82 protein-coding genes, 2 pseudogenes and 1 riboswitch (1 of these 85 running past the window's edge) are annotated in these 94665 nt (G+C 74.8%); of the genes and pseudogenes, 57 read left to right on the top strand and 27 right to left on the bottom strand.

Annotated features, from left to right (window positions below; translation table 11 throughout):
- Together ACGF5C_RS09650 and ACGF5C_RS09655 are read left to right on the top strand one after the other, a co-directional pair.
- Positions 1 to 863 carry the 3' portion of a S1 family peptidase gene (locus ACGF5C_RS09650; protein WP_393298910.1) on the top strand. 160 nt of this gene lie to the left of the window's left edge, so 863 of the gene's 1023 nt are visible here — the last part of the coding sequence; its start codon lies off the left edge, out of view; the stop codon is at positions 861 to 863.
- Between the two features lie 67 nt (positions 864 to 930).
- The gene (locus tag ACGF5C_RS09655) at positions 931 to 1401 is read left to right on the top strand and encodes a dethiobiotin synthetase (protein ID WP_393298913.1); all 471 of its coding nucleotides are present in this window, start codon (positions 931 to 933) and stop codon (positions 1399 to 1401) included.
- A 59-nt stretch (positions 1402 to 1460) separates the two neighbouring features.
- Here the strand turns inward: ACGF5C_RS09655 and ACGF5C_RS09660 are convergent, their stop codons facing one another.
- From ACGF5C_RS09660 to ACGF5C_RS09670, 3 genes are read right to left on the bottom strand one after another with little or no spacing between them, the layout of a single operon-like run.
- The gene (locus tag ACGF5C_RS09660; RefSeq protein WP_393298916.1) at positions 1461 to 1847 is read right to left on the bottom strand and encodes an MmcQ/YjbR family DNA-binding protein; all 387 of its coding nucleotides are present in this window, start codon (positions 1845 to 1847) and stop codon (positions 1461 to 1463) included.
- Positions 1848 to 1856: 9 nt separating this feature from the next.
- Complete coding sequence (locus ACGF5C_RS09665; protein ID WP_393298919.1) at positions 1857 to 3092, bottom strand: MFS transporter; 1236 nt, start codon at positions 3090 to 3092, stop codon at positions 1857 to 1859.
- Positions 3089 to 4684: a class I adenylate-forming enzyme family protein gene (locus ACGF5C_RS09670; protein ID WP_393298922.1), complete on the bottom strand. Its 1596-nt coding sequence runs from the start codon at positions 4682 to 4684 to the stop codon at positions 3089 to 3091. The genes ACGF5C_RS09665 and ACGF5C_RS09670 overlap by 4 nt, the downstream gene beginning before the upstream one ends.
- 314 nt (positions 4685 to 4998) lie before the next feature.
- Here ACGF5C_RS09670 and ACGF5C_RS09675 point away from each other — a divergent pair, with 314 nt between their 5' ends.
- The 7 genes and pseudogenes from ACGF5C_RS09675 (at position 4999) to araB (ending at position 13346) form a co-directional block, all read left to right on the top strand.
- Positions 4999 to 6276 (top strand): SGNH/GDSL hydrolase family protein, encoded by a 1278-nt coding sequence (locus ACGF5C_RS09675; RefSeq protein WP_393299164.1) that lies wholly within the window; start codon positions 4999 to 5001, stop codon positions 6274 to 6276.
- A 67-nt stretch (positions 6277 to 6343) separates the two neighbouring features.
- Positions 6344 to 7564, top strand: coding sequence for a cytochrome P450 (locus ACGF5C_RS09680; RefSeq protein ID WP_393298925.1), 1221 nt, complete (start codon positions 6344 to 6346; stop codon positions 7562 to 7564).
- Positions 7561 to 8505: pseudogene (locus ACGF5C_RS09685) on the top strand (alpha/beta hydrolase); the annotation flags it as partial. The gene ACGF5C_RS09680 and the pseudogene ACGF5C_RS09685, both read left to right, overlap by 4 nt.
- A gap of 73 nt (positions 8506 to 8578) precedes the next feature.
- Positions 8579 to 9706, top strand: coding sequence for an alpha-hydroxy acid oxidase (locus ACGF5C_RS09690; RefSeq protein ID WP_393298928.1), 1128 nt, complete (start codon positions 8579 to 8581; stop codon positions 9704 to 9706).
- A 3-nt stretch (positions 9707 to 9709) separates the two neighbouring features.
- Positions 9710 to 11053 (top strand): PLP-dependent aminotransferase family protein, encoded by a 1344-nt coding sequence (locus ACGF5C_RS09695; protein WP_393298932.1) that lies wholly within the window; start codon positions 9710 to 9712, stop codon positions 11051 to 11053.
- A 177-nt stretch (positions 11054 to 11230) separates the two neighbouring features.
- Positions 11231 to 11491, top strand: a complete 261-nt coding sequence (locus tag ACGF5C_RS09700; RefSeq protein ID WP_357699352.1) for a hypothetical protein — start codon at positions 11231 to 11233, stop codon at positions 11489 to 11491.
- A 184-nt stretch (positions 11492 to 11675) separates the two neighbouring features.
- Positions 11676 to 13346, top strand: a complete 1671-nt coding sequence (araB, locus tag ACGF5C_RS09705; protein WP_393298938.1) for a ribulokinase — start codon at positions 11676 to 11678, stop codon at positions 13344 to 13346.
- Positions 13347 to 13441: 95 nt separating this feature from the next.
- Here araB and ACGF5C_RS09710 read toward each other — a convergent pair whose 3' ends face one another.
- Positions 13442 to 14881, bottom strand: a complete 1440-nt coding sequence (locus tag ACGF5C_RS09710; RefSeq protein ID WP_393298941.1) for a glycine hydroxymethyltransferase — start codon at positions 14879 to 14881, stop codon at positions 13442 to 13444.
- A 17-nt stretch (positions 14882 to 14898) separates the two neighbouring features.
- Positions 14899 to 14988, bottom strand: a riboswitch (ZMP/ZTP riboswitch).
- Positions 14989 to 15117: 129 nt separating this feature from the next.
- Here ACGF5C_RS09710 and ACGF5C_RS09715 point away from each other — a divergent pair.
- Positions 15118 to 15969: a metallophosphoesterase family protein gene (locus ACGF5C_RS09715; RefSeq protein ID WP_393298944.1), complete on the top strand. Its 852-nt coding sequence runs from the start codon at positions 15118 to 15120 to the stop codon at positions 15967 to 15969.
- 43 nt (positions 15970 to 16012) lie between these two features.
- Here the strand turns inward: ACGF5C_RS09715 and ACGF5C_RS09720 are convergent, their stop codons facing one another.
- The 7 genes from ACGF5C_RS09720 to ACGF5C_RS09750 form a co-directional block, all read right to left on the bottom strand.
- Positions 16013 to 16333: a hypothetical protein gene (locus tag ACGF5C_RS09720; protein WP_393299176.1), complete on the bottom strand. Its 321-nt coding sequence runs from the start codon at positions 16331 to 16333 to the stop codon at positions 16013 to 16015.
- Positions 16272 to 17489: an RNA-guided endonuclease InsQ/TnpB family protein gene (locus tag ACGF5C_RS09725; protein WP_393298947.1), complete on the bottom strand. Its 1218-nt coding sequence runs from the start codon at positions 17487 to 17489 to the stop codon at positions 16272 to 16274. Before ACGF5C_RS09725 ends, ACGF5C_RS09720 begins: the two co-directional genes overlap by 62 nt.
- Positions 17490 to 17888, bottom strand: a complete 399-nt coding sequence (gene tnpA / locus ACGF5C_RS09730; RefSeq protein WP_393298950.1) for an IS200/IS605 family transposase — start codon at positions 17886 to 17888, stop codon at positions 17490 to 17492.
- A gap of 84 nt (positions 17889 to 17972) precedes the next feature.
- The gene (locus ACGF5C_RS09735; RefSeq protein ID WP_393298953.1) at positions 17973 to 18149 is read right to left on the bottom strand and encodes a hypothetical protein; all 177 of its coding nucleotides are present in this window, start codon (positions 18147 to 18149) and stop codon (positions 17973 to 17975) included.
- A gap of 114 nt (positions 18150 to 18263) precedes the next feature.
- Positions 18264 to 19730 carry a S8 family serine peptidase gene (locus tag ACGF5C_RS09740; RefSeq protein WP_393298956.1) on the bottom strand — a complete coding sequence of 489 codons (1467 nt, stop codon included), beginning with the start codon at positions 19728 to 19730 and terminating at the stop codon, positions 18264 to 18266.
- A 250-nt stretch (positions 19731 to 19980) separates the two neighbouring features.
- Positions 19981 to 20712: a histidine phosphatase family protein gene (locus ACGF5C_RS09745; RefSeq protein ID WP_393298959.1), complete on the bottom strand. Its 732-nt coding sequence runs from the start codon at positions 20710 to 20712 to the stop codon at positions 19981 to 19983.
- A gap of 65 nt (positions 20713 to 20777) precedes the next feature.
- The gene (locus tag ACGF5C_RS09750) at positions 20778 to 21251 is read right to left on the bottom strand and encodes a hypothetical protein (protein ID WP_393298961.1); all 474 of its coding nucleotides are present in this window, start codon (positions 21249 to 21251) and stop codon (positions 20778 to 20780) included.
- 115 nt (positions 21252 to 21366) lie between these two features.
- On the opposite strand from ACGF5C_RS09750, the gene ACGF5C_RS09755 reads away from it, so the two are divergent.
- The 8 genes from ACGF5C_RS09755 (at position 21367) to ACGF5C_RS09790 (ending at position 33762) form a co-directional block, all read left to right on the top strand.
- A complete protein-coding gene (locus ACGF5C_RS09755) occupies positions 21367 to 21597 on the top strand; it encodes a hypothetical protein (RefSeq protein WP_393299167.1) in 231 nt (76 codons plus the stop codon).
- Between the two features lie 120 nt (positions 21598 to 21717).
- Entirely contained in the window at positions 21718 to 22056 is a 339-nt protein-coding gene (locus ACGF5C_RS09760; protein WP_393298964.1) for a hypothetical protein, read from the top strand.
- Positions 22057 to 22137: 81 nt separating this feature from the next.
- Complete coding sequence (locus ACGF5C_RS09765; protein ID WP_393298967.1) at positions 22138 to 25845, top strand: DUF4132 domain-containing protein; 3708 nt, start codon at positions 22138 to 22140, stop codon at positions 25843 to 25845.
- Positions 25842 to 26945 carry an AAA family ATPase gene (locus ACGF5C_RS09770; RefSeq protein ID WP_393298970.1) on the top strand — a complete coding sequence of 368 codons (1104 nt, stop codon included), beginning with the start codon at positions 25842 to 25844 and terminating at the stop codon, positions 26943 to 26945. Before ACGF5C_RS09765 ends, ACGF5C_RS09770 begins: the two co-directional genes overlap by 4 nt.
- Positions 26945 to 29245: a DUF5682 family protein gene (locus ACGF5C_RS09775; RefSeq protein ID WP_393298973.1), complete on the top strand. Its 2301-nt coding sequence runs from the start codon at positions 26945 to 26947 to the stop codon at positions 29243 to 29245. The genes ACGF5C_RS09770 and ACGF5C_RS09775 overlap by 1 nt, the downstream gene beginning before the upstream one ends.
- Complete coding sequence (locus ACGF5C_RS09780) at positions 29242 to 30369, top strand: VWA domain-containing protein (protein WP_393298976.1); 1128 nt, start codon at positions 29242 to 29244, stop codon at positions 30367 to 30369. Before ACGF5C_RS09775 ends, ACGF5C_RS09780 begins: the two co-directional genes overlap by 4 nt.
- 142 nt (positions 30370 to 30511) lie before the next feature.
- On the top strand, positions 30512 to 32638 hold the full coding sequence (locus ACGF5C_RS09785; RefSeq protein ID WP_393298979.1) for a hypothetical protein: 2127 nt from the start codon (positions 30512 to 30514) through the stop codon (positions 32636 to 32638).
- 152 nt (positions 32639 to 32790) lie between these two features.
- Positions 32791 to 33762 (top strand): DNA polymerase domain-containing protein, encoded by a 972-nt coding sequence (locus tag ACGF5C_RS09790; protein WP_393298981.1) that lies wholly within the window; start codon positions 32791 to 32793, stop codon positions 33760 to 33762.
- A 109-nt stretch (positions 33763 to 33871) separates the two neighbouring features.
- Here ACGF5C_RS09790 and ACGF5C_RS09795 read toward each other — a convergent pair whose 3' ends face one another.
- Positions 33872 to 34378 (bottom strand): Lrp/AsnC family transcriptional regulator, encoded by a 507-nt coding sequence (locus ACGF5C_RS09795; protein WP_393298984.1) that lies wholly within the window; start codon positions 34376 to 34378, stop codon positions 33872 to 33874.
- A 105-nt stretch (positions 34379 to 34483) separates the two neighbouring features.
- Here ACGF5C_RS09795 and pdhA point away from each other — a divergent pair, with 105 nt between their 5' ends.
- The 6 genes from pdhA to ACGF5C_RS09825 all read left to right on the top strand — a co-directional run bounded on the left by pdhA (position 34484) and on the right by ACGF5C_RS09825 (position 42028).
- Entirely contained in the window at positions 34484 to 35650 is a 1167-nt protein-coding gene (gene pdhA / locus ACGF5C_RS09800) for a pyruvate dehydrogenase (acetyl-transferring) E1 component subunit alpha (RefSeq protein WP_393298987.1), read from the top strand.
- Complete coding sequence (locus ACGF5C_RS09805; RefSeq protein WP_393298990.1) at positions 35650 to 36666, top strand: alpha-ketoacid dehydrogenase subunit beta; 1017 nt, start codon at positions 35650 to 35652, stop codon at positions 36664 to 36666. The genes pdhA and ACGF5C_RS09805 overlap by 1 nt, the downstream gene beginning before the upstream one ends.
- The gene (locus tag ACGF5C_RS09810; RefSeq protein WP_393298993.1) at positions 36663 to 38030 is read left to right on the top strand and encodes a dihydrolipoamide acetyltransferase family protein; all 1368 of its coding nucleotides are present in this window, start codon (positions 36663 to 36665) and stop codon (positions 38028 to 38030) included. The genes ACGF5C_RS09805 and ACGF5C_RS09810 overlap by 4 nt, the downstream gene beginning before the upstream one ends.
- A gap of 137 nt (positions 38031 to 38167) precedes the next feature.
- Positions 38168 to 39832: a right-handed parallel beta-helix repeat-containing protein gene (locus ACGF5C_RS09815; protein WP_393299170.1), complete on the top strand. Its 1665-nt coding sequence runs from the start codon at positions 38168 to 38170 to the stop codon at positions 39830 to 39832.
- Between the two features lie 321 nt (positions 39833 to 40153).
- Positions 40154 to 41419 (top strand): Ig-like domain-containing protein, encoded by a 1266-nt coding sequence (locus ACGF5C_RS09820; protein ID WP_393298996.1) that lies wholly within the window; start codon positions 40154 to 40156, stop codon positions 41417 to 41419.
- Between the two features lie 258 nt (positions 41420 to 41677).
- Positions 41678 to 42028, top strand: coding sequence for an STAS domain-containing protein (locus ACGF5C_RS09825; protein WP_393266173.1), 351 nt, complete (start codon positions 41678 to 41680; stop codon positions 42026 to 42028).
- A 111-nt stretch (positions 42029 to 42139) separates the two neighbouring features.
- Here ACGF5C_RS09825 and ACGF5C_RS09830 read toward each other — a convergent pair whose 3' ends face one another.
- Together ACGF5C_RS09830 and ACGF5C_RS09835 are read right to left on the bottom strand one after the other, a co-directional pair.
- Positions 42140 to 42532 carry an FKBP-type peptidyl-prolyl cis-trans isomerase gene (locus ACGF5C_RS09830; RefSeq protein ID WP_357699385.1) on the bottom strand — a complete coding sequence of 131 codons (393 nt, stop codon included), beginning with the start codon at positions 42530 to 42532 and terminating at the stop codon, positions 42140 to 42142.
- A 239-nt stretch (positions 42533 to 42771) separates the two neighbouring features.
- Positions 42772 to 43344, bottom strand: a complete 573-nt coding sequence (locus ACGF5C_RS09835) for a hypothetical protein (protein WP_393298999.1) — start codon at positions 43342 to 43344, stop codon at positions 42772 to 42774.
- Between the two features lie 214 nt (positions 43345 to 43558).
- Here ACGF5C_RS09835 and ACGF5C_RS09840 point away from each other — a divergent pair, with 214 nt between their 5' ends.
- Together ACGF5C_RS09840 and ACGF5C_RS09845 are read left to right on the top strand one after the other, a co-directional pair.
- Positions 43559 to 44257, top strand: a complete 699-nt coding sequence (locus ACGF5C_RS09840) for a CBS domain-containing protein (RefSeq protein WP_393299002.1) — start codon at positions 43559 to 43561, stop codon at positions 44255 to 44257.
- Positions 44258 to 44612: 355 nt separating this feature from the next.
- Positions 44613 to 45566, top strand: coding sequence for a TerC family protein (locus ACGF5C_RS09845; RefSeq protein ID WP_393299005.1), 954 nt, complete (start codon positions 44613 to 44615; stop codon positions 45564 to 45566).
- Between the two features lie 42 nt (positions 45567 to 45608).
- Here the strand turns inward: ACGF5C_RS09845 and ACGF5C_RS09850 are convergent, their stop codons facing one another.
- A complete protein-coding gene (locus tag ACGF5C_RS09850; protein ID WP_393299008.1) occupies positions 45609 to 46337 on the bottom strand; it encodes a helical backbone metal receptor in 729 nt (242 codons plus the stop codon).
- Between the two features lie 125 nt (positions 46338 to 46462).
- Positions 46463 to 47083 carry a GNAT family N-acetyltransferase gene (locus ACGF5C_RS09855; RefSeq protein WP_393299011.1) on the bottom strand — a complete coding sequence of 207 codons (621 nt, stop codon included), beginning with the start codon at positions 47081 to 47083 and terminating at the stop codon, positions 46463 to 46465.
- Between the two features lie 154 nt (positions 47084 to 47237).
- Between ACGF5C_RS09855 and ACGF5C_RS09860 the strand changes: the two genes are divergently transcribed.
- Positions 47238 to 48122, top strand: coding sequence for a hypothetical protein (locus ACGF5C_RS09860; protein ID WP_393299014.1), 885 nt, complete (start codon positions 47238 to 47240; stop codon positions 48120 to 48122).
- 74 nt (positions 48123 to 48196) lie between these two features.
- Here the strand turns inward: ACGF5C_RS09860 and ACGF5C_RS09865 are convergent, their stop codons facing one another.
- Together ACGF5C_RS09865 and ACGF5C_RS09870 are read right to left on the bottom strand one after the other, a co-directional pair.
- Positions 48197 to 49453 (bottom strand): MFS transporter, encoded by a 1257-nt coding sequence (locus tag ACGF5C_RS09865; RefSeq protein WP_357699399.1) that lies wholly within the window; start codon positions 49451 to 49453, stop codon positions 48197 to 48199.
- 396 nt (positions 49454 to 49849) lie between these two features.
- Positions 49850 to 50197, bottom strand: a complete 348-nt coding sequence (locus ACGF5C_RS09870) for an Lsr2 family protein (RefSeq protein WP_393299017.1) — start codon at positions 50195 to 50197, stop codon at positions 49850 to 49852.
- A gap of 323 nt (positions 50198 to 50520) precedes the next feature.
- Between ACGF5C_RS09870 and lon the strand changes: the two genes are divergently transcribed.
- Positions 50521 to 52857 carry an endopeptidase La gene (lon, locus tag ACGF5C_RS09875; RefSeq protein ID WP_393299020.1) on the top strand — a complete coding sequence of 779 codons (2337 nt, stop codon included), beginning with the start codon at positions 50521 to 50523 and terminating at the stop codon, positions 52855 to 52857.
- 71 nt (positions 52858 to 52928) lie between these two features.
- Here lon and ACGF5C_RS09880 read toward each other — a convergent pair whose 3' ends face one another.
- Positions 52929 to 53411 carry an SgcJ/EcaC family oxidoreductase gene (locus ACGF5C_RS09880; RefSeq protein WP_393299023.1) on the bottom strand — a complete coding sequence of 161 codons (483 nt, stop codon included), beginning with the start codon at positions 53409 to 53411 and terminating at the stop codon, positions 52929 to 52931.
- Between the two features lie 55 nt (positions 53412 to 53466).
- Between ACGF5C_RS09880 and ACGF5C_RS09885 the strand changes: the two genes are divergently transcribed.
- Positions 53467 to 53931, top strand: coding sequence for a MarR family winged helix-turn-helix transcriptional regulator (locus ACGF5C_RS09885; RefSeq protein WP_393299026.1), 465 nt, complete (start codon positions 53467 to 53469; stop codon positions 53929 to 53931).
- A 94-nt stretch (positions 53932 to 54025) separates the two neighbouring features.
- Here the strand turns inward: ACGF5C_RS09885 and ACGF5C_RS09890 are convergent, their stop codons facing one another.
- On the bottom strand, positions 54026 to 55822 hold the full coding sequence (locus tag ACGF5C_RS09890; protein WP_393299029.1) for a DEAD/DEAH box helicase: 1797 nt from the start codon (positions 55820 to 55822) through the stop codon (positions 54026 to 54028).
- Positions 55823 to 55924: 102 nt separating this feature from the next.
- Positions 55925 to 56791, bottom strand: coding sequence for a hypothetical protein (locus ACGF5C_RS09895; RefSeq protein WP_393299031.1), 867 nt, complete (start codon positions 56789 to 56791; stop codon positions 55925 to 55927).
- A 133-nt stretch (positions 56792 to 56924) separates the two neighbouring features.
- On the opposite strand from ACGF5C_RS09895, the gene ACGF5C_RS09900 reads away from it, so the two are divergent.
- Together ACGF5C_RS09900 and ACGF5C_RS09905 are read left to right on the top strand one after the other, a co-directional pair.
- The gene (locus ACGF5C_RS09900; protein WP_393299034.1) at positions 56925 to 58082 is read left to right on the top strand and encodes a sensor histidine kinase; all 1158 of its coding nucleotides are present in this window, start codon (positions 56925 to 56927) and stop codon (positions 58080 to 58082) included.
- The gene (locus ACGF5C_RS09905; RefSeq protein ID WP_350681505.1) at positions 58079 to 58684 is read left to right on the top strand and encodes a response regulator transcription factor; all 606 of its coding nucleotides are present in this window, start codon (positions 58079 to 58081) and stop codon (positions 58682 to 58684) included. The genes ACGF5C_RS09900 and ACGF5C_RS09905 overlap by 4 nt, the downstream gene beginning before the upstream one ends.
- 222 nt (positions 58685 to 58906) lie before the next feature.
- Here ACGF5C_RS09905 and ACGF5C_RS09910 read toward each other — a convergent pair whose 3' ends face one another.
- Positions 58907 to 61126 (bottom strand): family 43 glycosylhydrolase, encoded by a 2220-nt coding sequence (locus ACGF5C_RS09910; RefSeq protein WP_393299037.1) that lies wholly within the window; start codon positions 61124 to 61126, stop codon positions 58907 to 58909.
- 131 nt (positions 61127 to 61257) lie between these two features.
- On the opposite strand from ACGF5C_RS09910, the gene ACGF5C_RS09915 reads away from it, so the two are divergent.
- The 7 genes and pseudogenes from ACGF5C_RS09915 (at position 61258) to ACGF5C_RS09945 (ending at position 67831) form a co-directional block, all read left to right on the top strand.
- The gene (locus ACGF5C_RS09915; protein ID WP_393299040.1) at positions 61258 to 62004 is read left to right on the top strand and encodes an ArsR/SmtB family transcription factor; all 747 of its coding nucleotides are present in this window, start codon (positions 61258 to 61260) and stop codon (positions 62002 to 62004) included.
- A 159-nt stretch (positions 62005 to 62163) separates the two neighbouring features.
- Entirely contained in the window at positions 62164 to 62958 is a 795-nt protein-coding gene (locus ACGF5C_RS09920) for an isocitrate lyase/phosphoenolpyruvate mutase family protein (protein WP_393299043.1), read from the top strand.
- A gap of 140 nt (positions 62959 to 63098) precedes the next feature.
- On the top strand, positions 63099 to 64058 hold the full coding sequence (locus ACGF5C_RS09925; RefSeq protein ID WP_393299046.1) for a DUF5715 family protein: 960 nt from the start codon (positions 63099 to 63101) through the stop codon (positions 64056 to 64058).
- Positions 64059 to 64062: 4 nt separating this feature from the next.
- Positions 64063 to 65673, top strand: a complete 1611-nt coding sequence (locus ACGF5C_RS09930) for an asparagine synthetase B family protein (protein ID WP_393299049.1) — start codon at positions 64063 to 64065, stop codon at positions 65671 to 65673.
- Between the two features lie 137 nt (positions 65674 to 65810).
- Positions 65811 to 66080, top strand: a pseudogene (locus tag ACGF5C_RS09935) (PfkB family carbohydrate kinase); the annotation flags it as partial.
- A 208-nt stretch (positions 66081 to 66288) separates the two neighbouring features.
- Entirely contained in the window at positions 66289 to 66741 is a 453-nt protein-coding gene (locus ACGF5C_RS09940; protein ID WP_393299173.1) for a PfkB family carbohydrate kinase, read from the top strand.
- Between the two features lie 82 nt (positions 66742 to 66823).
- Positions 66824 to 67831 (top strand): linear amide C-N hydrolase, encoded by a 1008-nt coding sequence (locus tag ACGF5C_RS09945; RefSeq protein WP_393299052.1) that lies wholly within the window; start codon positions 66824 to 66826, stop codon positions 67829 to 67831.
- Between the two features lie 97 nt (positions 67832 to 67928).
- Here the strand turns inward: ACGF5C_RS09945 and ACGF5C_RS09950 are convergent, their stop codons facing one another.
- Positions 67929 to 69380, bottom strand: coding sequence for an LVIVD repeat-containing protein (locus ACGF5C_RS09950; RefSeq protein ID WP_393299055.1), 1452 nt, complete (start codon positions 69378 to 69380; stop codon positions 67929 to 67931).
- A 137-nt stretch (positions 69381 to 69517) separates the two neighbouring features.
- Here ACGF5C_RS09950 and ACGF5C_RS09955 point away from each other — a divergent pair, with 137 nt between their 5' ends.
- The 5 genes from ACGF5C_RS09955 to ACGF5C_RS09975 all read left to right on the top strand — a co-directional run bounded on the left by ACGF5C_RS09955 (position 69518) and on the right by ACGF5C_RS09975 (position 75607).
- Positions 69518 to 70216 (top strand): DUF305 domain-containing protein, encoded by a 699-nt coding sequence (locus ACGF5C_RS09955; RefSeq protein WP_393299058.1) that lies wholly within the window; start codon positions 69518 to 69520, stop codon positions 70214 to 70216.
- Positions 70217 to 70278: 62 nt separating this feature from the next.
- Entirely contained in the window at positions 70279 to 71523 is a 1245-nt protein-coding gene (locus tag ACGF5C_RS09960; RefSeq protein ID WP_393299061.1) for a sensor histidine kinase, read from the top strand.
- Positions 71520 to 72185, top strand: coding sequence for a response regulator (locus tag ACGF5C_RS09965; protein WP_393299065.1), 666 nt, complete (start codon positions 71520 to 71522; stop codon positions 72183 to 72185). The genes ACGF5C_RS09960 and ACGF5C_RS09965 overlap by 4 nt, the downstream gene beginning before the upstream one ends.
- A gap of 147 nt (positions 72186 to 72332) precedes the next feature.
- Positions 72333 to 73127: an ABC transporter ATP-binding protein gene (locus ACGF5C_RS09970; protein ID WP_393299068.1), complete on the top strand. Its 795-nt coding sequence runs from the start codon at positions 72333 to 72335 to the stop codon at positions 73125 to 73127.
- The gene (locus ACGF5C_RS09975) at positions 73124 to 75607 is read left to right on the top strand and encodes an ABC transporter permease (protein ID WP_393299071.1); all 2484 of its coding nucleotides are present in this window, start codon (positions 73124 to 73126) and stop codon (positions 75605 to 75607) included. Before ACGF5C_RS09970 ends, ACGF5C_RS09975 begins: the two co-directional genes overlap by 4 nt.
- A 59-nt stretch (positions 75608 to 75666) precedes the next feature.
- Here ACGF5C_RS09975 and ACGF5C_RS09980 read toward each other — a convergent pair whose 3' ends face one another.
- A complete protein-coding gene (locus ACGF5C_RS09980; protein ID WP_393299074.1) occupies positions 75667 to 76929 on the bottom strand; it encodes a nucleotide sugar dehydrogenase in 1263 nt (420 codons plus the stop codon).
- Positions 76930 to 77106: 177 nt separating this feature from the next.
- Positions 77107 to 78495, bottom strand: coding sequence for a serine/threonine-protein kinase (locus ACGF5C_RS09985; protein ID WP_393299077.1), 1389 nt, complete (start codon positions 78493 to 78495; stop codon positions 77107 to 77109).
- A gap of 543 nt (positions 78496 to 79038) precedes the next feature.
- Between ACGF5C_RS09985 and ACGF5C_RS09990 the strand changes: the two genes are divergently transcribed.
- From ACGF5C_RS09990 to ACGF5C_RS10035, 10 genes are all read left to right on the top strand, one after another.
- On the top strand, positions 79039 to 79668 hold the full coding sequence (locus ACGF5C_RS09990; protein WP_393299080.1) for an RNA polymerase sigma factor: 630 nt from the start codon (positions 79039 to 79041) through the stop codon (positions 79666 to 79668).
- A gap of 15 nt (positions 79669 to 79683) precedes the next feature.
- Positions 79684 to 80436 (top strand): hypothetical protein, encoded by a 753-nt coding sequence (locus tag ACGF5C_RS09995; RefSeq protein WP_393299083.1) that lies wholly within the window; start codon positions 79684 to 79686, stop codon positions 80434 to 80436.
- A 141-nt stretch (positions 80437 to 80577) separates the two neighbouring features.
- A complete protein-coding gene (gene egtA / locus ACGF5C_RS10000) occupies positions 80578 to 81813 on the top strand; it encodes an ergothioneine biosynthesis glutamate--cysteine ligase EgtA (protein WP_393299086.1) in 1236 nt (411 codons plus the stop codon).
- Positions 81810 to 83147 (top strand): ergothioneine biosynthesis protein EgtB, encoded by a 1338-nt coding sequence (egtB, locus tag ACGF5C_RS10005; RefSeq protein ID WP_393299089.1) that lies wholly within the window; start codon positions 81810 to 81812, stop codon positions 83145 to 83147. Before egtA ends, egtB begins: the two co-directional genes overlap by 4 nt.
- 13 nt (positions 83148 to 83160) lie before the next feature.
- Positions 83161 to 83907 carry an ergothioneine biosynthesis protein EgtC gene (gene egtC, locus ACGF5C_RS10010; protein ID WP_393299092.1) on the top strand — a complete coding sequence of 249 codons (747 nt, stop codon included), beginning with the start codon at positions 83161 to 83163 and terminating at the stop codon, positions 83905 to 83907.
- A 41-nt stretch (positions 83908 to 83948) separates the two neighbouring features.
- Positions 83949 to 84914: an L-histidine N(alpha)-methyltransferase gene (egtD, locus tag ACGF5C_RS10015; RefSeq protein WP_393299095.1), complete on the top strand. Its 966-nt coding sequence runs from the start codon at positions 83949 to 83951 to the stop codon at positions 84912 to 84914.
- A gap of 244 nt (positions 84915 to 85158) precedes the next feature.
- The gene (locus tag ACGF5C_RS10020; RefSeq protein ID WP_393299098.1) at positions 85159 to 85746 is read left to right on the top strand and encodes a TMEM165/GDT1 family protein; all 588 of its coding nucleotides are present in this window, start codon (positions 85159 to 85161) and stop codon (positions 85744 to 85746) included.
- A 38-nt stretch (positions 85747 to 85784) separates the two neighbouring features.
- Entirely contained in the window at positions 85785 to 86147 is a 363-nt protein-coding gene (locus tag ACGF5C_RS10025) for a DUF1622 domain-containing protein (protein ID WP_393299101.1), read from the top strand.
- Complete coding sequence (locus tag ACGF5C_RS10030) at positions 86144 to 86431, top strand: hypothetical protein (RefSeq protein WP_393299104.1); 288 nt, start codon at positions 86144 to 86146, stop codon at positions 86429 to 86431. The genes ACGF5C_RS10025 and ACGF5C_RS10030 overlap by 4 nt, the downstream gene beginning before the upstream one ends.
- Positions 86432 to 86465: 34 nt before the next feature.
- Complete coding sequence (locus tag ACGF5C_RS10035) at positions 86466 to 86663, top strand: hypothetical protein (RefSeq protein ID WP_393266084.1); 198 nt, start codon at positions 86466 to 86468, stop codon at positions 86661 to 86663.
- 114 nt (positions 86664 to 86777) lie between these two features.
- Here the strand turns inward: ACGF5C_RS10035 and nhaA are convergent, their stop codons facing one another.
- On the bottom strand, positions 86778 to 88097 hold the full coding sequence (gene nhaA, locus ACGF5C_RS10040) for a Na+/H+ antiporter NhaA (protein ID WP_393299107.1): 1320 nt from the start codon (positions 88095 to 88097) through the stop codon (positions 86778 to 86780).
- A gap of 329 nt (positions 88098 to 88426) precedes the next feature.
- On the opposite strand from nhaA, the gene ACGF5C_RS10045 reads away from it, so the two are divergent.
- Complete coding sequence (locus ACGF5C_RS10045; RefSeq protein WP_393299110.1) at positions 88427 to 89884, top strand: polysaccharide biosynthesis tyrosine autokinase; 1458 nt, start codon at positions 88427 to 88429, stop codon at positions 89882 to 89884.
- Here the strand turns inward: ACGF5C_RS10045 and ACGF5C_RS10050 are convergent.
- Entirely contained in the window at positions 89865 to 90440 is a 576-nt protein-coding gene (locus ACGF5C_RS10050; protein ID WP_393299112.1) for a low molecular weight phosphatase family protein, read from the bottom strand. The two genes, ACGF5C_RS10045 and ACGF5C_RS10050, sit on opposite strands and share 20 nt — an antisense overlap.
- 159 nt (positions 90441 to 90599) lie before the next feature.
- Here ACGF5C_RS10050 and ACGF5C_RS10055 point away from each other — a divergent pair, with 159 nt between their 5' ends.
- The 3 genes from ACGF5C_RS10055 (at position 90600) to ACGF5C_RS10065 (ending at position 94436) form a co-directional block, all read left to right on the top strand.
- Complete coding sequence (locus ACGF5C_RS10055; protein WP_393299115.1) at positions 90600 to 91823, top strand: glycosyltransferase family 4 protein; 1224 nt, start codon at positions 90600 to 90602, stop codon at positions 91821 to 91823.
- Positions 91824 to 92095: 272 nt separating this feature from the next.
- Entirely contained in the window at positions 92096 to 93787 is a 1692-nt protein-coding gene (locus tag ACGF5C_RS10060) for a DUF4012 domain-containing protein (RefSeq protein ID WP_393299118.1), read from the top strand.
- A gap of 13 nt (positions 93788 to 93800) precedes the next feature.
- A complete protein-coding gene (locus ACGF5C_RS10065; protein WP_393299121.1) occupies positions 93801 to 94436 on the top strand; it encodes a hypothetical protein in 636 nt (211 codons plus the stop codon).
- Positions 94437 to 94665: the final 229 nt, after the last annotated feature.

Genomic DNA, 94665 nt, shown 5'->3' on the forward strand with positions numbered 1-94665 from the left:
ACGTGGACGCCGCCTCGGGGCGTACGGTCGTCGCCGTCACCGACGAGGCCGCCGCCGCCACGGTCCGCGCCGCTGGCGGCGTCGCCCGCCTGGTCACCCACAGCACCCGCGCCCTGGAGGCCGCGCAGACCCGGGTGGACCTGGGCGTCACCGGCACCGCCCTCTGGGTCGACCCGGTCAGCAACCAGGTGGTCGTCGGCGTGGACAACACGGTCGGTGCCGCCCAGCTGGCCCGCATCCGCGCCGCGGTGGCCGCCGCCGGCGGCACGGCGCGGGTCACCCCGCTCGCCGGCACGCTCAGCATGCGGATCTCCGGCGGCGACGCCATCTACGGCGGCGGCTACCGCTGCTCGCTCGGCTTCAACGTGCGCAGCGGCAGCACCTACTACTTCCTCACCGCCGGGCACTGCACCGACGTGGTCTCCGCCTGGTACGCCAACTCGGCCCAGAGCACCAAGCTCGGCGACCGCACCGGCACCAGCTTCCCGGGCAACGACTACGGCATCGTCCGCTACACCAACACCTCGGTCGCCATCGACGGCTCGGTGGGCTCGCAGGACATCACCGCCGCCGGGAACGCGTCCGTCGGCCAGCAGGTGACCCGGCGGGGCAGCACCACCGGCACCCACAGCGGCACGGTCACCGGCCTCAACGCCACCGTCCGGTACGCCGAGGGCACCGTGCGGGGCATGATCGCCACCAACGTCTGCGCCGAGCCCGGCGACAGCGGCGGCCCGCTCTACTCGGGCAGCACCGCGCTCGGCCTGACCTCGGGCGGCAGCGGCAACTGCCGCACCGGCGGCACCACCTTCTTCCAGCCCGTCACCGAGGCGCTCAGCAAGTACGGCGTCTCCGTGTTCTGACCCGACCGACCGTGGCGCCCCGGCGGATCCCCCCGGGGCGCCACGTCGCGTCGGGCATCATGGCGGCATGGTGCAGGTGGCGGTGTGCGGGCCGGCGACCGCGTCGGGCGCCGAACTGGCGTACGCCCGCCGGGTGGGTGAGCTGCTCGCCGAGCGCGGCGCCACCGTGCTCTGCGGGGGTGGCGGCGGGGTGATGTCCGCCGTCGCCGCCGGCGCCCGTTCCCGCGCCGGCCTGGTCATCGGCGTACGCCCCGACGACGGCACCGCGCCCGGCCCCGTGGCGGACGTGTCGGCCACGGTCGTCACCAACATGGGCCAGGCGCGCAACGCGGTCCTGGTGTGGAGCGCCGACGCGGTGATCGCGGTCGGCGGCTCGTGGGGGACGCTGTCCGAGATGGCGCTGGGCATGCGGCGCGGCGGCATCCCGGTCGTGGTGCTCGGCGGCTGGCGGATCCTGGACGCCGACGGCACGCCCGTCACCGGACTGCGGCACGTGTCCACCCCGGAGGAGGCGGTCTCGGCGGCGCTGCCGGGTTGACGTCGTCGCCTCGTCGGAACCGTGCCGTGGCGGGCCGACGCCGGGGCGGGTCAGCGGTGCTACCCGGCCCGGTACGCCGCCGCGAGGCGCTTCGGCGCCCGGTCCTGCCACGCCTCGACGACCAGCTCGGTCAGCTCGTCGGGGTCGATCCGGTCGAGCCGGACCAGGACGGCCGGGTAGCCGTCGAAGTGCGGGACGGTGAAGTAGACGCCGGGGTCATCGGCGAGCAGCGCCTCCTTCGCCCCCAGGTCCGGCACCCGCACGCCGAGGACCGGGCCGTCGGGCGCCGCCGCCCCGAGGGCGTCGAGGTCGGCGCGGCGCAGCGGGCGCTCCCAGACGAACGCCCGGTCCCGGACCTTCCACGCCGGCGCCCCCTGGTAGGAGGGATGCTCGCTCGTCTCCGGCAGCCCCAACGCGATGCGGCGTACGTCCTCCCACGTGGCCATGCCCCGACCCTACGCCTGACCCACGACGCGCGGTTCCCGCTCGGCCGGCGCCGGGGCCGGCCGGGGGCGGAGACCGGGCAGCAGCGGCAGCAGGGTGACCACCAGGCAGAACACGGTCATCACCAGCAGGGCGGGGCGGAGGCCGAGCGCGGTCACCGACCAGCCGCCCAGCAGCGCGCCCAGCGGCAGGCCCGCGAACGCCAGCGACCCCGCCAGCCCGATCACCCGGGTCTGCAACTCGGGCGGCACCCGCTCGTAGATCGCCACGCCGAGCAGCGGGTTCACCGCCGCGATGCCGATGCCGGACGCGAACGTCACCGCCAGCACCACCGCCAGCTCCTCGCTCAGCACCAGGACCAGCAGCCGAGGGGCGCCGCTGACCGCCGCCCCGACCACGAAGGCCAGGTACCGGGGCAGCCGGGGGCCGTACGCGGTGAACAGCAGGTTCCCCAGCAGGGCGCCCGCCGAGAACGCGCCCAGCACCAGGCCCAGCCCGACCGGGCTGCGCAGCACCTCGGCCACCCAGAGCGGGATGTAGACGGCGACGCTCGCGTTGACCACCATGTTCAGCGCCGAGATCACCAGCAGCATGGTCAGCAGCATCCGGTCGCGGCCGAGGTAGCGGAACCCGCCCGCCAGCGCGCGCAGGTAGCCCTCCGGCCGTACGGGTGCCGCCGGGGGCGCCGGCGGCCGGACGAGCAGCCCGACCAGGAGTGCGCAGACGGCGAAGCTGGCGGCGTCGATGATGATCGCCTGGGTCACGCCGAACCACCAGATGAGCAGCCCGCCCAGCCCCGCGCCGAGCAGGGTGACCACCCGACCGAGCCCGTCGTAGACGGAGGTCAGCCGGATCAGTTGCACCCCGGCGGCCTCGGCGGCCGGGCGGAACATGACGTGCTTGACCCGGTCGCCGACGCCCCGCAGTGCGCCCACGAGGGCGACCAGCGCGACCAGCGCGCCGAAGCCCAGCCACGGGGTGAGGGCCACCGCGACCATCAGCCCCGCGCTGCCCACGTCGGCCAGGATCGAGGTGCGGCGCAGCCCGATCCGGTCCGCCCAGGGGGTGCCCAGCGCGCCGGAGAGCAGGTAGGGCAGCGTCTCGGCGGCGGCCACCGCGCCCATCTTCGCGGGGCTGCCGGTGGTCTCCAGCACCAGCCACGGGATCGCCACCACGGAGACCCGGCTGCCCAGGTTGGAGATCAGGTCGGCGGCGACCAGGGTGGTCAGTTCCCGCCGGGGCGTCACGCCACGCTGCCGATCGACGCCTCCGGGTGCTCCACCGCGCTCGGGTGGGCCTCGACGTACCGGGCCCGCAGCGCGCGCTTGTCCACCTTGTTCGAGCGGTTGAGCGGCAGTCGGTCGACGAACTCGACCCCGCCCGGCGCCCAGGTGTCGCTGAGCGCGGCGGTGACCAGGTCGACCAGCTCCCGCGCGGTCACCGTCGCGTCGGGCGCCGGCACCACGTAGGCGTACGGCAGCTCGCCGGCGACCTCGTCCGGCACGCCGATCACCGCGGCGGCGCGGACCTGCGGGTGCCCGGCCAGGACGTCCTCGATGGGGCGGGAGTAGATCGGCCAGCTGCGCCGCCGGGTGAGGATCCGGTCCTGTGACCGGTCGACGAGGTAGAGGTAGCCGTCGGCGTCGACGTGCCCGATGTCGCGGGTGCGGACCCAGCCGTCGACCAGCGTCTCGGCGGTCAGCTCGGGCCGGCCGTGGTAGCCGGCGAAGCGCAGGCCGGTGTGCACCCACACCTCGCCGTTCTCGCCGGGCGGCAGCACGGTGCCGTCCTCGGCGCGGATCTCGACGCGCACGTCCCCGTACGGCCGACCACAGGAGCGCAGCCGCTCCGGGTGCTCCGGGTCGTCGGTCAGCCCCGGCAGGGCGGTGATCACCACCGCCTCGCTGAGTCCGTACACGATGCGCAGCACCGGGCCGAAGCGGGCGACGGCCTGGCGCAGCCGGGCGGGAGCGGCGGGCCCGGCGCCCACGTTGAACATGAACATGGCGGAGAAGTCCGCGCCGTCCAGCGCCGGGTGGTCGAGCACCTCGTAGAGCATCGGCGGGGTGACGAAGGTGGAGTTGATGCGCTCCCGCCCGACGGTCTCGATGAACCGCGCCGGGTCCCAGCCGTCGCGGGGGAACAGCACCCCGCCGGTGAACAGGTTGAACAGCGTGGTGATCTGGCCGCTGGCCAGCCACATCGGCGAGTGCGACAGGTGCCGCAGCAGCGGGTACCCGGCGGCGCGGAAGTCGGCGGCCAGGGCGAGGATCTGCGCGTAGAAGCTCTCCCGGTGGTGCACCAGCTTGGGCGTGCCGGTGGTGCCGCTGGTCTGGAGGAAGGACTCCGGCGCCGGCACCCGCGCCGGCAGGTCGTCCCCCGGCGCGGGATGCGCACCGTCGGTGAGGTCCGGGCCCGCGCCGCCCGGGCCGAGGCAGAGGACCGGCACGCCGGGCAGCCCGGCGGCCAGCTCCGGGCCCAGGCTCGCGGGGTCGCGGGCGTCGTAGACGAAGGCGTCGGGGCGGGCCAGCCGGACGAACTCGGCCACCTCGCGGCGGGAGGTGACCGGCGCGATCCACATCGTCCGGCAGCCCAGCAGGTGCAGGGCGAGCTGCACCAGCGGCCCCTCCACCGGGTTGCCGAGCGCGACCAGCACCCCGTCGCCCGGCCGTACGCCGTGCCCGCGCAGCGTCGCGGCCAGCCGGCGCACCTCGGCGGCGACGTCGGCGTAGCTGAGCCGGTGCCCGCCGCCGACCAGCGCCTCCCGGTCACCGAAGTCGGCGAACAGCTCCAGTGCCCGGTGTACGTAGCCGTTCCGTCGCTCCGGTCCGTCAGTCATCCCGCAGCCCCCATCGGCGAAGTGGAGTGGCCGTCCGCCGGCCAGCCCGGGGACGGCGCGGCGGGGTGGGCGCGCGCCTCGGCGACCGCACCGCCGCCGCCCGTGAGCGTAGGCACCACCGCCTGTCACGGGACAGAGACCGAACGGCGTTCCGACCGAACCGGAGGACATTTGATCGCGTCGATCAGGTTGATTGACGCCCGTAAAACGGGGCGGCTAGGTTTCTGGACCATCGTCCAGGCGGCGCCGTCAGCGGACGGCCCTGGGCTGCCAACGATGGAGGTTCAATGTCGACCCCGAAGAGATGGCCTGTCATCGCGTCCGCGGCCACGCTGTTGATCGCGGGCACCCCGGCGGTGGTGGCCAGCGCCGGCCCGCCGGACGCCGAGGCGGCCCGCCACGAGCGGACGGTCTGGGCGGGCAGCTGGGCGGCCGCGGTCACCCGGGGCAACGCGACCGGCCTGACCAACAACGGCCTCAACAACCAGAGCGTCCGGATGGTCGTGCACACCAGTGTGGGCGGACCGCAGTTCCGGGTGCGACTGAGCAACATGTACGGCGAGCAGGCCGTCAGGGTCGGCCGCGCCACCGTGGCGAAGCCGAACACCACGACCCCCGACGACCTGTCCGACATCGACACCTCAACGCTGCGCGAGCTGACCTTCGGCGGGTCCACCTCCGCCACCATGAACCGCGGCGCCGACCTGCTCAGCGACCCGGTCGCCCTGCCCGTCGGCGACCAGCAGGACCTGGTGCTGACCGTGCACTTCCCGATCCCGACCGGGCCGGTGACCTTCCACGGCCAGTCCCGGCAGACCAACTTCATCGGCGCCACGGACCTCACCTCCGCCGCCGACGGCGCCGGGTTCACCATCCGGCCGAACTGCTGCTGGTTCTTCCTGTCCGGCATCGACGTGCAGCGCACGCACAGCCCCGGCTCGGTGGTGGTCTTCGGCGACTCGATCGCCGACGGCAACGGCAGCACCGTCAACGCCAACAAGCGCTGGCCGGACCTGCTCGCCGACCGCCTCGTCGACGCCCGCCCCGACGTACGCACCCCGGGTGTGCTCAACCTGAGCCTGGCCGGCAACCGGCTCAACCACGAGGGCACCGAGCCCGGCGCGGGCGGCTTCCCCGGCTATTACGAGCTGGGCCCCAACGCCCTGGCCCGGCTCGACGAGGACGTCTTCGCGCAGACCGACGCCCGGACCGTCATCACCCACCTGGGCATCAACGACATCTGGATGTCGGGCGACTCCGCCGAGAACATCATCGCCTCGCTGCGGCAGGTCAACCAGCAGGTGAAGGCGCGCGGCCTGCGCAGCCTGGTGTCGACGCTCACCCCGTACGAGGGGCACGGCAACCCGGGGGTGTGGACGCCCGAGAAGGAGGCCACCCGGCAGGCGGTGAACGCGTGGCTGCGCGGCAGTGACGAGTTCGACGGGCTGCTCGACTTCGACCGGGTGCTGCGCGATCCCGCCCAGCCCAGCCGGCTGCTGCCCGCGTACGACTCGGGTGACCACATCCACCCGAACGACGCCGGCAACCAGGCGATGGCCGACGAGGTGCCGCTGCGACTGCTCGGCCTTTGACATCCGGCGCGGGCGGCGGGACCACCCCGCCGCCCGCGCCACCGTTCCTGGGGGAGACCGATCGACCGTGGACGTCACGCAACTGCTGACCCGTCTCTACAGCGACGAGGGCCGGCAGGACCCGTATCCCTGCTACGCGGGGCTGCACGAGCTGGGGCCGGTCAGCCCGGTGCCGGCGCGCGCCGAACACCGGTCGGTCGCCGCCGTCGCCGTCGGCTACGACCTGGTCAGCCAGGTGCTGCGCGACCCGGAGTGGTACAAGCAGCCGCCGCCGGGCTGGCAGGAGCAGGAGGTGCTCCGCACCCTCCAGACCTCGATGATGTTCGTCAACCCGCCCGACCACACCCGGATGCGGGCGGTCTTCGCGAAGACCTTCACGCCGCGCCGGCTGGGCGCGCTGGAACCGGCCGTGCACCGGGTCGTGGACGGACTGCTGGACCGGATGGCCGACGCCGGGGAGACCGGGTTCGACTTCGTGGCGGAGTTCGCGTACCCGATGCCGGCCCTGGTGATGGCCGAGTTCATCGGCATCCCCGCCGGTGAGCTGGACTTCTACCGGCAGCGGGTGGAGCGGATCGACGAGTTCCTGGACGTGGCGGGCAAGACCCCGGAGCGGCTCGCCGCCGCCAACACCGCCGCCGCCGAGCTGCGCGACTTCTACGCCGACCTGATCGCCCACCGGCGCCGCCAGCCGGGCGAGGACCTGATCAGCGGGCTGGTGGAGGCGGTCGACTCCGGCGACGTGGGGCTCACCGCCGACGAGCTGGTCAGCAACCTGATCGTGCTGTTCAACGCCGCCTTCGTCACCACCGTCTACATGTTCAGCAACGGCCTGCCGTTGCTGCTGGCGCACCCCGACGTGGCCGCCGCGCTGCCCGGCGACGACGCGCTGGCCCGGGGCGCCGTCGACGAGATCCTGCGGCTGGAGGCCCCGGTGCACTTCCTGGCCCGGGCCGCGCCCCGGGACACCGAGCTGGGCGGGGTGCCGGTCGCGCGGGACGAGAACGTCCTGCTGATCATCGCCGCCGCCAACCGCGACCCGGCCCGGTTTCCCGAGCCGGACCGCTTCGACCCGCGCCGGCCCGGCCCGCCGTCGCTCGCCTTCGGCGTCGGCCTGCACTTCTGCCTCGGCGCGGCGGTGTCCCGGCTGGAGGGCCGGCTCGCGCTGCCGAAGCTGCTGGCCCGCTTCCCCCGGCTCGCGGTCGCCGAGCCGCCCGCGTACAGCGGCAGCCTGTTCCTGCGCGGCATCGACAAGCTGCTGGTCCACACCGGAGGGGAGGCCGCGTGAGCGTCCACCCGCAGGTCGCGGCGTACCGGGCCGCCCGCGAGGCGGCCGGCACACCGCCGCTGTACACCCAGACCCTCGCCGAGGCCCGCGCCGCCGACCTCGCCGCGATCCGCGCCGGCGGCGGCGCGGTCGAGCCGGTGCACGAGGTACGCGACACGCACGTACCCGGCCCGGCCGGCGACCTGCCGGTGCGTATTTACCGGCCGGCGGGGGAGGGGCCCCTGCCCACCCTGGTCTACTTTTTCGGCGGCGGCTGGACGCTGGGCAGCGTCGACACCGCCGACGGCATCTGCCGGCGGCTGGCCAACGCGGTGCCCTGCCAGGTGGTCACCGTCGGCTACCGGCTGGCCCCGGAGCACCCGTTCCCGGCCGCCGTGCACGACTGCCACGCGGCGGCCCGATGGATCGCCACGCATCCCGAGGAGTTCGGCGTCGACCCGCAGCGGCTGGCGGTCGGCGGGGACAGCGCCGGAGGCAACCTCGCGGCGGCCGTCACCCTGCTGGCCCGCGACGGCGGCGGCCCCACGCTCGCCGCCCAGTTGCTGGTGTACCCGAACACCGACCAGACCGGGGAGCCCGGGGGCGACGGCGAGGACCCGCTGCTGTTCAACCGCCGCTCGGTCGCCTGGTACCGCGGCCACTACTTCGCCGACCCCGCCGACGCGCGGCACCCGCTGGCCTCGCCGCTGCTCGCCGAGGACCTGAGTGGCCTGCCGCCGGCGCTGGTGATCACCGCCGAGCACGACCCGCTGCGCGAGGAGGGGGAGCGGTACGCCCACCGGCTGCGCGACGCGGGCGTGCCCACCACCCTCGCCCGGTACGCCGGCATGATCCACGGCTTCTTCGCCATGCCCGGGGCGTTCGACGACGGCCGCCACGCCCAGGATCGGGCCGCCGAATTCCTGCGGGCGCGGTTCGGCCTCCCGGCCGGCGACGCCGGCCCGGGAACGGTGGCGGCGGCTGCGGGTTCCCGCCCGCCGTCGACCCGGCCTGCGGCGGGGACGGGGGCGAGCGATGGCTGAGACGGTGCTGCCCCGGCAGGACGTGCCGCACGGCGAGCCGCCCGCGCCCGCCGGCCTGGCCGACTTCGCCGAGCGGGCCCGGGCGGTGCTTCCGCCGGAGGTGTGGGACTTCGTCGACGGCGGCAGCGGCACGGAGACCACGCTCGCCGCCAACCGGCGCGCCCTCGACCGGGTGGCCGTGCTGCCCCGCGTGCTGCGTGGCGTGGCCGCCCCGCGTACCGACGCGCGGCTGCTCGGCGCCCCCTGTGCACTGCCGGTGGCGGTGGCGCCGATGGCGTACCAGCGGCTGGTGCACCCCGACGGGGAGACGGCGCTCGCGGCGGCGGCCGGCGCGGCCGGCGTGCCGTACGCGGCCAGCACGCTGAGCAGCGTGCCGATCGAGGAGATCGCGGCGACCGGCGCGGCCGTCTGGTTCCAGCTCTACTGGCTGCGGGACCGGGCCCTCGTCGCGGATCTGCTGGACCGGGCGCACGCGGCCGGGTGCACCGCGCTGATGGTCACCGTGGACGTGCCGATCCTGGGCCGGCGGCTGCGCGACGTCCGCAACTCCTTCGCCATCCCGCCGCACGTCGTCGCCGCCAACCTGCCGGCCGGGCGGGACGCGCTCGCGCACGCCGCCACCCCAGGCGTCTCGGCCGTCGCGGCGCACACCGGCGAGGTCTTCGCGCCCGCGCTGAGCTGGGCCGACCTGGACTGGCTGCGGGGCCGTACCGCCCTGCCGCTGGTGGTGAAGGGTGTCCTGGACCCGCGCGACGCGGAGCTGGCGGCGGCCGCCGGGGCGGACGCGGTGGTGGTCTCCAACCACGGCGGCCGTCAGCTCGACGGCGCACCGGCCACCGCCACCGTGCTGCCCGAGGTGGTGACGGCGGTGGCCGACCGGTGCGAGGTGCTGCTGGACAGCGGCGTGCGCGGCGGCGTGGACGTGCTGCGCGCGCTCGCCCTCGGCGCGCGGGGGGTGCTGGTCGGCCGGCCGTTGCTGTGGGCGCTCGCCGCCGGGGGCCGGGCGGGGGCGGCAATGGCGCTGGAGTTGCTGGCCGGCGAGTTCCGCGACGCGCTGGCGCTGGCCGGCTGTGCCGACCCGGCGGCCGTGCGCGAGCTGCGCGTGCTGAGGGAGGGCTGAGCGGTGGCCGAACCGGTGGACCTGCACGTCGGCGACCTGCATCCGGCGGTCGGCGACCCGGCGCTGAACTCGATGAACTTCCTCAACGAGGTGGCCCAGCACTATCCCGACGCGGTGTCGCTGGCGGCCGGCCGGCCGTACGAGGAGTTCTTCGACGTCGCCGCGCCGCACCGGCACCTGGAGACGTTCCGCCGGCACCTGGCCGACGACCTCGGGCAGAGCCCCGCGCAGGTGCACCGGACCCTGTTCCAGTACGGCCGCACCAAGGGCATCGTGCACCACCTCGTGGCCCGCAACCTCGCCGTCGACGAGAACATCACGGTCGACCCGGAGGCGGTCGTGGTGACCGTCGGCTGCCAGGAGGCGATGTTCCTGGTGCTGCGGGCGCTGCGGGCCGACCCCCGCGACGTGCTGCTCGCCGTCGCCCCGACGTACGTCGGGCTGACCGGCGCCGCGCGGCTGCTGGACCTGCCGGTGCGGCCGGTGGCCGGCGGCCCGGCCGGGGTGGACCTGGCCGACCTGCGGGAGCAGGTGCGCCGGGCCCGGGCGGCGGGGCTGCGCCCGCGCGCCTGTTACGTGATGCCGGACTTCGCCAACCCGTCGGGCACGAGCATCGGGCTGGCCGACCGGCGGCGGCTGCTCGACCTCGCCGCCGAGGAGGACCTGCTGCTGCTGGAGGACAACCCGTACGGTCTCTTCCCGGCCGGGGACGCGGGGCGGCTGCCGACGCTCAAGGCGCTCGACACCGCGCGGCGGGTGGTCTACCTGGGTTCGTTCGCCAAGACGGTGCTGCCCGGCGCGCGGGTGGGCTACGTGGTCGCCGACCAGCGCGTCGCCGGCTCCGACGGCTCGGTGGGCCTGTTCGCCGACCAGCTCGCCAGGATCAAGAGCATGGTCACGGTGAACACCTCGGCGATCGCCCAGGCGGTGGTCGGCGGCGCGCTGCTGGAGCACGGGTGCAGCCTGGTGGCCGCCACCGCCCGGGAGCGGGCCGCGTACGGCCGGAATCTGCGCCACCTCGTCGACGGCCTGGCCCGGCGCTTTCCGCCGGGCGCGTCGCCGGTGCGGTGGAACGTGCCGGCCGGCGGGTTCTTCGTGGTGGTCACGGTGCCGTTCGCGGTCGACGACGCGTTGCTGCACCGCTCCGCCCGCGAGTACGGGCTGCTCTGGACGCCGATGGCGCACTTCTACGACGACGGCGCCCCGGTCGACGCGCTGCGGCTGTCGGTCAGCGCGGTCACCCCGGAGCAGATCGACCTGGGCCTGGACCGGCTGGCGGCGCTGGTCGCCGACGAGACGACCGCGCGGTCGCGGGCGCTCGCCGTCACCCCGCAACCGGCCCGGTGATCTCGCCGGAGCCGCGTGGGATCAACCGGCTCGCGACCAGGTGACCGGTGGGCGCCAGTGGCGGAGGCTGTCCACAGTCGGCGGTGGCGGCCCTGCCGTCTCGACGTTGACACACCGCGTTCACCGCACGGCAAAGCGCGACTGCCCGTGTTCCGCTGTCCTTCGTGGACACCCATAATGGACGTCATGATCGCTTGGGAGTACGCGTTGCTGGTCCGCCGCTATCAGGGGCAGGGCCGCAACTTCCATGTCAGCTTCATCTGGTACGGCCCCGACGGGACGCGCCGGGACATCACCGCGTACGGCGACACCGCGATCGCGCACCTCAACCGGGCCGGCCGGGAAGGCTGGGAGCTGGTCTCCGCCGCCGAGGACGTGAACAACATCCAGGGCAGCACCGAGGTGCACCGCTACCACCTGAAACGGCCCATCGCCTGACCCCGGTGGGAGACGGACGGCAAGTCCCAGCGGTTCTCATCCGTGGGGTGACGACCGGGCGGCGGGGTGCCGAGACGACGTAGATCCACGAATGGGGATCAATGGCTGCGGTAGCGTTGCCTCCCGCCGCCGCTGACCGGCCGCCCCGCCCGGGCGCCGGAGCGGCGCGGCGGGAGGAGGAGCGGTGACGCAGCCGGCAGCCGGGGCGCCCCGGCACGTCGTCGGGGTCGACTTCGGCACCCTCTCCGGCCGGGCGGTCGTGGTGGACGTCGCCGACGGCACCGTACGCGGCGAGGCCGTGCACGCGTACCGGCACGGGGTGATCACGGAGCGGCTGCCCGACGGGACGCCGCTGCCGCCGGACTGGGCGTTGCAGCACCCGGACGACCACCGCGAGGTGCTCCGGGTCGCGGTGCCCGCCGCGCTGCGGGCCGCCGGTGTACGCCCCGAGGACGTTGGCGGCATCGGCGTCGACGCCACCTCCTGCACGATGCTGCCCACCCGCGCCGACGGCACCCCGCTCTGCGAGCTGCCCGAGCTGGCCGGCCGGCCGCACGCGTACCCGAAGCTGTGGCGGCACCACGCGGCCCAGCGGCAGGCCGCCCGGATCAACGACGTCGCCGCCGCGCGCGGCGAGACCTGGCTGCCCCGCTACGGCGGCCGGGTCTCCGCCGAGTGGCAGCTCGCCAAGGCGCTGGAGGTGCTGGAGGAGGACCCGGCGGTCTTCGACCGCGCGGAGCGCTTCATCGAGATCGCGGACTGGCTGGTCTGGCAGCTCTGCGGCCGGGAGACCCGCAACGTCTCCGCCGCCGGCTACAAGGGGCTGCGGCAGGACGGGCGGTACCCGTCGGCGGAGTTCCTGCGCGCCGTGCACCCCCGCCTCGACGGGCTGCTGCCCCGGATCGACGGCCCGCTCGCGCCGTTGGGCGCCCGGGCGGGCGGGCTGACCACCGAGGCGGCCCGGTGGACCGGGCTGCCGGTGGGCACCGCCGTCGCGGTCGGGTCCATCGACGCGCACGTCACCGCCGCGGCGGCCCGCGCGGTCGAGCCGGGCCGGATGCTCGCCGTCCTCGGTACCTCCACCTGCCTGATCATGAACGCGGCGGCGTACCACGAGGTGCCCGGGGTCTGCGGCGTGGTCGACGGCGGCGTCACCACCGGTTCCTGGGGCTACGAGGCGGGGCAGAGCGGCGTCGGGGACATCTTCGCCTGGTACGTCCGCACCGGCCTGCCGGCCGACTACGCCGAGGAGGCGCGCCGCCGCGGGCTGAGCCCGTACGAGCTGCTGGACGCCCTCGCCGCCGAGCAGCCGGTGGGCGGGCACGGGCTGCTGGCGCTGGACTGGCACAGCGGCAACCGGTCGGTGCTCATGGACCACGAGCTGAGCGGGGTGCTGGTGGGGCTGACCCTGGCCACCCGGCCGGAGGAGATCTGGCGGGCGCTGCTGGAGGCCACCGCGTTCGGCGCCCGGACGGTGGTCGACGCGTTCACCGCCGCCGGGGTGGCCGTCGACGAGCTGACCGTGGCCGGCGGGCTGACCCGCAACCGGCTGCTGCTGCGGATCTACGCCGACGTCATCGGCCGGCCGCTGCACGTGGTCGACTCCGCGCACCCGGCGGCGCTGGGCGCGGCGATCCACGCGGCGGCCGCCGCCGGGGCGTACCCGGACGTGCCGACCGCCTCGGCGGCGATGGGCGCCGCCCGCCGCGAGACCTGGCACCCCGACCCGGCCCGGGCGGCCGCCTACGACGAGCTGTACGCGGACTACCGCGCGCTGCACGACCACTTCGGTCGGGGCGGCACCGACGTCCTGCACCGCCTCCGCGCCCGCCGCCACCGCACCCACTGCCCCTGACGCTCCCACCCCGCACCGCCGGACGGGGACGGGGGCGGGACGGAGACGCCCCCGCGCGGCGGGGCCGGGCGGGGGCGTCGGAGCGGGTGCCCGGGTCAGCCGAGGTCGACGGCCGGGTAGAGCGGGAAGCCCGTGAGCAGGTCGTTGGCCTGCTTGCCGACCCGGTCGGCGACGGCCGGGTCGAGGACGTACTTGGCCTTCGACGGGGTGCCGTCCGGGTTCGCGCCCGGCCGGGTCTGGCTGAGCACGGTGTGGATCAGCTCGGCCGTCTCGTCCATCTGCGCCGGGCCCAGCCCCCGGGTGGTCAGCGCCGGGGTGCCGACGCGGATGCCGGAGGTGTACCAGGCGCCGTTCGGGTCCTGCGGGACGGAGTTGCGGTTGGTGACGATGCCCGAGTCGAGCAGGGCCTGCTCGGCCTGCCGGCCGGTCAGCCCGTAGCCGGTGACGTCGATGAGCACCAGGTGGTTGTCGGTGCCGCCGGTGACCAGCTTGCCGCCCCGGCGCAGCAGCCCCTCGGCGAGGGCCTGGGCGTTGGCGACGACCCGCTGGGCGTAGTCGGCGAAGTCGGGGCGGCGGGCCTCGGCCAGGGCGACGGCCTTGGCGGCCATCACGTGCGGCAGTGGGCCGCCGAGCACCATCGGGCAGCCCCGGTCCACCTGGTCGGCCAGCTCGGGCTGGCAGAGCACCATGCCGCCGCGCGGGCCGCGCAGCGACTTGTGCGTGGTGGTGGTGACGATGTGCGCGTGCGGCACCGGGTCGAAGTCGCCGGTGAAGACCTTGCCGGCGACCAGGCCGGCGAAGTGCGCCATGTCGACCATGAAGGTGGCGCCGACCGAGTCGGCGATCTCCCGCATGATCCGGAAGTTGACCTTCCGGGGGTACGCCGAGTAGCCGGCGACCAGGATCAGCGGCTTGAACTCGCGGGCCGCCTCGGCGACCCTGTCGTAGTCGACCAGCCCGGTGGCCGGGTCGGTGCCGTAGCTGCGCTGGTCGAACATCTTGCCGGAGATGTTCGGGCGGAAACCGTGGGTGAGGTGGCCGCCGGCGTCCAGGGACATGCCGAGCATCCGCTGGTTGCCCAACTCCCGGCGCAGCGCGAACCAGTCGGCCTCGGTGAGGTCGTTGACCTGCCGCACCTGGGCCTTCTTCAGCGCCGGGGACTCCACCCGGTCGGCCAGGATCGCCCAGAACGCGACCAGGTTGGCGTCGATGCCGGAGTGCGGCTGCACGTACGCGTGGGCGGCGCCGAACAGCTCCCGGGCGTGCTCGGCGGCGAGCGCCTCGACGGTGTCCACGTTCTGGCAGCCGGCGTAGAAGCGGCGGCCGACGGTGCCCTCGGCGTACTTGTCGCTGAACCAGTTGCCCATGGCCAGCAGGGTGGCCGGAGAGGCGTAGTTCTCGCTGGCGATGAGCTTGAGCGACTCGCGCTGGTCGGCGAGCTCGGCGCCGATGGCGTCGGCCACCCGCGGCTCGACGGCGCGGATCACCTCGAGGGCGCTGCGGAAGGCGGTGGATTCGGCGTTCGGCGACGACATGCGACCTCCAGTGACGTGCGGAAGGCCCAGGCGCTCGGCATGCGTCCTCATGACGGGACCGCTTCCCGATGGTTCTCCATCCCCACGCGCCAGTCACGGCCCACCGCCGATCCTACCGGGTCGGCCGGGCGTGCCCCGGCCCACCTGGGGACCACCGCACCTGTGGTGTGGTGCATCGATCGGCGCGCGGCCCGCGCGGTTCGCGGTCGTCCCCGGCCGCGCATAGGATCGCGGTCATGGCAGGGGAGGACGGCGGGGGCGGCAGCCTGCTCGCCATCAGCGACCTGCACGTCGGGCACCCGGGCAACCGGGCGGTGGTGGAGGGGCTGCGCCCGGGGTCGCCGGGCGACTGGCTGATCGTCGCCGGGGACGTCGGCGACACCGTGGCCGACGTCGAGTGGGCCCTCGGGCTGCTCGCCGACCGTTTCGCGCGGGTGGTCTGGGCGCCGGGCAACCACGAGCTGTGGACCCCGCCGGCCGACCCGGTGGCGCTGCGCGGGGTCGCGCGCTACCAGCACCTCGTCGACCTGTGCCGACGCCTCGGCGTGCTGACCCCCGAGGATCCGTACCCGGTGTGGCGGGGGTCGGGCGGGCCGGTGCTGGTGGCGCCGCTGTTCCTGCTCTACGACCACAGCTGGCGCCCGGAGGGGTTCGACACCCCGGAGGCGGCGCTGGCCGAGGCGTACCGGACGGGGATCGTCTGCACCGACGAGTTCCTGCTGCACCCCGACCCGTACCCGAGCCGGTCGGCGTGGTCCGCCGCCCGGGTCGCCGAGACCGCCCGCCGGCTCGCCGCGCGGGAGCCGGGGCTGCCGACCGTGCTGGTCAACCACTGGCCGCTGCTGCGCGAGCCGACCCGGATCCTGCGCTATCCGATCTTCGCCCAGTGGTGCGGCACCGAGGCCACCGCCGACTGGCACCTGCGCTTCGACGCCGCCGCGGTGGTCTACGGCCACCTGCACATCCCCCGCACCACCTGGCACGACGGGGTGCGGTTCGAGGAGGTCTCGGTGGGCTACCCGAGGGAGTGGCGGTCCCGGGCCGTACCGCCGGCGCTGCGGCGGATCCTGCCCGCGCCCCCGGCGTGACGACGGGCCCCGGCGCACCCGGGGCCCGTCGGAGGCGGTCGGCTCAGGCCGTGACGGCGTCGAGCGACTTCTTGATCGCCTTCGGGTCGGTCGGCTTGCGCGGCGCGTCCGCGCGCAGCTCGATCATCCGCTCGCAGATCTCCTGGAGCTGCCTACGGCCGAGCGCCTCGCGCACCTTCGGGAACCACTCCTGCTCCTCCTCGACGACGTGACGTGCATGGTGCGTGCGTGCGTGGTGCAGGACGTTCTCGTTGACCTCCTTCCCCGGCTGGAGCCGGGGGATTCCCGTGGCTGAGGCGTCTTCACGCCGTGAGCCGTTCGGGTGGTTGGCGCTTCGCAGACCGCCTAACGGCGAGGTCTCCACGCCCTGTCACCGCCAGCCCGGCGGCGAGGATGTTCTTGGCCGCGTTCACGTCGGCGTTGTCCTGGTGCCCGCAGGCGACGCACCGGAAGACCGCTTGGCTCTCGCGGGACTCCCGGGCGATGTGCGTGCAGGCGTGACAGGTCTGCGACGTGTACGCGGGGTCGACTTTCACGACCTGCGCCCCGTGATATCGGGCGGCGTGCTCCAGAGCGAGCAGCAACCCGCCCCAGCCCTTGGCGAGGATGGCCCGATTCAGGCCAGCCTTCTGCCGAACGTTACGCCCGGGTTGCTCGGTGGTGCCTTTGGCGCTGGCGGTCATGTTCTTGATTCGCAGGTCCTCCACGACGACCGTGCCGTGATGGCGGACGAGCCGCGCGGCGGTCCGCGCGGCGAAGTCGGCACGCCGGTCGCGGATACGGGCGTGGAGGCGGCCGAGTTGCGCATGCACCACGTCGCGGCGGCCCGACCGACGGTTACGGCCATGAACCCGCAGCGACCGGGACAACTGTTGCTGCAACCGCGTGAGCCTCACCGCCTCGCCAGGCGTGACGAACTCCTGGTCGCACAGTTCGCCGTCGGAGGTGGCGATCGCCACGGCCACACCTCGATCGACTCCGACCGGCGGCTTGCCGTTCGGCGCCGCCTCGCTCACGCCGTCCTCGACACAGAACGAGATATACCAGCGTCCACCGGACCGGCTGACCGTGGCGCTGCGGATCGTGCCGCCGACCGGCCGGGTCCAGCGGAACCGCACCGGACCGAACTTCGGCAGGCGCACCTCACCCCACCGCCGATTGAGCCGGCGCACCGCGAGGTGTTTGGGGTCGGGGAACCGGAACGACGGTGCGGTGCGCGACTTCGACCGCCACCGCACCTTCCACGTGCCATGCGTCTTGCAGGCCCGGTCCAGGTCCCGCAATGTCTGCTGCAGAGTGTGCGACGGGGCGTCGGCCAGCCACGCGCAGTGAGGGTCCTTCTTCGCTTCGGCCATCTGCCGAGCCTGCTCGACATAGCCGATGAACCCGCCCCGTCGACGGTACTCCCGGCGCTGCTCCAACGCCGTGTTCCACACCGCCCGACAAGCCGCCCCCACCTGCTCGGCGTAGGCGACCTGCTCGTCGGTGAACGCAAGCAGGTAACGACGGCCGGCAAGCATTCAGCGGCCCTTCTGCAACTCGACGTACCGCTCTATCGCCGCCAGCGGGGCGCCGCCCGTGGTCGCCACGAAGTACGAGTTGGTCCACAACGTCGGCAGCCGGGAACGCGGCGTCGGGAACTCGTCCCGCAGCACCCGCGAGGTGCGTGCCTTGATCGCCTTGACGAGCCTGTGGACGCCGTACTGCGGGTCCACCTCAACCAGCAGATGGACGTGGTCCGGCATGACCTCCAAGGCCGCCAGCCACGCTCCCCGCTCCTCAACTACTTCCCGGATGAGCTGCTTGAGTCGTTCCTCAACCCGGCCGTCGAGCACCCTGCGCCGAAACTTCGGGCACCACACCACATGAAAAGCACACTGGAAAACGACGTCGCTGCTCGACCGCACCGTTACGGACACCCAGCCAACATACAGCCCACCGCTATCTACTGTCCGCCCACAATCGACCCGCTATCCCCACGGCTAATGCCGGGGGTCTGCGCGCTACACATTTCGATCACCTCGTGTCGAGGTAGGTGTGCACCGTGAGGCCTCCAGGATCTGGCTCACCAGCTTCTGCCGCTGCGCCGCCGGCCCCTCCTCGGCATCCTGGAACGCCTTGAACAGACGGCGCATCTCCTTGTGGTCCTCTTTCAACAGGACGATGGCATCGGTGGACACCGTTGACCTCCTCGGCTCGTCGGAGGCACCCTCCCGTACCCCCGCCGTGAGCAGCGAAAACGGGTGGGGCCCGGCGGATCACCGCCGGGCCCCACCACGGGTCGTGCCGTGCTGCTACTTCACCACGTTGTACGCGTTGACCATGCCGGCGCCGTAGAACGAGTTGCGCTCGCCCCCGGTGCAGGTGGCCGGGTAGCCCGGCCGCGGCTCCCAGACGCCCTCCTCACAGGGGACCGACTCGGCGGTCCGCTCCAGGAAGGACGCCAGCTGGCCCGGCGCCATGCCGGGGTGGGCCGACAGGGCCAGCGCCGCGACGCCGGCCGCGTGCGGGCTCGACATCGACGTGCCCTGCTTGTAACCCCAGCCGTTGGTCTTCGTCGCCGTGTTGAAGGTGGTCGACAGGATGCCGTCGGTCGGGGTCGAGCTGGCGCCGTTGGTGCGGTACCGGGTGTCGCCGCCGGGCGCGGTGACGTCCACGACGCCCAGGCCGTACGAGGAGTAGTAGCTCTTCTTGCCGGTCGGGGCGACCGCCGACACCGTCACCACGCCCGGCGCCTCGCCCGGCAGGACGAGGCAGGAGTTGGTGAGGTCCTCGCGGTCCTCGGGCGTCCCGTTGTTCGGGCTGCCGGTGTCGGTGATCTTGTGGGCGAGGTCCCAGTTCGAGTTGCCCGCGGACGCGATGTTCAGCACGCCCTTGCTCTGCGAGTAGCGGATGGCCCGCTGCACGGCCTGCCACACCGGACGCTGACGTGCGTCGTTGCGGCAGTTCAGCTCCCACGGGTCGATGAAGTAGCTGTTGTTGGTGACCTGCATGCCGTGGTCGGCCGCCCACATGAAGCCGCAGAGCGCGGCCTCGGGGTAGATGTACTGCTCGTTGTTGACGACCTTGACGGCGGCGACCTTGACACCCGGCGCCACACCGGTCACCCCGACGCCGTTGACGGCGGCGGCGATGGTGCCGGCCACGTGCGTGCCGTGGTCGGAGGTGGTCGGGTTCCAGGCGGACTCGGTGGTGTCCGCGACACCGCCGATGCAGGACGCGCTCTTGTCCTTGGCGATCTGGTCCTTCAGATCCGGGTGGCTGGAGGAGATGCCGCTGTCGAGCACGCCCACCACCACGCTGGCGCTGCCGGCGTTGACGGCGTGGGCCTGCGGGACGTCGATCATCGGCATGTCCCACTGCTGACCGAACATGGGCTCCTTGGTCGGGTCAGCGGTCGCGTTCGCCGCTGCGGCCGCGGAGACCTCCAGGGTCTCGCCCTCGTCGAGCGCGGTGCCCAGGCCGGCGGTGGACGCCGCCGACTCGACGCCCGCCCCCGCCACGTCCCTGACGAAGTCGGGGTTGGTCGAGCGGACGACGAGCACGCCGATCTGGTCGTAGCTGGCCACCACGGTGCCCTTGGCGGCAGCCACGCGGGCAGCCGCCTTGTCGGTCTTCGCGCCCTGCGGGGCGAGCACCAGGAACGTGGTGTCCGGGCCGGCGGCCGACGCCGCCGGGGCCACCCCGCCGGCGACGGCGAGGCCGACACCGAGCGTCACGGCGGACGCGGCAGCCAGTGTCTTGCGACGGAGGTTCTTCACACAGACTCCCAGGGGATGTTTCCAGCCGGGCACGCCCCCTGGCGGGGAGCGGCCGGCGGGAGGCGGGCGGGGGTGCCCTCCTCCGACCCACCAGCGTAGGAGCCGAGTGTGGCGTTACACACAGCCGTTCGGTCAGACAAGGAATTGTCAGACGGTGGCGACGGTGTGCGGGATCTCGTCGAGCAGCTCCCGGGCGAGCTGGAGCACCCCGGCCCCGGCCCGCAGCAGCCTGGGGGTGGTCACCAGCGGGTCAGACCGGTTCGGCATGGACCTCGTCCTCACTGGTCGGCCGGGCGCCCTGGGCCCGCAGGTGGCCGACGTCGTTGAACACGTCCGGGCTCAGCCGGCCGTCGGCCCCGGCGGACCAGCCGGTGATCGAGCAGTTGGCGACGACGTGCTCCCGGGTCAGCGCCATCAGCCCCGCCTCGGTGAGCCCCTCCACCAGGTAACGGGTCAGGAAGACCAGGGCGTCGTGGCCGAACAGCAGCGCCCGCCGGCCCTCGTGGTCGCGGCGCAGGTCGCCGAGGAGGGCGCGCAGGCGCAGCGCCACATCCGTCCAGGACTCGCCGCCCGGCGGCCGGTAGTAGAACCTGCCGAGCCGGTCCCGGCGCGCCGCCTCCTCCGGGTGGCGCCGGCGCGCCCCGTACCCGGTCAGCCCGTCCAGGATGCCGAGTTCCCGGTCGCGCAGCCGCTCGTCGCGGGTGAGCGGTATCCCGGTGCCGGCCAGGGCCAACTCGGCGGTTTGCACGGCCCGCAGGTACGGCGACACCACCGCGACGTCGGGCCGGCGGGCCTCGGGCAGCCCGGCCAACCAGCGCGCGGTGGCCCGGGCCTGCTCCTCCCCGGTCGGGCTCAACGGCACGTCCGCGTCCCGGTGGGCCAGGTCGATCAGCTCGGCGCCGGACGCCTCGGCCTCGGTGGCCGCCACGTTCGCCGTGCTCTCGCCGTGCCGGACGATCCAGAGCGCTGCCAGTTCCGCCATGCGGCAACCCCTACCCGGGGCCCGCCCCGGGTAACCGTCCCCGGCGGGCGGCGGGGACGGGACGCTCAGGCCGCCGGGCAGCGGGCGAAGAGGGTGGTGAAGCCGGACCCGACGCGCTCGACGCCGAGCACCAGGCCCGTGCCCTCCCCGGCGATCGTCAGCTCCAGCTTCTCGCTCACCCTGATCGACTCGAAGGTCGCCCAGTCGAGCACGACGTGGTCGCGCCGGGCCTGGAACATGTCGCCGCGGTCCACGAAGACGCGCCACCGGCCGGCGCCGTGCCGCGGCACTGCGCCCCCGTGCTCGGTCTCCCGTCGGTAGCCCGCCACGAAGTCCTCGTCGTACAGGACCTCGTCGACCAGCGGGACGGAGATGTCGGTGACGGTGAAGCCGCCATCCGCGTCGAGCGTGAGCACGTCCCGTTCCGGGCCGCACCAGACACCGGTGACGTCGGCGGCGGTGGGCGGCGGCGGCTCGCCCCCGCAGCCGGCGGCGACAAGCACCAACGCCAGCGAGGCGTACCCCGTCCGTCCGCGCACGAACGCCCCCCTCCGCCCCGGCATGGTAGCCCCGCCATCGGGCGTGAACGAAAGCAGGCCGGGTAAGCGCTGGCTCAACCGCACAACGAGATGGGGAGGTACGCCCGTGGCGACCATGACCAAGGAACAGATCAGCCCGGTCAAGGATCAGAACTACGACCTGATCCATGTCCTGCAGATGTCGTTGCAGCACATCTGGAAGCTGGACACGTACATCGCCGACGCGGAGTCACGGGGCGACACGGAACTGGCCACCTGGTTCCGGAAGATGCAGGAGAACAACCGCAAGGCGGGTGAGCAGGGCAAGAAGATGCTCATGTCGCGCCTCCAGGAGGAGATGAGCTGAGTTCCGCCGAAGGTGGCCGGGCGGCCGGACACGAGCCGCCCGGCCATCGCGCGTACGCCCGGCGCACGGGGCAGCGCGGACGGCCGCCGACCGGCAGAATGTCCATCCGGGTCGCACGGGATGGAGCCGCCGATGACGGTCGTCAGGGGTTTGCGGGAAGCACTTGTGCTGTTCGTGATCGCGCTCGTCGTGGTCGCGGCCGCCGCCGGGATCTGGGTCGCCCTGGGCGGCGGCGACTTCGTCTACCGCTTCGGCATCGCCCTCGTGGTGGTCGGTGGGCTGCTCGGGATCACCGGTGACCTCACCCTGAGCCGAATCGGCATGATGGGGGCACGCGCCACCTTCGGTGTGGCGCCCGAGCGCGAGGCCGCCGGCGAGGGGCGGGTGCTCACCGGGATCGGGATCTTCCTGTTCGTCGGTCTGCCGCTCATGGCCGTGGGCATCATGCTGATCGCCTGAGACTGAGCCCGACACGGTCGCCGGCCGTGTCGGAGGCGCCCGCTATGGTCCCCGCACAACGCGGGTGATCAAGGAGACAGGGTGCGCACGTTCGAGTACGTGGGTGGCAGCGCGGCCAGGTTCTGGCAGGTGGAGCGGGACGACGCGACCGTGACCATCCGGTATGGACGCCTCGGCTCGGCCGGCCGGACGCAGGTCAAGGAGCTCGGCTCCGCCGCAGCGGCCGCCACGTACGTCGACAAGCTGGTCGCGGAGAAGCTCCGCAAGGGGTACGCCGAGACGGCCGCGACGGGGACGGCCGTCACCCCCGCGCCCGCCGTCCCCGCCTCGCCCGCCGTCCCTCCGGCCGAAGCGCCCGCCCCCGCCCCCGCCTCCAGCGCCGCCGCCGTCGACGCCACCGAGGACGGTACGGCGACCGCGAGCGGGCCTGCCAGCGGCTCGGCCCTGCCCGACGAGGAGACGTTCGTGGTGCCGGACGCCTGGCGGCGCAATATCCTGCCCCGCCACGACGGGGTGCCCGGCACGGCGTTGCCGCGCGGCCCCAAGGCGGTGCGCGCCGCCGAGGAGCTGCTGCGCTCGGTGCGGGCGGGCGTCGAGCGGTTCGTCGAGCGGGGCGGCGCCCCCGACGTCATCGAGGCGCTGCGCGCCCACCTGGCCGGCGACACGACGCCGCTCGGCGCGGGCGCGCTCATCGTCACGGTGGCCCACGAGGTCGGCTGGTACGACACCAACCGCCTTCGCGCCCTGGCCGACGGGATGGTCGCCACCGACGGCGTGGTCTTCGCCGCCCGCGCCCTGGCCGAGTCGGCCGACCTGCACACCGGGTGGTGCTCATGTCGCGACGGCGAGAAGTGCCAGCTCAGCCGGCAGCAGGGTAGGACCGGGGCATGGTGCGACCGCGACGGGCGGCTCGCGGTCGCCCGCCGGGTCCGCGCACACCTGGCCGCCGCGAGCGTCGAAGACTACGCTGCCGCCCGCGCCGCCCTGGCCGGGTACCGGGGCGCTGCCCTCCCCGTGCGGGTGATGCTCTCCTTCCTCATGCCCACCGAGGCCGACTGGGTGGCCCAGGATGTGGACGACGTGGCGCGCGCCGGCGACCACGATTTCGCCGAGCTGATGCTGTTCTCCGTCAACACCGCCGAGCAGTGCGCCCGCATGGCCGATGAGGTCATCTCCCTCTACTTCCTCCTCGAGGACGCGAACGTGGTCACCACGGCGACCGCCGCCGTCGGCCCGGCGCTCGCCCCGGTGCTCGCGGAATGGTTCGACAACCAGCACCTCGGTGCCAAGAGGCGGCGACGGCTGGTGTCGCTGATGTCGGCGTTCCCCACTGACGAGGCGATGCGCCTGCTGCTCGACCGGCTCGACCAGACGTACGTGCAGGCCGGTGTGCTGACCATGCTGGAGCGGTTCCCCGTGCGCGGGCTGCGGCTGCTCGCCGCATCGGCGGAGGGAAACACCCCAGCGGCCCGGGAGGCGGCGCAACTGCTGCACGGGCACGCAGCAGCGAATCCCGCCGCCGTCGCCGCCGCGCTGCCCGGGCTGGGCGACGCCGCCCGGCAGCGGGTCACGGAGGTGCTCGCCGAGCTGGCGTCGGCGGTGCCGCAGGCCCGGCCCGAGCAGCTCCCGCCGGTGCTGGTCGACCCGCCGTGGCGGCGCCGGAGCGAGCCCGCGTCCGTGCCGCCGGTGACCGGCGTGCGGCGGGTCGAGGAGTCGGCGATCGCGTGGCTGCCGGGGGAGCGCGAGCGGTTCGCGGCGATGACCCCGACGTACCTGACCGACCGGCTCGACGACCGGTCGATGACGGACATCGCCCGGGAGATGGCGGCCTCCGGCCGCGTCGCCAGTGACATCGCGGTCGTGTTCTACACAATGGGGCCGGAGGCGCTGGCCCGTCCGCTGATCTCGCGCTGGCGGGCCAGCTACCCCCACAACGCGGAGTACTGGCTGCGCTGCGTGCTGGGCCGCTTCGAGCGGGATGCCCTGCCGGTCGTTCTGCGCCGCGCCCAGGCCGACCCGGCCGCCATCGCCGAGGTACTCCTGCCGGTCGCCGACTCCACCGTCGCCGACCTGATGGCGGGCCGGCTCGACCGGTCCAAGTCGCGGACGGTGGCCCTGGCCTGGCTGCACCGGCATCCGGCGGTCGCCGCCCGCGCGCTGCTGCCGGCGGCCCTGGGCATGCCCGGCCCCGCGCAGCGCGCCGCCGAGCGGGCCATGCGCGTCGTCGCGGTGGTGGACCCCGAGGCCGTGCGACGGGCCGCCGAGGGGTACGGGCCCGAGGTCGTCGCCGCCGCAACCGCCGCCGGGCTGCTCGACGCGGACCCGCTGGCGCAGCTTCCCCCGACGATGCCCACCCTGCCGCCGTGGGTGGACCCGGCGCAGCTCCCGCCGGTCCTGCTGCGGGACCGCGCCGCGACGCTGCCCGCCGACGCCGTCCGGCACCTCGGCACGATGCTCGCCATCTCCCGTCCCGGCGAGGTCTACCCGGGCGTCGACCTGGTGCGGCGGGCCTGCGATCCGGCCTCGCTGGCCGAGTTCGGCTGGGCGCTGTTCGAGCGCTGGCAGGCCGCCGGTCACCCGCCGAATGAGGGCTGGGCGCTCACCGCGCTGGGCTGGCTCGGCGACGACGAGACCGCCCGCCGGCTCGCGCCGGTGATCCGTGCCTGGCCGGGCGAGGGCGGCCACGCCCGGGCGGTCACCGGCCTCGGCGTGCTCGCCTCGATCGGTACCGACGTGGCGCTGATGCACCTGTGGGGCCTGTCGCAGAAGGCCCCGTTCCGGGGGCTGCGTGAGCAGGCCGGGCGGCACGTCGCCGCGGTCGCCGCCGGCCTCGGCCTCGACGCCGAGCAGCTCGGCGACCGGCTGGTGCCCGACCTCGGCCTGGACACCGACGGCAGCCTGGTCCTCGACTACGGCCCCCGGCGGTTCACCGTCGGCTTCGACGAGCAGCTCAAGCCGTACGTGGTGGACGACAGCGGGGCCCGCCGCAAGGACCTGCCCAAGCCGGGGGCGCGCGACGACCAGGGCCTGGCGCCGGCGGCGTACCAGCGGTTCACCGGCCTGAAGAAGGATGTGCGTACCCTCGCCGCTGACCAGATCCGCCGCTTCGAGGCCGCGATGGTGACCGGGCGCCGCTGGCCGGCCGCCGAGTTCCGTCGGTACTTCCTGGACCACCCGCTGCTGTGGCACGTCGTGCGCCGGCTGGTGTGGGCGACCTTCGACGCCGACGGGGCGCTCGGCGTCGCGTTCCGGGTCGCCGAGGACCGCAGCCTCGCGGACGTCTCCGACGAAATCTACGAGCTGCCGGCCGAGGCGACCGTGGGCATCGCGCACCCGTGGCACCTCGGCGCGGCGGTGCCGGCGTGGGCGGAGCTCTTCGCCGACTACGAGATCCTCCAGCCCTTCGCCCAGCTCGGCCGGGAGGTGCACCACCTCGCCGCCGACGAGCGGGACGAGAAGGTGCTCGGCCGGTTCGCCGGCGTCACCACCGAGACCACCCGCCTGCTCGGGCTGGAACGGCGCGGCTGGCGGCGCGGCGACCCGCAGGACGGCGGCTTCCAGCAATGGTTCGAGCGGATCCTGCCCGGCAATCGGGCGATCGTGGTCGACATCGACCCGGGCATCGCGATCGGCGCCGTCGGCGAGTTCGCGAAGCAGGAGATCACGCGGGTGTGGGTGAACGACCGGCCGTACGGCGACTGGCGTGGCCGGGGCCGGGTCCGCTTCGGCGACCTGGACCCGGTCGTCGCCTCCGAGCTGCTGCGCGACCTCACGGAGGTGACCCGGTGAGCGGGGCCGACGCGACCGCCAGGCGGGCACAGCGCCCCCCGGCCGAGGTGCGGCACGCCGACGAGCTGGCCCGGCTGCGGGCCGACGACACCGACCCCCGGCCGCCCGGCTGGGCGCTGAGCCTGCGCGCCGCCCGCCGGTTCATTCTCGGCGACCCCGCCGCCGGGATCACCCGCAAGTTCGTCGGCGACCCCTCGCTGATCGACCGGGCGCTGGTCGCGCTCGCCACCAGCCGGGGGCTGATGCTGGTCGGCGAGCCCGGCACCGCCAAGTCGCTGCTGTCGGAGCTGCTCGCCGCCGCCGTCAGCGGCGAGTCGACGCTGACCATCCAGGGCGGCGCGTCGACCACCGAGGACCAGATCCGCTACTCCTGGAACTATGCGCTGCTGGTGGCCGACGGGCCGTCGCCGCGCTCACTGGTGCCCGCGCCGCTGCTGCGCGGCATGGCCGAGGGCAAAGTGGTGCGCTTCGAGGAGATCACCCGCTGCCCCCTGGAGGTGCAGGACTGCCTGCTCTCCCCGCTCTCGGACCGGGTGCTCGCCATCCCCGAGCTGCCCGGGGCGGAGGCGATGGTGTTCGCCGGGGAGGGCTTCAACGTCATCGCCACCGCGAACACCCGCGACCGGGGGGTCAACGAGATGAGCGCGGCGCTGAAGCGGCGGTTCAACTTCGAGACGGTCTTCCCGATCCCGGACCTCGCCACCGAGCTCGACCTGGTCGAGGCGGAGGCGACCGCGCTGCTGGCGCGCTCCGGGGTGGCCGTGCCGCCCCGCCGGGACGTCCTGGAGGTGCTGGTCACCACGTTCCGCGAGCTGCGCACCGGCGTCACCGAGCGGGGCGACGCGATGGAGCGGCTGTCGGCGGTGATGAGCACCGCCGAGGCGGTCTCCGTGGCGCACGCCGTCGGGCTGCGCGGCTGGTTCCTGCGCGGCGAGCCGGGCGACCCGGCCGACGTGGTCGCCTGCCTCGCCGGCACCGCCGCCAAGGACGACGCGGAGGACCTGGCCCGGCTGCGTCGCTACCTGGAACAGCAGGTGCCCCGGCGGTCCGGTCCGCAGTGGCAGGCGTTGCACGACGCCCGGCACCTGCTGCCCGGCTGATGGCGACCGGCGCGCCCGCCGACGTCCACTTCCTCGGGGTCCGCCACCACAGCCCGGCCTGCGCCCGGCTGGTGGCGCGGACCATCGCGGCGGTGGAACCGGCGTACGTCCTGGTGGAGGGGCCGGCGGACCTGAACGACCGGCTGGACGAGCTGCTGCTCGGCCACGAGCTGCCGATCGCCGTGTTCACCGCCTACCGGGCCGGCGGGCACCGGCACGCGTCGTGGAGCCCGTTCTGCGACTACTCGCCGGAGTGGGTGGCGCTGACCGCCGGGCGACGGGCCGGGGCGGAGGTCCGCTTCATCGACCTGCCCGCCTGGCATCCCGCGTTCGCCCACCGGGACAACCGGTACGCCGACGCCGAGCAGCGCTACGCCGAGGTGGTCGAGCGGCTCTGCGCCACGTACGCGGTGGACAACGTGGACACGCTGTGGGACCACCTGTTCGAGGTCGCGCCGCCCGACGGGCTCGCCGAGCGGCTGGCCGCGTACTTCGACCTGCTGCGGGGCGAGTCCGACGCCGGGGCGGACGACACCGCGCGGGAGGCGTACATGGCCCGCTGGGTGCGCGCCGCCCGGGCCCGGGCCGGCGGCCGGCCGGTGCTGGTGGTCACCGGCGGGTTCCATCGGCCGGCGCTGGTCCGGCTGGCCGCCGCCGGCGACCCGGGCCCCGCCGACGGCTGGCCGGAGGTGCCCGCGCCCGCCGAGGGGGCGACGGCACGCAGCTACCTGGTGCCGTACTCGTTCCGGCGGCTCGACGCGTTCGACGGCTACCAGTCGGGGATGCCGTCACCGGAGTACTACCAACGGCTCTTCACGGACGGGCCGCAGCGGGCCGCGGACGGGCTGGTGGAGACGGTGGTCGGCCGGCTGCGCGAGCGCCGGCAGCAGGTCTCGACCGCCGATCTGATCGCCGCGCGCGCCATGGCCGCGGGCCTGGCCCGGCTGCGCGGCCACCCCCATCCGGCCCGCGCCGACGTGCTCGACGGGCTGGTCTCCGCCCTGGTCACCGACGCGCTGGAGCAGCGGCTGCCGTGGACGGCCCGGGGCCGGCTGCCGGCCGGGACGCACCCGGCGGTGGTGGAGATGGTCGCCGCCCTCGGCGGCGAGCGGTCCGGGCGGCTGCACCCCGACACCCCACTTCCGCCCCTGGTCCACGACGTCGCCGCCGAGTTGGACCGGCACGGGATCGACCTGCGGGGCGACGTCCGGCTGGACCTGACCGACCCGGCCGACCTGGCCCGCAGCCGGCTGCTGCACCGGCTGCGGGTCCTCGGCGTGCCCGGCCACGTACGCGAGCGGGGCCCCGCCCTGGGCGCGGCCCCGGAGCTGACCGAGCGCTGGACGGCGCGCCCCGACGACGAGCGGCTGGCCGTGCTGATCGAGGCCGGCGGGCACGGGCCGACCGTCGTGGACGCCGCCGCCGCGCACGTCGAGGAGCGGGCCGGCAACCTCGGTGGCGACGTGGACGGGCTCGCGGAGCTGCTCTTCGACGCCGCGCTGTGCGGGCTGCGGGAGCACTCCGGGCGGGCACTGGAGGCGATCACCAGGGCGGTGGGCGGGGCCGGCCGGCTCGCCCCGCTCGGCCGGGCGCTGGCCGCCGTCCTCGCCCTGTGGCGGCACGACGTGCTGCTGGGCAGCGCCGGCGACGCCGGGCTCGGGGCCGCGATCGTCGCCGCCGTGCGGCGTACGCTCTGGCTGGTCGAGGGGATCCACGGCGCCGGGGCGGCGGAACCGGGGCGGCTGGCCGCCCTGGTGGCCCTGCGGGACGCGGTCCGGCACGCCGGCCCGGCCCTCGGCATCGACCCGGCGCCCACGCTGGCCACGGCGGCCCGGGTCGCCGCCGACCCGGCCGCGCCACCCGACCTGCGCGGCGCCGCGCTCGGCCTGCGCTGGTCCCTGGGCGCCGGCGCGGAACCGGCCCGCGCGGTACGCGCGATGGCCGCGCCGGGCACCCTCGGCGACTGGCTCGCCGGGCTCTTCGCGCTGGCCCGCGAGCAGGTGGTCGGTGGCGAGCGGGAGTTGCTCGACGTGCTGGACACGCTCTTCGGCGAGCTGACCGGGCACGACTTCCTGCTCGCCCTGCCGGCGTTGCGGCAGGCCTTCTCGTGGTTCCCGCCCCGGGAACGGGAGGCGATCGCCGGCCACCTGCTGACCCGGCGGGGCACGACCGGTTCCGCCCGGTCCCTGCTGCGCCTGCCCGTCGACCCGATGCTGGTGGCCAGCTCCCGGGCGCTCGACGCGGAGGTGGACGCCCTGCTCGCCTGCGAGGGGCTCGACCGGGAGGGGAGCCGACGATGACGGAGGCATCCGATCCGACGCTGGAACGGTGGCGCCTGGTGCTCGGCGAGGCCGCGCACGACGGCCTGGGTGGCCCGGCGCTGAGCGCGGAGGCGCAGGCCCGGGACGCGGCGCTGGACTGGCTCTACGGCCGCGACGAGGAGCTGGCCCGGCGCGGCGTGCGGCGCGGCGGCACCGGGCCGTCGGTGCTGACCACGGTGGACTGGCTGGACGGGATCACCCGGCTGTTCCCGAAGGAGACCGTCGAACGGCTGGAACGCGACGCCGTCGAGCGGTACGAGATCCACGAGGTGGTCACCGACCGGGAGCTGCTCGGCCGGATCGAGCCGAACCCGACCCTGCTGCGGGCGGTGCTGCGCACCAAGCACCTGATGAACCCGGAGGTGCTGCGGCTGGCCAGGCGGATCGTGGAGGCCGTCGTCCGGCAACTGGTGGAGCGGCTCGCCGCCGAGATCCGGCAGTCGTTCTCGGGCGCCCGCGCCAGGCGGCCCAGCCGGTTCCGGCAGGCCCGCAACTTCGACGTCCGGCGGACCATCCGGGCGAACCTCGCCCACTGGCGCCCCGACGAGCGTCGGCTGCACATCCGGTCCCCGCACTTCTTCTCCCGGACCCGCCGGCACCTCGACCGCTGGCAGGTGATCCTGCTGGTCGACCAGTCGGGCTCGATGACCGGCTCCGTCATCCACGCCGCGGTCACCGCCGCCTGCCTGTGGGGGCTGCCCGGGGTCCGCACCCACCTGGTGGCGTTCGACACCGAGGTGGTGGACCTGACCGCCGACGTGGACGACCCGGTCGAGCTGCTGATGAAGGTGCAGCTCGGCGGCGGCACGGACATCGCCCGCGCGGTCGCGTACGGGGCCGGGCTGGTGGAGAACCCGCGGCGCAGCATCGTCGTGCTGATCACCGACTTCTACGAGGGGGGCGACGCGGGCGCGCTGGTGCGTACGGTCCGCCAGCTCGTCGGGCAGGGCACCCACGTGCTCGGCCTCGCGGCCCTCGACGAGGCGGCCGAGCCGGTCTACGACCGGGAGACGGCGCAGCGGCTCGCCGACGTGGGCGCCGGGGTCGGCGCGATGACGCCGGGGGAACTGGCCGCGTTCGTCGCCGAACACGTGGGGCGGTGAGCGTGGTGACCGGGCGACGTGTGTCCCGCCCGCCGGGCGGCCGAGGGAGGGGGCGAGCGGGGCCGGCCGCCCGACGTGGGGAGATGATGCGGCGCTCTCCGGCGCCGGTGCCCGGCCGGCCCGATCGGACGAAGGAGGAGCGTTGAACCGTGCCGACCTGCTGGCGCTCACGCCGGAGGTGCTGGCCACCCTGACCAACCGGGGCCTGGTCAAGCGGGCCGCCAAAGCCGTCGACGGCGGTGACCTGCCCACCCTGGACATCGGGCCGGACGGCACCGTCGTGGCCGACCATCCGGACGGTACGCGCAGCACGCTGCCCCAGGCCGGTGGGCTCACCGCGGGCACCTGCTCCTGCGGGGCGCCCGGCGTCTGCCGCCACCTGCTGGTCCTGGTCCTGGCCTACCAGCGCCACCCCACCCCCGACCCCGACCCCCTCCCCGCCCCCACCCCCGACGCCCTCCCCACCGCGCCACCCGCACCGCCACGCGACCTTGCACTTGCTGCCCAGGCAAAGCCGACAATCCACCCGTGCGGCGGGCCGAAAGTGCAAGATCGCCGTGTCGAGGGCGGGGGCCGGGCGGTGGGGGTGGGGCGGGGTGCCGGGGCTGGGTGGGTGGACTGGTCGCCGGGCGCGTTCACCGACGAGGAGGTGGAGGAGGCCGTCGGGGCCGTCGCGGTGGCCGCCGCCCGCCGGCTGTTCCGGCGCGGTTACCCGGCCCGGGTGCGCCGGCCCACGGCGCGGGACCCGATCCCTCAGGTCGAGCTGCCCTCCCGCACGGTGCGCTTCCTCGTGCCCCATCAGCTCGGCTACGCGCAGACCGACGCCGCCGTGGGCCAGGGCGAGGCGGTCGCGCTGGCGGTCTGGGCCTGCCGGGTCGCCGACCGGGAGCGGCCCGCCGGGCGCGACGTGCAGGTGCAGGTGGGCGGCGGTTCCGCCGTGCTGGACCGGCCCGCCCTGGACCGTGCCGTGGAGCTGGCCGGGGAGGTGCTGCTCGCCGGGGCGGCGCACCTCGGCGCCGGCCCGGTCGCCGCCCTCGCCGCGGCGCGCCGCGACCTGGACGCCGCCGGGCTGCGCTGGCCGCTGCTCGCCTTCGACGAGCTCGCCGCGCAGCTCGACGCGTACGCCGACCGGTCGGCCCGCTACCGGCCGGCGCTGCTCGCCGAGGTGGTCGCCGAGCTGCACGCCCGTCGGCGGGCGGTGCGCAACGGCGGGGCCAGCCCGGCCGCCCGGGTGCTGGGCACCGAGGAGCCGGCCGAGGCGCCGCTGCGCCGGATCCGGCTCACCGGCGTCGGCGCCCGGGTGCGCGAACTCGGCGGCGAGCGGATCGTCGAGGTCTTCCTCGCCGAGCCGGAGACGGGCGGGGTGCTGGTGCTGCGCCGGGAGTGGCCGGCGACCGACGACGCCCCGGCGACCGGGCACCAGTTGGCCGGCCGCCGGGTGGCCGGCAGCACGCTCGGCGTGCTCGCCACCGGCAACGTGGTCACGGAGTCGGCGGTACGCAGTGCCAGTCGCCGGATCCGCTTCGCCACCGCCCGGATCGCCCGGACCACCGTCACGCCCGGCGCGGGGGCCTGGGAGCGGATGCCGGCCGGTCTGCTGGTCGACGACCTGTCCGCCCTGGCCGAGTCCCTCGCCGACCTGCCGCCCCGGCTGATCCGGCCCAGGGTCGACGCGGAGGCGGTGCGGCTCGTCCGCGTCGGCGAGGTGCGGTCGGTCCGGTATGCCCCGGGCGAGCAGCGCCTCGACGCGGAGGTGACCGACCCGACGGGAGCGGTGGCCACCGTCTCCGCCGTGCACCGGCCGGTCTGCCCGGGGGCACTGGACAGCCTCGCCGCCGCGCTGGCCGGCGCGCACGGCCCGCCGCGCTTCGTCAGCGGCACGGTCCGGCGTACCGTCGGCGGGCTGGTCGTGGAGCCGCTGGCGGTGGTCGCCGACGTCACGGTGCTCGTGCCGGATCTGGCGCCCGGGGCCGGCGACGGTGCCCTGGCCGGCGGCCTGGCCCCGGCGCCGGACCGGGTGGGCGCGGCGCTGCGCGACGGCCTCGGGCTGCTCGCCGAGGCGGCCCACACCGGCCTGCGGCATTTGCCGAGCAGTTTCCCCGACCGGTTGCGTGCGGCGGCCACCGCGTTGGCCGCGGTCGGCCTCGACGGCGGCGCGGACCGCCTCGGCGCGCTCGCCGGAGCGCTCGGCCCCGACCCGGGTGCCGGCGTGGTCGGGGCCTGGGTGGACGCCCAGATCCGGCTGCTCACGACCGCCGAGTGCCGGTGAGGCCGCGCGAGCCCGCAGTCGGGCCGCGCGGGCCGCGCGAACCCGCAGTCGGGGCACGGGGGCCGCGCGACGCCGCGCCCGCCGAACGGCCCGGGGCGCGGCGGGGCCGCGACGGGCCGTGCCGACCGGCCAACCGGGTTACGGTGTCAGGCGTGGCGACGCCGGCCGAGGAGATCAAGGTGGGGGAGCGGCTGGTCCGCGTCTCCAGCCCCGACAAGCCGTACTTCCCGGAGTTGGGGCTGACCAAGCTGGACGTGGTGCGGTATTTCCTGGCCGTCGGCGACGGCGTCCTGCGCGCCCTGCGGGACCGGCCGACCATGTTGGAGCGGTGGCCGCGCGGCGTCTTCCCGGGGGCGAAGATCGGCACCCGGCAGGACAACCGGGGCGACGCCTTCTACCAGAAGCGGCTCCCGGCGGGAGCGCCCGAGTGGGTGCGCACCGCCCACATCACCTTCCCGAGCGGGCGCACGGCCGACGAGGTCGCGCCGAGCGAGCTGGCCGTGGTGATCTGGGCGGCGAACCTCGGCACGCTGCGGTTCCACCCGTGGCCGGTCTCCGCCGCCGACGTCGAGCGGCCCGACCAGCTCCGGATCGACCTCGACCCGATGCCGGGGGTGGGCTTCGACCAGGTGGTGCCGGTGGCCCACGAGGTGCGCGCGTTCCTCGACGAGCTGGGGCTGACGGGCTATCCGAAGACCACCGGCGGGCGGGGCCTGCACGTCTACCTGTCGATCGAGCCCCGGTGGAGCTTCGGCGAGTGCCGGCGGGCGGTGCTGGCGCTGGGCCGGGAGATGCAGCGCCGGCTCCCGGAGCTGGTCACCACCACCTGGTGGCGGGACCAGCGGGACCGCCCGGTCTTCGTCGACTACAACCAGATGTCCCGGGACCACACGATGGCCTCGGCGTACTCCATCCGCCCCATCCCGCAGGCGCTGGTCTCCGCGCCCCTGGACTGGTCGGAGCTGGACGACGCGCGGCCGGAGGACTTCGACGTCACCACGATGCCGGCCCGGTTCGCCGAGCGCGGCGACCCGCACGCGGGACTCGACGACCGGCGCTTCTCGCTCGAACCGCTGCTGGAGTTGGCCGACCGGGAGGGGCTGGAGGCCCCGCCGGAGCGCTGAGCCTGCCGGCCACGGTGGACCGCGCCCGGAGTGCCGAGCCCGCCGGCCGCCGCGGGCCGGGCCGGCGGGCCGCCGGAGCGGTGCGCCTGCCCGGCCATCCCGGCGCGGCTCACTCCCACGGGCTGCGGTCGCCGTCGAACTCGTCGAAGACCAGCCAGGTGCGGGTGGACAGCACCCCGGCGATGCTCTGCACCCGGCCCAGCACCACGTCCCGCAGCGTGGCGTTGTCCGGCGCCCGGACCAGGGCCAGCACGTCGTGGTCGCCGCCGAGCAGCGCGGCGTGCTCGATGTAGCGCACCCGGGCCAACTCCGCCGACACCTCCCGCCAGGTGTTCTGCTCGATCTTGAGCGCGACGTACGCCGAGGTGCCCAGCCCCGCCGCCTCGGGCGCGACCTGGGCCCGGAAACCGGTGATCACCCCGTCGCGCAGCAGCCGCTCCACCCGCGCGTACGCGTTGGTGCGGGAGATGTGGATCCGCTCGGCGAGGGTGCGCACGGAGGTGCGGCCGTCGCGGACCAGTTCGTCGAGGATCCGCCGGTCGACCTCGTCGAGGGGGCGGGCCGAACGTCCCGTTCCGGCGGCCGACTCCGTGCTCGGCCCGGACTCCTGGCTCATCTCGATGTCTCCCGCATGCCATCCGTCCCGCGTTTGTCATGGATCTTGAGTCAATCATCCGACGGCAGGAGCATAGGCCCACCACACGTCCCAGGAGGTCCCGCCGTGACGACCACACCCGAGGCGGTCCGCAGGGCATCCCCGCGCAGCCGCCGGAAGGCCACCCCGCCCGACCCGGCCAAGCCACTGCTGCCGGCCACCGAGCCGGTCCGCCTGCTCGATCCCGCCGGCACGCCGCTGCCCGCCCACGCCGACTACCCAGAGCCGCCCGTCGAGGCGCTCGCCGACATGTACCGGCGGATGGTCATCGGCCGCCGCTTCGACATCCAGGCCACCGCCCTGACCAAGCAGGGCCGGCTGGCGGTCTACCCGTCCTCGCGCGGCCAGGAGGCCTGCCAGGTCGGCGCGATCCTCGCCCTGCGCGACGACGACTGGGTCTTCCCGACCTACCGGGAGTCCATGGCGCTGGTCTCCCGGGGCATCGACCCGGTCGAGGTGCTGACCCTGCTGCGCGGCGACTGGCACTGCGGGTACGACCCCGCAGCCCGGCACACCGCGCCGCAGTGCACCCCGCTGGCGACCCAGTGCGTGCACGCCGCCGGGCTGGCCTACGGCAAGGCGTACCAGGGGCGGGACACCGTCGCGCTGGCCTTCATCGGCGACGGGGCCACCAGCGAGGGCGACTTCCACGAGGGCGTGAACTTCGCCGCCGTGTTCAAGGCGCCGGTCGTCTACTTCGTGCAGAACAACAAGTACGCCATCAGCGTCCCGCTGTCCCGGCAGACCGCCGCCCCGTCGCTGGCGTACAAGGGCGTCGGCTACGGCGTGCCCAGCGAGCAGGTCGACGGAAACGATCCGGTGGCCGTCCTCGCGGTGCTCACCCGCGCGGTCGCGCACGCCCGCGCAGGCTTGGGCCCGTTCCTCGTCGAGGCGCACACCTACCGGATGGAGCCGCACACCAACGCCGACGACGCCACCCGCTACCGCGACGGCGCCGAGGTCGACGCCTGGCGGGACCGGGACCCGGTCGCCCGCCTGGAGACGTACCTGCGGGCGCGGGACGTGCTCGACGACGCGCGCGTCGCCGCGATCGCCGAGGAGGCCGAGGCGTACGCGGCCGACCTGCGCACCCGGATGAACGCGCAGCCGACGGTCGACCCGATGAGCCTCTTCGACCACGTCTACGCCGAGCCCACCCCGCAGTTGGTCGAGCAGCGCGAGCAGGTCCGCGCCGAACTGGCCGCCGCCCAGGACGAGGAGGGTCAGCGCTGATGGCCACCCTGACCATGGCGAAGGCGCTCAACGCCGCGCTCGCCGACGCGATGCTCGACGACGACCGGGTGGTCGTCTTCGGCGAGGACGTCGGGGCGCTCGGCGGCGTCTTCCGGATCACCGACGGCCTCCAGGCCCGGTTCGGCGACAAGCGCTGCTTCGACACCCCGCTCGCCGAGGCCGGCATCGTCGGCTTCGCCGTCGGGCTGGCCATGTCCGGGCTGCGCCCGGTGGTCGAGATGCAGTTCGACGCGTTCGCGTACCCGGCGTTCGAGCAGATCGCCTCGCACGTGGCGAAGCTGCGCAACCGCACCCGCGGCGCGCTCAGCGTGCCGATCGTCATCCGGGTGCCCTACGCCGGCGGCATCGGCGGGGTCGAGCACCACTGCGACTCGTCCGAGGCGTACTACGCCCACACCCCCGGCCTGAAGGTGGTCACCCCGGCGACGGTCGAGGACGCGTACTCGCTGCTGCGCCAGGCGATCGACGACCCCGACCCGGTCGTGTTCATGGAGCCGAAGAAGCTCTACTTCTCCAGCGCCGACGCGGAGCTACCCGCGACCGCCCCGCCGATCGGCCGCGCGGTCGTGCGCCGCCCGGGCCGCGACGCCACCCTTGTCGCGTACGGGCCGGCGGTGCCGGTCGCGCTGGAGGCCGCCGAGGCCGCCCGCGAGGAGGGCTGGGACCTGGAGGTGGTGGACGTGCGCAGCATCGTGCCGTTCGACGACGAGACCGTCACCGCCTCGGTCCGCCGCACCGGCCGGTGCGTGGTGATCCAGGAGGCGCAGGGCTTCGCCGGGGTCGGCGCCGAGATCGCCGCCCGGGTGCAGGAACGCTGCTTCCACGCCCTGCACGCCCCGGTGCTGCGGGTGTCCGGCCTGGACATCCCGTACCCGGCGCCGATGCTGGAGCACACCCACCTGCCGTCGGTGGACCGGATCCTCGACACGGTGGCCCGGCTCCAGTGGGACGACCAGCCGGACGGGCGCTGGCTGACCCGGGGGAGCGCGGCGTGACCGCCGTGGACGGGGCGCAGGTCTTCCTCCTGCCCGACCTCGGGGAGGGGCTGAGCGAGGCCGAGATCGTCGAGTGGCGGGTCGCCGTGGGCGACGTGGTCACGGTGGACCAGACCGTCGTCGAGGTGGAGACCGCCAAGGCCGTCGTCGACGTGCCCTGCCCGTACGCCGGGCGGGTCGTCGCGCTGCACGGCGCGGCGGGTGAGGTCCGCCCTGTCGGCCAGCCGCTGGTCACCATCGCGCCGGTGGACGGCGACGGCGGGGCGGGCGACGAGCCCGCCGGGCACGCCACCTACCGCGAGGAGGAGCGCGCCGGCTCCGGCAACGTCCTGATCGGGTACGGCACCGGCCACGGCGGCTCGGGGCGGCGGCGTCGCCGGCCCCGCCTCGCGGTCGCCTCCGACCCCCGCCCGGCCGAGCCCTTGGCGGCGCCCGCCGCCCCGGCGGTGGCGGCGGACCGCCCGCACGAGGCGGCGCCCCTGGTCATCTCGCCGATCGTGCGCCGGCTGGCCCGCGAGCACGGCCTCGACCTGGCCGCGCTGCGCGGCACCGGCCCCGGCGGGGTGGTGCGCCGCGCCGACGTGGAGGCCGCCGTGGCCGAGGCCGCCTCGCCGGCCGCCCGGCTCGCCGCGGTGCCGGACCAGCCTGCCGGGCCGGCCACGCCGGACGCGGCGGACGTGGTGGTCCCGCTGACCGGCATCCGCAAGGCGATCGCCGACAAGCTCTCCCGCAGCCGGCGGGAGATCCCCGAGGTGACCATCTGGGTCGACGTCGACGCCACCGGACTGCTGGAGACCCGGGCCGCGATCAACGCGGCGACCCCGGACGCGCCGGTGAGCATCCTGGCCCTGCTCGTCCGGATCTGCCTGTCCGGGCTGCGCAAATACCCGCAGCTCAACGCCCGCGTCGACACCGAGGGCGAGCGGATCGTCCAGTCCGCCGGAGTGCACCTGGGCATCGCCGCCCAGACCGACCGGGGGCTGGTCGTGCCGGTGCTGCGGGACGCCCAGCGGCTCACCACCGCCGAGCTGGCCGCCGAGCTGACCGCGACCACCACGGCCGCCCGGGCCGGCACGCTGCCCCCGGCGCGGCTGACCGGCGGCACGTTCACGCTGAACAACTACGGCGTCTTCGGCGTCGACGGCTCCACGCCGATCATCAACCACCCCGAGGCGGCGCTGCTCGGGGTGGGGCGGATCGTGGACAAGCCGTGGGTGGTGGACGGGCAGCTCGCGGTGCGGAAGGTGACCCAGCTCAGCCTGACCTTCGACCACCGGGTCTGCGACGGCGGGGTGGCGGGCGGTTTCCTGCGGCACGTCGCCGACTGCGTCGAGCAGCCGGCGCTGCTGATCGCCAACGTCTGACCCGCCGCGACGGCCCCGGTTCCGCCTCCCGGCGGCGCCGGGGCCGTTGCCGTCGCGGCCGGCGTTTCCCCGAATGCGGTCCGGGAATGCGGGCCTGGCTGTCCCGCCGAGGGGAGGACGAGGTGGCGTACCCGGACATGCCCTCCGCCGGCGGCGTGCGCCGCTACGCGGTCGCCGGTGCCCCGCTGCTCTGTGACGCCCGGGAGCACGGCCTGGTGGGCGACGGCGAGACCAACGACCAGCCGGCCCTGGCGGGGTTGGTGGACCGCCTCGGCGACGCGTACGCCGCCGACGGCCGGGTGCGGATCATCTACTGCCCGCCCGGGGTGTACTCGATGCGGGACTCGGGCACCGTCTGGCGTTCCGGGGTGTCGCTGACCGGGGCCGGCCCGGGGGCAACCCGCTTCGTGCTCAGCAACGCCGGCAACCGGGCCGATCCCGCGCCGCTGGCCTTCCACACCGCGCAGCAGCACGGGGCCGGCCGGGAGCGGCACCTGGCCGACTGCACCTTCGCCGACTTCGAGATCGACGGTTCGGGCGTGGCGTCGGCGGACTACAACCCGCTGGCCAAGGGGCTCGGCCTGCAGTACGTCGTCCGGGGCATGTTCCGCAACCTGTACATCCACCACACCGCCGCCACCGGCCTCGGCTGCGACTTCCTCCAGGACTGCCTGATCGACGGGGTGCTGGTGGTCGGCTGCGGGCGACTGGACAACGGCACCGAGATGGGCGGCGCGGGCATCGGCATCGGCGTCGGCGGCTGGGGCAGCGTCGAACGGTTCAACATCGTCAACTGCAGCGCGGTGGCCAACGCGACCAACGGGATCTTCCTGGAGTTGCAGGAGGCGAGTCACCTGCGCCCCCGCGGGGTGCGGATCATCGGCTGCCACGCCCAGGGCAACCGGTTCGGCATCTCCGACTGGGGCGCGAACGGCCTGATCGTCTCCGCCTGCACGATGACCGGCAACCTGGAGGCGGGCTTCCACGTCTCGGCGAAGGGCACCACGCACACCGCCGGGCGGGGTGGCCTGCTCACCGACTGCGTGATCGACGGCAACCTGGGCGACGGGGTCAGCATCGGCAACACCCCGGGCCCCTACACGATCCGCGGCAACCGGATCAGCGGCAACGGCCGGTACGGCTACCACCAGCGCAACCTCGGCGGCGTGGAGGAGCAGATCGCCGAGGAGATCGTCATCGAGAGCAACGACTTCTACGGCAACAGCGCCGACGCCATCCGCATCGACCGGCCGCTCCGCGACATGATCCTGGTCGGCAATCGGATCCGCAACAACGGGCGGCAGTGTGCGCCGGCGATGAGCGGGCACGGCGACTCGGTGCGCTACAGCGAGCGGAAGGTGGTGGACCGGCGGGCGACCTGGCCGAACGACGGTCACCGGGGCAAGGTGGTGCGCGTCGGCGACGGGATCGCCATGGTGGCCGCCAACGACGACACCGAGCTGACGCTCGCGCCGATCCGTCCCGACGCCTCCAGCGGGTGGAGCGGGGGCACGCCGCTGCCGGGAACGCCGTACGAGCTGCCGGCCGGCCCGCCGGTGCGGGCCGGCATCACGATCAACGCGGCGGCCGACTCGGCCACCATCCGGGGCAACCGGATCTGGGACAACAAGCACCCGAGCACCCAGAACCACGGCCTCTGGATCACCGACGAGGGCAGTTGCGTGGACTGCCGGGTGGAGGACAACGACCTCGCCGGCAACGCCGACTCCGCCATCCGCATGGACACCCCGCCGGTCGGCGGCCGGTGGGAACGCAACCACGGCGACGACGACTGGACCTGAGCCGGCGCCACGCGGGTGGCCCAGGTCCGCCCGGCGGTTGCCGTCGCCACCGGCACGAGGCCGGGGCGGGGCACCGGGGGTGGGTCGGGTGGGAACGGCGCGGGGCGGCGCAACCGGGACGCGGCGGCATGGCCGGGCTCCGGCGGTGCGGGTCCGGGCGATCCCGGACGGACCCGGAAACGGGGGCGCCCGGACTCATTCCGCGCAGTCCGGCAAAATGCGCCCCATAATTGCTTTTCTCTTTTCGCCGAAAATTGCGCGCCCATCCGGGCGGTATGGAGAGAATGTGGCGGAGGACGCCAATTAACGGGGGGACGCATCATGAAGTTGAGGCGGCGACTGACGGTTCTGGCCGTGACCATCGCGGCCACGCCGTTGGCCCTCGGCGGGTGCACCGCCGACCGCAAACCGGGTGCCGGGCCGGCCGAGGGCCGGGCGGCTGCCCCGGAGTTGGCCGTGACGCCCGCCGACCGCGCCCGCGAGGTACCGGTCAGCGCCGAGGTGGGGACCGTCGTCAAGGGTGGACGGGTCACGTCGGTCCGGATCACCGACGACAAGGGCGCGCAGATCAAGGCGGAGCCCCGGGAAGACGGCTCGGGCTGGGTGCCGAGCCGGCCGTTGCAGCCGCGGCGCACCTACACCGCGGAGGTGACCGCCACGGGCGACTCGGGGAAGACCACCACCCGGAAGACCACCTTCACCACGATGCCGAAATCGTCGAAGCCGGAAATCACCAGCACGTTGTATTTCGCCGGCAACCGGACGTACGGCACCGCCATGCCGGTGACCGTCGCCTTCGACCCGCCCATTCCGAAAGAGGCCAGGGCGGACGTGCAGCGCCGATTGTTCGTGAAGACCGACCCGCCGCAGCCGGGCGCTTGGTCGTGGGTGTCCGACGGCAGCCAGGTCTATTACCGGGCCCCCGATTTCTGGCGCCCGGGCACCACGATCAGCGTCCGGGCCGGGCTGGAGGGCCTGCCGATCGGCAAGGACCGGGTCGGCGACTCCGACCGGACCGCCACTTCCAAGATCGGCCGACAGGTGGCTCTGGAGATCGACAACGCGACCAAGCAGATGTCCGTGGTGCGCGACGGCAAGGTCGTCCGCAAGATCCCGGTCAGCATGGGCAAGCCGAGCACGCCGACCTCCAGCGGCAAGATGGTGATCATGGAGAAGCACGAGCAGACGACGTTCGACACCCGGGGTTCGGCCGACCCCTACGTGGTCGACGTCGAGGACGCCCAGCGCCTCACCTGGGGCGGTGAGTTCATCCACGCGGCGCCGTGGTCGGTGGGGGACCAGGGCAACACCAACGTCTCGCACGGCTGCACCAACGTCTCGAACGAGGCCGCGGACTGGCTGATGGGCGTCACGCAGGTCGGCGACCTGGTCACCATCAAGGGCACCGAGGTCGGGTTGAACGAGGGCAACGGCTGGACCGCGTGGAACGTCGGCTGGGACGAGTTCGTCAAGGGCAGCGCGCTGCCCGTGCCGGCCGGGCTCCGGCCGGCCCCGTCGCAGGCCCCGCACCCGGGCGCCGTGGCCGGGGGCTCGCCGGTGCCGGCGCCGTCCGTCCGCGGCGGCTGACCCGGCCGTACGCACACCGGGGACCGGTCCGCCGCCAGGCGGGGCCGGTCCCCGACCTGCCGGGCCGGCGGGGCACGGCGTGGCACCCGCCGGCTCTCGACTCCGGGCGGCGGCGCGGGTGGGTTGGAGATCACCGCGGCGGTGCGGTTCTCCTCCCTGAGGAGGATCAGGGAGGCCCTCGGGGGTGACCCTGGGTGGACCCGGATCCCGTCCCTGGGCAGGGCGGAAATGTCGGTGGTGGGGGCTAGATTCGTCGGCATGGGGCAGCGTGAGGACAGGTTCCACGTCGAGGTCAGCGTGGACGATTACGTGGTGGACGTGCGGGCGATCGGCGAGGTCGACATCGCCACGGTCGCCGCGTTCCGCTCCGCGCTCTGGGCGGCCCCCGCCCGGCCGGTGCTCCGGCTGGATCTCTCGGGCGTCCGCGTGCTCTCCGCCGCCGGGGTGCGGGCGCTGGTCGCCGCGCACCTGCGCATCCGCGCCCGGGGCGGCGAGCTGGTGCTGCTGCACCCCGACCCGGTGGTCGCGCGGGTGTTGCGGGCCACCGGCCTGCACCGGGTCATCCCGATCGTCGACGCGTGCGCCGACCGGGAGCTCGTGGCCTGCTGACCACCCCCGACCGATCGGGTGCGTGTGGGGCCGGACCGGCCGATCGGGTGCGTGTGCGGCCCGGGACCGACCGCGCGTGGGCGGGTCGGCCCCGGGCCCGTGCTCAACGGCTCAGCGCACGCCGACCAGGTCGACGACGAAGACCAGGGTCTCGCCCGGCTTGATGACGCCACCCGCGCCCCGGTTGCCGTAGCCCAGGTGCGGCGGGATGGTCAGCCGGCGCCGGCCGCCGACCCGCATGCCCACCACGCCCCGGTCCCAGCCGGCGATGACCTGCCCGGCACCGAGCCCGAACTCGAACGTCTCGCCCCGGTTCCAGGAGGAGTCGAACTCGCGGCCGGTGGAGTGCGCGACCCCCACGTAGTGGACGTCGGCCAGCTGCCCCGGCTGGGCCTCCGGTCCCTCGCCGACGGTGATGTCCTCGATGACGAGATCGGCGGGCGGCGCGCCCTCGATCGGGCCCACCTCGGGCTTGCCGGAGCGGGCGCCTGCTGCCTGGTTCATACGGGAGTCTCCTGCCGTTTCGGTCCTGATGTCCCGGTCACCATCCTGCCGGATGGCGACCGGCCGGCGCGCGGCGGTCCCGGGAGCGGCCCGCGTTCGTCGACGTGTCGGCGATGCGCGAGCCCTCGGCGCCGCCGGGCGGGAAAGCCGGGTCCGGCCAGGCGCGACGGCTTGGGCGTACGCACGGACCAGCGGGCGTCACCGGTGGTGACGCCCGCTGGGTGAGGTGCCGGACCAGGTCAGCGGAGCCAGGGGAGCCGCCGGACGAGGGGGAGCTTCGCCCAGGCCGCGCCCAGGCCCAGGGTGGCACCGGCGTTGACCAGCGCGAGACCGACCAGCAGGGCCGCGTTGAGCAGGTGGTCGTCGATGAAGGGGTTGTTCTCGGGGGGCAGGACGACCGTCCACATCATCACGTAGAGCACTACGCCGGCGACGGCGGCGACGCGCATCCCGATGCCGAGCAGCAGCGCCACGCCGATCGCGGCCAGGCCGGTCATGAAGAGCACGTCCGCCCAGGCGGCCCCGGCGATGCCGTTGTAGATGCCCTTGAAGGGGCCGGCCGCGCCGAAGGTCAGGAAGCCCTTGGTGGGGCTGCCGCCGTTGAGCCAGGCGTTCTTCGCCTCGGTGGCGTGCCCCAGGCCGAAGACCTTGTCCAGGAACGCCCAGAGGAAGGTCCAGCCGAGGGCGATCCGGATGCCGGCGAAGACGTACCGGGTGGCACGCTCCCGGGTGGTCTCGGCGGGGTGCCGGGTCTGTGTCGCAGGGGCGATGGTCCCGGTGGTGATCCGTGCGGTCGTGGTCATTGTCTCCACGTCCCTTCGTGTGCCTCCCACCGCGCTTCCCGGTGGCATCTTCATTGGACACCCGCCGATGCCCGCCGGGCAGGGCCGACCGGGCCCCGTCGGACCGGGACCTTGGGCCCCTTCCACACCGGTCCACCCGGCCGTGCCGACCCGGTCTCGCGACCCTGCCCCGGCGGGCGGTCGCGGCCATACCGTCGCAGGTGCCAACGGCAGGGAGGTCGTGATGAGGACGTGGCAGGTGGGCGACGTGATGACGCGGGACGTCGCGACGGTGGGGGAGGAGACCCCCTACCGCGAGATCGTCGACGCGCTGGTCCGGCGGGGCATCAGCGGCGTGCCCGTGGTGGACGGGTTCCGCCGGGTGCTCGGCGTGGTGTCCGAGTCGGATCTGCTGCACAAGGTGGAGCGGGCCGGGCACCCGGACGAGCGGCGGATCTTCGAGGGGCGGCGGCGCCGCAGCGCCCGGGAGAAGGCCGACGCACTGCTGGCCCGCGAACTGATGACCGCGCCGCCGGTGACCACCTGGCCGGAGGCGACCATCTCCGCCGCCGCGCGGCAAATGGACCGGGAGTCGGTGAAGCGGCTGCCGGTGCTCGACGATCTGGGCCGGCTCGTCGGCATCGTCACCCGGGGCGACCTGCTGCGGGTGCACCTGCGTAAGGACGCGGAGATCCGCGAGGACGTGGTGCAGGAGGTGCTGCGCCGGGTGCTCGCGGTGCGGGACGGCCTGGTCACCGTCCAGGTGCGCGACGGTGAGGTGACGCTCGACGGCCGGCTGGACCGGCGCAGCGCGGCCGAGCTGGCGGGGCGGCTGGCCGGGCAGGTCAGCGGCGTGGTCCGGGTGACCAGCACCATCGCGTACGACGTCGACGACCGCACGCTCGTCGAGCGGGACGCGGGCCGGGCCACCCCGGTGGCCTGACCGGCGACGCCCGGGCCCCGCCGTCCGGGCGGGGCCCGTCGGCGTGCCGCCCGCCCGGCCCGCGCACCCCTCCGGCCGACGGCAGCCGGCACCTGAGGCCCGGGAGCGGCGGGCAGCGGCGACCGGGCCTGGCCGGCGTCCGCCGACTTGCTCGGACGGCCGTCGGCCGGTGGGCGGCTAGCCTAGGCTCGGGGGCGGGCGCGGTGTGGCTCCGCCGCCGAGCCCCGCGCCGTGGGGACCGCGCCCGCGCCGGAGCCGCCGAGTATGCGGCGCGTGCCGGGAGCGGAGCCGCCGGGCATGCGGCGCGTGCCGAAAGCGGAGCCGCCTGTCCCGTCGTGGATGCGGAGGGCGCCGGGTGGACGAGGCGACGTTCGCGGCGCCGCTGTGGGCCTGGGCGGCGGTGGGGGCGGTCATCGCCGCCATGCTGGCCGTGGACATGCTCTCCCACCGCGACAACCACGTGATCGAGCTGCGCGAGGCGCTGGCGTGGAGCGGCGTCTGGATCACCGCCGGGCTCGCCTTCGGCCTGGTGGTCTGGCTCTGGCGGGGCGGCGAGCCGGCAGTGGCGTACTACTCCGGCTACCTGCTGGAGAAGGCGCTCTCGGTCGACAACGTCTTCGTCTTCGCGCTGCTGTTCGGCTACTTCCGGGTGCCCGCCGGTTACCAGCACAAGGTGCTCTTCTGGGGAGTCGTCGGGGCGCTCGCGTTCCGGCTGGCCTTCATCTTCGCCGGTGCCGCGCTGCTGGAGCGGCTGACCTGGGCCGGGGTCGCGCTCGGTGTCTTCCTGGTCTGGACCGGGTGGCGGCTGGCGGTGCGCGGCGAGCCGGACGTCGAGCCGGACCGCAACGTCGCGGTCCGGTTGTTCCGGCGGCTGGTCCCCACCGAGCCGCGCTACCACGGCGGCCGGTTCACCGTCCGGGTCGACGGCCGGCGCCGGGCCACCCTGCTGCTGGTCGCGCTGATCGCGATCGAGGCCACCGACGTGGTCTTCGCGATCGACTCGGTGGCGGCGATCCTGGCCATCACCACCGACACGTTCCTGGTCTGGACGGCGACGGCGTTCGCCGTGCTCGGGCTGCGCAGCCTCTACTTCTGCCTGGCCGGGCTGCTGCGGCACTTCGGCTACCTGCGGTACGGGCTGGCCGTGCTGCTGGCCTTCGCCGGGGCGAAGCTGATCCTGGCCGAGACGCCGGTGGGAAAGCTGCCGGTCTGGCTCACCCTCGCGGTGGTGGTGCTGACCCTGTCGGTCGCGATCGGCTGGAGCGTGCTCGCTGCTCGTCGGGAGCGACGCCGGCACGCGGGCGCCTGACCCGACCAGCGCGTCGACCGCCGGGCGGCGGGGCCACGGTGGTCAGCCCGGCCGGACGACCGGGTCGGCGAGCTGGGCGGACAGCAGGGCGGGCGCCTCGGCCAGCGACGGGCCGTACCAGGTCAGGTGCCGTCCGGAGAGCAGCGCGCACGGGACGCCCGGAAACGCCTCCGGCCCGTCGTCGGCGGTGAACCGGTACGGCTCGTCCGGCAGCACCACCAGCTCCGGCTCCCGGGCGCGCAGCTCGTCGAGGCTCGGTCGCGGATAACGTTCGGCGTCGTCGGCGTACAGGTTGGTGACGCCGAGTCGGCGCAGCACGTCCCCGGCGAACGTGTCGGCGCCCAGCACCACCCACGGGCGACGCCAGACCGGCACCACCGACCGGCGGGGCGGCCCGACCGCCGGCGGGGCGGCCCACGCCCGGCGCGCCGCCACCAGCCACTCCGGCTCCGCCGGCGCGCCCAGCTCGCGGAGCAGGTCGCCCAGCTCGGTCAGCGCCTCGTCGACGGTCCGCGGGTAGGTGACCCGCACCGGCACGCCGGCCGCGGCCAGGGCTTCGGCGTCGACGCGGCGGTTCTCCTCGACGTTGAGCAGCACGACGTCCGGTCGTAGCGCGAGCACCCGGTCCAGGTCGGGGTACTTGCTGCCGCCAACCCGCGCCACGTCCAGCCCCGCCGGGTGGGCGCACCAGTCGGTGGCCCCGACCAGCAGGTGGGGCAGGGTCAGCGCCACCGCCTCGGTCAGCGACGGCACCAGCGACACGACCCGCACCGCGCACCCCCGTTCCGTCTGGCACAACCGGCCACGTTCGATCATGCCCTGGCGCGGGGTCCGCTTCGCCGCCCGGTCACCCTCGCGGTGCTCCTACCACGCGGAGAAGCGCTCGCCTCGTCCCCTCAGGCCTGGTGACGGGCGCGGAGTGGGCCGGGCGAGCCGAGGCTCGCGGCGGGCTGGTCCGGGCCGGGCGCCAGCCACTCCTGCCGGGTCAGCGCGTACTCGACCTCGCCGTGCTCCGCCCCGTCGATCATCTCCGGCCAGTTCCCGACGTACGTGCGCACGAAGCGCAGCCCGGACTTCTCCATCACCCGGCGGGAGGCCGCGTTGACGGTCATCGTGTTCGCGGTGACCCGTTCCACGCCCAGCTCGGTGAAGCCCTTGTCGACCAGCGCCCGGCAGCCCTCGGTGGCGAGGCCGCCGCCCCAGGCCGCCCGGCGCAGGCGGTAGCCCAGCTCCACCTCGCGGGCGTCGCCGTCGCGCGTCGGGCGGAACTCGAACCAGCCCAGGAACTCGCCCGACCCCCGGCCAAGGGCCGCCCACCAGCCCAGCCCCGGCGGCCGCCGGTAGTGGGCGAGGATCCGGGGCAGGGTGCGCTCCCGGACCACCTCCGGCGGGGTGGGGCGCCCGCCGGTGAGGTATCGCATCACCGCGGGGTCGCCGTCCAGCTCGACGATGAGTTCCGCGTCGTCGGGGGTGAACTCGCGCAGCACCAGCCGGTCGGTGCTCAGGAAGAGCGTCACCGGCCCATCCCACCGGGCGGTCTCGGCCGGCTCAACCGAATTCCCCGCCCGCGCCGCCTCCGCCGCACCACCCCGGCTCCGGCCATGATCGACGGCCTAGACTCGGCGCGGGCCGACGAGTCGGCCCGGGGCGACGGCAGGACGGATCACACGGATGACGAGCACCGGTGGCGGGGACGGTTCCTGGCTGCGCGCGGTGACCGGGGACGGCGGTCGCGGCCCGCTGCTCACCCGGGCCGGCCAACTCGTGTACGGCGCCCGCCGCCTCGGCGAACTCGCACACCGGCGTCCGACCGGCATCACCGGCCACCAGTGGAGCACGGCCACCCGGGAGGGCTACGACTTCGTCGTCTGCGCCGCCGACACGGCCCGGCCGGTCTTCGCCGTCGAGGTCGGCCCGGTCGCGCCCGCCGGCTCCGCCGGGCAGCGCGCCGAGCGGATGAAGAACGTGGTCGCCGAGGCGGTCGGCCTGGCGGTGCTGCGGATCGGGTCGCCCACCCTGCGCGCCGACGAGCACGGGCGGCGGATCGTGGCGTACGTGATCGACGCCCGCGCCTACGCGGCGCTCGGTGCGGGGGAGCCGGAGGCGGGGGAGGTGCCCCCGCTCGGGTTCCGCGACATCTTCGGCCGGCTGCCCGACGGGCGGACGGGCCACGTCAACGACCTCGGGGCGCTGGCCCGGGCCGCGGCGGTCGACGCGTACGTGTCGCGGGGGCTGGTGGACCCGATCGTCCGGGGGCTGCACCTGAGCTGGCGGGATGGGCCGGCCGAGGGGTGGAGCTGGGTCGAGGTGCGTCCCGGCGCCTGCCTCGTGGAGCGGGTGACGGTGCACGAGCAGCGGGTCTCCGCCGGCGTGGACCCGGCCCGCCTGGCCGAGGATCTGGCGGCGATGGCCGTCGGCCAGCGGCTGCGCGAGCTGGAGACGGCCGAGCCGGTCCTGATGCCCCGCGAGGAACTGCTCGCCGACATCCGGCTGCTCGAATCGCGGCGCGACGAGATGGCGCACGGGTTCGCCTTCGCGCACCTCTGCGCGGACTGACCCGCCCCGGCCGCCACCAGCCGCTGCCGGTCCGGGGCCGCCCGGGGCGTGTCCCCGGCGGTCCCCGGCCGCCGTCAGGCCAGCGCTGCCGCCGTCCGGCCGGGTGCGGCGGCCGAGGTGGCCCCGGCCCGCAGGGCCTCGATCCGCCTGGCCCGGGGGCGGACCGCGAGGAGGTTGCCGGCGGCCACCAGCAGGGCCAGACCGAACAGGCCCAACCAGAGGGCGTCGGTGGAGAACCGGGCGGCGACCAGCCCGCCGAGGGTCGGCCCGGCGAAGCTGGCGAAGGCGTAGCCGAGCGAGTAGACCCCCTGGTAGCGGCCGCGCTGCGCCGCCGGCGAGAGGTCCGCCGTCAGCGCCGAGTTCGCCGGGGTCATCAGCATCTCGCCGAGCGTCCAGACGGCGACCGTGAACGCGTAGAACCACACCGCGTCGGCCAGCGCGGTCAGCGCGAAGCCGGCGCCGACCACCACGACGGCGGCGGCGATGGTGCGGGACCGGTCGAAGCGGCCGACCAGCCGGGGCACGAAGAGTTGCCCCAGCACGATCATCAGCCCGTTGACCGCGATGACCGGCCCGTACGCCGACGCCGGCAGGCCGTCGGCCTGCAACGCGACGGGGAGCATCACGCTGCCCTGGATGCAGAGCCAGGCCAACCCGGTGAGGGCGGTGAAGGTCAGGAAGACCCGGTCGCGCAGCACGGTGCCGAGCCCGCCGGAGTCGGCGCGGGTGAACTGCCCGACGGTGACCGGGGCGGGGCGCGACTCGGGCACCTTCAACCCGATCAGCGCGGCGGTGCCGAGCAGCACCGCCGCGTTGACCACGAACAGCAGCAGCGGATCGGCGCGGACCAGCAGGCCGGCGACGGTCGCGGCGACGGCGAACCCGATGTTGATCGCCCAGTAGTTGAGCGTCAGGGCGCGCAGCCGGTCCCGTTCGCCCACCACGTCGATGATGGTGGCGGTGAAGGCCGGTCGGGCGACGCCGAGGAAGAGCCCGAGCAGGAGGGTGAGCGCCGCGACCGCCGTGGGGTGGTTGCTCAGGCCCAGCGACACCGCCGCGGCGGCGGCGGCCACGTTGCCGACCAGCATCGCCGGCCGCCGCCCCCACCGGTCCGCGACGACCCCGCCGAGCACGCTCCCCGCCGCGCTGCCGGCCCCGTGCAACCCGATCACCACTCCGGCGTACGCGGGGCTGAAGCCCCGCACCGAGACCAGGTAGACGCCGAGGTAGATGGCGACGAAGCTACCCAGCCGGTTGATCAGCGTGGCCGTCCAGAGGTACCAGAACGTGCGGGGCAGCCCGCCGGCCGTCTGGCTCCACCAGCGCGTCATCCGCCACCCCCGAGATGCGTATGCGTAATGCCCGACAAAGCTGTCGCTCATTACACTCCGGGGGTGCGACGGTCCCGGGTCGCACGGGCACGAATCGTGGCGGTGATCACGCGCGGCCGGAGCCGCCCGGGCCGCCACCGGCCGCTTCGCCGCCCCGGGTGGGCCGCCGATCCTCGGCCGGATACCGTTTCCGTCCAGTCGCGGGAATCCGCCCGGCGCGGCCACTCGGCGTCGCCCGCCGGTCGTCGGGGGCCGCTCGCCGAATGCGCCGCCCGCGAATGCGTCCGCCGCCGGACGCGGGCCGTGCGAATGGACGGCCGTGGGAAAAGACCGGCGGGGCCCCGCTGATTCCGCAGCGTGACCCCGCGTGGACGCGAGCGTGAACCCGGCGCCAGGTCAGCGGTTCTTGTACGCCTCGGCGACCTCGACCGGGATGCGGCCGCGCTCGGAAATCTTGTAGCCGTTCTTGGCGGCCCATTCCCGGATGGCCCGGTTCTGCTCCCGGTCGATTCCCGCGCCGCCCGGGGCGCCCGCCCTGCGGGGCGCCCGCCCGACGTCGACGGTGCCGCGCCCGATCCGCCGGCCAGCGCTGATGTACGGGTCGAGAGCCTTGCGCAGCACGCCCGCGTTCTCGTCGGAGACGTCGATGGTGTATGCCACGCCGTCCAGACTGAACTCGACGGTCCGGTCGGCCTTTCCGCCGTCGAGGTCGTCGGTCAGAACAGTGATTACTTTTCTCGCCATCGCCAATTACTCCCTGTGTGGGGCGGGGTGTGGTCAAAGTTTGACCTATCGCACGGCAATTGCGCAACAATACGCGCCGTTTTCATTTCGGCGGGTCGCGTTATCGCGGGAAATCGGCGTGGCCGGTGCAAAGGCGGGGGAGTTCGGTCGCCCAGCATGCCGGCGTGGCCGGCGAGCGCCGCAGCGGCGGCCTGGTGCGTGGGCTGCTGCCGCCGGCGCGGCCGATGGCATGGGGAAGTGGTCTGAGTCACAGTGCGGAACAAGGGGGAACGCTTTGTTACTTGAGTTGGACACGCTCAACTCAACGCGATAGCAGGTGTTCGATGGCAACTCTTCCGGTACTGCCCCTGACCGACGCCGTGCTGCTGCCCGGCATGGTCATCCCGGTGACCCTCGACCCCACCACCCAGGCCGCTGTCGACGCGGCCCGCGCCACCGGCGAGGGCACCCTCCTCGCCGTGCCCCGCCTCGACGGCGAGTACGGCCCCGTCGGCGCGGTCGCCACCATCGAGAAGGTCGGCCGGCTGCCCAGCGGCGAACCGGCCGCCGTCGTCCGCGGCCTCTCCCGCGCCCGGATCGGCTCCGGCGTTCCCGGACCCGGCGCCGCCCTCTGGGTCGAGGCCACCGAACTCGACGAACCGGCCCCCGCCGGCCGGGCCCGCGAACTCGCCCGCGAGTACCGCGCCCTCATGACGTCGGTGCTTCAGCAGCGCGGCGCCTGGCAGGTCATCGACGCGATCGAGCGGATGACCGACCTCTCCGAGCTGGCCGACTCGGCCGGCTACGTCTCCTGGCTCAGCCTCGCCCAGAAGACCGAGCTGCTCGCCGCGCCGGACGTCACCGCCCGGCTGGAACTGCTCGTCGGCTGGGTGAAGGACCACCTGGCCGAGCAGGAGATCGCCGAGCAGATCAACACCGACGTCCGCGAGGGGCTGGAGAAGTCCCAGCGGGAGTTCCTGCTGCGCCAGCAGCTCGCCGCCATCCGCAAGGAGCTCGGCGAGGACGAGCCGGACGGCTCCGCCGACTACCGGGCCCGCGTCGAGGCCGCCGACCTGCCCGAGAAGGTCCGCGAGGCGGCGCTGCGCGAGGTCGGCAAGCTGGAGCGGGCCAGCGACGCCTCCCCGGAGGCGGGCTGGATCCGCACCTGGCTCGACACGGTGCTGGAGATGCCGTGGAGCATCCGTACCGAGGACAACACCGACCTGGCCGCGGCCCGCGCGGTGCTCGACGCCGACCACGCCGGCCTGGCCGACGTGAAGGACCGCATCCTGGAGTACCTCGCGGTGCGTAACCGGCGCGCCGAGCGCAACCTCGGCGTCGTCGGCGGCCGCGGCTCCGGCGCGGTGCTCGCCCTCGCCGGCCCGCCCGGAGTCGGCAAGACCAGCCTCGGCGAGTCGGTCGCCCGCGCGCTCGGCCGCAACTTCGTCCGGGTCTCCCTCGGCGGCGTCCGCGACGAGGCCGAGATCCGGGGCCACCGCCGCACGTACGTCGGCGCGCTGCCCGGCCGGATCGTGCGCGCCCTGCGCGAGGCCGGCTCGATGAACCCGGTCGTGCTCCTCGACGAGGTCGACAAGCTGGCCGTCGGCTACTCCGGCGACCCGGCCGCCGCCCTGCTGGAGGTGCTCGACCCGGCGCAGAACCACACCTTCCGCGACCACTACCTGGAGGTCGACCTCGACCTGTCCGACGTGCTCTTCCTGGCCACCGCCAACGTGGTGGAGGCGATCCCCGGCCCGCTGCTGGACCGGATGGAGCTGGTCACCCTCGACGGGTACACCGAGGAGGAGAAGGTCGCCATCGCCCGGGACCACCTGCTGCCCCGGCAGCGGGAGCGGGCCGGCCTGACCGTCGAGGAGGTCGGCGTCGGCGACGACGCCCTCGCCCGGATCGCCGGCGAGTACACCCGGGAGGCCGGCGTGCGCCAGCTCGAACGGTCGCTGGCGAAGATCCTCCGCAAGGTCGCGGTGGCCCTGGCCACCGACCCGGCGCCGGTCCGCGTCGACGCCGACAACCTGGCCACCTACCTCGGGCGGCCGAAGTTCACCCCGGAGTCGGCGGAACGGACGGCGGTGCCCGGCGTGGCGACCGGCCTGGCGGTCACCGGCGCTGGCGGCGACGTGCTCTTCATCGAGGCCACCAGCATGGAGGGCGAGCCGGGGCTGACCCTGACCGGCCAGCTCGGCGACGTGATGAAGGAGTCCGCGCACATCGCGCTGTCGTACCTGCGCTCCAACGGGCGCCGGCTCGGGCTGGACCCGAACGCCCTCGCCGGGCGGCGGATCCACCTGCACGTGCCGGCGGGCGCGGTGCCCAAGGACGGCCCCAGCGCCGGCATCACCATGGTCACCGCGCTGGCGTCGCTGGCCAGCGGCCGGCCGGTGCGGCCCGAGTTCGGGATGACCGGCGAGGTGACCCTCTCCGGCCGGGTGCTGCCCATCGGCGGGGTGAAGCAGAAGCTGCTCGCCGCCCACCGGGCCGGCCTGACCGAGGTGATCATCCCGGCGCGCAACGAGCCGGACCTGGACGACCTGCCGGCCGAGGTCCGTGAGGCGCTGACGGTCCACACCCTCGTCGACGTCGCCGACGTGCTCGCCCTGGCGCTGCGCCCCGCCGACGTCGACGCGGACGCCCTGGGCGGCCAGGCGTTGACCGCGGCCTGACCGGCCCGTCGCCCGGCGGCCCCCGACGCCCCGCAGGCGTCGGGGGCCGCCGCGTGTGCGGGTCCCGCCGGTCAGGCGTGGCCCAGCCCGAGCCGTCGGGCGTACCGCCCCATCGTGCGGGACAGCCGGGCCGGTGCGGAGTCGGGCGCGGGGATCCCTATCGGGCGGACCCGACCGTTGTGCAGCGCGGTGAACCGCCACCCGGCCGGCGTCCGCACGGCGACCAGGGTCTGGCGGGACAGCCGGCGCCGGGGCAGCCGGGTGCGCCAGGGCATCAGCACCGAGCCGGTGCCGTGCACGACGGCCACGTCGGCGGTCACCGCGCGGATCGACTCCACCTCGCCGACCAGCGCCGATCCGGCGAGTACGCCCCGGAAGAGCCGGTCGTGCGCGTCCTGCATCGGTGCCCGCCCGGCCGCCCGGGTGCCGTCGTACGACACGTAGTCGGAGTCCTCGGTGAAGCAGGCGCCGTACGCGACCGCGTCGTTGTCGGTCCACGCCCGCAGCAGCCGGTCGAACAGCTCGCGGATCTCCCTGCGGTCGTTCTCGGTCATGGTCACTCCCTGCTAAGGTTCGGCTGTCGAAATCTAAACTAGCAGAAAGGTTCGAATGTCGAAAGATGAGCTGGTGTATCGGGTGGCCCGAGAGATCCGGCTGCTGCAGCAGAGCTTCGACGCCTTCGACGAGGCGGCCGCCGGCCGGCTGGGGATCAACCGGACGGATCTGCGGGCGCTGGACGTCGTCCTCGGCCACGGGCCGGTGACGGCCGGCGAGTTGACGGCGGCGCTGCGGCTCAGCCCGGCGGCCACCACCACCGTCATCGACCGGCTGGAACGGGTGGGCCTGGTGGCGCGTACCCGGGACGCCGCCAACCGGCGTCGGGTGCTGGTCGAGGCGACCGAGGCGGCCCGGGCGGCCGAGCGGAGGATCTACCGGCCGGTCGGCGAGGCCGGCCTGCGGGCGCTGACGCGGTACGACCACGGACAGCTCGAGACGATCGTCGACTTCCTCACCACCGCTCGCGCGGTGCAGCAGGAGCACGCCGAACGGATGGCCACGGAGCCGGCCGGCTGACCGCTGCGCGGACGCACCGAGACCCCCGCCCGGAACAGCGGGGGCCTCGGTGCGTCAGTGCTGCCGGGTCGCCGGTGGGTCGGTGTTGTCGTCGTCAGCGCCGGTCGCGCCGGTCGCCGAAGTCGCGGTCGCGGCGCTCGCGCCGGTCGGCCCCGTCGAAGCGGCGCTCGCCGCCGCCGTCACCGTCACGATCCCGGCGTACGGTCGCCTTGCGGCCCTTGATCGTGCTGCCGCGCAGCCCCGCGATCACCTCCTCGGCCACGGCGTAGGGCACCTCCACCAGCGAGAACCGGTCGGCGATCTCGATCGAGCCGATGTCCCGGCCGCTGACCCTCGTCTCGCCGGTGATCGCGCCGACCAGGTCCTGCGGCCGGACCCCGGCACGCCGGCCGAGGCCGATGAAGACCTGCGTGGTGCCGCCGGTGCGGGGCCGGCCACCGCCGCGCCGCTCGCCCCGGCCGCCGCCCTCCGGCCGCCCCTCGCGCGGAGCCCGGACCGGGACCTGCGGGATCTCCTCCTCGTCCTCGGCGCCCGGCGAGGTCGCCTCGTGCGCCAGCTTCACCGCCGCGAGCGCCACCTCCACCAGGTCGAACTCGTCGGTCAACGACTCCACGATCGCCCGGTACGGGTCGAGGTCGTCCTCCAGCAGGCTCTCCCGCAGCGCGCCCTGGGTCAGCTCCAGCCGCCGGGTGCGCATGTCCGCCACCGTCGGGATCTTGTCGATGGTGATCCGCTGGCCGGTGACCCGCTCGATGGTCTTGAGCATCCGGTGCTCGCGCGGCTCCGCGAGGGTGATCGCCACGCCCTCCCGCCCGGCGCGGCCCACCCGGCCGATCCGGTGCACGTACGACTCGGGGGCCGACGGCACGTCGTAGTTGACGACGTGGGTGAGCTGCTCGACGTCGAGGCCGCGGGCGGCCACGTCGGTGGCCACCAGCAGGTCCGCGGTGCCCGTGCGCAGCCGGCCCATCACCCGGTCGCGCTGCTCCTGGCTCATCCCGCCGTGCAGCGCCTCGGCCCGGTAGCCCCGGCCGTTCATGGTCTCGGTGAGCCGGTCGACCTCCTCCCGGCTGCGGCAGAAGACGATCGCCGCGGTGGGGGACTCGACGTCCAGCACCCGGCCCAGCGCCGCCGGCTTGTGCCCCCGGGCGACGATGTACGCGCTCTGCCGCACCCGGGGCGCCTCCCCGGCCACCGGCTGCTCCCGCGCGATGAGGATGCGCACCGGGTCGGTCAGGTGCTGGCGGGCCAGCCCGTCGATCCGCGCCGGCATCGTCGCCGAGAACAGCACCGTCTGCCGCTGCGCGGGCGCGTGCTCCAGGATCGCCTCGATGTCCTCGGCGAAGCCCATGTCGAGCATCTCGTCGGCCTCGTCGAGCACGACCGTGGCCAGCGAGCCCAGGTTGAGCGTGCCCCGGGCGATGTGGTCCAGCGCCCGGCCCGGGGTCGCCACCACCACGTCCACGCCCATGTCCAGGGCGCGCAGCTGCCGGCCGATCGGCTGGCCGCCGTAGATGGGCAGCACCCGGGTGCCCAGGTCCTTGCCGTAGCGGTGGAACGCCTCCGACACCTGCACCGCCAGCTCCCGGGTCGGGACCAGCACCAGCGCCACCGGGTCGCCGGGCCGCTCGTCGGGCATCCGCTGCAGCAGTGGCAGGGCGAACGCGGCAGTCTTGCCCGTACCGGTGGCCGCCTGCCCGAGCAGGTCCCGACCGGCCAGCAGGGGAGGGATCGCCTCCCGCTGGATCGGCGTGGGCTCCTCGTAGCCGAGGGCGGACAACGCGCCCAGCAGCTCGGCGCGCAGTCCGAGATCCGCGAAGGCGGTCACCTCGTCGGTGGCGTCCCGGGAGGGGTCGGTCGGTGGGTCGTGCCGTACGGGTGCGGAACTCATGCGACAAGCTTTTCATCATCACCGGCCGGCGGTTTCGCCGACCGGCACAACAGCCCGCCGGGGTGGGTCGCCGCCCCGTGCCGGCGACCCACCCCGGCGGGGTCAGCGGGTCAGCAGGGCCAGCACGACGGCGAGCCCGACGACCGTGTCGAAGACCGCGCACCACTCGGCGTAGCCGCGCGGGACGACCCGGTTCGCGTGGTGGTGCACCACGTCCCAGGCCGCGTGTCCGAGCCAGCCGGCGGCCACCAGCCAGCCCGCCAGCTCGCGGTCGACCAGGGTGGCGGCCAGGGCCAGCGCCGCCCAGCCGGCCAGCCCGGCCAACTGGAGGACGAGCACCCGGCGCTCACCCAACTGCCCGCGCGCCGCGCCGATCACCAGGTAGGCCGCCGGCAGCCCCAGCACGAACAGCGCCGGGGGCACCGACGGGGACAGGAGCATGTCCAGCGTCATCAGCAGCGCGAGCCCGGTCGGCCAGCGGCGCGCCAGCGCCGCGACCAGCCGGTGCCGCGGGACCGGGCGGGCGGCGGCCGGGTGCCGGGCGTACTCGGCGCGCCGGCGCAGCACCGCGAGCGCCATCGCCGGGAGCATCAGCAGGTGGCTGCCGAGGAGCAGGGCGTCCGCGCCGACCAGCCCGGCCCGGAACGGTACGAACAGCACCAGGACCGGCAGGTACATCGCCACGGTCATCTCCCCGACGGCGGCCCAGGAGTGCCTCCGGTACCGCATCCACACCGCCATGCCGACGCTCATGTCCGTCGCCATCAGCACGGCGCCGACGTCGGCCCGTCCGAGGTCGGGAGAGAAGCCGAGCGATGTGCTGACGGCCGCGCGGAGCGGCCCGAGCAGCAGCATCCCGGCGATCATGGCCAGTGCCATCTCCAGCAGGTGCCGCAGCAGCGCGGCGCGCGGTCGCGCGTGACCGACGTGCGGTGCTGTCGGGTTGGCGTTCGTCGTCGTCTCCGTCATGCCATCGAGCCTGCGCGCGGGCGGGCGCGCCGGACACCCGCGCCGTGTCACCGGTCGACCGTGCGGAACGCACCGCCGATCCGTGCATCCCGCGTACGGCGGTGGGCCGCCGTCGCGCCCTACCATTCGGACCGTGGCGTTCGACCCGACGGTGTCCGGACCGGGCCGGCGCCTGCGCCGGGCCCGGGCCGGCGCGACGGCGTCCCTCGCCACCGGGGTGGCCTCCGGCCTGTTCCTGCCCGCGGTCGGGCTGGCCCGGGAGCCGTCGGGCCTGCGGGTGGCGCTCGGTGCGGTCGGGCTCGCCGCGGTCGCCGTGGTGCTGGCCGTGGCCCTGTACGCGACCGTGACACCGGACGTGGCGGAGCGGGTCCGCCGCCGGTGCCGCGTGGCGTTCGCCGCCGTGGCGGTGCTGAGCGTCCCGCTGGTGGCGCCGGTCGCTGCCGGAGCGTGGCCCACCTGGGCCTGGCTGGGCGCGGCGGTCGTCGGCGCGGTGCCGCTGGTCGCCCGGTTGCGGATGGTGGTTCCCGTGGCCGCCGCCACCGTGCCGGTCGCCGCGGCGGTGGCGACGGCGACCGGGACGCCCGTGGGCCGGTCCCTGGTGATCAGCGGCGGCGTCGGCCTCGGCATCGCCGCGGTGAACGGATTCCAGGTGTGGTTCTGGGAGTTGCTGGTGCAGGCCGCCCGAGGGCAGGTCGCCCAGGCGAGCCTCGCGGCGGCGCAGGAGCGGCTGCGCTTCGCCGGCGACGTGCACGACCTGCTCGGGCACCACCTCACCGTCATCGCGCTGAAGGCCGAACTCGCCGCCCGGCTCGCGGCGACCGACGCGGAGCGGGCCGGCCGGGAGGCGGCCGAGGCGCAGCGGCTGGCCGCCACCGCGCTGACCGAGCTGCGCCGCACGGTGCACGGCTACCGCCGCATCGACCTCGCCGAGCAGGTCGCCGCGGTCGGGCAGGTGCTGCGCTCCTCCGGGGTGCGGTGCACCGTGGTGCCGCCCGCCGGTGAGCTGCCGGCGGAGGCGGCCGCCCAGCTCGCGGCGGTGCTGCGCGAGGCCGGCACCAACGTGCTGCGGCACAGCCGGGCCGGCTGGTGCCGGATCGAGATCGACCAGGAGGCGGATGTGGCGCGGATGACGGTGACCAACGACGGCGCGGGCGTGGCCGGCGCGCCCGACCGGCACAGCCACGGCCTGCGCGGGCTGGCCGAGCGGCTGGCCGCCGCCGGCGGGGAACTGCGCACGCACCGGGAGGACGGCGTCTTCACCGTCGAGGCGACCGTCCCGACGGCATCATGATCCGGGTCCTGCTCGCCGACGACGAGGAGCTGATCCGGGCCGCCCTCGCCGCCCTGCTCGACCTGGAGGAGGACCTGACGGTGGTGGCGCAGGCGGCCGACGGCGGGGCCGCCGTGACCGCCGCCCTGGCGCACCGCCCCGACGTGGCCGTCGTCGACCTGGCGATGCCCGGCCCCGACGGCTTCCAGGTCGCCGCCGAGCTGGCCCGGGTGCTGCCGTCCTGCGCGGTGGTGATCCTCACCGGCCAGGGTCGGCCGGCACACCTGGCCCGCGCGCTCACCGCCGGGGCCCGCGGGTTCCTGCCCAAGGGCGCGCCCGGCGGGGCACTCGCCGACGTGATCCGGCGGGTGCACGCCGGCGGCCGGTACGTCGACCCGGCGCTGGCCGCCGACGCGTTGACCATCCCGCCGTGCCCGCTGACCCCGCGCGAGCTGGACACGCTGCGGCTGGCCGAGGACGGCGCCCCGGTTGCGGTGGTCGCCCGCCGGGCTCACCTGTCCAGCGGCACGGTCCGCAACTACCTCGCCGCAGCGGTGCAGAAGCTCGGTGCGACGAGCCGGGCGGAGGCGGCGCGGACGGCCCGGGACAACGGCTGGCTCTGACCGGACCGCCCGCGACCGGTCGGGTCGAGGCGGCGCACGGCGGCGGCTGGCACCGGCCGGGCCGCGGATAGCCTGACGGCGTGCGTACGGTCGAACTGGTTTGCTCGCCCGGCCTGGAGGCGGCGGTGCGCGGGGCGTGCGCACAGGCTGGACCGCCCCTGCTGCGAGAAGCTCTGGCCGGCGGGCCCCCGCCGGCCCTCGACGGCAGGGGCCCCGACCCGATCAGCGGTGGAAGCGCACGTAGTCGAACTGCGCGGTGAGCGCCGGCTCGGCGCCGCCGTGGGCGACCAGCCCGATCCGCGGGGTGGTGTCGGCCGGGAAGGTCCACACCCCGCCCCACGTCCAGTTCCGCCCGTCCCGGCTGGAGCCGGCCCGGAACTCGTGCTCGCCGGTGGCCGGGTCGACCCGGTGCGCCAGCCGCAGCCAGGTGGTGGTCGCCGGGGTGCCGACGATGTTGCCGCCGTAGACCGGCCGGCCGGCGAAGGGCAACTCGTAGCCGTATTCGACCTGGCGGGTGTTCCAGATGGCGACCTGCGCCAACCGGGCGAAGCGGTCGTCGTCGACGTAGGCGACCAGGCCGGCCTGCTGGTAGTTGCGCACGGTCTCCTCGCCGAGGTCGAGCGTCACCTTCGTCTCCACGACGTAGTCGCCCGTCGGCGCGTCGCGCAGCAGCACGCCGGCCCTGTTGCCGGTGCCGGTCAGGTCGGCGCCCTGCACGGGCCAGCGCAGCGCCCCGCCGGACACGGTGGCCGCCGGGTCCGGCCGGACCCACCGCCACGCCGGGTCGAGCCCGTCGGTGAACTCGTCGGAGAACGCCGGCAGCGGGCCGCCGGCCCGGGGCTCGGGCGCGGCGTGCCGCACCGGCCGGTGCAGCCGGGCGACGCTGACGTTGTCGAACCCGGCGTCCCCGCCGGTGGCGGTCAGCGTGATCCGGCCGACGACCGGCCGGTCCAGCCGCAGCGACAGCGTCGCCACCTGGTCCCCGAGCCGGGCCGGGCTCAGCTCGGCCGTGAGCTGCCGGCCGCGTCCCTCGACGGCGAGGTTGTGCCCGGCCGCCGCGTCGAAGCCGGCGGGCAGCGGCGCGCTCGCGGTGCGGGCGCCGTCCCGGGCGACCAGCCGGCCGGCGGCGGCGTCCACCCGCACCGAGACGCGGTCGCCGAGGAGGAGCCCGGCCGCGCCGGTGGCAGCCGGCCGCAGGTCGGCCTCCGCCCGCACGTCCCCGCCGACGGTCGTACGACTGGTCAGCGCGCCGCTGCCGGTGAGCCGACCGTCGGTGACCCGCCAGTCCCCGGCGGTGCCGCGCCAGCCGGCGAGGCCGGCGTCGAAGCGCTCGTCCACCCGGCCGGTGGTGACCGGCTCGGGTCGGGCGCCCTCCGACGGGCCGGCGCCGGCGTTCACGGTCGGCCAGCCGTCGATCCAGTCGAGGCGGTCCAGCAGCATCGGCCGCTCGTTGATGCCGAACGGCTCGTCCAGGTACGGGTCGGCCCGGTCGATGGCGTGGTAGACGATCCAGTCCTGCCCGGACAGGTCGGTCAGGAAGCCGTTGTGGCCGGCGCCGATCCAGCGGTTGCCGTTCTGGGCGAGCACGGGGGTGCCGCCGGCCCGGGAGGCGGTCAGCGGGATGCCGTCGCGGTCCACGAAGGGCCCGCGCGGGTCGCGGGAGCGGCCGACGTGCACGGAGTAGCCGGTGGCCGGGCCGGCACAGCAGTTGGCGGTGGAGGCGAACAGGTAGTACCAGCCGTCGCGGCGCAGCACGTAGCTGCCCTCGAACTTGTTGTCGATGGCGACCGGCGTCGGCGCGCCGACGGCGCGCAGCCCGTCGGGGGAGAGTTCGGTGACGGAGATGCCGCCGTAGTAGCTGCCGTAGTAGAGGTAGTGCCGGCCGTCGACGTCGGTGAACTGGCTCGGGTCGATGGTCCACAGCCAGCCGCCGCCACCGCCGGGGCGGGGCGCGACCACGGGCTCGTCGGCGAAGGTCCACGGGCCGGTCGGGGTGGGCGCGGTGGCCGCGCCGACGGCGAAGTCGCCGCCGTCGGGGGAGACGGTGGTGTCGGTGACGGTCACGTACATGACCCAGCGGTCGCCGACCCGGCGGACGTCGGGGGCCCAGAATGCGGCGCCGGGCGCCGCGTACGCCGGGCGCTGGTCGGCGCCGAAGGCGTCCCCGACGTACGTCCAGTCGACCAGGTCGGCGGAGCGGGCGGTGGGTACCCGGTGGAAGGTCCCCTCGCCCTCGCGCAACGGGTCGGTGGTGCCGTACGCGTACCAGAAACCGTCCTCACCACGGACGACCACCGGGTCGGCGAAGGTGTCGGCGAACCCGGCCGAGACCGGGTTGCGGTAATGGGGGTCGGGTGCGGCGGCGGCCGGCGCGGACGCCGTTCCGGCCAGGGCCAGACCGATGACGGCGGCGAGCGCGCCGGCGCGGCGGAGATGTCCCATCAGACCTGCCTCGGGTGGGGAGAAGTCGACCTGGATCACTGGGTCCGTTTCTACAACGTTGGATACAACGTTGTAAAGGCGCGGGCGACGCTTCGGTGGGCACCGGAGCGTGCCCGTGCCAGCATGGGTCCGTGACCACCACCGCCACGGACGGCCCGACCCTGGCCCGGCTCGCCGCCCTGCTCGCCGACGACACCCGGGCCCGCATCTGCCTGGCCCTGCTCGACGGCCGGGCGTGGGCGGCCGGCGAACTGGCCCGGCTCGCCGGGGTGGCGCCCTCCACCGTCAGCGACCACCTCACCCGCCTGGTCCGGGGCGGGCTGCTGGTCGAACAGCGGCAGGGGCGGCACCGCTACGTCCGGCTCGCCGGTCCCTCGGTGGCCCAGCTGATCGAGGACCTGGCCGGCCACGCGCCGGCGCGCCCCCAGCCCGTCCGCTCGCTGCGCGCCGCCCGCGCCGACGCCGCCCTGGCGTACGCCCGCACCTGCTACGACCACCTGGCCGGCCGCCTCGGCGTGCTGCTGCGGGACACGATGCTCGACCGCGGGCTGCTCGACGACGCCGACGGCCTGGCGCTGACCCCGGCCGGGCTGGGCTGGCTGGACGAGTTGGGGGTGCCCGTCGCGCCGCTGCGGGTCGCCCGCCGCCCCCTGATGCGCGACTGCCTCGACTGGACCGAACGCCGCCCGCACCTGGCCGGTGCGCTGGGCGCCGCGCTGTGTGACCGCTTCTTCGAGGTGGGCTGGCTGACCCGGGGCGGTGGCCGGGCCGTCCGGCTGACCCCGGCCGGCGGTCCCGCGCTGGCCGCCGCGCTCGGCCTCGCCCCGGCCGACCTGGCGCCCGCCGCCGCACCGGAGACCGGCGGCGGCCGAGCCTGACCGGCTCGCGTCCGTCCGACCCGGTCCGTGCCGCACGCCGGGGCCGACGGTCGGCGGAAAAGAAGGAATCCGGCGGCGCCGGTGCCGGACGGCCGCCCCGGTGACGTACCAACCGCACGCGCTGTCGCGCGTCCCGACGAGTGCCGAGGTGGAAATCCGATGAACGAGCGCTGCGCCGCCTTCCACGCCCTGCACCACGCCGCCCGGCCGCTGCTGCTGCCCAACGCCTGGGACCACGCCAGCGCCGCCGCGTTCGCCGCGCGCGGATACCCGGCGGTCGGCACCACGAGCCTCGGGTTGGCCGCCGCCGCCGGGCTGCCGGACGCGGCGGCGGCCACCCGGGCGGAGAACCTCCGGCTGGCCCGGGCACTGCGCGGCCTCCCGGTGCTGCTGAGCGTCGACGTGGAGGCGGGCTGCGCCGACGAACCGGCGGCCGTGGCCGACCTGGCGGCCGAGCTGGCCGCCCTCGGGGTGGTCGGGATCAACATCGAGGACGGCCGGGCCGACGGCACTCTCGACCCGCCGGCACTGACCGCGGCCAAGGTGGCCGCCGTCAAGGCCGCGGCGCCGGCCCTGTTCGTCAACGCCCGCACCGACACGTGGTGGCTGGGGACGCCCGACCCGCTGCCGGCGGCCCTGGCCCGGGCCAGGGCGTACGCGGATGCCGGTGCCGACGGGATCTTCGTGCCCGCGGCACCGGACACCGACACCATCGGCGCCCTCGTCGAGGGGATCGACCTGCCGCTGAACGTGCTGTACCGCCCGGGCGGGCCCACCCTCGACGAGCTGCGGGCGCTCGGCGTGGCCCGGGTGAGCACGGGCTCGCTGCTGTTCCGGGCCGCGCTCGGCGCCGCCCTGGACGCCCTGGACGCCGTCCGGTCCGGCGTTGCGCCGCACCGGGAACCGCCCTCGTACGCCGAGGTGCAGCGGTTGAGCGCCGCGTCCCGGCCGTAGCCGTTCGTGCCCGCCCACGCCCCGGAGCCGCCCCTGAGGAGGAGATAAGAGGATTGTTCGTACTTATCCCGTCGTGCCTGGTTACGGTATGCGCAGGGCGATGCACACAGTGATGTCGTGACGGGAGAGAGGACCCGACCATGCGAGTGCCCAGCCGAAGTCCGGGGCAGCAGCCCGGGCCCTCCGTCACACCCGCAGCCCGCGCCCGCCGGCGGGTGCCCGGCACGCCGCCCCGCCCCGCCGCGCCGGACCTCGACGCCTACCGGGCGGCCGTCGCCGACCTGCTGGTCGAGGTGGGCGCCCTGGCCGGGGCGTCCTGCACGGCGGCGCGGCAGGTGCTGATCGACGACCGGCTGCGCGAACCCGCGATCGCCGCGGTGCTCGACGCCACCCCCCAGGGGATCGTCGGCGCCCGCGAGACGCTGCTGCTGGAGATGGCCCGCTACCAGCCCAACCCGCGCAGCTCCGCCGCCGACCTCACCGCACTGGTCCGCATATACCTGCTCTCCCGCGTCGACGTGATGTGGTGGCGCGACGCGCCGACCTTCCTCACCGACGTCCAGGTCGACGCCAGCCCCGACCTGGTCGACCTGGAGTGGCTGCGCCGCCGCGACCTGCTTCGGTTCTGCTACACCGAGCAGCCGAAGACGCTGTTCGGACGCGGGATGCGGGCGGCCCGGCGCCGGCTGCGGCCCGACGCCACACCGCGCACCGCCGGGCTGCGCTTCCGGCGGGCCCGCCGGGAGGTCGTGGCGCTGCTCAACGACATCGGCCGGGAGTTCGCCGCCAACACCCCGCCCGCCACCCCGCCGCTGTGGGTGAACAGCCTGGTCCGCAGCGCCGAGCACCAGCACCGGCTGCGTCGCCTCGGGTACGCCGCCATGGTCCCCAGCGGCCACTGTATGGGCTGGGCGGTCGACGTCGAGCTGGCGTGGTTCGGCCGCTTCGGCGTCCGGGACACCCTCGCCGAACTGCTGCTGGCCCGACAGCGAGCCGGCGAGGTCAACGTGGTCGACGAGGGGCAGGCGTGGCACCTGTGCCTCGCGCCCGCCAGCGGCCGGCGGCTGCGCCGGGCGTACGAAGCCGAGATGGGGGTCTGAGTCGATGTGCGGTATCGCGTTGAGCCTCGGCTCCGAGGCCGACCCGGCGATCTTCCGGCGGATGCTCGCCGTCCTGGCCCCCCGCGGCGAGGTTACCGAGGCCCGCTACGAGAACGGCCTGCTCGCCGGCACCCGACGGTTGAAGGTGGTGGACCGGGAGCGCGCCGTGCAGCCGTGGACCTCCGTCGACGAGCGGTGGCTGCTCTGCTACAACGGCGAGGTCTTCAACCACCACGAGCTGCGCGCGGAGCTGGTCCGGCTCGGGCACCGCTTCCGCAGCGCCAGCGACACGGAGGTCGTGCTCGCGGCGTTCCTGCAGTGGGGCGAGGGCATGGTCACCCGGTTGCGCGGCGAGTACGCCTTCGCCGTCGTGGAACGGGCCACGGGCCGCGCCTGGCTGGTCCGGGACCCGCTCGGCGTGAAGCCCCTGTACTGGGCCCGGACGCCCGGCTGCCTGCACGTCGCCAGCGAGGTGAAGGCGCTGGTCGGGCACGGCGTCCCGATCGGCGAGGTGCCGCCCGGACACCACGGCTGGGCCGAGCCTGACGGGCGGGTCCGGCTGCACGCGTACGTCGACCTGCTCACCCTCGGCGACGGACTGTCGGTGGTGGACGACCCGGACGAGGCCGCCCTGCTCGTCCGTGCCGCCCTCACCGACAGCATCCGGACGCGGGTGGACACCGACCTCACCGTCGGGGTGGTGCTCTCCGGCGGGCTGGACAGCTCGCTGGCCCTGCTGCACGTGCGCGACATGCACCCCGACTGCGTCGCCGTCACCGTCGGGGTGCCGGACAGCCCCGACGTGGCGTACGCGCGGCGGTTGGCGCGGGAGCTGGGGGTGCCGCACGAGGTGGTCGAGCTGCGCCCGCGCGACATCCGGCTGGCCGACATCCGGGAGGCCATCCGGATCTCCGAGCTGACCGAGTACGGCGACATCATCAACGCGGTGGTCTCCGTGCCGCTCTTCCGCCGGCTGCGCGAGCTGGGCGTGAAGGTGGTGCTGACCGGGGACGGCTCGGACGAGCTGTTCGGCGGCTACCCGATGTACCACGAGGTCGGCCCCGAGGCGTCCCGCCGGCTCTTCCTGCACAAGATCCGCAACCTCTGCCGTACGGAGTTGCAGCGCGTCGACCGGACCAGCATGGGGCACGGGGTGGAGGCCCGCGTGCCGTTCCTCGACCTGAGCGTGGTGGAGCTGGCGATGCGGCTGCCGATCGGGCTGAAGATGCGCGAGGGGCAGGAGAAGTGGATCGTCCGGCGGGCCTTCGCCGACGTGCTGCCCGACTACGTCCGGCGTCGGCCGAAGAACCCGATGTCGTACTCGTCCGGCCTGCACGAGCGGGCCCGGCTGTACAAGCCGCTCTTCGCCCGACTGCACCGGTCGTTCGGCTACCACCTGCTGGAACCGGTCCGCCGCGACTTCGACAGCGTGCTCACCCGCTGCGGCAACGACCTCGACCGGGCGCTCGCGGCCGGCCGGGCCCAGCCCGACTACACGGTGCTGGAGCACGCCCGGGACCTGGTGGGCGCGGCGAAGTGGAACGCCGCGCCGATGGTGCGCCGCCTGGTCGGCCCGCGCCGCACCCGGGGCGACGAGGCCCCGCTGCCGGGGTGAGGCGACGCCTCGGGTTGACTCTGGCACCGTGCCAGCGTCGACCGTATGGGCCATGCTCACCGTCGGAGATCGGGCCGGTGCCGGTCGGCGTGCCCCCTATGAGCGTGGAAGATCGGGCCGGGGGTAACACCGGAGCCATGACGGAACTGGACGTGGTGGTGGTCGGGCAGGTGGCGCGGGACCTCGTGCTGCTGCTCGACGAGGTGCCGGAGGCCGGCGGCAGCGCTCTCGTGCGGCGCCGACGCGAGCTGCTCGGCGGCAAGGGGGCCAACCAGGCCGTCGGGCTCGCCCAGCTCGGCGCGTCGGTCGGGCTGCTCGGCGTGGTCGGCGACGACGAGGTGGGGGAGCGGCTGCTGGCGCAGGCGCGGGCCGACGGGATCGACGTCGAGCGGGTGCAGCGCCGGCCGGGCACCCCGACCGGTCTCATCGTCGACGTGGTCGACGCGGAGGCCCGCTGGCGCTACCTGGAGGACCTGCCCGAGGCCACCCTGCTCGGCCCGGACGACGTGGCGGGGGCCGCCGACGCGCTGCGCGCCGCGCGGGCCGTCCTGGTGCAGCTGCAACAGCCGGCGCGCCGCCCTGGTCGCGGCCCGGACCGCCCGGGAGGCCGGCCGGCTGGCCGTGCTCGACGGCGCCCCGACCGACCCGGCCGACGCCGACGAGTTGCTCGCCCTCGCCGACGTGCTGCGGGCCGACGCGCAGGAGGTCGAGCTGATCACCGGCGACGCGCCGCGGGACGCCGAGGGTGGGCTCGCCGCCGGGCGCGAGCTGCTGCGGCGCGGCCCGTCCCTGCTGGCGATCGAGGTGGCCGGGGAGGGCAACGCGTTCGTCTGGCCGGACGGCGAGCTGTTCCTGCCGTTGAGCCGGACACCCACGGTGGACAGCACCGGCGCCGGGGACGCGTTCGTCGCCGCGTTGACCGTCGGCCTGCTGCGCGGCGAGCCCCGCGACCGGGTCGCCCGCTGTGCCGTGGCGGCCGCCGGCGCCACCGTCGGCCACCCGGGCGGCCGCCCGGCGCTGACCGACGAGGCGATCCGGGAGCAGCTCGGCCGGATCCCCGCCGGCTGACCGTCCGGGTCGCCGGTCCCGCGCCGGGGCGACCGATCGGGCGGTGGACAACCCTCGATTCCTGCCCTAGCGTCCAGTGGATATGCGGAGGACTCTCCTGGGCGCCGGTGTCGCCCTGCTGCTCGCCGTGACCGCCTGTTCCAGTGTGGAGTCCGGTCCGCCGGCGCCGCCGGGAGCAGCGACGCCCGCCGGCACGCCCAGCGCCTCCCGGCAGGAGCCGGGCGAGGTCGAGAAGACCCTGGCCAGCCTGCGCAAGGTCAACGACCTTCCGATGTACGAGATGACCTACGTCGGGGCGTACGACGCCACGGTCGGCACCGACGCGCGCCCGGCGAAGGCGTTCGGCTGCTCCCTCTTCGCCGCCACCGGCGACCCGTCCCGGCCGTTGTTCGCCCGTAACTTCGACTGGGACGCCAACCCGGCGCTGGTGCTGCGCACCGACCCTCCCGACGGGTACGCCTCGATCTCGGTGGTGGACATGTCCTACCTCGGGGTGGGCCCCGACCCGACCGGCGACCGGCGGCTGCTCAACGCGCCGCTGCTGCCGTTCGACGGGATGAACGAGCGGGGGTTGGCAATCGGGCTGGCCGCCGACGACGGCGCGAAGGCCGTCGCCGTCCCGGGCAAGGCCACCGTCGGGTCGGTCCGCATCCAGCGCCTGGTGCTCGACCAGGCGGCCACGGTGGACGAGGCGGTGGCCGTGTTCGAGCGGTACAACCTCGACTTCACCGACGGGCCGCCCCTGCACTACCTGCTCGCCGACGCGACCGGGGCGTCGGCCGTGGTCGAGTTCGTCGACGGGAAGATGTCGGTCGAGAAGGGGCGGGGCGACTGGCGGGCGCTGACCAACGTGCCGGTCGTCGGGGTGGACGAGCAGCGTCGCCGGGCCGACCACCGCTACGGCGTGATCGCCGCGGCCCTCGACCGGACGGGCGGCACGGCGGACGCCCCGGCGGCGTTCGAGATCCTCAACGACGTACGCCAGTCGCACACCCGCTGGTCGGTGACGTACGGCCTGCGCAGCGGCGAGGTCCGGCTGACCACCGCGACCGGCGGCGGCGAGCGGCGTTACCAGCTCCCGGTGAGCTGAGCGTCCGCACGTCCCCGGCGAGGGAACTGGCCGCACCCGGAACGCGGGCGGGCCCGGCCCCCGAGGTGGGGGCCGGGCCCGTCGGCGCGCTGTGCGACTACCAGCCGAGGTAGCTGGGCTGGGTCTGCACGTTCAGCTCGCGGTACCGGACGAGGTTCGCCGTCCAGGTCCGCCAGTCGGTCAGCTTCAGGACGTCGAAACCCTTCTGCATGTCGTTGGAGTAGATGTAGCCGTTGTAGTAGTACGCGGACCAGGAGCCACCGCCGGTCAGCCGCTCGGCCGACAGCGGGCCCCGCTCCCAGAAGGCGATCTCCTGGGGGTTGGCCGAGTCGGTGAAGTCGAAGACCGAGATGCCGCCCTGGTACCACGCCTGGACCATGATGTCGCGCCCGAGTACCGGGATCAGCGAGCCGTTGTGCGCCACGCAGTTCTCGGTGTCGGCGTTGGGCCGGGGGATCTTGTAGTAGCTGCGGAAGACCATCGTCCGGGCGTCGCCGCTACCGGTGATGTCGTAGATGGCGTCGGCGCCCCGGTTGGGACCGATCGCCTCGTTGCAGGTGGCCGCGCCGCCGCCGCCCAGCTCGTCGGTGAAGATCACCTTGGTGCCGGAGTTGTTGAACGTGGCCGAGTGCCAGAACGCGAAGTTGACCGTGTCGCGGACCTGGTTGATGACCCGCGGGGCCTCCCGGTTCGAGATGTCCATCAGGATGCCGTCACCCATGCAGGCGCCGGCGGCCAGGTTCTTCTCCGGGTACGCGGTGATGTCGTGGCAGCCGGTGGTCGCCGACCCGCCCGGGCGGCCCTCGTAGCCGCCGTCCGGGAAGAGGTTCGGCGTGGCCACGACCGCCGCGTCGGTGGGCTTCTTCAGCGGCACCTTGACGATGGAGATGGAGTCGTGCGGCGGCTGGCAGTCCGGGAACTCCGCCCGGGGGCTGTACGACGAGACGTACAGGTAGACCGTCTTGCGGTCCGTGCCCGGCACGAGGGTGTGCGTGTGCGAGCCGCAGGCCGTCTCCACCGCCTTGATGTAGCGCGGGTTGGCCTTGTCGCTGATGTCGAAGACCTTGATGCCCTCCCAGGACTCCTTGACCGTCGCCGACGATCCGGTGCTGTTGCAGGAGTCGTCGCTGCGGGCCGCGTCGGTGGAGAGGAAGAGCAGGTCGCCGTGGACGGAGATGTCGTTCTGCGACCCGGGGCAGTAGACCTGCGACACGACCGTCGGCGCGGTCGGCCGGGAGATGTCGTAGACGACGAACCCGTTGTAGTTGCCGGCGAAGGCGTAGCGGCCCTGGAAGGCGAGGTCGCTGTTCGTGGCGTCCAGCGGGGCCTGCTTCGGCAGGTTGGCGACCTGCCGGAGGTTGGGGCTGCTGACGATCTCGTCGACGCCGGGGATGGTGTAGGTGGTGTCCACCGTGCCGGAGGGCGCCGAGGGTGCCGCGACCCCGGCATTCCCCGGTGGGGCGGTGGCGACGCTGGCGAGGAGGAGGCCGGCCGCGGCCAGGCTCACGGTGGTGAGCCGCCGGGCCCGCGGGGTGCGAAGTGTGATCATCGGCGAGGCCCTTCGCAAGGGGGTGACGATTGTCGACACCTTACCGTCCGATGAGATGCGTCGATGTGATCTGGGTCACATGTTGGGGTCTCCGTCAATGGATACGATCGCTGTGACCTCTACCGGGGGAGTGGCCCATGACCAACCGACGCGCACGGATCCTGGCCGTCGTCACATCCGTGTTCGTGGTGTCGGTGGTGGCCGTCGTCCTGTCCCGGTCCGGCGAGGACTCGACCGCGCCCCCCGCGCAGCCGGTTGCCGCCTCCGCCTCGGCCTCGGCGCCCGTCGATCCGGCCCGGCCCGCCGTGATCGTGCCGGGCCGCCCGGGGGAGGCCGCCGCGGTCCGCCCCGCCGAGGAACTGCGCGACGCCGCCCCCACGTCCCGGCACAACTCCATGGACGTCTGGTTCGTCCGGATGATGATCCCGCACCACGCCCAGGCCCTGGAGATGGCCGCGCTGGCCCCGGACCGCGCCGGCGACCCGGACCTGCGCGCCCTCGCCGAGCGGATCCGGGCCAGCCAGGGCCCGGAGATCGGCATGATGCGGGGCTGGCTGCAGACCCGCGGGCTCTCCCCGGACGTGCCGGGGCACGACCACGGGACCATGCGGGGCATGCAGTCGCCCGAGGCGATGCGCCAGCTCGCGGCCGCCCGGGGCGCTGAGTTCGACCGGCTCTTCGTCCGGATGATGACCGAGCACCACCGGGGCGCGGTGCAGATGGCCACCGACCTTCTCAAGGTCGGCGCCGACCTCACCCTGTCGGAGTTCGCCAACTCCGTCGCCACCGAGCAGGCCGTCGAGATCGACCGGATGCGCGACGTGCTGGCCCCCTGACCCGGCTGGGTGGTCCCGCCGGGCGCGCGGTGACCCGCGGGCGGCGGCGGCACGTACGCTGGGTGACCGTGAACCGCACGATCTTCGGCCGCCCGCTGCGCAGCGTCGCCTTCGACGTCTTCGTCGTCGGCATGGTGGTGCTCTTCGGCCTCGCCGGCCTGGTGAACCAGCCCGGCGGGTGGAAGGCCGCCCTCGTCGGCGCCGCGATGGCGGTGGCGCTGCTGTTCCGCCGGTCCCACCCGTCGGCGGTCGCCGCCGTCGTGGCGGTGCTCGCGCTGGTCCAGGTGTTCGCCGGCTGGGGCCCACTGGCCTTCGACGTCGCGGTGCTGGTCGCCCTCTACAGCGTCGTGAAGTACGCCGACCGGCTCCGCGACGGCGTCCTCGCCGGGATCACCGCCGCCGTCGGGGTGATCCTCGCCGCCCTCCAGACCGAGAGCACCGTCGCCTGGTGGGCGACCGCGATCTATATTGGGCTGGTCACCGGGGCGGTCTGGCTGGTCGCGCTCAACGTGCGGACCCGCCGGCTCTACGTGCTCAGCCTGGAGGAGCGGGCCGCCACCCTGGAGCGGGAACGCGAGGCGGAGGCGCGCGCCGCCGTCGCCGGTGAGCGCACCCGCATCGCCCGCGAGCTGCACGACGTGGTGGCGCACAGCATGGCGGTCATGATCGTGCAGGCCGACGGGGCGCGGTTCATGCTCGACCGCGACCCGGAGACCGCCAGGAACGCGGTGAAGGTGGTCGCCGACACCGGCCGCCAGGCGCTGGAGGAGATGCGCCGGCTGGTCGGCGTACTGCGGGAGCCGAGCCCGCCCGACGCGGCGGCCGGCCCCGGCCCGACGGACGAGCCCGACGGCGCGGGGGTGGCCGCCGACCCGGAGCACCGCCGGCTGGCGCTGACCGAGCTGCCCGCCCTGCTCGACCGGTTCCGCGCCGCCGGCCTGCGGGTACGCCACACGGTCACCGGGCAGCCCGTGCCGCTGCCGGCCGGGCTGGAGCTGACCCTCTACCGGGTCGTGCAGGAGGGGCTGACCAACGCGCTCAAGCACGCCGGGGTCGGCGCCGCCGTCGAGGTCACCCTCGACCATGCCCGCGACGCCGTGGTGGTCCGGGTGCTCGACGACGGGCGCGGCCGCCCGCCGGTCAGCCCGGCCCCGTCCGGCGGGCACGGCCTGGTGGGCATGCGCGAGCGGGTGAGCGTGTACGACGGCAGCCTCACCGCCGGCCCGCGACTGGCCGGGGGCTGGCAGGTCGAGGCGCGGCTGCCGCTACCGTCGACGCCCGGGACGACGGAGGTGATGGCGGCATGACGGTCCGCGTGGTGATCGTGGACGACCAGGCGCTGGTCCGCGCCGGCTTCCGGATGGTGCTGGACTCCCAGCCCGACCTGGAGGTCGTCGGCGAGGCGATCGACGGCGCCGACGCGCTGCGGGTGCTGGCCCGGGTCGAGGCCGACGTGGTGGTGATGGACGTCCGGATGCCGACCATGGACGGGGTGGAGGCGACGCGCCGGATCTGCCAGGACCGTCCCGCCGGGTCGCCCCGCGTCCTCGTGCTCACCACCTTCGACACCGAGGAGGACGCCTTCGCCGCGCTCCAGGCCGGCGCCAGCGGCTTCCTGCTCAAGAACGTCCCGCCGGAGGAGCTGCTCGCCGCCATCCGGGTGGTCGCCCAGGGCGACTCCGTGGTCGCCCCGTCCATCACCCGCCGGCTGCTCGACCGCTTCGCCGGCCGGCTCGGCCCGGGCCCCGCCGAGGACCCGCGCCTCGCCCAGCTCACCGAACGGGAACGGGAGATCCTCCTGCTGGTGGCGCAGGGGCTCTCCAACGCCGAGATCGCCGCCCGGGTGCACGTCGCCGAGGCGACCGTGAAGACGCACGTCGGGCGGATCCTGGCCAAGCTCCAGCTCCGCGACCGGGTGCAGGCGGTGGTGCTGGCGTACGAGAGCGGCCTGGTCACCCCGGGCGGCTGAGCCGGCGTACGACTCAGGTCGTACGGGTCCGCCCCGTCAGGGCCGCCTGTGGTCGCAGCGGGGTCGAGCGCGTGGGTGGACGCCCGCGGGCCGCCGCCCCCATAGCGTCGGAGACGTCCCAGTCACGATCTCCACGGGGAGCTCCACGTGTCCGTCGCACCTCCCGCGCACGCCACCGCCGGCGTCGCGGTCTCCGCCCGCGGCCTGTCCAAGCGGTACGGCGCCGGCCAGGCCGCCGTCGTCGCCCTCGACGGCGTCGACGTCGACTTCGCCGCCGGCCGGTTCACCGCCATCATGGGCCCGTCCGGCTCCGGCAAGTCCACCCTGATGCACTGCCTCGCCGGCCTGGACCGTCCCACCGCGGGCAGCGTACGCATCGGCGACGCCGACCTCTCCCGGCTCGACGACAAGCGGCTCACCCTGCTGCGCCGCGACCGGGTCGGCTTCGTGTTCCAGAAGTTCAACCTGCTGCCGGCGCTGACCGCCGAGGAGAACATCGTGCTGCCGCTGGCGATCGCCGGCCGCCGGCCGGAGCGGGCCTGGCTGCGTCAGGTCGTCGCCGCGGTGGGGCTGGCCGACCGGCTCGGCCACCGGCCGGCCGAGCTCTCCGGCGGGCAGCAGCAGCGGGTGGCGGTCGCCCGCGCGCTGATCACCAAGCCGTGGGTGATCTTCGCCGACGAGCCGACCGGCAACCTGGACTCGCGCTCCGGCGCGGAGGTGCTGCGCCTGCTCCGCGAGGCCGTCGACACCCTCGGCCAGACCGTGATCATGGTCACCCACGACCCGACGGCCGCCGCGCACGCCGACCGGGTGGTCTTCCTGGCCGACGGCCGGCCGGTGCGGGACCTCACCGCGCCGACCGCCGAGCGGGTGCTCGACACCCTTGCCGGCCTCGACTCGGCGCGCGTGCCGGCCGCCGGCCGCGAGGCGGTGGCCCGGTGATCCGGCTGACCCTGCGCCAGCTCCGCGCCGAGGCGCTGCGCCTGCTGCTCTCCTCGCTGGCCATCGTGCTCGGCGTCGCCTTCATCGCCGGCACGCTGATCTTCGTCGACGGGATGCGTGCGGGAGCGTACGACCGGGCCGGGACGTTCGACCGGCACACCGACCTGGCCGTGTACTCCGCCACCAAGGACCCGCTGCCGACCGCGCTGGTCGACCGGGTGCGCGCGCTCGACGGGGTCGCCGCCGCCGAGGGGGAACTGCTCGGCTCCGGCGGGATCGTCGGCGCCGACGACCGCCCCGTGCTCGGCTACGCCGTCCTCGCGGCGGTCCCCGTCGACCCGGCGCTGCGCTCGTACGACGTGGTGGCCGGGCGGCTGCCCGACCGCCCCGGCGAGGTGGTGCTGGACGCGCCCACCGTGGCCGAGGAGGGCTTCACCCTCGGCGGGCCGGTACGGGTCGGCGGCAGCGGGGGAGCGGCCCGCCCGTACACCCTGGTCGGCACGGTCGACGTGGCCGGCACGCCTCGCGACGTCGGCGGCCCGTTCATCGGCCTGGTCGGTGCGGACGCCATGGCCGTGACCGGGCAGCGGGGCTACGACCGGATCATGGTGGCCGCCGACCCGGGCGTGACCGACGCGGCGCTGGCCGACCGGGCCGCCGAGGCGGCCGGAGCCGGCGCGACCGTCAAGACGCGCCAGCGCATCCTTGACGACGCGGTCGAGGACGCGGTCCGCGACCTGCAGCAGTTCAACATGGTGCTGCTGACCTTCGCCGGGGTCGCGGTGGTGGTCGCCGGGTTCGTCATCGCCAACACCTTCGCCATCGTGCTCGCCCAGCGGACCCGGCGCACGGCGTTGCTGCGGCTCGTCGGCGCGACCCGGGGGCAGCTGTTCCGGGCGGCGCTGCTGGAGTCCGCCGTGATCGGCGCCGCCGCCTCCGCGGCCGGCGTGCTGCTGGGCGTCGCCCTGGCCGGCGGCATGAACCAGCTCATGACGCGGCTGGACGCGCCGGTCTCCGGCGGGCTCACCCTCACCGCCCCGACCGTGCTGCTCAGCCTGCTGCTGGGCACCGCGATCACGGTCGGCGCCGCCCTGCTGCCCGCGTGGCGGGGCACCCGCGTGCCGCCGGTTGCCGCGCTCACCGACGCGGCGGTCCAGCCCGCCCGCGGCGCCGGCCGGCTCCGGCTCGCCGTCGGTGCGCTGGTCTTCGTCGCCGGCATCGCGGCGCTGGTGTTGGCCGCGTCCGCCGTCCAGGTGGTGCTGGTGGCGCTCGGCGGGGTGCTGACCTTCTTCGGCATCGTGCTGTTCGGGCCGGTGCTCGTCCCGGCACTGGTGCGGGTGCTGGGCTGGCCCGCCCGGAAGCTGTTCGGCGCCACCGCCGGCCTGGCCGTGGCCAACGCGGTACGCAACCCGCGCCGCATCGCGGCGACCGCGACCGCCCTGGTCATCGGCATCGGGCTGGTGTCGGCGTTCGTGGTGGGTGCGCGCAGCACCAAGGACGGCATCGAGCGCAGCGTGGACGCCGAGATCGGGGTCGACTGGCTGGTCACCGCGATCGGCGGCGACCTGCCCGCGCCGCTCGTCGGCGAGCTGCGCGCCCGGCCCGAGCTGGCGGTGGTGCACGAGCAGCGCAGCGCCGTCACCGCCGACGTCGAGGTCCGGGCCGCCCATCCCGCCCTGGTCGGCCGGACGCTGACCGGGGTCGTGGCGGGCGACGTCGACGGGCTCGCGCCCGGGTCGGTGCTGGTGCACCGGGAGTTGGCGGAGGCGCGGGGCTGGACGACCGACTCCACCGTCACCGTGCGGGGCCGGTCGTTCCGGGTGGCCGCGGTCGTCACCGACGACGGGCCGGTCCTGGCCGGCAGCTCCGTCCCGGCCGGTCACGTGATCGACGTGGTCGACGCCGACTTCACCGCGCTCTTCCCCGCCGAGCGGGGTTACCTGGCCGAGATCGACCCCGCCGACGGCGTCACCGCCGACCAGGCCCGGGCCGCCATCGAGGCGGTGGTCGCCCGCTACCCGACGGCCAACCTGATGGACCAGGGGGCGTACAAGAAGATGCTCACCAGCACGGTCGACATGCTGCTCGCGTTCGTCACCGCGCTGCTCGGCCTGGCCGTGGTGATCGCGCTGGTCGGGGTGGCGAACACGCTGAGCCTGTCGGTCGTGGAGCGGACCCGGGAGAACGCCGTGCTGAGGGCGGTGGGCCTGACCCGGGGCCGGATGCGGGCCGTGCTGGCCGTCGAGGCGGTGCTGATGGCGCTGGTCGGCGCGCTGCTCGGGGTCGGCCTCGGCACCGGCGTCAGCGCCGCCGCGATGGCCCTGCTGGCCCGGATCAGCGGGGACTTCGCCTTGGTGCTGCCACTGGGCCAGCTCGGGCTGATCCTCGGGGTCGCCGTCGTGGCCGCCCTGGCGGCCTCGGTGCTGCCGGCCCGCCGGGCGCTGGCCCGGCCGGTGGTCGAGGCGCTCGGCGAGCAGTGACATCCGCCGGCCGGTCCCGTCGCCCGCCCGGGTGGCGGGACCGGCCAGCGGTGCCGGGTCTAGAGGTGCTCCACCACCGGCCCGGAGCACCGGTTGCGGGAGTCGAAGACGTACCGGGCGTGCCGGACGACCAGGTCGTAGTCGAAGACGTCGTGGTCGGTGACCACCACCACCGCGTCCGCCGCCCGGATCTCCCGCTCGGTCAGCTCCACCACGAGGACCCCGCCGGGGATGTGGTGCGGCTCGGCGTACGGCTCCACCGCCCGCACGTCCGCGCCGAGCGCCTGCAGGCGGCGGGCCACGTCGACCGCGGGGGAGTCGCGCATGTCGCCGGTGTTCCTCTTGTACGCCAGCCCGAGCAGCAGCAGCCGGGCCCCGCTGATCGTGCGGCCGGTCCGGTTCAGCCCGCCCATGATCCGCTGCGCCACGTGCTCGGGCATCTCGTGGTTGACGTCGTTGGCCAGCTCGATGAACCGGAACTGCCGCCCGAGGCGCCGCTTGACCTGCCAGGACAGGTAGCACGGGTCGATCGGCAGGCAGTGCCCGCCGACGCCGGGGCCGGGCCGGAACGGCATGAATCCGAACGGCTTCGTCTCGGCCGCCTCGATCGCCTGCCAGACGTCGATGTCCAGGTGGTGGGAGAGCATGGTCAGCTCGTTGATCAGGGCGATGTTGACCTGGCGGAAGGTGTTCTCGATCAGCTTGGTCAGCTCGGCCACCTGGGTGGAGCCCACCGGCACGGTCCGCTCCACGATCCGCCGGTAGAACCCGTCCACCCGGGCGAGGGAGTCCGCGTCCACCCCGGAGACGACCTTCGGGGTGTTCTCCAGCCGCCACGTCTGGTTGCCCGGGTCGATCCGTTCTGGGCTGTAGCCGAGGTGGAAGTCGCCCGGACTGCGCAGCCCGCTGGCCGACTCCAGCAGCGGGCGCAGCAGTTCCTCCGTGGTGCCGGGGTAGGTGGTCGACTCGAGCACCACCGCGCAGCCCGGCCGGACGTACGGGCCGATGCCGATGCCGGCCTGTTCGACGAAGCTGAGGTCGGGCGTGCCGTCGCGCAGCGGCGTGGGCACCGTGATCACGCAGATGTCGAAGCCCTCGGCGTCGGCGTACTCGGTGCTCGGGTGGTACCGGCCGCTGGCCAGCGCCCGGCCCAGCCGGTCGGCGGGGATGTCCTCGACGAACGACTCGCCCGACGCGAGCCGCTTGACCCGGTCGGAGTCGACGTCCAGGCCGATCACGTCCAGGCCGGCCTCGACGGCCCGCATGGCCAGTGGCAGGCCGACGTACCCCTGGCCGATGACGACCAACTTCTCAACGCTCACCCGGACTCCCGAGGCAGACGGAAACAACCTGCTTGGAGCCTAGAGCGATATCTGTGCCCGTAAGTCCGTTTTGGGATTACCGGCGCTGCCGGGGTACGCGCAGTGTCGGCAGTGCGTCACCGTGAGCCCCGAACGGCGGGATCGCCCGCCGGGGGCGCGGCGGCACGGGTGCCGAGATCAGGCCGAACGGCCCGTCGCCGCGCCGCCGCCCCCGCCACCCGGGTTGTTCGTGTCGTCCGTCGGCGTGCTCTGCGTGCCGGTCGGCGCCGGGGGCGTGGGCCCCGTCGGCGGGTCGGAAGAAGAGCCGTCGCTGGGCGTCGGATCCGTGCTGCCCGTCGGCTCCGGGGATTCCGGGCCGGCCGTCTGGCTCGGCTGGGGCGACTCCGGCGGCACGGTGGCCGACGGCGACGGGCTGGAGGTGGACCCGGCGGGCCGGAACGGCCGACCCCGGTCCGGGTTCTGCTCCTGCTCGGTCGGCGCCTCCGCGCTCGGCACGGCGGCCGGCGCCGTCGTCTTCGGCACCTTCACCGCGGGCGCGTCGGCGTCGCTCGTCGCGCCGAGCGCCGCGCCGAGGCCCGCCAACGCCACCAGCACCGCCGCGGCCGCGCCCACCAGGGGGCCGCGGCGCTTCTTCCGCCCGGCCGCCGGCACGACCGGGACGTCGGTGCGGGTGCCCGGGTCGGCGCCGCGCAGCGCGGCGACGCCGGGGGCGGGCACCATGGCGGTCGCCGCCGACGGGTCGGAGACCGCGGCGCGGGCGGCCTGGGCCATCGCGGCCCCGCTGCTGAACCGGTCGGCCGGATCCTTGGCCAGGGCGCGGGAGACCAGCGCGCGAACGGCCTCCGGGATGTCGTGCGACAGCTCCGGCGGCTCGTCGTCGAGGTGCCGGACGGCGACCTGGAGCGGGTTGTCGCCGGTGAACGGCGGGCTGCCGCTCAGGCAGCAGTAGGCGACGGCGCCGAGGGCGTAGATGTCGGTGGCACCCGAGACCGGCCGGCCGGCGGCCTGCTCGGGCGCCATGTAGAGCGCGGTGCCGGGCACCGCGTTGGTGCTGGTGATGCTCGTGACGTTCGTCGACCGGGCCACGCCGAAGTCGACCAGCACCACGCTGCCGTTTTCCTGGACCAGCAGGTTGCTCGGCTTGACGTCGCGGTGCACGATCCCGCCGAGGTGCGCGGCGTGCAGAGCCTGCGCGACCTGGGCCACGATCGCCATCGTCTCGCCGACGTCGAGCCGGCCGGCGGCCTCGATCCGCTTGGACAGTGGCTGGCCGCTCACGAACTCCATGACCAGGTAGTCGGCCCGGCCGCCGTCGGGCAGGTCGTCCTCTCCACAGTCGAAGACCTGGACGATGCCGGGGTGCCGCAGGGCGGCCATGATCCGTGCCTCGGCGCGGAAGCGGGCGATGAAGTCGGGGTCGGAGACCAGGGCGGGCAGCAGGACCTTGACCGCGACCTGACGGCCGAGGACGAGGTCCTTGGCCCGCCAGACGTCGCCCATGCCGCCCGTGGCGACACGCTCGTCCAGGCGGTACCGACCGCTGAGTACGACCTCCGGTGACAACACAGCACCACCGTACCCAGAGCGGCGGAGAACGGCGCGCGGTGAGCGGACCGGCCCACCGGCGCGGGCCGCCCCACGGGGGGCTGTGTGCCGACGGTCGCCTCCGATATGGTGTGATCGCCCGGGGACGCCCCGTGACGAGATCCGCCCGTCGCCAACGTACGCTGGACGAACGCCCCTCCGCCGCGGGCCTGCGCGGGCGCAGCGTCCCGGGCGCGCGCCGCGTTACGGCGACCCACCACCCGATCAGGTAGATAATTCTCACTCTTTTGCCGACCGGGGCCGACTTGTCCGATCGGCCCGGTGCTCCTACCGTTAGTCCGACTCGGGCCCGCCCCACGGCGTCGCCGGCGCCACACCGCCGGCCGTGCCGCCGTGGCGAGAGTCCAGAACTACCGTCCGGGCCGCTGCGGTCCCGGGCGTGACCAGGTCAGCGGGGGGCTGAGGTGCGGGATCAGGTCCGGGTGCCGGACCGTGCTGGCGTCGCGCACGTCCGGGTCGGCGTGCGCCACCCCGGCGCGTCCGGGAAGCGGGGGCGGCGGTCCCGTGTCCGCTGAGCTGAACGACGCGGTCGCGGCGGCGCAGGCCGGCGACGAGGACGGCTTCCGCTTCCTCTACCGCAGCCTCCAGCCCGGTCTGCTGCGGTACCTGACCGCCCTGGTCGGCGCCGACGCCGAGGATGTCGCTTCGGAGACGTGGCTGCAGATCTCCCGCGACCTGCCCAGCTTCACGGGCGGCGAGTTCCGGGCCTGGACGGTGACCATCGCCCGCAACCGGGCCATGGACCACCTGCGGCGGCAACGCCGCCGTCCGTCGCTGCCGGTGCCGGTGCAGGCGCTCAGCGAGCTGGCCGGCGACGCCGACACCGCCGAACGGGCGGGCGAGACCATCGGCACCGAGGCGGCGCTGGCGTTGATCGCCACCCTGCCGCCCCGCGAGGCCGAGGCGGTCCTGCTCCGCGCCGTCATCGGGCTGGATGCCGAGACCGCCGGGCGGGTGCTCGGCCGCCGGCCCGGTGCCGTGCGCACCGCCGCCCACCGGGGTCTGCGCCGCCTCGCCGCCCTGATGGCACGCTACGACCTGTCCCAGCCGCCGGCCGGCCCCGAGGCAGCCACCCCGCCGCGTCCGCGCGCCGGTCGGCGGCAGGCGCCGCACGCCGAGCCGGCGGACGGTTGACGTGAGGGGAATCAGATGACCTTCCGCCGGAGCGAGCGGCCCGCTGACCGGGCCGAGTCCGACCGGCTGCTCGACGCCGCGCGCGCCGGCTCGCCCGCCGCCGACCCGGAGTCGCTCGCCCGGCTGCTCTCGGCCGCGGCGGCCCCCGCCCGCCCCGGCGAACTGGCCGGCGAGGAGGCTGCGTTGGCAGCCTTCCGGGCCGCCCGCGCCGCCGCGCCCGCCACCATCGCCGCGACGCGGCCACCGCGTGGACGCCGGTTCACCGCCGGTGCCGTGGCCTGGGCCGCCGGAATCGCGGTCACCGCGACGGCGGGCGCCGCCTTCGCGGCCGTCACCCTGGACCGTCCCGACGACCCGGCCCCGCCGCCGCGCCCGGCCACGCCGGCATCTGCCACCACGGGTACGGAGCAGGGCGGGTCGACCGGCGCCACCGGCAGTGGCGGCACCCCCTCCGACGCGCCCACCGACGGCTCGCGCGGCCCGTCCGCCGCCCCCACGTCCGGTGCGGCCACCCCCGGCGTTCCGGGCGGTGGCGGGCCACGACCGTCGGAGCAGCGCACCGACCAGATGTGGGGGCTCTGCCAGGCGTACCTGGCCAAGCCGCCGGCCCAGCGGGAGAAGGCGCTGGACAGCCCCGCGTACGCCGGCGTGGTGACCGCGGCGGGCGGCCGGGAGAACGTCGACGACTTCTGCCGGGAGTTGGCGCCCGAGGCCGAGCCGAAGAACGCCGATCCCACGACGGCGCCGTCCCCGGAGGCGACCCGCTGATTCCCCTGCTCGTTCCGGCCGACCCCGCGAAATCCGTCTGTTAGAAACAGAAGTGGTGGGCCGCCGACGCCCCGCCGATGACGGTGGGTGGCGCTACGGTGGCACGGTCCGGAAGTCGGCGCGGGGAAGGGAGCCCGTCCTGTGGTGACGTCGCCGGAGCTCGACCGGAGCATCGTCCTGCGGGAGCGCGCCGCAGCCGCCGGTCACCTCGCCCGGATCTGCTTCAAGACCGGCCCGCCGACCCACACCGGCATCGAACTCGAATGGACCGTGCACGACGCCGCCGACCCCGCCCGCCCCGTCGACGGCGAGCGGCTCCGGGCGGCGCTGGGGCGGCACAGCCCCCCGACCCTCGACCGTGCGAGCCCCGCCGCACCGCTCCGTCACGGTGGCACCGTGACCGTCGAGCCCGGCGGGCAGCTGGAGATCTCCACCGCGCCCCGCACCTCGCTCGCCACCCTCGTCCAGGCCACCGACGGCGACATCGCCCAGCTGAGCGGCCTGCTCGCCGCCGCCGGGCTGGTCTTCGGGCAGAGCGGCATCGACCCCCACCGGCCGCCCCGGGCGGTGGTCGAGACCCCCCGCTACCGCGCCATGCGGCACGTCTTCGACAGGCGTGGCGCCGCCGGCCGGACGATGATGTACAGCACCGCCGGCCTGCAGGTCTGCCTGGACGCCGGGGAGCCGGAGCACCTGCCGGCCCGCTGGGCGACGGTGCACGCGCTCGGGCCGCCCCTGCTGGCCGCCTTCGCCACGGCCGACCGGCACGCCGGGCGGCCCACCGGCTGGGCGTCCGCGCGCATGGCGGCCTGGTTCGCCATCGACCCGGCTCGTACCCGGCCGGTGTGGACGCCGGAGCGGGCCGACGTCGACCCGGTCGCCGCCTGGACCGACTACGTCCTCGCCGCGCCGCTGCTCTGCGTACGCGGTGGCGGTCCCGACTGGACGCCGCCGCCGGCCGTCAGCTTCGCCGACTGGGTCGACGGGGCGCTGCCTCGACCGCCGACCACCGACGACCTCGACTACCACGTGAGCACCCTGTTCCCGCCGGTGCGCCCCCGGGGCTACCTGGAGCTGCGCTACCTCGACGCACAGCCCGGCCGGGGCTGGGCGGTCGCGCTCGCGGTGGTGGCCGCCCTGCTCGCCGAGCCCGGCACCGTGCACGCGGCCCGCGTCGTCGCCGGCCCGGTGGCGCACCGCTGGCGCGCCGCCGCCCGGCACGGCCTGCGCGACCCGGCGCTGGCCGCCGCCGCCGTGGAGCTGTTCGACCTGGCCCTGACCGCCCTGCCCCGGCTCGGCCTGCCGGCGGCCCTGCACGACGACATCGACCGAGGCGTACGGCGGCGACGGGCCGCCGCGGGGAGGAGGCAGGCGTGACCGGAGCGACCACGCAGCGGCCGGGCGCGGAGCAGTTGCGCGGCCGGATCGCGGCGGAGCTGGAACGCACCCGTGCCCGCACGGCGCTGCTGACCGAGGCGGTAGACGAGGCCGACCTGGTGCGGCAGCACTCGCCGCTGATGTCCCCGCTGGTGTGGGACCTCGCGCACGTCGGCAACCAGGAGGAACTCTGGCTGGTCCGGGACGTGGGTGGCCGCGAGCCGGTCCGGCGGGACATCGACGACCTGTACGACGCGTTCAAGCAGCCCCGCCGGGACCGCCCGTCGCTGCCGTTGCTGCCGCCGGAGGAGGCCCGCGCCTATCTGCTCACCGTCCGCGACAAGGTGCTCGACCTGCTGGACAGGGTCGCGTTCACCGACCGGCCGTTGGTTGCCGACGGCTTCGCCTTCGGCATGATCGTGCAGCACGAGCAGCAGCACGACGAGACGATGCTCGCCACCCACCAGCTCCGCACCGGCCCTGCGGTGCTGCACGCCCCGCCGCCGCCGGAGCCGCGGACCGGGGCCGGCGGCGAGGTGCTGGTGCCGGCCGGTGAGTTCACCATGGGCACCGACACCGACCCGTGGGCGCTGGACAACGAGCGCCCCGCCCACCGGGTCCACCTGCCGGCGTACGTCATCGACGCCACGCCGGTGACCAACGGCCGCTACCGCGAGTTCATCGCCGACGGCGGCTACGACGACCCGCGCTGGTGGAGCCCGGCCGGTTGGCGGCACCGCCGGGAGGCCGGGCTGTCCGCGCCGATGCACTGGCGGCGCGACGGCGACGGCTGGGCCTACCGGCGCTTCGGGCGGTGGGCCCCGGTCCGCGACGACGAGCCGGTGGTGCACGTCTGCTACCACGAGGCGCAGGCGTACGCGGCCTGGGCCGGCAAGCGGTTGCCGACCGAGGCGGAGTGGGAGAAGGCGGCCCGCTGGGATCCGGCCACCGGCCGTTCCCGCCGCTACCCGTGGGGCGACGACGACCCCACCGCCGCACACGCCAACCTGGGGCAGCGGCACCTGTGGCCGGCCCCGGTGGGTGCCTACCCGGCGGGCGCCTCGCCGCTGGGCGTGCACCAGCTCATCGGCGACGTGTGGGAGTGGACCTCCACCACCTTCCGGGGGCATCCGGGCTTCACCGCGTTCCCCTATCGCGAATACTCGGAGGTCTTCTTCGGCGACGACTACCAGGTGCTGCGGGGCGGTTCGTTCGGCACCGACCGGGCCGCCTGCCGGGGCACCTTCCGCAACTGGGACTACCCGATCCGGCGGCAGATCTTCAGCGGCTTCCGCTGCGCCCGCGACGCCCGGCCCGAGGAGTCGCAGCCGTGAGGACGGCCGCCTGATGTGCCGCCACCTGGCCTACCTGGGGCCGCCGGTCACCCTGCGGGAGCTGCTGTTCGACCCGCCGTACTCCCTGGTGCGGCAGTCCTGGGCCCCGCGCGACATGCGCGGCGGCGGGACGATCAACGCCGACGGCTTCGGCGTCGGCTGGTATCCGGGCTCCGGCGAGCCGGTGCGCTACCGGCGGGCCCAGCCGATCTGGAGCGACCCCACGATCGCGCAGCTCGCGGCGGTCACCTCCGCCGGCGCGGTGCTGGCCGCCGTCCGTTCCGCCACGGTCGGCATGGCGGTGCTCGACGGGGCCGCCGCCCCGTTCGCCGAGGGGCCCTGGCTGTTCAGCCACAACGGCGTGGTGCGGGGCTGGCCCGACACGATGGTCCCGCTCGCCGGCACCCTGCCCGTACGCGACCTGCTCACCCTGGACGCGGCCACCGACTCGGCGCTGCTCTGGGCGCTGGTCCGGCACCGGCTGCGGGCCGGGGTGAAGCCTGCCCGCGCGATCGCCGAGACCGTGACGGCGGTGGCCGTGGCGGCCCCCGGGTCCCGGCTCAACCTGCTGCTCACCGACGGCCACACCGTGGTGGCCAGCGTGGCCGGGCACGCGCTGTCGATCCGCGCGACCCCGGCCTCGGTGCTGCTGGCGTCCGAACCGCACGACGACGACCCCGGCTGGCAGGCGGTGCCGGACGGGCAACTGGTGGAGGCGACCGCGACGGGGGTGCGTCTGCGCGCCCTGGCCGAGGTCTGACCGCCGGCCGACAGGGACGTTCCGACGACGAAGGGGAAGACATGGGCGCCGAGCCGCTGGAGATCCACCTCGAGGAGCAGGACCTTGGCCGCAGCCTGCGGGAGGACGTCCGCGCCGGCCTGACGGCCGAGCCCAAGTGGCTGCCGCCCAAGTGGTTCTACGACGCCCGTGGCAGCGAGCTGTTCGAGGAGATCACGCGGCTGCCGGAGTACTACCCGACCCGGGCCGAACGCGCCGTGCTGGCCGAACGGGCGGGCACGATCGCCGAACTGACCGGCGCGAAGACGCTGATCGAGCTCGGTTCGGGCTCGTCGGAGAAGACCCGGCTGCTGTTGGACGCGTTCACCCGGCGGGGCGGCCTTGGCACGTTCGTGCCGCTGGACGTGTCGGTCAGCGCCCTGCGCCAGTCCACCGCCGAGATCGCGGCCGACTACCCGGGGCTGCGGGTGCGCGGCATCGTGGGGGACTTCACCCGTCACCTGGACCGGCTGCCGACCGGCGGGCGGCGGCTGGTGCTCTTCCTCGGCGGCACCATCGGCAACCTCCTGCCGGCCGAGCGGGCGCGGTTCCTGGGCGCGATGCGGGGTGCCCTGGAGGCGGGGGACTGGCTGCTGATCGGCACCGATCTGGTCAAGGACCCAGCGGTCGTCGTGCCGGCGTACGACGACGCGGCCGGGGTCACCGCCGAGTTCAACCGCAACGTGCTGCGGGTGGTCAACCGGGAGTTGGGCGCCGACTTCGACCCGGAGGCGTTCGCCCACGTGGCGCTCTGGGACCCGGCCCGGGAGTGGATCGAGATGCGGCTGCGCGCGCTCCGGCCGATGCGGGTCCGGGTACTCGACCTGGCGGTCACCTTCGCCGAGGGCGAGGAGTTGCGCACGGAGGTGTCCGCGAAGTTCCGGCCCGAGGGCATCGCCGCGGAGCTGGCGGCGGCCCGCTTCGCCGTCCACGACTTCTGGACCGACCCGGACGACCTGTTCGGCGTCACCCTGGCCCGCGCGGAGTGACCGGAACCGGCCGGCCGGCGGCGCGTGACGATCTTCACCCGTGGTGCCCGGCCCGGCCGGCGGTCGGCTAGGCTGGGCGGCGCGAAGGGGAGTAGCCCCCAATGTCGTGGTCGACACACTGGTGCGTTCCGCATCCGGCCACGCGGCCTCGTCATCCGGGGCGGGCGAGACCTTCGACTCAGGCTGTCGCAGCCGGGTCGAGGGCGCCCCCATACCTCCTCCCGGCGTGATCCGGAAGGATGTCATGGAAGGTTTCCTCGTCGCGCTGGCGGTCAGCTTCGGCGTCATCTTCGTCGCCGAGCTGGGCGACAAGTCCCAGCTGATGGCCCTGACCTTCGCCACCCGCTTCAAACCCGTACCGGTCCTGATCGGCATCACCGTCGCCACCGCCGTCGTGCATCTCGCCTCGGTGGCGATCGGCTACGGCCTCGGCGCCGCGCTCCCGACGGAGTGGATCTCGCTGGTGGCGGGCCTGGCGTTCCTCGGTTTCGGCGCGTGGACCCTACGCGGGGACACGCTCACCGAGGAGGAGAAGCGCAAGGCCGAGAAGACCAGCAAGTCCGCCATCGTGGCGGTGTCGGTCGCGTTCTTCCTGGCGGAGCTGGGCGACAAGACCATGCTCGCCACCATCACCCTCGCCACCCAGTACGGCTGGTTCGGCACCTGGCTTGGCTCGACGGTCGGCATGGTGGCGGCGGACGCGCTGGCCATCCTGGTCGGGCGGATGCTCGGCCGGAGGCTGCCGGAGAAGACTATCAAGTACGGGGCCGCCGCGCTCTTCGCCATCTGTGGCCTCTGGCTGATCCTGGAGGCGGTCGCGCAGCTCACCTGACGCCGACTACCGCCCGGCGGGCCGGGTAAGGCCAGCGGGTGGGCGTCGAGGAGGTGCTGCGCCACGGCTACCAGTCGCTGGTCACCGCGGTGGAGGTCGCCGGCGCGGTGGTCATCTTCGTCGGCGCGGCCTGGGCGGCGCTGCGGTTCGTGGTCGAAGGGCTGCGGCACCGCAGCGCCGCCGTGTTCACCCCGATCCGGCTCTCCCTGGGGCGGTTCCTCACCCTCGGGCTGGAGTTCCAGCTCGCGGCGGACATCCTGCGTACGGCGGTCTCGCCGACCTTCACCCAGATCGGGCAGTTGGCGGCCATCGCCACCATCCGGACCGCGCTGAACTACTTCCTCGGTCGGGAGATCCGCCAGGAGCAGCGGCAGGTGGGGGAGACGGAGCACGCCAGGTGACCCGTGTCCTGGTCACCGCCACCACCGCGCTGGCCACGCTCGCCGGCCTGGCGGCGCTGGTCGGCACGCGTTCCTGGCGTTGCGCGTTGCGGGTGCTGCTGGACCTGCTCACGGCTGCCGGCCTGCTGCGGCTGGCCGCCGACCAGGGCTGGGCGGAGCTGGCGGCCGCGGCGGCGATCGTCCTGCTGCGCCGGCTGCTGTGGGCCGCGCTCACCGGCGCGGCGCAGCCGCGACTATCGGCGGCCTCCAGCGGGCAAGAGGATCACCACCTACCGTTGCGGTAGGAGGCGAAACCGGAGAATGCGGGAGGACTGCCACATGAGCAAGCATGACGAGCCGAACGAGTACGGCTTCGCCGGGGACGCCACCGCCCCGCAGCCGCCGGCCGGCGGGCGGGCCGACGAGCAGGACCGGGCGGAGGAGGTGGCGGTGCCGGCCGACGACCTGATGGAGCCGGTCAGCGACGCCCTCGCCGACGAGCAGGAGGAGCGCCGCGCGGCCGAGCGGCGCCGCTGACAAGGCCGGGCTCCGGCGGGCCGGTCGCCGTCCCGCCGGAGTTCCACTCGGCTTCCGGCCGGGGCCGTCACGGGTCAGCCGTTGCCGTCCCGGATCAGCCCGCGGCCGTCCGGGTCAGCCGTCCCCACGCTGGTAGACGTCCGGCACACCGTCGCGGTCGGCGTCCACGCGTTCCGCCTCGGCGATCCGCCGGTAGGCGGCGTTGCGCCGGACCAGCACGACCGCGGCGAGCAGCGCCGCGATCACCGAGCCGGTGAGCACGGCCGCCTTGACGTTGTCGTCGGCCGCGGTGCCGGCACCGAACGCGAGTTCGCCGATCAGCAGGGAGACGGTGAACCCGATCCCGGCGAGCAACGCCACCCCGAGCAGGTCGGTCCAGGTGATGTCCTCGTCGAGTTGGGCCCGGGTGAAGCGGGCGAGCAGGAACGTCGAGCCGAAGATCCCGACGGCCTTGCCCGCCACCAGGCCGGCGACGACGCCGATCACGATCGGGTCCGTGACGATCGCGCCCAGGTCGGCGCCCCGCAGCGACACCCCGGCCGCGAAGAACGCGAAGACCGGCACGGCGAAGCCGGCGGAGACCGGGCGCCAGCGGTGCTCCAGGTGCTCGGCGAGCCCGTGCATGTCGCCGCCCCTGCCCAGGACCGGCACCGTGAAGCCCAGCAGGACGCCCGCCACCGTGGCGTGCACCCCGGAGGCGTGCACGAGCGTCCACGCGGCCACCGCGAGCGGGATCAGGGCCCACCACCAGGTCCTGCGGCGCCGCACGAGCAGGCCGAAGACCGCGATCGGGACGAGCGCGGCGAGCAGCGGCAGCGGGCTGAAGTCGTCGGTGTAGAAGATCGCGATGACGGTGATCGCGAGCAGGTCGTCGACCACCGCGAGGGTGAGCAGGAAGGCCCGCAGGCCCTGCGGCAGGTGGGAGCCGATGACGGCCAGCACGGCCAGGGCGAAGGCGATGTCCGTCGCGGTGGGAATGGCCCAGCCCCGCAGGCCGTCGCCGCCGGCGGCCAGGTTGACCGCGACGTAGATCAGCGCCGGTAGCGCCATTCCGCCGACCGCCGCGACCACCGGCAGGGCCGCTCGTCGCGGGTCCCGCAACTCGCCGACGACGAATTCCCGCTTCAGTTCCAGCCCGACCACGAAGAAGAAGACCGCGAGCAGGCCGTCGGCCGCCCAGGCGGAGAGGCTCAGGTCGAGGTGCAGGCCCGCCCCGCCGGCCCACGGCACCCAGCCGCCGAGGGCCTGGTAGGCGGACTCCCAGGGCGAGTTCGACCAGACCAGCGCGATCACCGCGCCGAGCAGGAGGAGACCGCCGCCGACCGTCTCGGTCCGCAGCACGTCGGCCAGGAAGCGGGCCTCCGGCCAGGACGTACGCGAAAAGAGCCGGCGGGTCGGCCGGGAGGGGTCGGTGTGCGGGGCGCGGTCGCTCATGCGCGAGGTCCACCTTGGTGTCGGGGCAGCAGGGGGCAGCTGCCGACCAGGCTTCCCGGCACACCGTCACCGACCCTATCCATCGCAGCCGCCACCGGCGAGTCGGGACGGTTCGTCGTCGGAAACGTCACGCCCGTTCGTTTCTCCCCGCGTCCCGGAACGCCGCACGCCCGTTTGTCGGTTGGTGGGCGTAGATGTCAAGGGGTGAAAATGCATAACTCAGGACATAGGTCGTATGAGTCGCTTTAATGGTTTCACGAGATTATGTCGACCTTGGGGGTTTTCGTGAAGTTCTTTGGCGTTACCGGCCTGGTACGGAGGCGCGCCTGATGGACCTGTACCGCCAACTCCGCCTCGTGCGTCGGCACTGGTGGATCGTGCTCCTCACCGTCATGGTCGCGCTCGGCGTCACCGCCCTCGTCACCGTCCGGGCCCAGCCCCGGTACGTCGCCTCGGTGACCTTCTTCGTCACCACGCCGAGCCAGGGCGTCACGGACGCCTACCAGGGCGGCCTCTTCCTCCAGCAGCGCGTCAAGTCGTACGCGGAGCTGCTGACCAGCGACCGGCTGGCGCAGAGCGTGGTGGCCGAGAACGCGATCGGGCTCACCGCCGAGGAGGTCCAGCGTCGGGTCAGCACGTCCACCGAGACGGGCACCGTCCTGCTGCGCGCGTCGGTGACCGACACGGACCAGAACCGGGCGCTGAAGGTCACCGAGCTGCTCTCCGCGAAGTTCGTGGAGCTGGTGCAGAAGGTGGAGACGACCCAGGACGGCAAGGCCGGCCCCATCAAGATCGAGGTGGTCAGCGGGCCGCGGGTCAGTTCGAGCCCCGTCTCGCCGCAGCCGGTCCGCAACGTCGTCATCGGGACGCTGCTGGGGCTGCTCGCCGGCGTGGGCCTGGCGATCCTGCGCGGGGTGGCCGACGTCCGGCTGCGCGACGCCGCCGCCCTGCAGCGCACCACCGGCAGCCCGCTGCTCGGTGAGATCCCGTTCGAGAGCACGGCGAAGTCGGAGCCGTTGATCGTGGGCGACGCGGCGAACTCCGCCCGCGCCGAGGCCGTCCGCAAGCTGCGCACCAACCTGCGCTTCGTCGACGTGCACGAGCCCGCCCGGGTCATCGCGGTCACCAGCGCCCTGCAGGGCGAGGGCAAGACCACGCTCTCCTGCAACCTCGCGATCGCCCTGGCGGAGGCCGGCTGGCGGGTGCTGCTGGTCGACGCCGACCTGCGCCGGCCGAAGGTCGCCGACTACCTGGGGCTCGACGCCGGCATCGGGCTCACCGACGTGCTCGTCGGCGACGTCCAGGTCGGCGACGTGGTGCAGCGCTGGGGCGACAAGTCCCTGCTGGTGCTGCCGAGCGGCTCGGCGCCGCCCAACCCCAGCGAGCTGCTCGGCTCGAAGGCGATGGCGGACCTGCTGCTCGCCCTGCGGGAGTCGGCCGACATCGTCATCATCGACACCGCCCCGCTGCTGGCGGTCACCGACGGCGTGGTGGTTGCCGTGCAGGCCGACGGCGCGCTCCTGGTCTCCCAGCAGGGACGCACCTCGCGGACGCAGGTGGCCGCCGCCGCGCGTTCCCTGCACTCGGTCTCCGTCCGGCTGCTCGGCTGCGTGCTGAACATGGCCAAGGTGGCCAAGGCCGAGGCCTACCAGTACGAGGCCTACCGGGTGGTGGCGGCCGGCGGGCCCGCGGACGTGCCGGCCGACCGGGCCAAGACCGCCCGGCACGCGGAGCGGGTCGACGGCCGCAGCGACCGCACGCAGGAACTCACCCGGCTGTCCCGATGAGCGCCGCGAGGGGTCGCAGGGACCGTTCGATCTCCTCGGCACAACGTCGGAAGTCGGCGGCGGTCCCGCCGATCGGGTCCAGCAGGTCGTCCGCGTCGGGAGTGGCGGGTTGCAGCCGCCCCCGGGCGCGGGCGGCCGCCCGGACCGCGGCCCGCACGGGCCCGTCGGCCGGGTCCGCGATCGCGTCGTCCGCCGGAACCGCGGCGTCCGCGGCCTCGGCCAGCCGGGCGAACTGGCGCAGGGTGAACGTCCGGTGCAGCGCGGCCGGCGCGAGCGCGGTGCAGACCGAGCGCTGGCGTCGGGTGGCCGCCAGTACCAGCGTCGCCCCGACCAGGTGCTCCCCGCGCAACCGCCGAGTGCGGAAGCCGGCGGGGTCACCGCCGGCCCACGTCGCCACCTCCGCCGCGTACGGGTGCATCGGCAGGCCGTCGACGGCGTCGGTGCCCGCGCTGGAGACCACGACCGGCTGCCCGGCCAGCAGGCGGCGGGCGAGGTACTCGGCCATCGGGGACCGGCACAGGTTGGCGTGGCAGACGAACAGCACGCGGTCGACCATCTGGACCCCTCTCATCGGTGCTTGCGCGGGCAACGCCGCGCCGGCCGCCGGCCGTCGGTGCCGGCCGGACGCGGAGGGGATGCGGGCATCGTACGCGGGCCCGACGCCTCCACCACGCCGTGCCGCGCCGAACCGCCTGACCCGGACGGAGGCGCGCCGATGAGGATCGGGATCCTGTCCTACCACTTCCCACCCGAGCCGGCGTTCATCCCGGGCAGCCTCGCCGAGGAACTCGCGGTGCGGGGACACGAGGTGAAGGTGCTGACCGGCTTCCCCGACTATCCCGGCGGGCACGTCTACCCGGGATGGCGACAGCGGTGGCGTCACGAGACCCGCAGCGAGCGGCTGACCGTCCGCCGGGTCCCGCGCTACAGCGCCGGCGACGGGTCGCTGCGCACGCGGATGGCCGGCTACCTCTCCTTCGCCGGCAGCGCCACGCTGACCGGGCGGCCGTTCCTCGCGGACGTCGACGCGCTCTACGTCCACCTGCCGCCGGCGACCGCCTTCGCCGCCGCGGGCCTGCTGCGGCTGCTGGGTCGGGTGCCGACCGTCGTCCACGTGCAGGACGTCTGGGCGGCGGACGAGCCGACCGGCGCCGGGAACGGGCGGTGGGCCGCGCGGATCGGCGCGGCGATGACCCGGGCCTACCGCGCCGCCGACCGGATCGCGGTCTCCGCGCCGTCGCTGCGGGACAAGGTCGTGGCCGCCGGCGCCGACCCGGCCCGGGTGCAGGTGGTGCTCAACTGGACCGACGAGCGGATCTTCCAGCCCGCGCGGCCCAGCGGGGCGGCGCGCCGGCTGGTGCGCCGCGACGACCGCTGCGTGGTGATGTACGCCGGGACCATCGGCGCCCGGCAGGGCCTGGAGACGGCGGTACGGGCGGCGGCGGCGCTGGACCGCACCATGGACCTCGTCCTGGTGGGTTCGGGCGCGGACGAGCGGCGGGTGCGGGGGCTCGCCGCCGAACTGCGCGCCGACAACGTGCGCTTCGTCGAACGCCGGTCTCCGCTGGACATGCCGGAGCTGTACGCCGCCGCCGACTACCAGCTCGTCATGCTGCGCGACCTCCCGGAACTGCGCAGCACCCTGCCGGCGAAGCTCCAGGCGGCGTTCTCCTGCGCCGCGCCCGTGGTGGCCTCGGCCGGCGGCGACACCGCCGAGCTGGTGGAGCGGGCCCGGGCCGGGCTTTCCTGCCCGCCGGAGGACTGGGCGAGCCTGGCCGACCGGTTCTGGCTGGCCGCCACCATCCCGCCGCCCGCCCGCGTGGACATGGGCCGGCGCGGCCGGGAGGCGTACCTGCGGGAGATGTCCATGCCGGCGGGCGTGGACCGGATCGAACGCCTGCTGTACGACGCGGCTGCCGGCCGCGCTACCGGCCACTGAGCCGCGAGCAACACTCGCGTACCGGCCACTGAGCCGCGAGCAACACTCGCGTACCGGCCACTGAGCCGCGAGCAACACTCGCGTACCGGCCAATACCGTCATCTACCGGCGAAAGCGATCGTTACCTGTTAGGAACAGGCGGAGGAATGGGGTCTTCTGTCCGTTTCCATGAAGGGACGTGTGGTGTGACGGAGAGCCAGAGAAGGCGCCGGCGGCGGGGCCGGTCCCGGCGGCGTCGGCAGCTTCGCCGGGCACTTCTCGCCTGCCTCGTGGTGGGTTCGCTGCTCCTGCTGACGGGCGGCTGGGTGGGCTTCCGGGGCTGGCAGGCCCGCGCCCACCTGCTCAACGCCGCCGGGCTGGCCCGGGAGTTCAGCGCCCAGGTGGTCGGCGGCGACACGGCCCGCGCGCAGCGCACCCTGGCCGCGCTCCAGGACCAGGCGGGCAAGGCCAGGTCGGCGACCGGCGACCCCGGCTGGTGGCTCGGCCGGCACACCCCGTACGCCGGGGACAACCTGGCCGCCGTGCGGCAGATCTCGGTCGCCGTCGACGACCTGGCCCGGCAGGCGTTCCCGCTGCTGCTCCGCACCGACCTGGCCAGCCTGGTGCCGGCGGGTGGGCGGCTCGACGTGGCCCGGCTGCGGACGGTCTCGGCGGAACTGACGACCGTGAACGCGGCCGTGCAGGGCACCCGGAGCAGCCTGGCCACGGTGCCTACCGACGGCCTGGTGAGCCAGGTCCGGCAGGCGCTCGTCGACCTGCGCGGGGAGATCGACCGCCTGGCGGGTCTCACCGCCGCGGCGGACCAGGCCACCCGGCTGCTCCCGCCCCTGCTGGGCGCCGCCGGCCCCCGCACCTATCTCGTGGTGTCCCAGAACCCGGCCGAGCTGCGCGCCACGGGCGGCATGATCGGCGCGTACGCCGTGATCCACGCCGACGACGGCCGGGTCCGGATGGGGCGGCAGGGCAGCAGCAGCGCGCTGGGCCGGTTCCAGCCGCCGTTGAAGGTGCCCGCGGAGGTGCGTCACCTCTGGGCCGACCTGCCGGGGATCTATCCGGCGGACGTCAACCTCACCCCGCACTTCCCGACCGCCGCCGCGCTCTACCGGGAGATGTTCCGCCGGCGTACGGGGACCACGGTGGACGGCGTGCTCGCCGTCGACCCGGTGGTGCTGTCGTACCTGCTGAAGGCCACCGGCCCGGTGATGGTGCCCGGCGGCGTCCCGCTGGCCGCGGAGAAGGTCGTCCAGACGGTGCTCGGCGACAGCTACCAGCGGATGGACAACGAGGAGCAGGACGCCTTCTTCGCGGCCTCCGCCGCCGCGGTGTTCGACGCGCTGGTCACGAAGAAATACGACCCGAAGGGGTTATTGTCCGCTTTTGACCGCGCTGTCACCGAACGCCGGATATTGTTCTGGAGTGCCCGACCCGAAGAGCAACGGACGATCGGCGACAGCCGAATGGCCGGGGTTCTTCCGGAGAAGGACACCGTGCCGACGGTCGGCGTGTTCCTCAACGACGGCAGCGGCGCGAAGCTCGGCTACTACCTCCGGCAGACGGCGACCCTCACCGTCGGCGACTGCCGGACCGACGGTCGCCGGGAGCTCCGGCTCCGGGTCACCCTGCGCTCGTCGGCGCCCAAGTCGGGTCTCAGCAAGTCGGTCCTCGGCCTCGGCCTGGCCGGCGACCCGTACACCGCGCGCACGCTGGTGTCGGTGTACAGCCCCGCCGGCGGGACCGTGCTCACCACCCACCTCGACGGCGTCGAGACGGCGGTGGGCAGCGGCACCGAACGGCGCCGCCAAGTGACCACGGCGAACGTCGAGGTCGGCCCGGGAGCCTCCAGCACCTTGGAGGTCACCGTGCTCACCGCGAAGACCGGTGCCGGTACGGCCGAGCTGTGGCTGACCCCCACCGCCACCCCATGGACCACCCAAGTTGTTTCCGCACCAAGCTGTGACCAGTAGGAGGGAACCAATCATGCGGCTATCCCGCATCATCATGGCGCTCGCGGTCGGTCTGGCCGTGGTGGCCGCGCCGTCCGCCGCGGCGGCGGCGCAGCCGCAGCCGGCGCCGGGCGACACACAACCACCGCCCTATGTGCCCGGTCCCGCGACCCTCGCGGTGAGCCCGACGACCGTCGTGGTCGGTCAAACCGCCACGCTGATCGGCACGGGCTGGACGCCGGGCGAGACGGTCGTGATCACCGCCGGCACCGCGCCGCTCGCCGCCCCCGTTCTGGGCACCGAGCAGGCGCGGCGCAGCAACGGCGAGATGGTCGCGATGGCACCCGTCTCGTTCCAGCAGGCCCCGCAGCCGAACCCGAGGCGCTGGGAGGTCACGGCCGACGACGAGGGTGAGTTCCGCACGACCTACACGCCGCGTCACCACGGCACCTACACCTTCCGCGCCGTCGGCGAGTCGTCGGAGAAGGTTGCGACCGCGACCCTCACCGTGCTGAAGAAGCACTCCCCGGCGCCGCTGCCCGTCACGGGTGACAGCCTGAGCACCCCGATGAAGTTCGGCGGCGGCCTCGTCGGCGCCGGCGCGGTGCTTCTGCTGCTGTCGCTGGTCTGGCGCAAGCGCCACCGCTTCGGCATGGGGGTCGCGCGCTGACGGTGAGCGCCTTTCGGGCTGTGCCCGGCACCGCGAAACGGCTGACGCCCGTCGGGAGGTTTCCCGGCGGGCGTCGGCTTGTTCTCTGGTTCTTGCTTGCTGTGGGGTCGTGGTGGGGTGTGGGTTGTTCTGCGGTCGTGGTGGGGTGTTGGGTTGCGGTGCGTGGTGGTGGGGGTGTGGCCCGCCGTGCCCGGCTCCGGGCGGTCAGGCTTGATCCCTGCGCCGGGCA

Source organism: Micromonospora sp. NPDC047620 (genome assembly GCF_043205005.1).
Lineage (GTDB): Bacteria > Actinomycetota > Actinomycetes > Mycobacteriales > Micromonosporaceae > Micromonospora.

Excerpts from the sequence above, each read along its gene's own strand:
- ACGF5C_RS09655 (WP_393298913.1), top strand. The coding sequence starts at position 931 with ATGGTGCAGGTGGCGGTGTGCGGGCCGGCGACCGCGTCGGGCGCCGAA.
- ACGF5C_RS09660 (WP_393298916.1), bottom strand. The coding sequence starts at position 1,847 with ATGGCCACGTGGGAGGACGTACGCCGCATCGCGTTGGGGCTGCCGGAG.
- ACGF5C_RS09670 (WP_393298922.1), bottom strand. The coding sequence starts at position 4,684 with ATGACTGACGGACCGGAGCGACGGAACGGCTACGTACACCGGGCACTG.
- ACGF5C_RS09690 (WP_393298928.1), top strand. The coding sequence starts at position 8,579 with ATGGCTGAGACGGTGCTGCCCCGGCAGGACGTGCCGCACGGCGAGCCG.
- ACGF5C_RS09700 (WP_357699352.1), top strand. The coding sequence starts at position 11,231 with ATGGACGTCATGATCGCTTGGGAGTACGCGTTGCTGGTCCGCCGCTAT.
- ACGF5C_RS09710 (WP_393298941.1), bottom strand. The coding sequence starts at position 14,881 with ATGTCGTCGCCGAACGCCGAATCCACCGCCTTCCGCAGCGCCCTCGAG.
- ACGF5C_RS09715 (WP_393298944.1), top strand. The coding sequence starts at position 15,118 with ATGGCAGGGGAGGACGGCGGGGGCGGCAGCCTGCTCGCCATCAGCGAC.
- ACGF5C_RS09725 (WP_393298947.1), bottom strand. The coding sequence starts at position 17,489 with ATGCTTGCCGGCCGTCGTTACCTGCTTGCGTTCACCGACGAGCAGGTC.
- ACGF5C_RS09745 (WP_393298959.1), bottom strand. The coding sequence starts at position 20,712 with ATGGCGGAACTGGCAGCGCTCTGGATCGTCCGGCACGGCGAGAGCACG.
- ACGF5C_RS09755 (WP_393299167.1), top strand. The coding sequence starts at position 21,367 with ATGACCAAGGAACAGATCAGCCCGGTCAAGGATCAGAACTACGACCTG.
- ACGF5C_RS09760 (WP_393298964.1), top strand. The coding sequence starts at position 21,718 with ATGGAGCCGCCGATGACGGTCGTCAGGGGTTTGCGGGAAGCACTTGTG.
- ACGF5C_RS09775 (WP_393298973.1), top strand. The coding sequence starts at position 26,945 with ATGGCGACCGGCGCGCCCGCCGACGTCCACTTCCTCGGGGTCCGCCAC.
- ACGF5C_RS09780 (WP_393298976.1), top strand. The coding sequence starts at position 29,242 with ATGACGGAGGCATCCGATCCGACGCTGGAACGGTGGCGCCTGGTGCTC.
- ACGF5C_RS09795 (WP_393298984.1), bottom strand. The coding sequence starts at position 34,378 with ATGAGCCAGGAGTCCGGGCCGAGCACGGAGTCGGCCGCCGGAACGGGA.
- ACGF5C_RS09805 (WP_393298990.1), top strand. The coding sequence starts at position 35,650 with ATGGCCACCCTGACCATGGCGAAGGCGCTCAACGCCGCGCTCGCCGAC.
- ACGF5C_RS09815 (WP_393299170.1), top strand. The coding sequence starts at position 38,168 with ATGCCCTCCGCCGGCGGCGTGCGCCGCTACGCGGTCGCCGGTGCCCCG.
- ACGF5C_RS09820 (WP_393298996.1), top strand. The coding sequence starts at position 40,154 with ATGAAGTTGAGGCGGCGACTGACGGTTCTGGCCGTGACCATCGCGGCC.
- ACGF5C_RS09825 (WP_393266173.1), top strand. The coding sequence starts at position 41,678 with ATGGGGCAGCGTGAGGACAGGTTCCACGTCGAGGTCAGCGTGGACGAT.
- ACGF5C_RS09830 (WP_357699385.1), bottom strand. The coding sequence starts at position 42,532 with ATGAACCAGGCAGCAGGCGCCCGCTCCGGCAAGCCCGAGGTGGGCCCG.
- ACGF5C_RS09840 (WP_393299002.1), top strand. The coding sequence starts at position 43,559 with ATGAGGACGTGGCAGGTGGGCGACGTGATGACGCGGGACGTCGCGACG.
- ACGF5C_RS09860 (WP_393299014.1), top strand. The coding sequence starts at position 47,238 with ATGACGAGCACCGGTGGCGGGGACGGTTCCTGGCTGCGCGCGGTGACC.
- ACGF5C_RS09865 (WP_357699399.1), bottom strand. The coding sequence starts at position 49,453 with ATGACGCGCTGGTGGAGCCAGACGGCCGGCGGGCTGCCCCGCACGTTC.
- ACGF5C_RS09870 (WP_393299017.1), bottom strand. The coding sequence starts at position 50,197 with ATGGCGAGAAAAGTAATCACTGTTCTGACCGACGACCTCGACGGCGGA.
- lon (WP_393299020.1), top strand. The coding sequence starts at position 50,521 with ATGGCAACTCTTCCGGTACTGCCCCTGACCGACGCCGTGCTGCTGCCC.
- ACGF5C_RS09880 (WP_393299023.1), bottom strand. The coding sequence starts at position 53,411 with ATGACCGAGAACGACCGCAGGGAGATCCGCGAGCTGTTCGACCGGCTG.
- ACGF5C_RS09885 (WP_393299026.1), top strand. The coding sequence starts at position 53,467 with ATGTCGAAAGATGAGCTGGTGTATCGGGTGGCCCGAGAGATCCGGCTG.
- ACGF5C_RS09890 (WP_393299029.1), bottom strand. The coding sequence starts at position 55,822 with ATGAGTTCCGCACCCGTACGGCACGACCCACCGACCGACCCCTCCCGG.
- ACGF5C_RS09895 (WP_393299031.1), bottom strand. The coding sequence starts at position 56,791 with ATGACGGAGACGACGACGAACGCCAACCCGACAGCACCGCACGTCGGT.
- ACGF5C_RS09905 (WP_350681505.1), top strand. The coding sequence starts at position 58,079 with ATGATCCGGGTCCTGCTCGCCGACGACGAGGAGCTGATCCGGGCCGCC.
- ACGF5C_RS09910 (WP_393299037.1), bottom strand. The coding sequence starts at position 61,126 with ATGGGACATCTCCGCCGCGCCGGCGCGCTCGCCGCCGTCATCGGTCTG.
- ACGF5C_RS09920 (WP_393299043.1), top strand. The coding sequence starts at position 62,164 with ATGAACGAGCGCTGCGCCGCCTTCCACGCCCTGCACCACGCCGCCCGG.
- ACGF5C_RS09925 (WP_393299046.1), top strand. The coding sequence starts at position 63,099 with ATGCGAGTGCCCAGCCGAAGTCCGGGGCAGCAGCCCGGGCCCTCCGTC.
- ACGF5C_RS09930 (WP_393299049.1), top strand. The coding sequence starts at position 64,063 with ATGTGCGGTATCGCGTTGAGCCTCGGCTCCGAGGCCGACCCGGCGATC.
- ACGF5C_RS09945 (WP_393299052.1), top strand. The coding sequence starts at position 66,824 with ATGCGGAGGACTCTCCTGGGCGCCGGTGTCGCCCTGCTGCTCGCCGTG.
- ACGF5C_RS09950 (WP_393299055.1), bottom strand. The coding sequence starts at position 69,380 with ATGATCACACTTCGCACCCCGCGGGCCCGGCGGCTCACCACCGTGAGC.
- ACGF5C_RS09955 (WP_393299058.1), top strand. The coding sequence starts at position 69,518 with ATGACCAACCGACGCGCACGGATCCTGGCCGTCGTCACATCCGTGTTC.
- ACGF5C_RS09965 (WP_393299065.1), top strand. The coding sequence starts at position 71,520 with ATGACGGTCCGCGTGGTGATCGTGGACGACCAGGCGCTGGTCCGCGCC.
- ACGF5C_RS09995 (WP_393299083.1), top strand. The coding sequence starts at position 79,684 with ATGACCTTCCGCCGGAGCGAGCGGCCCGCTGACCGGGCCGAGTCCGAC.
- egtC (WP_393299092.1), top strand. The coding sequence starts at position 83,161 with ATGTGCCGCCACCTGGCCTACCTGGGGCCGCCGGTCACCCTGCGGGAG.
- egtD (WP_393299095.1), top strand. The coding sequence starts at position 83,949 with ATGGGCGCCGAGCCGCTGGAGATCCACCTCGAGGAGCAGGACCTTGGC.
- ACGF5C_RS10020 (WP_393299098.1), top strand. The coding sequence starts at position 85,159 with ATGGAAGGTTTCCTCGTCGCGCTGGCGGTCAGCTTCGGCGTCATCTTC.
- ACGF5C_RS10035 (WP_393266084.1), top strand. The coding sequence starts at position 86,466 with ATGAGCAAGCATGACGAGCCGAACGAGTACGGCTTCGCCGGGGACGCC.
- nhaA (WP_393299107.1), bottom strand. The coding sequence starts at position 88,097 with ATGAGCGACCGCGCCCCGCACACCGACCCCTCCCGGCCGACCCGCCGG.
- ACGF5C_RS10045 (WP_393299110.1), top strand. The coding sequence starts at position 88,427 with ATGGACCTGTACCGCCAACTCCGCCTCGTGCGTCGGCACTGGTGGATC.
- ACGF5C_RS10050 (WP_393299112.1), bottom strand. The coding sequence starts at position 90,440 with ATGGTCGACCGCGTGCTGTTCGTCTGCCACGCCAACCTGTGCCGGTCC.
- ACGF5C_RS10055 (WP_393299115.1), top strand. The coding sequence starts at position 90,600 with ATGAGGATCGGGATCCTGTCCTACCACTTCCCACCCGAGCCGGCGTTC.
- ACGF5C_RS10065 (WP_393299121.1), top strand. The coding sequence starts at position 93,801 with ATGCGGCTATCCCGCATCATCATGGCGCTCGCGGTCGGTCTGGCCGTG.